The following is a 115,343-nucleotide window of genomic DNA, read 5'->3' on the forward strand; positions in this document are numbered from 1 at the left end:
GAGCGATGGCGCTCCCGCTGCGAATTCGACGTTTTCAATCCCGCGGCCCACTTCGCCCAGTGCTTCTGTCGTATTTTTTCCGTTTTCCAATGTAATCAGGCGGGCAAGCTCTTCTTTGTTTTGCTGAAGAAGCTGCTGATAGTTAAATAGAATTCTCGCGCGGCGCGGCACCGCCGTCTTTGACCATGTTTTAAACGCTTCAGCCGCTGATTGGACGGCATAATCAACATCTTCTTGCGTAGAAATCGGAACCCGGCACATCACTTCTTTTGTAGCCGGATTGACAACGTCTTCATATTGATCTGTTTTACTTTCAACCCATTCACCATTGATGTAGTTTTTAAGTTTTCTGATCTCTGCCATTCTTATTGCCTCCTTAAATAGTAAACATCCTGTATACAGCTGGATCATAATGGATGAATATATTCATGATTTACATACAAAAGACATGAATTAAACGCTTACAAATGCTAAAATGATGGTAATTCATAAAATTTGATCATTTGCTGAAAACAGCAAACGGTTACATCTTTCACTTTTGATTTCACAGGGTACTTTTTGGTCATTTCTTGGTTACATTGTAAGCCCATCACACCTTCAAGTCAATCTAAAAAATCAAAATTTTTTCATTATTTTTATAATACTTTTTTCGGATGAAAAAATAAGGTATTGTATAACGGTAATTTAACCATACAAAATGGCACATCGGTTTTATCATTTGTTAAGTAACTATTGATTAACTCTTGGTATTTATTATATATTTTAATTACTTTAAGAATTCTAGAAGGGGTTTTTTTTATGAAACTGATGCGGATACAGGAGATGGAAGAATACATCTTAAAAAACGGTGCTGCTTCATTAGATGAATTATGCGAGGTATTCAATGTCTCTAAAAACACGGTCAGGCGCGATATTAACAAGCTTGCGGAAAAAGGGGTTATTAAAAAAGTATACGGCGGCGTCACATCGGCTGAAAAATCGGTGCTTGTCCCTTATGAAAACCGCACCATTCAAAACCAGGACGAGAAAATTAAAATTGCCCATTATGCTTCCCGGTTTATCGAAGATCACGATCTTGTTTTTATTGACTCCGGCACAACGACCAAATCCATTTTGGAGACGCTGGACCCCAATAAAAATGTGACCGTACTGACAAACAGCCTGGATATCATTAATTCCGCTTCATCCCTGAAAAATATCAATCTGATCATCATCGGCAATAACTACAAACGGAAGACACGGTCCTTTGTCGGCATTGATGATCCAAACACACTTAATAAATACAATATTAACAAGGCATTCATGTCCGCTACCGGAACAACGATCACCCACGGCCTGACGAATTCCGACTTACTGGAATACGAGGTCAAAAAGAAAATTTCCGAAAAGGCGAACGAAGTGTATTTGCTCGCGGACCATTCCAAATTCGGCAAATCAACGCTTTTAACCTATGCGCCTTTCGAGAGGCTGCACTGCATCGTAACGTCTCAGCCGCTAGATGAAGAATATACGAAGTATTGCAAAGAGCATCAAATCGACATTCACTTGGCATAGCGTTATAGTTAATAGAGAATGCTGCCATCTTTTGCCGGCAGTCTCAATAGATACCTACTTTCTACCAGGAGGCGAAATCATGAGTAAAGCAACAATCGGCAAATCAGACTTACAAGTTTTTCCGATCGGTTTAGGCACAAATGCGGTCGGAGGGCACAACCTCTATCCGAATTTGAATGAAGAGACGGGAAAAGAATTAGTCCGGGAAGCCATCAAAAGCGGCGTTACTTTATTAGATACCGCCTATATTTACGGCGTGGGCCGTTCTGAAGAATTAATCGGCGAAGTCCTGAAAGAATTTAATCGCGAAGATGTCATCATCGCGACTAAAGCGGCGCACAGAAAAGAAGGCGATGACTTTGTGTTTGATAACTCACCGGCCTTTTTGAAACAATCGGCGGAAGACAGCCTGAAACGACTGCAAACCGACTACATTGATTTATTTTACATCCATTTCCCGGATGACCATACACCGAAAGATGAAGCCGTTCAGGCTTTGCATGAATTGAAAAAAGAAGGAAAAATCCGCGCGATCGGCGTCTCCAATTTCTCTCTGGAGCAGCTGAAGGAAGCGAACAAAGACGGCTACGTTGATGTGATTCAAGGCGAATACAATCTGTTGAACCGGGAGGCGGAAAACACGTTCTTCCCTTATACAACAGAAAACAATATCTCATTTATCCCGTACTTCCCGCTCGTATCCGGTCTGTTAGCCGGCAAATACGACGAAAACACAACCTTCCCAGAAGGCGATCTGCGTAATGAACAAGAGCATTTCCAAGGGGCGCAGTTTAAAGAAAACATAAAAAAAGTCAATCAGCTCAAACCGATTGCCGAAAAGCACAATGCCGACACTGCACACATTGTTCTTGCGTGGTATTTGGCAAGACCAGAAATCGACATCTTAATTCCGGGCGCCAAACGCGCGGAGCAATTAAAAGATAATATCAAAGCAGCGTCCATCAAGCTTTCTGAAGAAGACATCACGTTTATCGACAAGCTGTTTTCATAAGAAAAAAGAAACACGCCTCCCTCAGGAAGGCGTGTTTTTTATGTTTATCTTTTTTTTCACAAGGGAATGAAATAGTTATCTTACTACACATTCATGCGTTCCAGAAGATGAGGAGGATCATCTGTGAAGAAAAACACAAAAAAATACATGATTTACTTTTTTGGAGCATTAGGAGGTTTGCTTTACGGTTATGACACCGGCGTGATCTCCGGCGCTTTGCTTTTTATTAACAATGATATTCCTTTAACCACTTTGACAGAAGGAATGGTCGTCAGCATGCTGCTTCTCGGTGCGATTTTCGGCTCTGCACTAAGCGGAACCTGCTCGGATCGATGGGGCCGGAGAAAGGTCGTATTCGTCCTTTCACTTATTTTTATTTTCGGAGCGCTTGCTTGCGCAGCTTCACAAACCGTCACCATGCTGATCATATCCAGGGTCATTCTCGGATTGGCAGTCGGCGGCTCTACGGCGCTTGTCCCCGTTTATCTTTCTGAAATGGCGCCGACGAAAGTACGCGGAACGCTTGGCACACTGAATAATTTAATGATTGTGACCGGTATTTTACTTGCATATATTGTGAATTATATTTTTACACCATTTGAGGCGTGGCGCTGGATGGTCGGACTGGCAGCAGTTCCGGCAGCGCTTTTATTAATCGGGATTGCGTTTATGCCGGAATCTCCGAGATGGCTTGTCAAACGCGGCCGTGAAGAAGAAGCCAAAAAAGTCATGGAAACGACGCATGACAAAGAAGATATTGAAATCGAACTGGCAGAAATGAAGCAAGGGGAAGCCGAGAAACAAGAATCAACGCTCGGCTTGCTGAAAGCAAAATGGATTCGCCCTATGCTTTTAATCGGGATCGGACTGGCTGTCTTCCAGCAGGCTGTCGGCATTAATACGGTGATCTACTATGCACCGACGATCTTTACAAAGGCCGGCCTCGGCACATCGGCGTCAGTGCTCGGTACGATGGGCATCGGCGTCCTCAACGTCATCATGTGTATCACCGCCATGATCTTAATTGACCGTGTCGGCAGAAAAAAACTTCTGATGTGGGGAAGCGTCGGAATTACCTTGAGTCTGGCGTCATTATCAGCCATTCTCCTTTTGGCCGGCTTATCATCATCAACGGCTTGGCTGACCGTCTTATTTCTCGGAATCTATATCGTGTTTTACCAGGCGACATGGGGGCCCGTCGTATGGGTTCTGATGCCGGAGCTGTTCCCGTCCAAAGCACGCGGAGCCGCAACGGGATTCACGACATTGATTCTGTCGGCAACCAACCTGATCGTATCGTTAGTGTTCCCGCTTATGCTCAGTGCGATGGGCATCGGCTGGGTCTTCGGCATTTTTTCAGTCATCTGTCTCACTTCCTTCTTCTTCGCCGCCTATATCGTCCCTGAGACGAAAGGCAGAAGCTTAGAAGAAATTGAGTCCCATCTGAAAAAGCGGTTCACATTAAAGAAGGACAGCAAACAAAACCGCATCCTTAAACAGCGGACGCTGTAAAAGAAAAAGGAATCGTCTCCTGACTGAGACGATTCCTTTTTTTGCGTCATACCATGACTTTGCAGATGTCATTCGTAAACTCTACCGGATCATGGATCGGCAGCCCTTCGATCAGCAGCGCTTGATTGTACAGAAGGTTTGTATATAATGCGAGTTTTTCTTTGTCTTGTTCATGAGCATTTTTCAGCGTTTCGAATACTTCGTGATTCGGGTTGATTTCCAGCACTTTTTCCGCTTTGACCTGCTGGCTGTCAGGCATGGCGTTTAATACTTTCTCCATTTCAATGGTCACTTCACCGTCTGTGGCTAAGCAGACCGGATGTGATTTCAGCCGTTTGGAGGCTCTGACGTTTTTGACCTTATCCGCAAGAATCTCCTTCATGTTTTCAAAAAGATCTTTATGCTCGTTTACTTCGGCCTCTGTCTGCTTTTCATCCTCATCCGGGTCAATGCCCAAGTCTGCGCTTGAAACGGACTTGAATTCTTTTTCTTCGTAGCTTGTCAGCATTTTGATCGCGAATTCATCAATATCCTCAGTGAAATATAAAATTTCATAGCCTTTGTCGGCCACCATTTCAGTTTGCGGCAGCTTTTCAATTCGCTCGTACGAGTCACCGGACGCGTAATAAATGTATTTTTGATCCTCAGGCATTCTGGACACATATTCATCCAGTGTAACGAGTTTTTTCTCTGTAGAGGAATAGAATAACAGCAAATCTTTCAATACGTCTTTATTTGCGCCGAAATCATTGTAGACGCCGAACTTCAGCTGTCTGCCGAAGGATTCATAGAAAGATTCATATGTTTCTCTGTTGTTTTTCAGCAGGCTTTTCAGCTCGCCCTTGATTTTTTTATTGATGTTTTTCGCAATCAGCTTCAGCTGGCGGTCGTGCTGCAGCATTTCTCTGGAAATGTTTAAAGACAGATCCTCAGAATCAACCATTCCCTTTACAAAGCTGAAATGGTCAGGAAGCAGGTCGGCGCATTTGTTCATGATCAGCACGCCGTTGGAATACAGCTCCAAGCCCTTTTCAAATTCCTTCGAATAGTAGTCAAACGGCATGTTTTCCGGAATAAATAAAATAGAGTTGTAGCGCACCGCTCCGTCCGCACTGATATGGACATGGGTAAGCGGCTTATCAAATCCGTAATGCTTCTCGGCATAAAATGCTTCGTAATCTTCATCCGTCAGCTCGCTTTTATTTTTTCTCCAGATCGGCACCATGCTGTTGACCGTCTGCTCTTCCAGCACCTCTTCAAACTCGTTGTCACTGTCTTCTTTCGGTTTGTTGACCGTCTCTTCCATTTTGATCGGGTAGCGGATAAAGTCCGAGTACTTCTTGATGATTGATTTAATACGGTAGTTATCTAAAAACTCATCATAGCTTTCATCTTCTGTGTTTTCTTTTATTTTCAAGGTGATTTCCGTACCGACGGTTTCCTTGTCACAAGGCTCGATCGTGTAGCCGGCCGCGCCTTCAGACGCCCATACATACGCCTCGCCTCGTCACTGCCGAGCGCCTTACTTTTCACCGTGACCTTATCAGCCACCATAAACGCCGCATAGAATCCGACGCCGAACTGGCCGATAATATCATGCCCATCCTTGATGTCATTTTCTTTTTTGAAAGCGAGAGAGCCGCTTTTCGCAATCGTTCCGAGATGCTGCTCAAGCTCATCCTTCGTCATTCCGATTCCGGTATCTGTAACAGTGAGCGTTCTTGCATCCTTGTCCGCCGTCACTTTTATGTAGTAATTGTCTTGATCAAAGGTTAACGAATCATCCGTTAAGGCTTTGTAGTAGATTTTGTCGATGGCATCGCTCGCGTTGGAAATCAACTCGCGGAGAAAAATTTCCTTCTGCGTGTAAATGGAGTTAATCATCATGTCTAGCAAGCGTTTGGATTCTGCTTTGAACTTTTTCTTTCGCACTTGAGATCTCTCCTTTGATTCATGCTTTTATGTTATGTAAACTCTTTTCAGCATCTATTTACCATATTCAAAGAGATCTGTCAATCTATTAGAATATGATATTCAGCTGAGTATTTCATATAATTAATTTAACATAAAAAACAATAATTGGATCATATTTTTCAAAAACCGATGATGCAAAAGTCCGCCATCGCGGTTTCGATATTCCGAATTATGTTTACTCCTTCACATATCGGGAAAGTTCCCAATAAAAAAGGAGAGTGCGGCATGGGAAGATTAACAAACAAAACCGCTGTTATCACAGGGGCCGCGACTGGAATTGGGCAAGCAACGGCAGAGGTCTTTGCCAATGAAGGCGCGCGTGTGGTCTGCGGCGACATCAATGAAAGTGACATGAAAGAAACCGTCAATAGCATCAGAAAAAACGGCGGAGAAGCAGAAGCCTTTCACCTTGATGTCTCAGATGAAGAAAATGTGAAGTCATTTGCAGACAAAATCAAAAATATGTACGGAACGATTGATATTCTCTTTAACAACGCCGGAATCGATCAGGAGGGCGGAAAGGTCCATGAATATCCGGTTGAGCTGTTTGACCGGATCATTGCCGTCGATCTTCGCGGCACGTTTCTTTGCAGCAAGTACCTGATTCCGCTCATGCTCGAAAAAGGAGGCTCAATCATCAACACCTCCTCCATGTCCGGCCAGGCCGCAGACCTTGACCGCTCCGGCTATAACGCCGCAAAAGGCGGCATTACGAACCTGACAAAAGCGATGGCCATTGATTATGCCAGAAGCGGAATCCGCGTCAATTCCATATCGCCGGGCACAATTGAAACACCGCTGATTGACAAATTGGCAGGTACAAAAGAAGAAGAAATGGGAGCCAAGTTCCGGGAAGCCAACAAATGGATCACACCTCTCGGCCGGCTCGGGAAACCGGAGGAAATGGCGGCCGTAGCTCTCTTCCTCGCCTCAGACGACAGCTCTTACGTCACAGGCGAAGACATCACCGCTGACGGCGGCATTATGGCTTACACATGGCCAGGGAAGATGCTGATTGATAAGAAGTGGAAGGAAGAGACGGAGTAATGGAGAGTAAAAAAACAGCCAGTGTGCAGCCAAAAAACACACTGGCTGAACAAACTGAGGGCCGGTTACTTAAACCAGCCCTTTTCCTTTGATCGTGTAATAGCTTCAATTCGGTTTTTTACTTCTAATTTATCTAGGATCATCGAAACGTAATTGCGGACTGTTCCGCTTTTGATGCTAAGGGCGCTTGCGATTTCTTTAGTATTTTTTCCGTCTGCGACAAGCTCCAACACCGCTTTTTCCCGTTCGGTCAGCGGGTTTTCTTCACTATAGATGTCCTCCATTAATTCAGGTGCGTAGACGCGTCTTCCTTTCATGACGCTGCGGATGGCGCTGACGAGCTCCTCGCTTGGGCTGTCCTTGAGCATGTAGCCGCTGACGCCTGCTTTTAGCGCCCGCTGAAAATAGCCGGAGCGGGCAAATGTCGTTAAAATGATGATTTTCACATCGCTGTCCTTGAGCATTTCTGCTGCATCAAGTCCTGATTTTCCGGGCATTTCGATATCCATCAGACAGATGTCAGGAGCGTGTTTTTCCACGAAATCGATGGCATCCTGGCCGCTTGTGCCTTTGCCGACGACCGTCATATCCTCTTCTAAATTCAACAGCGAACCAAGTGCGCCGAGCAGCATTTGCTGATCCTCAGCAATGAAGATGTTGATCATCTGCAACCATCCTTTTCTTTTGATTTTGAGTCATTTGGGATGCTCATGGTCAGCTTTGTCCCAGTAGATGTATCGATGGCTAAACTGCCATTTGCGAATTCAAGCCGTTCTCTCATTCCAAGCAGGCCGTGTCCCTTTGAAAAAAAGTGGGCTTCGCTGCCTCTGAAGCTGCCGTCATCCTCAACCGTGATGACAACCTCTTTCCAGAGCTGCTGAATGGTAATGCGGCATACATTGGCGCCGCTGTGTTTCACGACATTGGTGACAGCTTCTTTAATGCACATGCTGACGATGTTTTCGTTTAACATGGATATGTTTTTTGGCGCTTCTTTTTCTTCGTACACAAAGTCAATTCCTGCTGCTTCAAGTATTTGCCGAACATTGCCAAGCTCATCCTTCAATCGGATGCCTTTCATAGACGAGACAATTTGTCTGACCTCATTTAAGGAGGTGCGGGCTGTCTGCTGAACGTTTTTCAGCTCAGTGCGCGCCTGTTCAGGGTCCTTGTAAATCAGCTTTCGGGCAAGATCGCTTTTTAGTCCGATTAAGGAGAGCTTTTGCCCAAGCGTATCGTGAAGGTCGCGGGCGATGCGCTGTCTTTCTTCCAGCTTCACAAGATCTGCAATTCGTTCATTTGCAAATTCTAATTTCTCCTCAAGGCTCTCTCGTGCCTTCCTGCTTCGAATGCTGAGCGGAAGCAAGATGGCACTGATCAGTGTAATGATGATAAACGGGATTTGTGTCAAAAACCATCCTTTTTTCAGCACAAGGCTGAAGTTGACTGCAATCGCCGCACTGGCGATATGAACGTAATATAAAATGTAAAAAGGAACTTTCTCCCGAATGTGGCCGATGAAATAGGCGATAAAGAAGGCGAAATAAATATAGCTGAACAGCATGACCGAGCCGGTCGAAATGCCGATCAAAAGAAGCGCCCATAAGTAAAGCGGCCAGCCTTTTGCGACAAATGCAAAGCGATATGCGGCAAAGAAAACAAGTGTGAAAATGACGCCGGCAACCATTACAAAGGTTGAGGATGTCTTAAAAATAAAATAAAAGGGCAGGATGAAAAAAATCGTCCATATATAAGGGGAAATCCCGTTCAGTTTTTGAAATTTAAAATACTTCTTCATCCTTGTTCCACCTTCTGCTTCTTGTGTCTACCATCACTTTATCAAAACACCGCCTTCATTGCATCCTCATGCAGAAGGCCCTTTCCGTTAAGAGAAAGAGCCTTGCGCCATATTAGGCATTTTTCTTTAAAGATTCTTCCGGCACCTGCTGGGACGGCGGTGTTTTTCGTGCCTCCCGAAAGGTGACAAACTGCTTTTGATCCTCATCCCACAGGCGGAATTTCATGGATTCAAGACTTGTTTTAAGCGTAATGGTCGGTACATTTTTTAAAGGTTCATGCCCCTCATGAGCCGCTTCCAGCTTGTAATTTGGCACTTTCGGACTTAAATGGTGGACATGATGGTAGCCGATGTTGCCTGTCAGCCATTGCAGAAGCTTCGGCAGCTTGTAAAAGGAGCTTCCTTCTACTGCGGCCTGCACATAGTTCCAATGCTCATCGGCTTCAAAATAAGAGTCTTCAAACGTGTGCTGCACATAAAAGAGCCAGACGCCGATCGATCCCGAAATGAGGAAAATCGGACCCTGTACAAGCAAAAAGCTTTCCCAGCCAACAAGCAGGCACGTGGCACCAGCTAATAAGACAATCGCCGCGTTCGTGAAATAGGTGTTCAAGCGCTCCTTGCGGCGGGCGCCTTTTACGTTGAAACGGTTTTGAATAAGAAATGCGTAAATCGGTCCGAGAATAAACATAATAATCGGATTGCGATAAAGTCTGTAGCGTACTTTTGTCCAAGCTGACGCTTCGTTGTATTCCTTGACAGTCATCATCCAAATATCGCCGGTGCCTCGTTTATCTAAGTTGCTGCTTGTCGCGTGATGAATGGAGTGACTGCGCTGCCATTGAAGGTACGGAAACAGTGTCAGCACACCTGAAATAAAACCGAACAGGTGGTTCAGCTTCTTTTGTTTGAAAAAGGATTGATGGCAGCAATCGTGGAAAATGATAAAAATTCTTGTCAAAAAGCCTGCTGCTATAACAGTAAAAGCGAGGGTCAGAAGATAGGAGACATTGAGGCTGAAGTAAGCAAGAAACCAAAGGGCAAAGAACGGCACAAACGTGTTGAAAAGCTGATTGACACTATGCTTTGTATCGGCACCGGAAAATGCAGCAACCTGCTTTTTTAAAGATGCTTGTTTTTGAGTTGCGGTGTGATTGATCATAAATGTCATATCCCCTTTTTTTTATTATGATTCCAAGTATACCGAGGCGCTCGCGGCGTTTGTAGTAGCAGCCATCATGCCCCGAATATGACATTTGTCATGTTGGCAGCAGAATGCTGATCAGACGGCATTTGGAACGGTTTTCTTTTTTTGAACCGGAAGGGAAAAAGGCGGAAAGGAATTTTAAAAAGACAAGAAAGCCGCACTTCATATTCTGCAGATGCAATTATTTTTTGCTAAGTCTGACCGTTTGATTATGCGGTGTTTATCAATAAAAGACCTTCAGCCTGTCGCGGCTGAAGGTCTCACAGCAAAATCACCCTATACTTCTTCACATCCAAAAACTGCAAGAACTCCCTCGCCAGCACTTCCGGGGCGTGGTCTTTTCCTTCGTGGAGGCGATATTGTATCAATCCGACGAGCATGGATGCGACGTAATAGGCATAGAGCTTTTTGCCGGCGTGAACGCGGATCGGCTGGTGCAGGTAAAAGGATTGCAGCGCTCTGAAGATTTCCGGGATGACATCGGGGACGCCGGAACCCTCTCTCAGAAAATGGACGAGCGGCATGCCTTCCGATAGAGCCGAAAACAGGCGGACGAGCGCGGCTTCCGCTTCTGCCATGGAGCAGTCAGCAGGCGAACCGTTTACCGTCAATAAGCCGATCAGCTCCCGGCACGATTGGTGAATAATCGTTTTCAGCAATTCCTCTTTATTGGCGTAATGGTCATAAAAAGTGGCGCGGCGGAGATTGCTTTTCCGGGCAATATCGGAAATCGTGACCGCCGCATAATCTTTTTTCTCCGCCATTACGTCAAGCATCGACCCTTGTAAGGCCTGCCTCGTTCGGATCACCCGACGGTCGGCGGGCTGTTTTTCTTCATGTTCCGACACCCGGCGGCCGAACAGCCAGAAAAACCGCTTTTGAGAAATCAAATCCCACACCTGCCCGCTTACCGCCTCCGGGGATGCCTCCTGATCCTCATTCAGCCAATACAGAACGATGGCATACGTATATAAGGCGCGGTAATGAATGTACATATCCTGTTCAGTCGGCGAGAAATTCGCATTGACCGGCGACAGAAGAACATCCTGCCGGAACACATCTTTAAAAAAGGCGTGAAAGTGAAAATAAGGCATTTTATTGCGATCCATCATGGTTTGGAAAAATGCACGATGCTGATCAACAAATGACAGTGTTGGATGCACCTTTTGCCATGTCCCGTTTAAATTGAGAAAATCCTTATGCTTCAGCGAATCATAGAGCGCTTCGCTCAGTCCTTCTTTCATTTCTTCTGTAATATCTTCTATAATTGCATGTTTATCCTCGTAATAAAGGTACAGTGTCCCCCGGCTTACGTTCGCATGCCCGGCGATTTCCTTCATTGTGATCCGGCGGATATCCCGCTCCTGCAATAGGGTCAGCAGCGATTGTTTAATGTCAGCCGTCACAGAATCAGGCATAAGAGACACTCCTTTCATTAGACAGTTGTCCTGTTATTGTACGGTAACGTATAGATGCTTTCCCGCTGTCTTTGATACGGAATCACACCATTTTATAATAGGCCCGAGAGAAACAAAAAAGCAAATCAGGGGGAATTACAGATGGACCAGCAAGCAAAAGCGGATATTCAGCGCGTCTTTCAGCTGCAGAAGAAAAACCAGAAAGCATTGCGCGCTTCAACGGCGGAGCAGCGAAAAGAAAAGCTCAGCCGCTTATTAGAGGCCGTCACCGCCCATGAAGAGGAAATCATTGAAGCGATCAGACAAGACGTCCGCAAGCCTTATCATGAGGTAAAAAGAGCGGAGACGCAGGGAACGATCAAAGCCATCAAAGATAATATGAACAATCTAGAAGCCTGGATGGCTCCAAAACAAGTCGGCTCAGCCCTGAACCCGGAGGCTGACGGCGTATTAATGTACGAGCCAAAAGGCACGGCCCTGATTCTCGGCCCTTGGAATTACCCGTTTATGCTGACGATGGCTCCGCTTGCAGCAGCGATTGCGGCAGGCAACAGCGCGATTGTGAAGCTGTCTGACTTTACGATGAAAACAAGCCATATCGCCGCAAAAGTGATTCGCGAGGCATTTCATGAAGAAGATGCCGCCATTTTTGAAGGGGAAGTCGATGTCGCGACAGAACTCCTCGACCAGCCGTTCGACCATATTTTCTTCACCGGAAGCACAAACGTCGGAAAAATCGTCATGACGGCTGCGGCGAAGCATTTGTCATCCGTCACGCTTGAGCTTGGCGGAAAAAGCCCGACGATTATCGACAGCGAGTACGATCTGATGGACGCTGCGAAAAAAATAGCAGTCGGCAAATTTGTCAATGCGGGACAGACATGTATCGCCCCTGATTATGTTTTCATTAAGGAAGACGTACAGGATGCATTTACAAATATGCTGCAGACCATTGTCAACGCCGGTTTTATGGAAGATGACCATACGATTGACCGTGAAAAATTCACGCAGATTGTCAATGACCGGAACTTTAACCGTGTCAAAGCCCTGTTTGACGACGCAATTGATAAAGGGGCGGAAGTCGCATTCGGCGGCGTGTTTGACGCACATGACCGCACCATATCGCCGACCGTGCTAAAAAACGTCACGCCTGACATGAAGATCATGCAGGAAGAAATCTTCGCACCGATTCTGCCGCTCATGAATTACGAAGACATAGACGAAGCGGTTGAATACATTACAGACCGTGACAAGCCGCTTGCATTATATGTATTCAGCCATAATCAAAAGCTTATCGATTACGTGCTGCAGCATACGACGTCCGGCAATGCCGCGGTGAATGATGTCGTCGTTCATTTCACGGACGTGAATCTCCCGTTCGGAGGCGTCAATACGAGCGGAATCGGTTCATATCACGGCGTGTACGGCTTTAAAGAATTTTCTCATGAAAAAGGCGTATTTATTCAAGCCTCTAAATAGAAAAAGAATCCGCGCATGTGACGCGGATTCTTTTTGTTATGTCGCTGAACCAAAAGCAAGCAGTTTTTTATAAGTGCCGATGTACAGCGTCCCGCCCTCAGCGAGAACCGATGAAGAAATGACATTGCTGTACACTTTATGGAATGATAGTCACATCGTCTGCTGTCGGTGCGGAGCCGCACGGAACGCAACAACATACCACAGCACATTGACGATAAAAGCCGCGCCCGACCAAGCCAAAACGCCGGAAAAGGAAGACAGCTCCTGTCCTTCATTCATACCGATAGCCAGCGTCACCAAAATGACAGCAAGCCAAATGATAAGCCCGATTCCGCAAAAAACAGCCATAATGATCTTCATCACATTTACACCAAGAACATAAAGAGCAAGCGGAATCAGATAGAAGACAAGCATCATACCGACAGACGTCCACATGCCGGCAGAGTTAAACGAATTCGCGTTCGGCCCCGTTTCTGCAAACGGAGATAGCGAGCCGATAACCGGCAATAAACAAAACATCACAGCGGAAAACAGGGTCACCGTGACTGTACCTTTTTTGTTTGTTTGATTCATGAGAATATCCTCCTGACGACATCCCGGTATTGGTTTTACCGAGAATCTGATAATATGTTATATTTTAACACATTTATTTGCGAAATTTTGGTCTGCCCCCATTGTGAGAAAGGTTTTTTTGAAAAAGAATTTACAAATCTAGAAAAATAGATATAATAAGCTGTATGGAACCAATACTTATTCATAAAGCGTTATCTAACAAAACCCGAAGTGACATTATGACATGGCTCAAACATCCCGAGGAACATTTTGATGAAAGGCCTTATCTTGAACAGGGCCTCAGCTTCCGCACCGGGATTTGCGTCGGTGATATTCAGGCGAAATCAGGGCTCGCGCAGTCCGTGATATCAAGCTACCTGCTGACGATGCAAAAAGCCGGCCTGCTGGAATCTGAACGGATCGGAAAATGGACATATTACAGACGAAACGAAAAAAACATCAAAGCCTTTGCTGAGTACGTCCAACACAATTTATAACATGAAAGGAGGGCTTTTTTGTTATAACATATCTATTTTTCTATATATGTAGTTACAAAAGGAGGCTTACATAAAAGTGAAAAAGAACAGCTCAATCTTCATTATTTTCTTGGCATTAGGGGTTTTCGGGATCATCACTACCGAAATGGGGATCATCGGTGTTCTGCCGCAGGTGGCGGACAGATTTCATATCACCGCTTCAAAGGCTGGATGGCTTGTCAGTATCTTCGCGTTAGTCGTCGCTGTGTCCGGCCCGTTTTTGACATTGCTCGCGTCAGGCTTGAATCGAAAATATATTCTTTTGCTGGCCGTGCTGATGTTTGCCGTTTCAAACACAGTCTACGCGTATACGGAACATTTCAATGTCTTGATTGCATTTCGGATTATCCCCGCCTTATGTCACCCGGTCTTTTTTTCTGTAGCTCTTGCGGCGGCGGCCCGGCTTGTCCCTGCCGATCAATCCGGAAAAGCCGTAACAAAAGTATTTTCGGGCATTACCGTCGGGTTTGCTTTTGGCGTGCCGTTCACGTCTTATCTGGCGGAGCGGCTGTCGCTGGAGGCGGCTTTCTTATTCGGCGCAATGGTCAGCATCATCGCTTTCGCAGGCATTCTCCTCTTTCTGCCATCCATGCCGGTGAAGGAAAAAATGTCTTTCAGAAGCCAGCTCGGCATCCTGCGTAAAACAGCCTTATGGCTCAATATCGGAGCCGTCATCTGTCTGTTTGCGGCCATGTTTTCTGTCTACAGCTATTTTGCGGAGTACCTCGGACAAGTGACCCATATGAATGGATCATGGATCAGCCTGATGCTGATGAGCTTCGGGGTAATTATGATCGCCGGAAATTTTGTCTTCGGCGTCATGTTACACAAAAATACGAAAAAGACCGTCATCCTGTTTCCGCTTCTTTATACAGCGGCTTACTTTCTCGTATACGGGCTCGGAACGTCTTTCATACTGATGGCTGTCCTCGTCTTCGTATGGGGCGCCGTTCATTCAGGCGGGCTCATCGTCAGCCAGACGTGGCTCATTGCGGAAGCAAAGGAGGCCCCAGAATTCGGAAACAGTCTGTTTGTCTCCTTTTCCAACCTCGGCATCACCCTCGGAACAGCTGCGGGCGGCTGGTTTATTTCACGTCTGGGAATCCATCAGCTGATATGGTGCGGCATGCTGTTCGCCCTGCTGGCTTTCGGATTGATGATGGGGCGGCTGGCATTGGGGAACAGAAAGCTCGCAGAAAACTGAGATCTTTTACAAAATTCGGCATAGTTGCGTATAACATACCAGATTACGTCAAGGGAGAGAAAAAAGCGCCGCATAACATCATTTACTGAGTCCGGGCTTTTCGAACCCGGACTTTTTATGACGGGTGCGTACGCGTGATGTCTATTCCGCCTTCACCGTCAGCTTCAATATGTGTCGTCCCGTTCACGGTGATCGAAAGCGGATGAAACTCCGCGTGTTGCTCAGAAAAAATCCAGCGGCGCCCCCTCGGCCCCAAAAGCAAAAACGCCCCATCCTTATAATCACCCATAAAGTGAAACCCGTCCTTGGCAAGAGGCGCATCATTTCTCACCGGAATGCCGAAGCGCTGTAATGTCTCCCCTGTTGACACCACCTCGGCAGCCGTCACATTGATCTCGCCAATATTCAATACGGACTCAATGGAAAAACTTTCTTCAGAGGCCGGCGACGAATCTCTGGCGATGAATTCCACAAGGTTTTGAGACGGATCTGAGAAATAAAAAGAACGGGCATTGATATGGGGAAAATACACCTCATCCTCACCAACTTCTGTTTGAAACGCCACCTTCCCCTTCGCCCATGCCTTTGCTTCATGAAATTGATTGTTCGGAACGTTAAAAGCAAAATGATAAAATGGATGAGATTGAGAATCGGTCCGCCTGAACTCTAATTCACTGTCTCCCGCCTTGATTGTAAACGAATCGTCCGTACTTTCGATCAAGGTAAAACCAAGCTCCCGTACATAGAAGCGTTTCGTCTTCTCCAAAGCATCACTGTACAACGTTACTTTGTTTATCAGCATCGTGATCACCCCTTTGGTTTATCTTACCACCTGACGGAAGAATTCCCACTATTTTGCTTCGCCAATTGAGAAACATCCCTCCCTCATTTCATTAAATTTAAAAACGGGGACAGACCGCTCATACCAAGCGTTTTCATACCTTAAAAGCAAAAAAACCATAAAATAATATGCCATATGCCTTGACAAAAAATAAATGTTATTTAATAATTCATATATAATTAGAATTATTATTGAAAGATAAAGTGTATTCTTTGTCTTTTTTAATATTTCAAATCACATTTCAGGAGGAAGATATATTATGTCTCTAATTGGAAAAGAAGTACAACCATTCGCAGCGAAAGCTTACAAAAACGGTGAATTCATCGATGTAACAAATGAAAGCCTGAAAGGCCAATGGAGCGTATTCTGCTTCTACCCTGCGGATTTCTCATTCGTATGCCCGACTGAGCTTGAAGATCTTCAAAATCAATACGCTGCTCTTAAAGAACTTGGAGTTGAAGTATACTCTGTATCTACAGATACTCACTTCGTACACAAAGGCTGGCATGACAGCTCTGAAAAAATCGGCAAAATCACTTACGCGATGATCGGTGATCCTTCTCAAACGATCTCCCGCAACTTTGATGTCCTTAACGAAGAAGAAGGTCTTGCTGATCGCGGAACATTCATCATCGATCCGGACGGCGTGATCCAAACTGTTGAAATCAACGCCGGCGGTATTGGCCGTGACGCAAGCAACCTTGTAAACAAAGTAAAAGCGGCTCAATATGTCCGTCAAAACCCAGGTGAAGTCTGCCCGGCTAAATGGGAAGAAGGTTCTGAAACACTGACACCAAGCCTTGACCTAGTAGGTAAAATCTAAGGAGTGCATTCTATTGGTACTTGAAGCAAATATCAAAGCACAATTAAATCAATACATGCAGCTAATTGAGAATGACATTGTTCTCAAAGTAAGCGCAGGTGACGATGACACCTCGAAGGACATGCTGGCTCTCGTTGATGAGTTGGCTTCCATGTCATCCAAAATCACAGTTGAAAAAGCACAGTTAAACAGAACGCCAAGCTTCAGCGTCAATCGTGCCGGAGAGGAGACCGGCGTCACATTTGCCGGTGTTCCGCTGGGACACGAGTTCACATCTTTAGTGCTTGCGCTATTGCAAGTGAGCGGCAGAGCGCCTAAGGTTGATCAAAAGGTCATTGACCAGATTAAGAAGATCAGCGGAGAGTACCGCTTTGAATCTTATATCAGCCTGACGTGCCACAACTGCCCTGACGTCGTCCAAGCATTAAACATGATGAGCGTGCTCAACCCGAACATCACACATACGATGATTGACGGAGCGGCTTTTAAAGAAGAAGTCGAAAGCAAAAACATCATGGCCGTGCCGACTGTTTTCTTAAACGGCGAATCTTTCGGAAGCGGACGTATGACCCTCGAAGAGATTCTTGCAAAAATGGGAAGCGGCGCAGATGCATCTGAGTTTGCTGACAAAGAGCCATACGACGTGCTTGTCGTCGGCGGCGGACCTGCCGGCGCCAGTGCGGCCATTTACACGGCACGTAAAGGAATCCGTACAGGGGTTGTCGCTGAACGCTTCGGCGGACAGGTTCTCGACACGATGAGCATCGAAAACTTCATCAGCGTAAAAGCGACAGAAGGACCGAAGCTCGCTGCAAGCCTTGAGGAGCACGTGAAGGATTATGATATTGACGTCATGAACCTGCAGCGCGCAAAACGCCTTGAGAAAAAAGACCTTTTCGAACTCGAACTCGAGAACGGCGCTGTTCTGAAAAGTAAAACAGTCATCCTTTCAACAGGTGCCCGCTGGCGCAATGTCGGCATACCTGGCGAACAAGAGTTCAAAAACAAAGGTGTCGCCTACTGCCCTCACTGTGACGGGCCATTGTTTGAAGGCAAGGACGTTGCCGTCATTGGCGGCGGAAACTCCGGGATCGAAGCAGCGATTGACCTCGCAGGCATTGTGAAACATGTCACTGTATTTGAATTCATGCCGGAGCTGAAAGCAGATGAAGTCCTGCAAAAACGTCTTTACAGCCTGCCAAACGTCACTGTACTGAAAAACGTACAAACAAAAGAAATCACAGGCGACCAAAACGTAAACGGCATCACGTACGTTGATCGTGAAACAGGCGAAGAAAAACACGTTGAACTCCAAGGTGTCTTCGTCCAAATCGGTCTCGTGCCAAACACGGAATGGTTAGACGAAACAGTCGAACGCAACCGCATCGGCGAAATCGTCGTCGACAAACGCGGCGCCACAAGCGTCCCAGGCCTATTTGCCGCAGGAGACTGCACGGACGGCCCGTACAATCAAATCATTATTTCAATGGGATCAGGTGCAAATGCCGCTTTAGGCGCGTTTGATTATTTGATCCGGAACTAATACAAAAGCCGCCATATTACCTGATTGGCGGCTTTTTTGATATGTCCCGTTGAATTAAGAAGGCAGTATTTCTTCTAAACACTCCTCGCTGATTTTATAAGATTTTGGTCTTCTGCTCACCAGCTCAACAAATCCTTGCTGCTCTAAATAATCCATTACTTTGTTAACTTTATGTCTTGATTTATTTGAGAGATTCATTAAATCTTGCACCGATAGCGTAACATAATCATTTACAAATACATTAATGGTGATAATGATATTAAAAATATCACGTTCATCCTTATAATCAGCCCATTGGTCGCTATCAATATAGTTTCTAATTCGTTTCAGCTTCATTAAATTAAGCTCAAGGTCCTCGATAATCCCTTTTTGCCCTGACAGAAGCAGCTCCAACATATTTATTAAATAAAAAGTCATCTCTCCCCGGTTTAAAGGTGCGGGAATTTCCTCTAATGCCTTGAAATACTTTTCTTTATTCTTATTGACCGCGTAAGAAAAAGTGATGGCAGAATATTTTTCTAAGTATCTGGATAAATAACTCCCAACGATTAAACGCCCCGTTCTTCCGTTACCGTCATAAAAAGGATGAATATATTCATAATAATAATGGGCTGTCATATAACGATACAGCTGTGGATGTGATTCATCATGCAGATAAGCAATTAATGCCTCCAATGCTTCTGTAATTTTCCGTTCAGAGCTGATCCCGATATGGGTGGTCATACTCCCGTCATTTACTTCAGCATACCCTTTTCTGAAAAGCTCACCATCCGGGGCATCTTCTGCTACTATTTCATCATATAATTTTCTGAAGTCCTGAGCACTTGTAAATGAATGAATTTGGTCTATAAATTGATATGTTTTCATTAGTCCAAGAAACCGCTTATGTTGCGGTTCAGATTGTTCCAGCGCTTTAAGAGCTTCTTTCAATTCTTTTTTTGTACTGCGAATCCCCTCAATTTCATTATTACTCTGAGCTTCATTAATGATTAATTTATTAAAATAAGGCTTCACAACAAATTTAGGAAGCTGACTAATGAGTGAAGATATTGTAGAGCTGTTCAATAACACTTCATTATTCAAATTCATGAGTTCATGGGTATTTACATAAAATAATTCGAATGAATCGTTTGTTAGATGACCTTTACGAAATCCGCGCACTGTTAATGATGTAGAATAGCTGCCATAGCTGCTTATTCTTTTTTTAAATTCTTTATCATATGAGTCAGTATCCATTTTATAAAAAAGCTTCGATAATTTCTCATACTTCATAATATCACCTCTCTTAATTTAAAGATCTGGACTTTTTTAAAATTACACATTCATTATAGCCTGATTTCTAATAAATATTCTCGCTTTCTAATAATTAAGTGCGATCAGGTCACTGCGATTGGACCCTGCAGCTATTCTGCGATTCCCCCTAAAAGAATGAGTGCACAGATAGCTTGTACCTTCCCCCGTTCTCATAACTGCATTAAATATATGCCTGTAAAAAGAAGCGGTTAACAAAAATAAAAACGGCATACTGCATGCAGTACACCGTCTTTTTCATGATTAGAGATTTATGGAACCACCATTTGATATGACTCATCAGGTCCTTCTTTTCTTGCTCCCCCAATATAGGATAAATAATAAAATAAACCACAGAGGAGTCAGCAGCAAGGCCGGACGGGTTGCATCCGCAAACAGCATAATCATAAGAATGACAGCAAATAGAGCCAGGACAGCGTAATTGATAAATGGCGCAAATGGCGCTTTAAATGTTGATCTTGCGTGTAATTGCGGACGGGTTTTCTTGTATCGGATATGACAAACAAGAATCACACCCCACACCCATATAAAACAAATCGCGCTGATAGTTGTCACGATGCCAAAAGCTTGTTCCGGTATCAGCTTGCTTAAAAGAGCTCCCGCTGACAGGACAATGGTTGATACCCATAACGCGTGACTCGGCACATGGTTTTTATTCAGCTTCGCGAAACGATCCGGGCCCTGTTTCGTTTTGCTTAAATTGTACAGAATCCGGCTTGTTGAAAACATCCCGCTGTTACAAGCAGACGCGGCTGACGTTAAGACGACAAAATTAATGATTCCCGCGGCAAGCGGAATACCGACTAAGCTGAAGGTCTTCACAAAAGGGCTTTCTGCCGCATTCAGTTCCATCCATGGGTTAATACATAATAGGACGATAAGCGCGCCGACGTAGAAAAATAAAATACGCAAAGGAATTTTATTAATAGCCGATGGAATATTTTTTTTCGGATTCGATGTTTCCGCCGCTGATACACCTACTAATTCCACACCGACATATGCAAAGATCACCATTTGGAAAGAAAGCAAAAAGCCTGAAAATCCGTTTGGAAACAGGCCGCCATGCTCCCAAAGGTTTGTAACCGAAACCGTTCCTGTATGCGTCTTAAATCCGATCACCAGCAAAATAACCCCGATAACAATTAACGCCAGAATCGTGATCACCTTTATTAAAGCAAACCAAAATTCCAATTCTCCAAAAAGCTTGACCGTTAATAGATTAAGCCCTAATAAAATGAGTAAACAGATTAGTGCAGGGATCCACTGCGGAATATCAAACCAATATTTCACATATACACCGACGGCAATCACATCCGCCATAGCCGTCATAATCCAGCAAAACCAATACGTCCAGCCGGTGACAAACGAGGCCCGCGGCCCCAAATACTCCTCCGCAATATCTGTTAACGATTGATACCCCGCTTTAGATAACAGCAGTTCTCCCAGCGCCCGCATCACGAAAAAAAGCGCCATACCTACAATGAAATACGCAAAGATGATAGAAGGACCCGCCAATTGAATCGCTTTACCAGAGCCTAAAAATAACCCGGTGCCAATCGTCCCGCCAATGGCGATAAGCTGCACATGCCGATTGGATAAGTCCCTCTTTAATTCTCGCTGTTCCAAATCTAACTCCTCCTTACCTCTTTATTGTGAAACGACGAGCAATGAAAAAAGCCCATAAAAAAAGAGATTGGATGTCCTCCAATCTCGTCGTGGTCATAAGAATAACAAATTATATTTGTGCCGCTGACAATCATCAGCACGACAAATACATATTCGGTACTCTTCTGTCCTTTTGCCTGAGATTGTGAACCCTTCGGCGCCGCGGAACCCCGCGGTCTCTCCAGAAGCTGCTCCTGCTGTAGTGCGACCCACAGCAATCATAGCTTGCTACGTATTGAGTTTTCGATAAATATGACTATCAGATAACTTTTTATTTTAATAGAAGTTGAATCGTTTGTCAAAGGGATGATGAGCTGTCTGCGGAAGGCATCCAAGCTTTGAGGGCGTTCAATGATTCTTTTTTGAAATCGACAGTACCGCCTGTTGATGTATGTTTTACGGCATTATTCCGGCCCTTTTTTTCAAGATTTTGATGCCTTAGGCGCCACATTTTCCGTTTTGATTGTCTCAAAAAGGAGTTATGCGGTACTATCATATAAGATCTAATGATGTAAAAATAATGTCATACTTTTAAATTTACCTTATCATGCAAATGCTCATAAATAGGGACAGCTCTTATTCTAAAAAGGGGATGGACGATTTTGGAAACCAAATACTTAGATCTGCTCGCGCAAAAATACGATTGTGAAGAAAAAGTGGTAACGGAAATCATTAATTTGAAAGCGATACTGAACCTGCCAAAAGGCACCGAGCATTTTGTCAGTGATTTGCACGGGGAGTATCAGGCATTCCAGCACGTGCTGCGGAATGGTTCAGGACGAGTAAAAGAGAAGATCCGCGATATTTTCAGCGGCGTCATTTATGATAGAGAAATTGATGAACTGGCAGCATTGGTCTATTACCCGGAAGACAAACTGAAGTTAATCAAACATGACTTTGATACGAAAGAAGCATTAAACGATTGGTATAAAGAAACGATTAACCGAATGATTAGGCTCGTTTCTTATTCCTCCTCCAAGTATACCCGCTCCAAATTGCGCAAAGCACTGCCTGCCCAGTTTGCTTATATTACGGAGGAGCTCCTATATAAAACAGAACAAGCTGCCAACAAGGAACAATATTACTCCGAAATCATAGATCAGATCATAGCACTCGGCCAGGCTGATAAGCTGATCACCGGTCTTGCCTACAGCACGCAGCGATTGGTGGTCGACCATCTGCATGTTGTCGGCGATATTTACGACCGCGGACCGCAGCCGGATAAGATTATGGAAGAACTGATCAACTATCATTCTGTCGATATTCAGTGGGGAAATCATGACGTTCTCTGGATAGGCGCTTATTCAGGCTCCAAAGTATGCCTGGCAAATATTATCCGCATCTGTGCCCGCTATGACAACCTGGATATTATTGAAGACGTGTACGGCATCAATCTGAGACCGCTCTTGAACCTTGCCGAAAAATATTACGATGATAACCCGTCTTTCCGTCCAAAAGCGGACGAAAACAGACCAGAGGCTGAGATTAAGCAAATCACAAAAATTCATCAGGCGATCGCGATGATCCAATTCAAGCTTGAAAGCCCGATAATCAAGAGACGGCCGAACTTTAATATGGAAGAACGGCTGTTACTGGAAAAGATTGATTATGATCAAAATGAAATCACGCTGAACGGAAAAACATATCAACTGGAAAACACCTGCTTTGCGACGATTAATCCAGAACAGCCGGATGAGCTATTAGAGGAAGAAGCAGAAGTCATGGACAAGCTGCTATTCTCTGTCCAGCATTCCGAAAAGCTGGGCCGACATATGAATTTTATGATGAAAAAAGGCAGCCTTTATTTAAAATATAACGGCAACCTGTTAATTCACGGCTGTATTCCTGTCGATGAAAACGGCAATATGGAAACGATGATGATTGAGGACAGAGCCTACGCGGGCCGCGAGCTGCTCGATGTATTTGAACGGTTCTTACGGAAAGCCTTCGCCCATCCGGAAGAAACCGATGATCTGGCGACAGATATGGCCTGGTATTTATGGACAGGCGAGTACTCCTCCCTCTTCGGAAAACGCGCCATGACGACCTTTGAACGCTATTTCATTAAAGAGAAGGAAACGCATAAAGAAAAGAAAAACCCGTATTACTATTTGCGGGAAGACGAGGCAACCTGCCGGAATATCCTGAAAGAATTCGGTCTCAATCCAGATCATGGCCATATCATCAACGGCCATACACCGGTAAAAGAAATCGAAGGAGAAGACCCGATCAAGGCAAACGGAAAAATGATCGTCATCGACGGCGGCTTCTCCAAAGCCTATCAATCCACAACAGGCATCGCCGGCTACACGCTGTTGTACAACTCCTACGGCATGCAGCTCGTTGCCCATAAACACTTTAATTCCAAGGCAGAAGTGCTAAGCACCGGAACCGATGTCTTAACGGTGAAACGATTAGTGGATAAAGAGCTTGAGCGGAAGAAAGTAAAGGAAACGAATGTGGGTGAGGAACTGCTGCAGGAAGTGGCTATTTTGGAGAGTTTGCGTGAGTATCGGTATATGAAGTGAGGGATATTTAGGGTTCAGAGATGATTCTCTGGGCTCTTTTTTACGATTCTCCGTAACAACTGGCTAATGAGTCCCTTTCCCTGTATGTAAAACAGATTTAACTGCTTCTTCAATCTCCCTATAACCAGTACATCTGCAAATATTGGACTCCAGCCAATCTTTTATCGTTTCATCACCAGCATTCGGCTCAGTATTAACTAAAGCATGACAATTCATGAGAAAACCCGGTGTACAATAACCGCATTGAAACGCAAATTTTTCAATAAAAGCCTTTTGAATCGGCGTATTGATAAGTCCTTCAATTGTCGTAATGTCCTTTCCTTCCCCTTCTACCGCAAGCATTAAACAAGATTTCATCGGTACCCCATCCATTAATACCGTACAGGCGCCGCAATCACCATTTAAGCAACCTGGCTTTGAACCAGTTAATCCAAGACGAAGACGAAGAGCATATAACAAAGTATCGGCTGGTCTGACAGTAATCTGTCTTTCCTTACCATTTATTTTTAATGTAATAGGATTAGACATTTGGGCCTCCTTCTAATTCATGTAAGGCATCTAAGATTGTATGTTGTAAGACAAATATTCGATATTCACTTGAGCCTTCTGCATCATCAAGAATAGGTTTGGGTACATACTGTAAAGACCTGCGTACTCTATCTTCTAATGAGCAGCTTTTATCGTTAAACATAACCTCCATTTCAACAGAACGAAAAGGAAATGGACATACGCCGCTAAAGGCCATTCTAACCTTTTCATCTTTTTTTAGTGCACAAACTGTCACCAATGGATATCCGACATTCCACTGTTGTCTTCTTTTTATACTTACAAATGGCAAGTCTGCATACATTCGATCTATAAGGATATTAAATAAAAAATCCCCTTTTTGTAATTGTATTTCCCTGTTAAATACTTTATTTATCGGATGGTAATGAAGCCCTGCTCGCCCTGCAACCCCTACCAAACTATCGGAAATTAACAACGGCAAGACTGCCTCACGGTAATATATGCCCCCGCAAATATTTCCACCCAGGCTGATTTTATTTCGAGCCGTCCGATCCGCAATTTCACTTACTGTTTTACTTAATAACGGAAAAGGATTTTCTTCTTCCACTTTCGTTAATGACACACCTGCTCCGATCACTAGATAATTTTCATAAAAACGGATGGTATGAAATTCTGGAAGTGCGTTAATATCTATAACTGCATCCGTATATATGAGATTCAGCCTTCCTAACGTTATAATTTCTGTGCCGCCAGAATAATACATTGGTGTTTTCTTTTCGGCCATAAGAGAGTGAAATAGATTGGTTGTTTCTTGAAGTGTCTTCGGTTTAAAATATTCAAAATCAAACGGTATCATCTTTCCACCCCTCTTGCGTCCTCCATAATACTTCAGGAATAAGAGGAAGTTGATTCAATTGGACACCTAAAGCAACAGAAAGGCAATTTCCTAATGCTGCCGGCATCCCCAACAGTCCATGTTCCCCGCCGCCACGTGCCCCATAAGGCGCAATAATATGCGGAGTTTCAATAAATTCAATGATATATTCAGGCTGCTCTCCATAGTGAAGGGGTCTGTATGTTCTAAGTTGAGGATTTAATACTCTTCCATATGGATCAAATACAAAGGTTTCCCTTCCTCCAAATGCAATTCCCATACTCATCGCCCCCATCACTTGACCCCTTGCAGCTTTTTCATTCAATACAGTTCCTATATCCACAACAGAATAGGCTTTTATAATTCGGTACGTATAATCCCGTCTATCTAACTCAACTTCAATTCCCTGAGCACCTACAGCCCACTCGGGTCCCGGCTTTCCTTTTCCTGTTTCCGGGTCTAAATTAGTCATCCGGGTTAATGTGTAGTTGCCGCTCGCAATTACTTGGCCGCCAATGGTATTTCCATTCGGAAACGTATATCCATAAGCAATGTCTTTTATTTCAACATTTACATGAGGATTATCTAAAAAATAAACCTTTCCATCAGCCACTTCTAATTCCTCGACAGGAACTCTTAAAACACATGATGCCACTTCCTTAAGCTTTCGAATGGCTTCATCCGCTGCATTCAGTACGGCTCTTCCTCCCATTAAAGTCCCTCTGCTGCCTACAGTTTTCCAATGCTCAGGTGTTGTTTGTGTATCCACAAGCATTTTTACGTGAATTTTACTTATATCCATTTTCATTCGTTCCGCTAAGATTTGGGCTAACACTGTTTTTGTCCCTGTTCCAATTTCCACTACCCCTGACATCAAATTAATGCTTCCATCAGGATTAAAGGTTAAAATAACCCCGGATGTTGCATTTGTATCAAATGTTGAGGTTTTCCAAATACAGCTGATCCCCTTTGCCCGTATCTTCCGATTATCGATTTCAATTCTCTGTCCCTCGTCCCAATTCATTAATTCCTTCAATCTTTCAATGCATTTTGGTACATTTCCGACTGTGCTTGAATTGAGAAGAACTTGAGTAGGTGTGGTATCACCGGGACGAATGGCATTTTTATAGCGGAGTTCTAACGGATCCATGTTTAGCTTTTCTGCCAATACATCCATCGTTCGCTCAAAGGCAAATAAAACTTCAGCATGACTATAGCCTCTAAAAGCACTGGGATATGGATGATTCGTATACATACAATATGAATCACACCATATGTGGTCGATTGCGTATGGACCCGTACAATCAACCGCTCCTGCTCGACTGATGTCAACTCCTTTATCAGAGTATGCCCCGCCATCAAATAAAAATTGAATGTCTGCCGCCTTTAAGATTCCATCCTTTGTTGCTCCTAATTTGACAATGGCATCCAATCCTATATGAACAGGAGATGTGATCATATCCTCTTCTCTCGAATTAAATAATTTTACGGGCCGGCCTCCAACTGCTTTTGATGCCAAATATGCAATAACCTCTAACTGAACTGCTGCTTTTCCCCCGTACGCCCCTCCTACTAAAGGTGTTTTGACGATAACCTTTCCAGGTTCAATCCCAAAATACCACTCCATTAATTTTTTAATGGCAAAAGGAGCTTGAGAGGATGTTGTCATGATAATCTCCTCATCCGCTCGAATTTCAACAATCGAGCATCTCGTTTCCATAGCAGCGTGATCAGAAGGGTTAAAGGAAATTTGGAATTCTGCTGTCACATCACTTTCCCTAAACCCGTCTTCAATATTTCCTTTTCTTATTTTATCCAGGTTTGCGATATTGGTCTTCGGAACTGGGAATACACCTTCCTTCCTCTCATAGCGGTCCACATTTTCATGGACGAGGGGGGCATTCTTTTGGAAAGCCTCGCGGGGGGAATTTACGACGGGAAGAGGTTCATAGGACACTTTGATGGCATTCACTGCCTTTTTAGCTATGATTGGATTTTCCGCAACAACAACAGCAACCGGCTCACCATGGTACCTAACTTTTTTATAAGCAATCGGCGACCTGTCTTTAATTTCTTCACCTGTAAGCGGAAAAGGTTCATCACCCAATATCGCTTTCACTCCGGGAATCTTCCAAGCTTCTGAAAAGTCAATAGAAGCAATATGGGCATGAGCATATGGACTGATCAACATTTTTGCGTGTAATGTACCTGTTTCTTGAAAATCATCTGTATATTTCGCCTTACCTGTCACTTTTTCAAGGGCTTCTTTTCGAATCACACTTTTCCCGATATACTCCAATCCATTCACTCCCCGAATTTATTCAGCAGCAGAGTATAATCTTCAATTGTATCTACGTCATAAAAAAGCAAAGGGTCTTGAAAGTTGATCATTTTTCCCGTATTGATCATACTTTCACGGATTACATGCCGAGCGCCTTGATCTCCCTTTAACTGATGTAATACTGGAAAACATTGATTTGAGAATAAGATAGGGGGCATAGGAAGATGTTGATTTTCAGCAGCTATAAATGAATAGTGGTGCTCCCTTTGATAGGAATCAATTAACGTATTGATGATATCTGTGGTGACAAATGGCTGGTCTGCAAGGAGAATGATAACGGCATCAGCCTCATACTCTAACGCTCTTTTTAAACCGCATTGTATAGAGTGGCCTTGGCCCTTATTCGCTTCCTCACATTCTACCTGACTCCACTTATTTGACATAGGATATAAAAAGAAAAAAGCTGAAAGCCAATGTAGTGAATCTCCCTTTCTGGTTATAACGAGAATATGATCTAATTTAGATAACAAGGCATTTTTAAGAGCCATGCTTCCCAGGGAGACTCCATTAAGAAATAAACTTCGCTTATCCGTCCCCATGCGTCTGCTTGTACCAGCTGCCAGGTAAATGGCTGCTGTTTTCATGAGGCGGACCTTTGTTTTCGCATTTTTTTAATCATCTCGCCAACAATACTGACAGCAATTTCCTCAGGGCCTTGTGCCCCAATGGGAAGTCCAATGGGGGAATGAATATCTTCCGGAATCTCAGCTCCGCCTAAAAGCCGCTCAGTACGCCTTCTGGGGCCTAAAACGCCTTTATAAAACACATTCTTGTTTTTTAATGTATGTAAAATGGTCCGATCTTTTTGAAAGCTGTGCGTCATAATGACAACAAAATCCCTTTGTGTCATGCTCAGACCTTCTATTACTTCTTCCGGTGCTCCTGTAATCAAATGGCCGGCTTCAGGAAAATGGCCGTAATGACATAAAGCAGGGCGCCAGTCAATCACCGTCACATGAAAGCCCGTACAAGCCGCCAAAGAAACTAATGGCTTAGCATCTTCCCCTGCTCCAAAGACATATAAACAAGGTTTTGGAACCATCTGATGGATAAAAAATAAATCAGATGTATGTTCATCCCTTTTGATTCCCTTTTCCGTATCATAAAGGGGATTCTTATTTCTCAGTTTTTGAATACAGCCTTGTTCCATAAAATCCCCAGTTCCAAACACTCTGCCATCTTCAACGATATACATATCTTCCCTTGGCTCTAACCTTTCAGTGAATCGTTTCATTCGAGTAACAGACTTTTTTACATCTAAGCATTTCTTTACTGTCCTCAGATGTCTTTCCAATTCCCCTTTTACAGGCTCGAGTAAAACCGTCAAAACACCATTACAGCCAACGCCCTGTCCCCAGGATAAATCGTCCTCCGCGCTCATATCAAAGCGAACAATCAACGGCTCTCCTGCAGCCCAAACTTGCTCTGACCTTTCCACAAGATCTTCTTCCAGACAACCGGCGGATAACATTCCGACTCTTGTTTTGTCCCCTAAAATTAACATGGAGGCCCCTTCCTTCCTATAAGCAGACCCCTCTGTTTTAATGATGGTAGCCAGTACTTTAGCTTTTTTAGAAGTGGCGATGACATCCAAAATCCGGTGTATATCATCCATTTCATTTCCCCCGCTTTTACCCAATTTATATCTGCATCTGTAAATCCATATTCTTTTTTTCCAGAAAACATTACAAACTTTTCAGCAATTTCATCGTTTCTAAAAAAAAAGAGTCTTTATAGACCTTATGACCGGGCGGCGGGTACGACAGCATGTTGGAACGGAGAGATTCCAATAACATGTTCTGTTCCTTCTGTTTCCAATTGTCTGTTTCACCCTGCTGTATTCCTTTAAAACCCGCAAAAAATTCGCTTAAGACTTGTAAATCATTCCCCAGCTCCATTTTGTCACTTGCAGATAAATCCCCTTCTTTTTCCCATTCTTTTAACGTTCTCACTATATTTGAGATGTACTCATATCCAGCATTCATCTTTTGCATCTCTATTTGATATCTTGAAAGAATAATTTTATGTTTTTTTCTGATGGGGTTGAATTTTAAGCTCTTAGAGGCCGTTTGTAACATGTCTTTTGTCGTATGTAACTCCTGCAGAAGATTGTTCATTTTGTACTCCATGATGTTCCCTTTTCCTTGTCCCCACTCGAATTGAACCCATTTGGAAAGTTCGAAAAGGATTTCAGAAAGCTGATGAGCTAATGTGCGAAAAGAGTCCGCTGCCTTTTTTGTATAGTCTGGCGGAAAAAAGAACATATGAACCAGAATGGCGATGATGACGCCGATCATCGTATCGATTATTCGATCCATTGCATAATCTTTAGAGTTTCGTTCAAACGTAAATACCAATAAAATGGTGAGCGCTACCTGATGTAAAACCGTTTCATCTATTCGTAACCACTTTGCAATGTAGGTCCCGCCTAATAGTAACAGCCCCAGCATCCAGCCATTCATTGGTAAATGATTGACAAGATAGGCTGTTAACATGATCCCAATTGCAGTTCCCGCAATACGATGAAAAGAAAATCGAATCGACTGATCTATGGTTGGCTGCAAACATAATATAACGGATAGAGGTGCTAAATACGGGTGATCAGAGCCCACTAGTTTTGCCGCTTCCCAAGAAACAGCAGAGGCAATCGCCATCTTCCAAACCAAGGATGTTTTGTTTTGAATTTTTTTATTTTTCTTCATCCTATTCCCCCTCCTTTCAGGAACCTTTTCCACTAGGTTTCCGTTACTCAAAGGGATTTATACTGTCATATGGAAAAAGCGAAAAGAAGCTGTGATTCAGAGGGGAATTCTTGAATGACAGCTTCTTTCTGGAATTTGGTAAACATTAGTAAAGGATATATCGTTTACTACTCTTTGTAGCAAGGCGTTTCTCTGGGCTCTTCTTTACGGTTTCTGCCCTCCTTGATAACTTCGCATCAGATATGAAGCTTACTCCCCTATGACTTTTGAAGGGAAACATACAAATCTTGTTGGTTAAATGTAATGAAATTGGGTGAATTTTTTATCATTTTATATTGTAAGGGTTTAAGAAGCAGAATGCCTTTGTTAGTATGGCAACCAAAGGAGGAGGATCAATTATGCAAAGCAGAATGAAGCTAACCGCAGTGAAACTAGCAGCCTTGGTATTCCTAGTAGGTGCCTTTGCCCTCCCGGTTTTCCCTCATGCTGCAGCTGCCGCAGAATCCCAAGCTACATACAAAGTTGAAAACCTCAACGACAGTGAGCTGAAGATGACGTTCAATCATGCAGATGTTCATATTGACGCTAAAGGCAATGCAACCCTAAAAGACCACATAACGGGCGAGGAGCAGGCTCTTCCGAAAAGCTCTACTGACAAAAATGGTGAACCTGTTACACTGCAATACGAAAAAATCAAAAATGGCGTTTTAGTCAAAGTAGTGAACAAGGACTCTGCGAAAACGAGCGGGTCAATCAGCACCCAATCAGTTGGAAAATGTATTTTAGGTACTGGCGGCGGTGCGGTAACTGGCGGCGGCACACTGGGTCTTGCAGGAGCTGCTGTAGGAACAGTCACAATACCCGGTATCGGAACAGTAGGAGCGGGTGCCGTTGGAGCAATTACCGGCGCTGTTGGCGGTGCAATGACAGGAGCTGCTGCATCTTGCTTTTAATCATGAAGAAAAAGGGGCCCGCGCCCCTTTCTTTTACTAACTATGGAAGGTGGTCGACATGTACAAAATCATCATTCCTTCAATACTAGCCATCTTCATTCTCTGGATACTCTTACAGATTTCACTGGATTTGAGCATCGTTAAGAATCCATTGAATTATTTTATCGTATTCATTGTCTTCTTTCTCTTTATTAAGATGGTGAAAGATAAGCAACAATAGGTTGCTTCTAATGAGCTGTGGGAAACCAGATTTGTATTGGAATCTGGTTTTTTGTGTTTTATTCATTAATTAATCTAAAACATCTAACAATGTCACCTTCAAACTTCAATCACCTTCCAAAAATCATTAATAAAAATTAATATTAGCCACAGAGAAATTTCTTGTTTTTATCAAGGGTTTATTATATCTATATCTTCAGGTATTAATAAATTATCACTAAAGAAAATATACTCCTGAGCTTTCTTATTTTTATTAATACTATATCTAACATCAAGATAACTATATCGAAAGTTCGAATACAAGTCTCTCACTAATGGACAGATATCATACGTGACAACCCATTTTCTTCCGCACTTGGAGATCTCTTCCGATAGATTTTTATGATCATTTTCATTGAAGGAATTTTTATACAATTTAGATCCTTTCTTAACATATGGTGGGTCGAAATTTATGAATGCTTTGTAAAATTGTCTTAAGTTATTTGGCTTTAAAAGCTCTAACCCATCCATATTCAATAGAACAATCTGGTCTTTATAGGCAGAGATTCTATGAATCTTTTCAATTAAATTTATTTTATTGAAACGTGCGTTCATAGGGTTAGAACCATTTTGATTAATTCCACCAATCAAACCACCTTTAATAACTCCAGATACATTAGTTCTGTTCAAGAAAAACGTTGCAAATCCCAATGCTAAAGAATTTGTTATGTCTTGTTGAAAATATATATCTCTCTGTCTTATCCATTCTTCTGGTGTGATTTCTGTATCTAATATTAAGTTACAAAAATCATCTGTATGAATTAAGATTGATTTCCAAAAAGAATATATTGAAGGATCTAAATCATTCAAAACAATACGCTTAACGTCATTGTTAAGAAGAAGCTTAATGGCCAAACCAGCTCCCCCTGCAAAAGGTTCTATATATGTTTGACCTATCAAATTATTACATTCTAATATATTTTTAATATAAGCATAAAATCTTGTCTTACCACCAGGATACCTCAAAGGAGACATGGTTATTGGCACACAATCACCTCCTACAATTTTATATGAATTACTGGTTACGTTAATTCATAGTTTTTATTCAAAATCCCATTCTTTTGGATTGATTCCATGGAATTCCGAAACTTTCCTAAACATTATGTGCAAATCTTCATAAAACTTTTTAATTTGTTCCTCATGTTCAGGATTGTTTACCCAATGTTTAAAAAGTATTTCAAAAAATCGCTGATGTTTCAAAAATACTTTTTTTCTCATATCTCTTTCAACTCCGTGTGTCGATTCACCAGAATCCCTCAACGTTTTTAATTTTTGATTGATCCCTTCAATATCTGGTTTTCTATTACTGAGAAAATTTGTTTTACCATAATTGAGATTTAAAATTGTTTCACTTGTCCAAAATGAGTCATCATTATCTAGAAGTTGTAGAGCATATTCCATTATTAGCTTTTCTGGAGATTCCTGACCTGGTAAAACAATAATATATTTATCTAGACACCGTTTATCTTTCTGATCTCCGTCTAAAATACAGATAGACTGCATAGTTGATTTAAGAAGATACGTATCACTAAAAATATTTATCAAATTTATAGCACCAATATTTGCTTCAACAAGATGAAAAAAACGTCTTACCTTAGTAAAGTTATCAAAGTTTGTTTCGAAATAATCTAGTAGGATGTTCAAAAATATTCTAGCTTCACTATCTTCAGTGAAAACTGGTATGACGTTGCTTGTATAAATATCATCCCTAGTCTCATTATGTAGAAACATCTTGATTTTATATATATCGGGTGTCTCCATTTTTATTACGTTTGTCATATTGTCAATCAAATAAATAACATTATCTTTTCTCTTTAATGCATACTCAAGTAGAGGCAAACTGTGGGTTGTAAAAGCCACCTGTATCTTATATTCAGTTGAAAATTCACGAATAAGCTCCAAAAGCTTAAATTGATATGATGGATGTAATGTAGCATCAAATTCATCTATCAATAAAATACTCTCTATATCATTGTTGCTCTGAATGGATTGGTAATAGTATTTAAGAGAAACCAATGCAGTTAGCAGCATGTACAGATTATCTTCCCCTGCTGATATTGTATTGGAATCTACACCTGCTATATCACTGATAAAGTCTGTTCTAACTTTTATATCTCCCATTTTTTGAGGAGCAGAAGAAGAAATATTAATATGAGTAAAACTAGTATATAAATTGGCAATTTCTATTTGATATCCATCTGGCAAATTTTTCTTAATATCCTCCACAGCATCTTCATTTCTAAACTCTCCAAAAGGAAACAATCTTGCTAAACTTAAGTAGACTACTGGACAAAATGGCAATGAATCTTTTGTGTCTTTCGAATAATATGGTTTTACAGCATATCTACCATTTATTTTCGAATTATGCTTTCGAAACGATAGCTGACCATGATTAATATATTCAACACTAAATAACGCTCCATTATGTCCGTTTGCAGGATCATTATACTGCTTATCACCCTTTGTGAGACTTTCTATTTTAGGGTTCGTAGAACTATTTACTTTATTAAAGATATCTAAACAGTTTGGTTCCTGAATCCATGTACATCTTTTATTTACAGCTTGAAAAGAATTGCTTATCATGTGAAGTAATGACGTCTTACAAGTTCCATTACTGCCAGAGATTATATTGATACCATTCACAAAATCAAAATCTAAATCTTTAATTTTACGATATTGATTTACGGTAATTTTTTTAATCATACAGACACCTCCACGATTAACATTTTTTAATGTAGAATTTAAAATTAAGAATTCTTCCAATTTTACTCTTTAATTATATGTATTTTTATAGTAATTGTATAAGGCGTCCACTTTTATATTGAATATTATAACGCCTTTGAAATTCAATTTTGTGGTAATACACCATAAATTGCGATGATAGGATTTCCCTAATTTATTTACTCTTAAATCATGTCCCCCTATTCTCCATGTCAAACTGACTATTACTTGAGTATTTGAAAATAGCCCTACCAAATAGATCGAGTCAAAAATTAGTATAATGAACCTCATTTACTTATGATAAGGCTCCCCACGATTAATCCGGAACGCTCGATAAATCTGCTCTACTAAAATCAGCCGCATCAACTGATGAGGAAACGTCATTTTTGAAAATGACAGTTTGTCGTCTGCCCGTTTCATGACGGCGTCGCTTAGTCCTAGTGAGCCGCCGATGACGAAGCAGATTTTGCTTTTTCCATAAGTCGCCAGCTTATCTATTGTATCGGCCAGTTCTTCGGATGTTTTCATTTTTCCTTCGATGGCGAGGGCGATGACGTGAGTGTCCGGGCTGATTTTGGCCAGGATGCGTTCGCCTTCTTTGTCTTTGACAATTTTCATGTCTTGGTCGCTCAGGTTTTCCGGGGCTTTTTCGTCCGGGAGTTCGATGATGTCGATTTTTGCGTAGGCTGAAAGTCGTTTTTTGTATTCTTCAATGCCTTGCTTGAGGTATTTTTCTTTTAGTTTTCCGATTGTCACAATATTAATATTCACAGGTCATCCCCACTTTAGAAACAAGTTATTCATATATGTTGTCCACAATTGTGGATATCTTTTCTGTATTTTGTGTAGGATCATTCGTTCCCTACTAGATATGTTGCGGTGTCCCCACATAATTCACAGGCTGTGGATAAACTGTTAGTATGTTCGATTTTTCTGATTTCGGGCGGAAGCTCATGATCATCTATGTACATGTCCAGCACGGTTTCGATATGTTCTTCACAAGAATAATAAGCGGTTTTCATTGTTACATCCTCCGGTTTTCTTTTGCACACGGCAATTGTTCTCTTCTCAATATAACCTATTTGTACACATGTTAGTAGTACTTCGGGCTGAGTATTATCCACAATTCGGCATATGAAGCTGTTGATAGGCGCAAAAAAAGCCGGCGTTCTGTCACGTCCGGCTCATTGCTGATTCTCTCTTTTCTCCATCCGATACATGATCCAAATTCCTAATACACACGCAATTAATGTACAAAGCAGATCAATCCAGTCCAGCTTTCTGCCATTTTGAAAATATCCAATAAGCAGGGATGTCAGCAGGATCGACACGGTCACCGCAGCAAGCTTTTTCTTCATCGTCTGCCTCCTTCACCCTGACTTCTTCTGCTTTATCAATCAAACCCCCCCATCACCTGAACATCATACAGCTTGAGATGGCTTTTCGGCGTGACGATGTCTTTCAGGTTTGGGATGGTTCGGTCGTTCAGTTTTTTTCCCGTTTTCAGGTCGAAGGATTCGATTTTGGCGGGTTTTTTGTAGCTGTACGTGAACAGATACAGCTTTCCGTTTTGATGGGTCAGGTCTTTGAAGTCGGCTTTCATTCCTGATGCGGGGAGGGTGAAGGTTTTTTTGCTTTTTCCCGTCTCAGCGCTGATGCGGTATACCGCGCCGAAGCCGTCGATGAAGTAGAGCCGGTGCTGCTCCATGAAAAAGCTTTTTTTGAAACTGAACGGCATCGAATCATAAAGGGTTTGTTCGTCATCTTTATAAGAGGCGATGTCATACGTTTTGATGGCTCCGCTTTTTTTCATGATTTTCACCATTTGATACATGTTATCGGCTTTTTCTCCTCTTGTGACGAAGTAAATGGCGGTATCGTCCGCGGCGAGCTGGGATTCGACCGATGCGCCTTCTTTATATTTCCATGTTGCGATGGTTTTGGTGCGGAGCTTTTCTTTTTCAGCTTGAATGTCGATGGCGTGATAGCCTTTTTCGTCAGCTGTCGGTGTGAGCGCATAAATATGGCCTTTCAAAAAGCCTGAGGCGCGGATGTAGTGCGGGATGATATCTTGCTTCCACTTGCCGTCAAGCTGGCGGTACAGCTCTGAACGATAGCTGCCGCCGCTTTTGTCGTAGCCTGAATTATACAGCGTGTAGAAGCCTTTCGTGCGGTCGATATACCCTGCGCTGTCTCCCGTATGCTGATACGCTCTTTTATACGTGTGAAGGCCGTCTTTTACGGTATAGATGCCTTTTTTGTCCTCCAGCAGCATGCTGCCGTCATGCACCTTGGCCGATCCGAGCTCAAGCCCCTTCATTTGATAGGAAGAGAGCCTTCCTTTTTCATCGGCGAATAGAGCATAGCTTTTTCCGCCTCCGAAGGCGTCTTGGTCGGCCGTCGTGGAGAAATACAGCAGCGCCTCTTTATCTTTCAGAAAATCGGGGTCATTCAGTGCGTCCCTTGTGATCTCCGCAGGGTCTTCTGTCCGAAAGTGAAAGAAACATAAGACCGCTGCGGCGACGATGATCACAAGAGACATCCATATGAGTTTTTTCACCGTTTTTCTCCTTAGTTAATGGTCAGAATCGTTTTCGTGTAAGGTGAGCTTGTGATGTCGCGCGGATATACGCCTAAGCCGCCGTTAGAGTCAATGTCGATCCCTGCTTTTAAGAGGAATGCCGACCACAGCAGTTTCGAGCAGTTTTTGGCGCCTTCATGGCCTGTATTTCTGTTATTGACGAAGTTGAAGGAGTACTCGTCGCCGACTCTTGATACGGCCCAGTCAGCGGCGGCTTGTTTTTGGGTGTCCGTGACGCTGACGGTTTGGACGATTGAATTGTCTTCTACTTCTCTTCCGTTATAGGCGATTTGCCGAACGCCGTCTCCCGGGACTGATTCTACGATCTTATCAGCGGCCGAATACATGCCGACGTGGCCGTGGTTGTAAAAGGCTGTGTAAGAGTTGGTGTAATAAATGTTGCCTTTTACGCTTTTCGGAAGTTTTTTGGTGCCTGAAGAACCGCCCATGACAGACAATCCGGTTTTGGAAGCGATTACATTTCCTTGCACCTTGTCAGAGGTGATTTCGCTGTGAAACTGCTTGAGGATGGATTCTGTCGTGACATGCTTCTGTTTGGCCAGCTCTTTTGCAGACTGAATGACCTCTTGCGGGCTCGTGCCCTGCTGGAGTTCCGCGATCTCTTTTGCGTAGCGGGCCGTTTCTGATTCTTTGGCTTTTACATTCATACCGGAGAAAGATAGAACCATGGCAAACGTCAGTGCAAACGGAATGACAGCTTTGAACATTTTCTTACACTTCATAACATCGCCTCTTTTCTCAAGATATAATTTTTTCCATATTTGTATTATATGACAGAAGTGCAGCGAAAAAATAGTTAATTTACAGATTTTTAAAAATTTTATAACAAAATGGGCATCTTCAGCGTTCAAAAACGATTGCCCGGGAAATGAACGTTCGATCATGAAAAAAAGAGGCCCGCAGTCAGGGCCTCTTTTCGTTATATCTTTTTACTCATGATAATATCAGTCTCCAGAAATCCGGTCTTCTCATAAAGCCGCCGCGCTGTTTCATTGTGAGCGAAAACATGCAGAGACAGCTTACGGACTCCCATGTCCCGGGCCTTTTCATCCAGCCTTGCGAGCGCCTGCTTCGCATACCCTTTGCCCCGATAAGGAGAATAGAGGCCGAAGTCATAAATGAACGCGTCGCGCTGCGGATGCGCCGGTTCAGCGTGCAGCCACAGCCAGCCCGCCGCTTCCTTCCCGTCCAGTGTCAGGCTCCACAAATGATGATGGGCCGTCTGCAGACCGTCAGGGAGCAAATCAAGAAAGGTTTGCTCGGCCAATTCAGGCGCGTCTTCAGGCAGCCATGTTCCCGCCTTGATCTTTTCTTCAGCATAATGCTTTGTTGTATAAACGAGGTAGGATTGAAATTCTTGCTCCGTCATCGGCTGTAAGGTAATGGTCATGAATTCACTCCTTAAAAAACACAGCCTCACAGCTGTGTCGTGTCATTTTATCCGAAAGCGCCGTTTTCTGCCGGTTTAATGGTTTGTGCCGTCTGTGCTGCTGAATCAATTTCTGTAAAGAGTCCAATAGAGATGAGACTTGCCATTGTTACTGAGAGTAAAATGAATTTACATGTTTTCATTACGAATCCCCTCCGTCAATCTCAAAATTTGGTCATTGGCATCAATTGATTCTTGGAAATATTTCGCCGCCAGTTTGTAATTCTCCTGTTTTTTAAAATGCTTGGCGGCTTGGCAGGTCAAATCCGTTACGTCACTCCACAGCTCATAATGTTTCAGCTCGTCAAATGCTGCCGCGAGCATTTCTTCGTTGTGATCAATGAATACATACTGTAAGATGCGGAGCTTATGCTTGTAGCTTGATTCGTTTTTTTCCTCGGCTGCTTGCAGCGCTTTATGCAGCCAGAACCGCCCTTCGTCCGTTTGTTCCTGCTTTAATAACACCCTGGACAGCATGTACATACTCCGCACTGAATAGGCTGAACTCATATGTTCTTTCTTTTCCAGAGCTGTTTCAAACTCGACTCTGGCTTCCGCTAATTTCTCCTGCCGTTCATAGCAAATCCCTAAATTAAAATGAGCGAGCGCCTCAATATGCCCGTCACCTGCTTTTGAAGCTTGATGAATGGCGGTTTGTAAGATTTCCTCGGCCTGCTGATAATGAAACAAATCCATTCTGTTACAGCCGATCACCATTACACATTGTGCTTCTCTGACAGCATACATTTCATTGGCTCTATAAATCTCTAACGCTTTCTCAGCGTGATTCATGGCAAAGTAATTTTGCCGGATTTCATAGTAGGCAATCGCCACTTGATAATTAAATTCTGCTCTTTCAATCTCATTCGGTATGTGCCGGAGCCTGCTTTCTGCAATACGGTAAAAATTAATCGCTTTCGTAAATCGTTTTTTGTAAAACTCATGCATCCCCGAGAAAAAATAGTAGTAATACTGAATCATCTGATCCGTTTTTTCTTTATCGGCGTTCAGCTGGATCGTTTTTAAAATGCCGTCTGTTTTCTCATACTCTTCCATCAAAAGTTTATAGCGGGAATCAATCAAATTAAAATACAGGAGTACCGTTTGATGTTGTGTCATGTTTTGCAAATCCGTAAGCAATTGTTCTCTTAATGCCTTAGCCGATTCGGTTTTGTGCTTCTTGATTTCCTCATACCAGTCACTGATTTTTTTAGCCACTTTTTCATGGGCGATCACCTCAATCAACTGATAGACACCTCCCCTTCCCAATTTGTGTAATAAATATATCATATTTACAGGTCAGATTTGAGGGTAACAGCGGACTAGTTTCCTAATGGCAATAAAAAACCTCCGCAAATGCGGAGGCAAGTCTCTTTTTATAATAACTTCTTCCCTAACAACGATTCCACCAACTCCACCGCTGTTTGTCCGGTTTTGTTTTTGTGATCGAGGATCGGATTGACTTCTACAAATTCAGCCGATGTGATGATGTCGGCATCGTACAGCATTTCCATCGCTAAATGGCTTTCCCGGTAGCTGATTCCGCCGACAACAGGTGTGCCGACACCCGGTGCGTCGCTCGGGTCAAGGCCGTCAAGGTCAAGGCTGAGGTGAACGCCGTCACAGTCTGACAGGTAGTTAATGGTTTCTTCAATGACCTTTGTCATGCCGAGGCGGTCGATTTCATGCATCGTGTACACCTTCATGCCGGTTTTCTTGATGTATTCGCGCTCGCCTTCGTCAAGCGATCTCGCACCGATGATCACGACGTTTTCCGGCTTGATTTTTGGCGCATAACCGCCCAAATTCACAAGTGTGTCGTGCCCGACGCCGAGACTGACGGCCAGAGGCATGCCGTGAATATTGCCTGACGGGGATGTTTCCAGCGTATTTAAGTCGCCGTGTGCGTCATACCAGATGACGCCGAGCTCTTTATAGTGCTTCGCTGTTCCGGTAAGCGTTCCGATCGCGATGCTGTGGTCGCCGCCTAACACGAGGGGGAACCGCTCTTTCTCAATGACGCTGTTCACCTTTTGGGCGAGCTCTTCATTGCCGGAGAGCACCGAATTTAGGTTTTTCAGCTCTTCATCTTCTTTGAGTTTTTCACGATTGACGGGGATGTCGCCTAAATCCTCTACCGAATATCCCATGTCAGATAACCGTTCAATGAGATGCGCATATCGGATGGCGCTCGGGCCCATATCCACTCCGCGTCGTGCTTGTCCTAAATCCATCGGCATACCAATAACTGAAATTTGTTTATTCATCTGTCTTTCCACCTCAACATGTCGTATGTTGTCCTATGCGGGTTTCCTCAAAGATGACTTGGACACAAAAATGATTTATAGCTCTAAGTGTTTATCTGACTGCTTATGCTTTTTCACATATAAATGATATACGATAAAACAGATTACCATAAACGGGATGCCGCAATAAAGGGCGAGCCGCTGTTGCGGGTCAAATGCAAGGCTGATGAGCACCACTGTATTCAATGTCAGCCCAACGAGCGGGAGCACTGGGTACAGCGGGGTTTTAAATTTAAGGTCTTCCACTTTGCCGCCCTCACGGATGTATTTTCGCCTGAACATCAATTGGGACAGAGAAATTGTAATCCAGCCGACCTGTGCGCTTAATCCCGCTAACGATAAGAGAAACATATAAACGGTTTCAGGCGCCGCCACTTTAGATAACAGAGACAGACAGGCAACGGCCAGCGTCACCATCAGCGCGTTCAGCGGCACACCGCGTTTATTCGTTTTTCCAAGCGCTTTAAAGGCTTGTCCTTCGTTCGCCATGGCATACAGAATACGCGTCGATGCGAACAAACCTGAGTTGGCTACTGACAGCAGCGCAATTAAGATAACAAAGTTCATGATATCAGCGGCATACGGAATACCGATTTGTTCGAAAACTACGACAAACGGGCTTTCCACAACTCCCGCCTGCTTCCACGGAATCATACCCGCGATGACAATGATAGAGAGAACGAAGAAGACAAGCGTTCTCCATACTGTCTGCCGGATAGAGCGCGGGATCGTTTTCTCCGGATCTTCACTTTCTCCCGCGGCAACCCCGATCAGCTCCGTTCCCTGGAACGCAAAGTTCACGGTAATCATCGTAATAAGCATAGCCTTAATGCCGTTCGGAAACAATCCATCCTCATAAAAATGAGAGAAGAAAGGAGCCTGCTCGCCGTGTTTCATGTCAATCAGGCCGAACATGGCGGCGCCGCCCAAAATAATAAACAGCAGAATGACTAAAATTTTAATGCCGGAAAACCAAAATTCCGACTCAGCGAACGCTTTTGTGGTTATGGCATTCAAAAGAAACATCAGCCCGACAAACACAAGACACCACACCCAAACGGGAACATGCGGAAACCAGCGGAGCATCAATTGGCCCGCGGATAAAAATTCAATCGCACATGTGACCGCCCAGCCGAGCCAGTACAGCCAGCCGAACGCAAACCCAAAGGCGGGGCTGATAAATTTGGTTGCGTATGTCTGAAACGACCCTGATACGGGAAGGGCAACCGCGAGCTCGCCTAAGCAGAGCATCGTCAAAAACATAATGAACCCGCCGACTAAATAGGACAGAACCGCGCCGAGCGGTCCCGCCTGGTTTATTGTAAATCCGGTACTCAGGAAAAACCCGGTGCCGATCACTCCGCCCAATGAAATCATAAATAAGTGCCGCGATTTCATTGTACGCTGAAGCTGATTCTCATTTTGTTGATTTGTATTCACCATTCTGCACCCCTTCAGCAACTTGTATTGGAACCAAGCCGGCGCTAGAAACCGATTTGCTGTCCAAAGAGCCTCTATTTGTATATGGATTTTATATTAAAATTCATTTTCGTACATAAAGATACATTATACTAAAATACTTACGCTGCGCAAATAGAGAGTGCTGAATTTTTTATTTGTCAATTCCATACAAGCGGAGGGAAAGCGCTGCCCATCATGGTTTTATGCGCTTTGAAGCACTTTTGTGATCTTTTGGATCGCCCAATCTAAATCTTCCTTGGAAATCATTAACGGCGGCGCAAACCGGATCACGGTATCATGTGTTTCTTTGCATAAAAGCCCTTCGCTTTTCAGCTTCTCACAATACGGGCGGGCTGCTTCCGTCAGTTCAACGCCGATAAACAGGCCTCGGCCGCGCACTTCTTTAATCACGGGGTTATCAATTTTCTCAAGTTCCGCTTTAAAATACTCTCCAAGCTGAAGAGAACGCTCTGCCAGCCGTTCTTCCTCAAGTACTTCAAGAGACGCGATTGATACCGCGCAAGCGAGCGGATTACCTCCGAATGTAGAGCCGTGGGAGCCCGGATTAAACACGCCCAAAATATCGCGGTTCGCTGCGATGCATGAGATCGGGAATACACCTCCGCCGAGCGCTTTACCCAAAATGAACATATCCGGGACGATGTTTTCCCAGTCGATCGCAAACGTTTTGCCTGTGCGGCCGAGCCCCGTCTGTATTTCATCAGCAATCAGCAGCACATTTTCTTCCTTACAAATAGCGGCCGCTTCTTGTAAAAATCCTTCCGGCGGAATGACGATGCCCGCTTCACCTTGAATCGGTTCAAATAAGAAGGCGGCAGTATTCGGCGTAATCGCCTGACGCAGCGCCTCTGCGTCGCCGTACGGGATCAATTTAATGCCCGGAAGCATCGGCCCGAAGCCGCGTTTGTACTCTTCTTCTGAAGAAAGAGATACCGCAAGCATCGTTCTGCCGTGGAAGTTGCCGACACACGCAATGATTTCCGCCTGATTGTCTGCGACGCCTTTTACCTCATAAGCCCAGCGTCTTGCCGCTTTCACAGCCGATTCGACTGCTTCAGCTCCTGTATTCATCGGCAGTATCATATCTTTTCCGGTCAGCTTGGCTGCTTTCTCGTAAAACGGGCCGAGCTGGTCATTGTGAAACGCGCGTGACGTCAGAGTGATTTTATCCGCCTGATCTTTCAGCGCCTGAATGATTTTCGGGTGTCTGTGCCCCTGATTTACAGCAGAATAAGCACTTAGCATATCCATATATTGATTGCCCTCAGGATCCTTTACCCAAACACCCTGAGCTTCAGAAATCACAATCGGAAGAGGATGATAGTTGTTCGCGCCGTAATGTGAAGTTTGACTGATAATTTCTTGAGATTTTGATAAAGCTGACATGTTCTGATTCCCCCTTGTTTTCTAAACATTCAACACAAGTTCTTGCTTTCCCTTTTTATAAAGCAAGTATCGTGCCAATCCGAAAGAACGAGGTTTTTCGTCAAAATTCTCGGTTTCCCTGCAAAAATTTCAGGCAGTTTCTTTGCAAAGGACGGATAACCGCAAAATTTTTTTGCATTTCACTCATTATTTATTTTAAAATAATGAATGTTAAGACTATTATAAGGGGGGATTCTTCTGCACACAAACAGCGAATTTTTCACACTGGTTTTAGAAAGCATTCTGGAGGAAATCGATGTCGGTCTGCATGTGGTGGACGAGAAGGGCAGCACCGTCATTTACAATAAGAAAATGATGCAGATTGAAGATATGGACGAAGAGGATGTTCTGCATAAAAACCTGACAGATGTGTTTATGTTTTCGAATCAGCAGGACAGCACCCTTGTACAGGCTCTTCAAGAAGGAAAAACAATTAAAAACGTGAAACAAAGCTATTTCAATAATAAAGGCCAGGAAATCACGACGATCAACCATACCTTCCCGATTGTGAACGACGGCGGGATCAAAGGGGCGGTGGAGATCGCAAAGGATGTGACAAAGCTGGAGCGTCTGATCAGGGAGAACATGCACCGAAAAGAACAGAACAGCTACACGTTTGACAGCATTCTCGGAAACAGCCCGGTCATCCGCGAGGTTATTGAAAACGCAAAACGGGCAACCCGCACGTCGTCATCCGTGCTTCTGGCAGGCGAAACCGGTACAGGCAAGGAATTGTTCGCTCAAAGCATCCATAACGGCAGCCAGCGCTCCGGTGCGCCGTTCATTTCACAAAACTGCGCCGCCCTGCCTGACAGCCTTGTGGAGAGTATTTTGTTCGGCACGAAAAAAGGCGCCTTTACCGGAGCGATCGACCAGCCCGGTTTATTTGAACAGGCACAGGGAGGAACCCTGCTGCTTGATGAGATCAACTCTTTGAACCTCAGCCTTCAGGCAAAACTGCTCCGCGCCCTTCAAGAAAAGAAAATCAGGCGGATCGGCTCTGCCCAGGACAAGCCGATTGATGTCCGCATCATCGCCACGATGAATGAAGACCCGATCACCGCGATTTCGGAAGAACGGCTGCGCAAAGATTTATATTACAGATTGAGCGTTGTCACACTGATCATTCCGCCGCTCCGGGAGCGCAAGGAGGACGTCCTGCCGCTGGCCGAGGTATTTATTCAGAAAAACAATCATCTGTTCCAAATGAATGTGGATTCGATCAGTGAGGATGTGAAGCAGTTCTTTTTGGAATATGATTGGCCGGGCAATATTCGTGAGCTTGAACATACCATTGAAGGCGCCATGAATTTTATGACGGATGAGACAACCATGACCGCAGCCCACCTCCCCTATCAGTACCGCATGAAAATCAAGCCGGCTGACAGCAGCCAAACGGCCGCGGCAAGCACCCAGCCCGGCGCCGATTTAAAGGATAAAATGGAAAGCTTCGAAAAGTATATGATCGAAAAAATCTTAAGAAAGCACGGCAATAACGTGTCCAAAACCGCAGGCGAGCTCGGGATCAGCAGACAGAGCCTGCAATACCGCCTGAAAAAATTCGGGCTGGACCGGGTGAAATAGAAAAAGGCTGAGATACCCAGCCTTTTTACATTTACCGCTGGTCAACAAGCCGCTCTTTCGCAAACTAAAAGTTTTCGCTTACCGCCAAGGTATGTTCTGTATTCACGACTTGATGCCACCAATTGCGGGGAGCGTAAATGATTTCTCCCGCCTTTTGCGTAAAGCGGATCGGATTCGCTTTCTGCTCCATGTCCTTTTCATCAAAAACATTGATGTTTCCCTCATACAAATAAGGGGTATCATCCGGATGGTGGAATATCCATTCCTTCTGTCCGAAAATAACGCCGTTCCATGCGTGTGTGTGGTTAAAGTCCTGATGCAGCGGCGTGCCTGTTTGTTGAGAGCCGAGAAAAAACCACTTGAAATCTTGTCCGGTTTCTTCATCCACTCTTAATGTATCTTTTGTAAAGTAATCGGGGGAAGAGTAGACGAGATCTAAATCTTTCTGGTTTAAAGCCGTAAAATTCCAGTCACAGTACCAGTTTTCATTGTTCTCATCAATATATTCGATATAGTTGGAAAGCCTTACTTGTTCTAATAAACTCGTGAGCTCGTCATCACTCAGACTTTCAGACAGTCTTGCTTCTATGGCCTTCATTTCCTTTTGAATCGCCACTAGAGAATCAAATGATTTTTCCAGGTATTCATATAATGTAAGGTCTTTATTGGGGTCGGCGATTTGCTTAAGTAATCCGACCCTCTCCCCTTTGTTTATGGCAATCGTTCCTTCAACGGCTTCCAGCTCACCGGAAAGCGCCCTGAACAGCGTACTCTTTCCGGAACCGTTCGGCCCGGCCACGAGCACCTTTTCTCCTTCATTGATAAAGAAGGAAACATTTTTGAAAATGTTATCTCCCGCCAGATTTACCGTAAGATTATGAATATTTAACAACGTACATCATCCTTTTGTCATTCTATTAAAGCTCGACTTTGTTCTGGATGGCGACAATCGCTTTTAGTTTGTAAAAGCTAAGCAGCATAAATAGCGACAGCAAGATTGATAACACCCCGATGACGGTCAGCAGCACGGTTGAATCAAAATAGTCCGTTAAGAAGCCGACAAACGGGAACGCAATGAACATAAAGAAAGATGTCATTAAACTGATAATGGACAATAACGTAGCTCTGGTTCTTGAAGGGATTTCATTATTCACCACCTGGCTGGAGACAGGTTCGATAATGTCATACAGAGCATTAATGATGATAAAAGCCGCTACCGTCACGTAAAGACTTCCCGAAGGAATGAACAGGTATGCTGCCCCGATGATGCAAAATGTAAAAAGAAGCACTCGTCTCGGTGTGAATTTTTCTGCCGGCTTTGAGGAAAAGATGGAACATAGCGCCTGCACAATGGACAGACACGCAAAAATGATGGATATATGACGTACAGAAAGCCCTTCTTGGTTTAACAGATCCTGCCCGTACATATAAAAAACCGATGTAATGGCAAAGAACACAGAAAGAGAAAGGACTAAATATTTAAAGGCTTTGTTGAGCATGAAGAAATCTTTGACTTCTTTTAAGATGTCACCGACGGTTTGCGTTTGATGTTCACTGTTCTCAAATGTGATTTCCGTCAGCTGTGTAATGACAGCCATTGCGATCAGCTGTGTCAGAATACCCGCAATAAAAACATACGACCATGAAATCTCTTGCAAGTATCCCCCGATTCCCATGGCTATGGCCAAACCGAGAATGACGAGTCCATTATAATTTCCAATGGACTTTCCGTACAATTTCTCTTTCCCGTTCACTTTTAATGAATCAAACAGGAAGGCATGATCCGTTCCCGAAATAAACGTCAGCCCGATACCGTATATAATATGGGCGATCAGCAGCGCAAAGAAATTATGGAATGACAGGAACATGGCCAAGTACACAATGACCATAAAGTGTCCAAGCAGCAGCGATTTTTTTCTCCCGATTCTGTCGGAGATCACGCCGCTTGGCACTTCCGCTAAAAACATGGCCAAATTTAAGACCGACTGCAAAACGCCGACAAGAAACAAGGAATAGTTCAAACTGGTTAAATACAGAATCCATATTCCCCGTTCAAAAAAAAAGTTTCCGAAAAAACCAGAAAAGTACAGTAAGTTTCTATTTCGCAAATGAATACCCCTTTCCACGCTATCTGCATTTTAAATCATGAACAGAAAGGAGCCCATCAACCTTTACACTAAAACCCTCTATACATGGATCTTGCAGATACAGACTTTTCCCAAAACAAATTGGGTAATAATGAGTTGTATTCTCGAATAAACCAAAAAGTTCCTTCCTTTTTTATCTCTGATAAAAAAAGCAATTTATCCCGGCAGCCGAATGATAAACACGGAGCCTTTTCCTTGTTCGCTTTTCACTTCGATCGTTCCGTTATGGCTCTCGATAATGGTTTTTGTGATCGCAAGCCCAAGCCAGGTGCCGCCGTATTTACGCGCGCGCGAGGTTTCTGCCCTGTAAAACCGATCAAACAAATGAGGCACGTGTTCCGGGGCGATGCCGGAACCGTTATCGGCAATCATGAGCATAATCCCTCCGTCTTTTTGCAGCGATACGGTGATGATTCCCGTCTGTTCATCCGTGTGCTGTACCGCGTTATAAAAGAGGTTGAGAATGGCCTGCTTCATTTTGTCCCGGTCAAAGACGGTTTCTATTTCCTGATCCACAAAAAACTCCAGCTTTCGTTTTCTCGCAAGCAGCTTCAGCTGAGGCTCCATTTCCAGGATGACGGCTCCGAGCACTCCTTTTTTCATTTCAAAGCTCGGCACCCTGTCAATTTTCGCAAGAAACAGAAGATCCTCTATCAATTTATTCGCTCGGGCAGATTCTGCATACATACTTTGAAGCGCTTTTTCTTTCTGCTCCGGCTGCTCGGCCGCTCCGCGCATCAAAATTTCGATAAAACCGTGAATGGAGGTAAGCGGTGTTCTCAGCTCATGGGAGGCGTCAGACACAAACTGCCGGATGCGCTCCTTTGCTTCTTTTTCCGCTCGGAAGGACCTCTCAATCCGCTCCAGCATTCGATTAATGGATATACCCAATGACTCAATTTCCGCCTGCTTTTTATATATGGGAAGCCTTTTATTCAGATTTCCGGCATTAATTTCACCCATCATATGCACGATTCGCGATAACGGCTTAAGCGTAAGCCGAATAACCGGTAAAAATGTAAAAAGGCCGATCAGCAGAGCCGCAAAGGAAAGCGTCGCAAAAATACTGATTTGCCGAAAAAGCAAATCATTCAGCGGCTCTGTCAATGTACTCATTTGGATGACTCCCGCCTGTTTGCCATCAATGGAAATCGCCTGAAACACGACAATGATTTCTTCCCCTGAATCGTTATAAGCCACCTGGTAATGAAGCGCCATGGTGTCCTGAAGCGCGTTTTGGTACACTTTTTTCGGAAAAGACGGCGGCGCTCCGGCGTGAGGGTCTTCTGATAAGACAGACATTTTGTTTGATTTGCCGATAAAAGCAACCGTCCCCCCGGGGTACAGCAAATTCGGATGAGGCGGTTTTTCAGAATTTGAAAGTGTTTTGATGGATTTCCACACATTTTGATCCATCGAATGAATATAGCTTTGGATGCTGATGGCTTGGTTTTCATACATCCTGTGTGCCATAAACATGTACTGTGTGCCGACGACGAAGCATAGCAGCAGGGTTAAAATCACCAATGACCGAAACAGGAGCTGAAAACGAAGGGTTCTATATAGCTTTTTCATTTTCATCCCAGATCCGCCCTGTACCCGGCGCCGCGGACCGTACGAATCACTTTGTGCTCTTTGTCCTTCAATTTTTCACGTAAAGAGCGAATGTATACCTCGACAATATTTTCTTCACCATAGAAATCATAGCCCCATACTTGATCCAGAATCCTCGTTTTGCTGAGAACTGTTCCGTGATGCAGCATCAATCGTTTCAGCAGCTCATATTCGGTTGCGGACAGCTTCAGAGGCTCTCCTTTGTACACAATTTCTCTGCTTCTGTCATCAATTCGAAAAGGGCCCGAGACCACTTCATCAAAGAGGTGGGGAAATTGATTCCGGATTCTTGCGTAAATCCGGGCAATCAGCTCCTTGAAGCTGAACGGTTTTATCATATAATCATCCGCGCCTTCAATCAGCGCCTTCACGCGAAGCTCCACTTCATCCTTTGCAGTCAGCATGATGACAGCGGTATTGCTTGTTTTTTTGAGCATTCTTGACAGCTCAAGCCCATCCATTCCCGGCATCATGATATCCAAAACGGCAATATGAGGCTGAAATGTTTTGACAAGGTTCATTGCCGCCACCCCGTCTGCCGCAGACATCACTTCGAATCCTTTATTGACAAGCCCCATCGTTAAAAAATCAATGATGGCCGGCTCATCATCTACAATCAGCACCTTGATGCCTTCCAACTTATCCATAATGCAGTCTCTCCTTAGATGTATCCGCCTGTCCTTATTTTTTTCGCTTCATCTTCTATTATTCGCTTTTATCTGAAACCAAACTGAATCTAAGCTGAAAATCCGCTGAATTCAGCAAGTTTTCAGCTTGTCCTCATTTGATTTTCAGTTTGAATCTATACAATTAGCCTTAGTTGGGAAACCAGCAATGACATTAAGGAGGAATACAAAAGCGGTAAACTTCATACTTTCCATATTAATTGCAAAAACAGCAAAATCGTAAAGCATGACATAAAGGAAAACAAAGTAAACATGGCTCGTGCAAAAGCGGAATCTTTCGCTTTGAACCATTGCAAAGGTGTCGTTAAATCTTCTAAAATGAAAACGGAAAACGGCGTATCCGTATACGTTGTCAGCATTTTCGGTCAGGACGGCAAACTGCATACCCTCCACATGGATGACAAAAGCGGTAAAGTTCTGAAAGAAGACGTTAAGAAAAAACAAGTCATAATCGCAGCTGAAAAAGCGCATTCCATCGCACTCAGCAACTGCAAAGGCACTGTGAAATCTTCTGAAATGAAGAAAGAAAACGGCACCCGCGTGTACATCGTGAAAATTACTGCTCAAAACCATACTGAACAAACGGTAAAAGTAAACGCTGAAAACGGAAGCATTTGCAAATAAAAATCTATACTTGCCGGCGCTTCAATTTCGTACCATCAGTCTGTTTCAATCACAAAGTTCTAAGTTCATGTCTACCTTTTTCTAAATATACCTATTTTTCAACTGAACGTATGTGACCCGCGTTCAGTTCTTTTTTTATCAGAGGGATGGTAAATACAAATAACGGTTTGAAATTCTTCTCTTCACAATTGAGCTTCTAAAAAACGGCATAAAAAAAGCGCCCCGAAAAGGACGTTTCCATGACAAGTCTTTCTATACAAACGGAAAAATGTGAATCGCAACTGCTTATGAGCAGTTATATTCTGCACTCCAATATAATTCTTCCTTCACATTCATTATCAATTTCACTCAAAACAATAATCATATCCGCCGTTTTCATGTTCCCACCTCCTTGTTACGAATATTATAATATATCCAGTTTATGTAATTCAATGATGACCTTAAAAAAAGCCTGCTGTCAAACAGCAGTGTAATCAAAAAGCAGCCCGGTTTTTCCCGGGCTGCTTTTTATTTCTGTAATCGCTCTGCTTCCGACAGTTTGACGTCCGCTGTTTTTTTCTTACCTGAACGGTAGAAGGTAATCTTCACACGATCACCGATTTTTTTCTGATACAGGCGTTCACGAAGATCCACAATGTCATTGACCTTATGACCGTCAAATCCGGTGATGACGTCGAGCTTTTTCAATCCCGCTTTTCCGGCCGGTGAAAAAGCGTCAACTCCCATGATGACCGTTCCTGCTTTGATGCCTTTAGGAAGCTTAAGCGTCTGGCTCCAATGGTAGCTGGCAATGTCGGTTAATGATTTCATCTCGATGCCGAGGAAAGGGCGTCTGACTTCCCCGTATTTCTCTAAATCCTGAATGACGGGAATGACAAGCTTAGACGGGATGGACAGGCCGATCCCTTCAACAGCCGATTCTGCGATTTTCATCGAGTTTATGCCGATGACTTTTCCTGATATATCCATCAAAGCGCCGCCGCTGTTCCCCGGGTTAATGGCCGCATCAGTCTGCAGCACTTCCGCATTCCAGTCCGGCTGTCCATCACCGTTTGAATCAACGGGGACCGTCCTTTCTGTCCCTGAAATGATCCCCTGTGTCACCGATCCCGCAAATTCAAGCCCCAGCGGATTCCCAATGGCGATGACCGGCTCACCGACTTTCACTTTATCGGAATTGCCGAACTGGGCAATCGCTTTGATTTTGTCGGTTTTCACCTTCAGGACGGCGAGATCCATGAGCCGATCACTTCCGATCAGGTCGGCAGGCACCCGCGATCCGTCCTTCAGGCTGATTTCAATTTGAGACGCGCCTTCAATGACATGATGATTGGTTACGATATAGACGGTGTTGCCGTTCTTTTTGTAAATGACGCCGGACCCGCTTCCGGCTTCACCGCTTTCTCCCCAAATATCCGTCTTTTGAATATTGAGGACGCCGACCACCGTATCCGATACATCACTGACCATTTTCGTGACAGCATCATTGACATTCACATTTACTGTTTTCACCTGTTCGCTGCCGATATTCTGATTTGTGTTCATGCTGGTTGCCCCATGGTCACCGCCTGTCCAATACGGCAGCAAAAAGGCCATGAGCGCAGCCCCGACGATGACGCCGATCAGACTTGAAAGGAAGTATCCTCTCTTGCTGCGGCGAGGCCGTTCAGGGGCATACTGTTCATCCTCGCGATTATAATCCACCCTATCTCAAATCCTTTCAAGAGAACTCAATTTGGTTATAGTGTGGGTTAGAACGCGAATTAATAATCATGATTCATTTGAAAAAATTACACGGCACACAGCGGCGTCGGTTTTTTCGGATCGGTGTCATATAAATCAAAGGATTCCCCGGTGACATATCCTTTCGCAGCTAATGTCTGCTGAACGGACATTCTAGCCAGTTCCTTCATATTATTGTCTTGGCTCAAATGCGCCAAATAGATGCGTGACGTGCCGTCTCCGATCACGTCGGTCATGGCGAGCGCCGCGTCTTCGTTTGAGACGTGGCCGACATCACTTAATATCCGGCGCTTAATGCTCCATGGGTATCTCCCCATTTGCAGCATGCCGACGTCATGATTACTTTCAAAAACGAAAACATTCGCCTCGCGGATAATGCCTTTCATTCTGTCGCTCACATATCCGGTGTCCGTCATGAGTGCGAGCTTTCTGCCTTGATAGTGAAAGACATAAAACATCGGCTCGGCCGCGTCGTGGGAGACGCCGAAAGACTCGACGTCAAGCCCGCTGAATGATTTCACGCTCTCCATCGGGAAGATGAACTTTTGCCCGGTGTCCAGCTTGCCGATCTGATTCTCCATCGCCTTCCACGTCTTTTCATTGGCATACACGGGAAGCTGGTACTTTCTTGCGATGACGCCGAGCCCCTTAATATGGTCGCTGTGCTCATGAGTGACAAAGATGCCGTCTACATCGTCTATCTTGCGCCCAATTTGCGCCATCAGCCCGTCCATTGCTTTTCCGCTCAGACCGGCGTCCACCAGAAAAGAATGCTCTTCTGTTTCCAGATAAAACGCGTTTCCCGTACTCCCGCTCGCAAGCACGCTAAATTGCAAGCCCATTGTGTCTCACTCCATTATTTATTTTGATTGTTATCAATCACTGTGCTCTCCATTGCATTGACAGTGTAAGTTTCCAGCGTCTTTTTCTTCGATCCTTTTGATTTGTCTTCAATTGTAATTCTCCATACCGGCGCCAGCACCTGCGTGCTCGTCAGCGGATATTGGGCAATGTAGCCGAATTTCACGCTTTTTACGGTGCAGTTCGCTTTTAAGTAGTTTTGAGAATACAATAACTCAACGGCATCAAGCTCAGGAATCAGGCTTTCTGTCTGGATTCGTTTGAATGACTCCAGCATGGTCTGCTCGTACGATACAACCTCGTTTTTATCATTCAGATGCAAAATCACCTCGCCGATAGCATCCGAGGACGAATCATAATCCTGATAAATATATTGGCCGTCATATGTCTGATAAAAAGTGATCTGCTTTTTATCCTTGTCGGTTTTCCACAGCTTATATTTTTCGCCGCCGGTTATTTTCGAGCTGACAAGCGATTCTGCGTCATCCTGCGGTTTTTGCTTCGACAAGGCGATCGGGTTGGAAAACTTCATTCTCAATGTCGTTACCTTATGGTCACCTGCAGGCATGTCCATTAAAGGTTTTTGATCTTTTAAACCGTTGATGTCTTCCTCAGTAAACACCTTTTGGCTCGCTGTCAGCCGGTAACCGGCAGTTGAATCAGCAGACAGATTACCGAAGACGATATGATCCATCTCCATGTCGTTTTCCACATTTGACGTTTTGATCACTTCATATTCACTGCTGGAGCGCTTTTCAAAAAACTGAAATCCAAGAAAAATATCGAGGATGAGGAAGGCAATGATGAAGATTGTTTTTGTTTTATTCCACTCCATTATTGTCCTCCTCCTTCGCCAGCAAGTCCTTCGTGATCGGCACGATCTTTCCGTTAATTTTCATACTCCACACCGGCTCAAGCTCGACCAGATCATTCGTTGACGACGATACCATCTGATACGACAGGAAGATTTGGTCAATCTTATTCACATCGTACTTGTGCTGCTGTTCCAGCAACGCTACAACCTCATTGCCGCTCATCAGCTTCACATCTTTTGTTTTGATCGGGTTCGGCCCGAGAACGTAATTCGGCCGTTTGTAGCTGAGCACCTCTTCATTGGCCCATTGCAGGCTCAATACAGGCCCGGCTCCAAAAGGTTTAGATGTGCTGTTGATGACAGGCATTTGATCTTTAAACATGTAGAAGCTCAGCTGCTGGTTATCACTGACATTGAAAAATTGATAATGATCCGTCCAGCTTCCCGTATCCTCTAAATATTTATAGCTCTTCTTGATAAGCTCACCTGTTTGATAGGAGGTGCTTTGCGCCAAATTGCGGTGCTGGAATTGAATTTGGCGCTGCGTCGAATTGATTTCCAGACGGCTGATTCCGTCAGTCAGCACATTCCGGTTGTAATTCGGATCTTCTCTTACAGTGCTCGGATCATTAAAGAGCGTCTGTTTAAACAGATTCGTCTTAATCGTTTCTGTAATAAATTCTTTTTCCTTCATTTCAAACGGCTCATTCGGCATGAGAAATTCTTTGCTTTTCCCGACCGAATAGATATGGTACAACGGCATGCTGGATTTTTTGCTGTATAGCTCGTTCATCATGTTGCGGTAGTTGGCCGATTCCACGGTCACTTCCAGAATCAGCTGCTTGCTGTAAGACACCAAGTAAATCTTCTTATTCGTCTTGTTTTCATTAAACGGAATGACAATACGGTCAAATGAGCTGTATTCCATCGACTGATTCGACCATTTAAACATCGTCTGAAAGATATCAATCGGAATGGTGTCATTGAATTGCAGATCCAGCTTCGCCGAATTGCCGTTTCTTCCGTAGAGCCAGTTTTTAAAACCGAGCTTGTCGTATTGGTCTGAAATGTCCTTCATGCCCTTTATTTCCCATCTCGGCAAGTCGGACCATAAATCATTAAACATTGTCTCGTCATTCACCTTGTAATGGGCGCCGTTTGTATGAATAAACATATCCCGCGGCTTGATCGTTTGCGTCATTTTTTGACTGGTCTTATCAATCTTATACTTTTCCCGGACAGTCGATTTGGTTGAGGTCGTGCCTTCTGAAAAATTGGGCTGGAACGTCCAAATCCCCCATGTTAAAACAAGACTAATGATGACAAGTACCGACAGTATGACTGTTTTTATATTTTCACGCCTCATCCCAATCATCCTCTTGCTCTTCTTTATATGGAAGAGTAAATGTAATCTTCGTTCCCTTTCCTTCTACACTGTCCGCCCAAATATCACCGCCGTGCGCCTGAACCATTTCTTTGGCAATCGCAAGGCCAAGGCCGGTGCCGCCAAGCTTTCTCGTCCGGGCTTTGTCCACTCTGTAGAAGCGGTCAAAGACCTTTTCCACATCTTTTTTCGGAATGCCGATTCCTTCATCTTTTACGCTGATGTAAAGCAGCTCTTCTTTTTCATTTACATCAACTGAGAAGGTCACATGCCCGCCTTCCGGTGAGTATTTCAGCGCGTTTGAAATGATATTATCAAGAACCTGCGTTACTTTATCCTGATCAATTTCCACGTACAGATTTCTGTCCGGGAGCTCTCGGATAAACTCGACATGCTGTTCCTTCGTCATTTCAAAACGGTCAATGATCAATGACATAAAGCGGATCATATGAATCCACTCTCGATTAAACTGATAATCCTTGCTGTCAAACTTAGAAAGCTGGAGCAGATCATTCACCAGCCTGATCATTCGCTCGGTTTCATTTTGGGTGACCATTAAGAAGCGCGGAGCAATATCTTTATTCTCCCAAGCGCCTTCAGCAAGCGCCTCTAAATAGCTCCGCATTGTCGTCAGCGGCGTCCGAAGCTCATGAGACACGTTGGCAACGAACTCTCTGCGCTCCCGATCCAGCTTTTCTTGTTCTGTAACATCATAAAGAACCGCGATTAACCCATCAATTTTTCCGTGCTCTCTCTGAATAACGGAGAAATTTACCCGCAGCACAGTTGTTTCATCATCACGTTCTATTTCCAGAAGCATTGAATCCTGCTGTTCTACTAAATCCTCAAAAGTGAAGTTCTCTTTTATGCCTAATAAAGACGTAATCGGCATCTCTAAAGCCGTTTCACGTGAAACATTCAACAGCTCCAGTGCCGGGCTGTTTAAGAGAATAATAGCGCCGTTACGGTTCGTGGCTATGACTCCGTCCGTCATATATGCGATAACGGAAGAAAGCTTCCTTCTCTCACCTTCAGTCATTGCCTGCGCATCTTCAAGCTCTTTTGTCAGATGGTTGAATGTCGTTGCAAGCTGGCCGATTTCATCATGCCCGTATTTTCTGACCTTTCTGGAGAAGTTTCCTTTTGCCAGCTCCATAGCCTGCTTGCGCATGTCCGAAAGCGGATGGGTAATCGTCCGGGCGAGGAATATCCCCAGAAGAGCCGTCAGGACAAGGGCTAAGCCTGTTCCGGAAGCAAGAATCGAGTTAACGGTCTTCATTTGGTTAAAGGTATCTTCCATACTGGCCACGACATAAATCGCACCGACGACTTCCTGATTCTCGGTGATGACCGGCTTTGCCGAAATCAGCACCCTGTTTTTGCTTTTAGGGTCATAGTATTTTTTTGAATAGGCCTGCTTTGTTGAGAAAATCCGTTTAAAAATCGGATCTGTCGTCTGTTTGCCTGCTATTTCTTCACCATAAGGCCTTGATGATCCGACAACCTCATAGCTTTTATCAACAAACGTAATCTCACGGATTTCATTGTTTTTCGTAAAATCATTTAAAATACGCTTAACGTCATCCTTGATCACGGTGCTGTCATTGTCACCTTTATATTCCTGTTCAATATAATAGGAAAGGTTGTCAATCCGCTGATTTAACGATAATTCATAGGACTTGAGAAGGGAATTCTCCACCTGTTTTACAAAATATACGCCGATGATCTGCATGGCAATGATAATGAGCAGCACATAAATCAGCGTGATCTTAAACTGAATCGACCGAAAAAAACCAACCTTATTCATCGTTGGTTAGTCCTGCTCAGGATTTCTCAAGTAATAACCGACACCGCGTCTCGTAACGATCCAGTTTGGATGGCTCGGATTATCCTCGATTTTCTCACGGAGGCGGCGCACCGTGACGTCTACCGTTCTCACATCACCGAAATAGTCATAGCCCCACACAGTTTGAAGCAGGTGCTCGCGGGTCATGACTTGGCCGATATGTTTGGCTAAGTAATGAAGCAGCTCAAACTCACGGTGTGTCAGCTCGATTGTTTCTTCTCTTTTTGATACGACATACGCATCAGGGAAGATCACGAGGGAACCGATATGAATGTCATTAGAAGCCGACTCCTCCTCTGCGGGCGCAACTGTGAGCTGGCGTCGCAGATTCGCTTTGACGCGGGCCAGAAGCTCACGGGTGCTGAACGGTTTTGTGACATAGTCATCCGCTCCGATTTCAAGGCCGATGACCTTGTCAATCTCTGAGTCTTTGGCCGTCAGCATAATAATCGGCATATCATATTTTTTCCGGACTTCCCGGCATACTTCAACCCCGTCTTTATTCGGAAGCATAATATCTAAAAGAATTAAATCAGGCTGAAGCTCCTCCACCATTTCCACGGCTTCGTTTCCGTCATACGCACAATGCACGTCATAGCCTTCTTTTCTTAAATTAAACTCTAATATATCTGCAATCGGTTTTTCATCATCGACTACAAGGATCTTTTTATCCATCATCTTGATTTTCCTCCTGCCAGAATGACTTCATCTTATCTATTGATGTTTCATGCTAATCATAAAACGGACCGCTGAAAAACGTTCCCTGTCTATTATAACGGTTTCAGGTCAAAAGATAAAAAAATTAAAGAGAACAGCGCAAAAACGTATTGAACTGCCATTCTTTTGTCATGTTTTTTATGTTCTTTTAAAAAATTTTATTTCTTTGAAACCTCACCAAAAAGACTTCCGTCTAGTGTTTGACGTCTTCTTCTTGGGCCGGCTGAAAAGCCGGCTCTCCCTTTTTTTATATACAAAGAAAAAAACGCACCTACTATTGCAGATGCGTTTGGGTAAGTGGCTCGGGACGGAATCGAACCGCCGACACACGGATTTTCAGTCCGTTGCTCTACCAACTGAGCTACCGAGCCAGATGTTTCTTTTTCTATACTATATAAAGTAAAGTAAAATGGCGGTCCGGACGGGACTCGAACCCGCGACCTCCTGCGTGACAGGCAGGCATTCTAACCAACTGAACTACCGGACCTTACAGTAATTTGTCCGGAGCGCTGTATCGTGGCAGCCCTCCGAGACAAATAAGGAGTTAGCAATAACGCTAAAGTAAATCAATGACCCGTACGGGATTCGAACCCGTGTTACCGCCGTGAAAGGGCGGTGTCTTAACCGCTTGACCAACGGGCCATAACAAAATGGTGAGCCATGAAGGACTCGAACCTTCGACCCTCTGATTAAAAGTCAGATGCTCTACCAACTGAGCTAATGGCTCTTGATGTGTCGGATTATGTATCATAGAGCATTCAGACAAATCATTTCATTGCGGTACTCTATTGAAGCTGTTCCGTAACAACGAGATTTATAATATCATAGAACATTCGAAAGTGGCAATAACTTTTTTAAAAAATATCTATTATTTTTTTCCTGGATCAAAAAACAAGCCTCCTTGATCGGAGGCTTGTCTGCTTCATCACCCTAGTTGGCGCGGTAAACGCTGCGGATGACGTTTGTTTGTGAACGGTCAGGACCGACAGAGAAAATAGAAAGCGGAATACCTGTCAGCTGAGACACACGCTCAAGATAATGACGTGCATTTTCAGGAAGATCGCTGAGCGTTTTCGCGCCTGTGATATCTTCCGTCCAGCCCGGCATTTCTTCATAAACCGGTTCACATTCAGCGAGGGCTTTCAGGCTCGCCGGGAATTCTTCAATGATTTCCCCTTTGTAACGATAAGCGACACAGATTTTCAGTGTCTCAATGCCTGTTAACACATCAATTGAGTTCAGAGAAAGATCTGTGATTCCGCTGACGCGGCGCGCATGACGGACGACGACGCTGTCAAACCAGCCGACGCGGCGGGCGCGGCCAGTTGTCGTGCCGTATTCGCGGCCGACTTCACGAATTTGGTCTCCGATTTCATCTTTCAGCTCAGTTGGGAAAGGACCGTCACCGACACGGGTCGTGTATGCTTTAGATACTCCGACGACATGCTGGATTTTTGTCGGGCCAACGCCTGAACCGATAGTGACACCGCCGGCAACCGGGTTGGATGATGTCACAAATGGGTATGTTCCTTGGTCGATATCAAGCATAACGCCTTGCGCGCCTTCAAATAACACGCGGCGGCCTTCGTCAAGTGCATCATTAAGCACGACAGATGTATCGCATACATACTGTTTGATCTGCTGGCCGTATTCATAATACTCATCCAGAATATCCTCGATTTTGAATCCTTCTGTTTCATACATTTTTTCTAGCAGACGGTTTTTTTCTTCAAGGTTCCGTTCGAGCTTTTCCGCAAACACGTCACGATCTAAAAGATCTGCAATCCGAATGCCGATTCGCGCTGCTTTATCCATATAAGCAGGTCCGATTCCTTTTTTCGTTGTGCCGATCTTGTTGGCCCCTTTGCGTTCTTCTTCTACCTCATCCAATTTAAGATGGTACGGCAGAATTACATGGGCTCTGTTGCTGATTCTCAAGTTATCCGTGCTCACGCTGCGTTCATGAAGATACGCAAGCTCCGTTACGAGCGCTTTCGGATCAACAACCATTCCGTTCCCGATGACACATGCTTTTTCTTTATAAAAAATTCCTGATGGGATCAAGTGAAGCTTGTACGTGACTCCGTCAAATTTGATGGTATGTCCTGCATTATTTCCGCCTTGATAACGTGCGATCACTTCTGCATTTTCTGATAGGAAATCAGTAATTTTACCTTTTCCTTCATCGCCCCACTGCGTACCTACTACGACTACTGAAGACATATATCCGTGCACCTCCGTTAACCTTTCAAACGATATCTTATTCAAACAAATTAAGTGTATCAGTGCAGAAACAGAAAGTCAATCGTAAATCCGAACATTAAAATCTTATCATTCTATATTTGTTCGCCTTAACCTTAATTAAAAGCGTTTTCTCTTTAAATTGTTATCTATTACCCCTGAAACTTTCACGCTTTACCAAGAGAAAGAACCCGGAATCCCTGGTTCAAAGAAAACTCTTAGATTCCGCTCGTATTCATCAGAACGATCCGCCAGCCGTCAGGATCTTCTATCGTCACGCCTTTTTCCTTCCAATACGGATTCTCCGGTTCTTTCTCCTTAAACCCCATCTGCTTCAATTTCGTGCTGATGCGAATGACCTCCTGTTGGTGCGGCATGTAAAAAACAAGCAAGCTGTCACCGTGCGGGACGGGTGCCGGGGCGGATGCATCCGTTTCTTCCGTAAATTCTAAATGGTATTGCGTACCGGGCATCCCGAACATCACGCCGCTGTATCCGTTATGTTCGGAGAATTCGCCGACTCTTTTCAGCCCGAGGCCTTCTTCATAAAACCTGGTGATTTCATTGAGCTGTCCGGTCGGCCGCGCCACCCGGATTTGTGCAGCTTGAAATTGCGGAAATGTAATAGTCATATCATATCGCTCCTCCTTTTCTTTCATTATATAAAAACGCTTTCATTTTTTCGCCTGCCAGACGAACGGCAATTCCTCATTCTTTCGAATGAAAAAAGCCTCAAGACATAACTTGAGGCTTTACGCACCTGCCGGAACACCGCCGTCGTCAAAGCGCCGTTCCAGGTTAACGAATTTATTGTATTCCTTCACAAATGCCAGTGAGACGGTGCCCACCGGGCCGTTACGCTGTTTGGCAATAATGATTTCGATAATGTTTTTGTTTTCGGATTCTTTATCATAGTAGTCATCACGGTACAGGAATGCGACGATATCGGCATCCTGCTCGATACTTCCCGATTCACGGATGTCTGACATCATCGGGCGTTTATCCTGACGCTGCTCAACACCGCGGGAGAGCTGAGACAGGGCGATGACCGGCACCTCAAGTTCCCTTGCCAGCGATTTTAGCGCCCTGGAAATTTCCGATACCTCTTGCTGGCGGTTGTCGCTTGAACGCCCGCTTCCCTGAATGAGCTGCAAGTAGTCAATCAAAATCATGCCCAAACCGTTTTCCTGCTTCAGTCTCCGGCATTTTGAGCGTATTTCGCTGACACGGATGCCTGGGGTGTCGTCAATAAAGATACCGCTGTTTGACAGGCTTCCCATAGCCATCGTCAGCTTGCCCCAATCCTCTTCCGTCAGATTACCCGTTCTGAGGTTTTGGGCGTTAATATTTCCCTCAGCGCAAAGCATACGCATAACAAGCTGCTCAGCGCCCATCTCAAGACTGAAAATCGCGACGCTTTCATCCGTTTTGGTGGCGACGTTTTGCGCAATGTTTAAGGCAAACGCGGTCTTCCCCACAGAAGGACGGGCCGCGACGATGATTAAATCGTTCCGCTGGAAACCCGCCGTCATCCGGTCAAGCTCAATAAAGCCCGTCGGAATCCCGGTAATATCACCTTTCCGATTATGAAGCTGCTCGATATTATCGTATGTTTGAACTAAGACGTCTTTAATATTTTGAAAGGCGCCCGAATTTTTTCGCTGCGCGACTTCCATAATCGTTTTTTCCGCGTCGCTTAATAAATCCTCGACTTCATCCTCGCGCGTATACCCATCCTGGGCAATTGTTGTGGCGGTTCTGATTAAACGGCGGAGAATCGATTTTTCCTCTACGATTTTCGCGTAGTATTCTATATTAGCCGCTGTCGGAACCGAATTTGCGATGTCCGTAAGGTAAGAGACGCCCCCCACCTCTTCTAATAAATCGGTATTCGCAAGCTCTGACGTCACCGTCACCAAATCCACCGGTTCGCCGCGGTCTCCAAGCACCAGCATGGCATTGTAAATTTTTTGGTGTGACATTCTGTAGAAATCATCTGGAATCAACACTTCAGAAGCCAGTGTTAACGCAGACGGCTGTAAAAAAACAGCACCTAACACGGCCTGTTCGGCTTCTATATTTTGCGGCGGCAGCCGATCATTCAGAAGGTCTGTCATGCTAAGCACCGTCCTCTCCTTAAAAAATATCCAAACTCCATTTTACCATTTCTCAAGAAAAAAAATAGAATTATCTCGTTTTCCCTGTTTTTGTCAGGCCAACTGTTTATGTGTTTCACTGTCCCAACTGCCGGGAAACAAATGAGTAATCAGAAAAATAGGAGGTCAGAAGGATGAAAACGTATGCGGTGACACCCAGTATTGATGCGGACGGCTGGTTTGTAAAGGCAGAAAATGTGGCGCCGACGGCTTTATATACGTCAAAAGACGCCGCTATTGAGAAAGCCGAGCAGACGGCAAAAGAAAACAGCCCGTCTAGGCTTGTCATTTTTGATCAGCATAAAAACATACAAGAAGAACGGACGTTTTAAGAAAAGCCTTCGCCCCGCGAGGGCTTTTCTTATTCCTTGAAACGAATATGCAAAACCGTTTGCGCCATGAGATCGGCCGTTTTTTGATAAAGATCCCATTCTTCATAGGCGGCAAACGCCTTCATCATTTCCTGCAATGTCTGTTTCAGCATGATAAATTCGTCTAACGTGCGCAGTTCTGCGGCTTTTTTTTGATAGTCAGCCAGCTTTTGCTGTAATAACAGTAATGGCGATTGCATGTGAAACCTCCCCCATTTAAGTTATAAAGCCCTGCTGTATAAACCTCCATTCCTTTGTCATATCCTCTTACGATTGATTTCTGATTTTAGTACAATGGAGAAACGGAAGGAGTGATATCCATGAAACCGCTGCAAATTTCCGCCGATACGGCTCAAAAGCTTGCAGAATCATTGAATCTGCCGCTTGAGCAGATCATGCACATGCCTCAGCACATTCTTCTTGCTAAATTAGCTGAAATCCAAAAAGAGAATGATAACAATTAAGGCTGCTCTCACATATATATGTGCGGGAGGCGGAAGCAATGGCTTTCCGCCTCTTTTTTGCATGGAGAAAATTCTGGTAAAACGTCCTTTGAATCGTTATCGTTTATTCATGACATTTTCATATTTGTTTTTTTACAATGGGGTCACAAAAGAGGTGAAAACATTGAAAATAAAACGAATAGACACAGTCGGCTTTTTGAATATGTACGGCATTTGGCAGGATGATGCCGCCTCCCAACCTGCTCATGAGTGAAGCAAATGTACGCTTATTCACCGCCAGATAATTATTTTACAGCTATAAAAAAGGGTGCTCATCCTTCACAACAAATCGGCTTCCTGCCTCAGTACAAACACCTTGTTCAGCAAAATGCTGAAAACGAATCGCCGAAAAGACAATTCTCCCTCGTTTCCCCGCCGGAGCAAAAAAAAAGAAGCAAGGTCAACCGGCAGATCAGAGATGGGCTGATGACGGAATCGGCGCACGGTTGTCCGCACAGTGGAAAAACGTTTCTGAAAATATGATTTATACCATCCATCAGGCATATGATTCCGGCTTCACATTCGACGAAATCGCCCGGAGGCTGCGGTATAACCCGAATTATTTAAGCAGCATGTTCATTGCGGGAAAAATTGACATATAAGAACCCGAAAATTTATCAGTCATTCAAAAAACGCAAAGGCATCACACCCGGAAAATACTGTGAAAGAACCCGCCGGGGACATTTCAGTCGATGGAATGGACGGGTTAGACAAATCTAAAGATCCCCATCTTCATCACTCTCTAAAAGATCCGATCCTTTTTATAGAAATGAATGATAGACACTGTGTATTCCTGAGACCATGACATCCTGCCGCAGATACTGCGCGGCATATGAGTGTGCTTCTTTTCCGAGCCGTTCTCTGAGAGACTTATTCGTAATCAATAATACGAGAGCATCAGCAAGCTCGCGACTATTTCCAGGCTGACAAATAAGTCCTGTTTTCTCATGCCGGATCATTTCAGGTATTCCCCCGCAGTCAGAGGTGATAATGGCTTTTCCGGAAAACATAGCCTCGATGATCGCTACGGGAAAATTATCGTTTAGCGTGGGCAGGGCGAAAATAGATGATTCAGCCAAAAGCGCTGGCACATCATGCCGTTTTCCGAAGAAAACCACACTGGAAAGACCAAGTTTTTGCTTCTTCTCTTCCAAAATCTTCCGCATGTTTCCGTCTCCGATTATCCATATTTCAACCCCGGACAAATGCTGCCGAATTTGTCCGAGGGCGTCCAGCAGCACGTCATGTCCTTTTCGCTCTGTCAGACGGGAAACACACGTAATCACAAGCTTTTCAGCACTTTTTTGCTGCGGTGCGGTCTGAAATTGAATACCGGTATAAACCGTTTTCAGCTGGGTCTCCTTTGCGCCGTAATCCGTTAAAGGCGCATGAAAGGAATCGCTGATAGTAATGATTTTGTCCGATGCCCGAATACCCTGTCTTTCTATTTCGCTGAAGTATGCCTCTTCAAGTGAACCCTTTTGTATTTTATGGAACTTTATCCGGCTTTTAGTAAAATGTCCGTGAGGCGTAAAAAAGAGCGGCCGCCGATACGTCTGATTGAGGTATCCCATCAAAAATACCGCAAATAAATCCTGCGCGTGAAACAAATCATATTGTTCTAAACCCTTTTCATTCAAAAATCTCTGAAACACAAGTAAATAGCTAAGGTTTTTCACAATTTTTTCGTTTGCGGCACCGTATCTGCCAAAAAGAAACGCCCTGATATCATCAGCGGCCCGCGGGATATCTTCCTGAAAAAAAGATGGCGGCATTTGGAGCGGCGAGATGACATCTGCCCGATGACCGATGCGATCAAAACCTGTCTTAACTGACGCAATATAACTCGCTAATCCACCGACATTTGGATAACGGAGAAAGGTCACGTACAAAATACGCAATGGCTTTTTTCTTTTGGAAGAGCTCTTTCTTTCCACACCAAATGACCGCAGTGTTTCTTGTTCATTTTGATGTTCGATACCATAAAATTGATCCATTACGCGCAATAATGTGAGAGGCACCAGACTGTTTGACTTTCCAATCTCATCTCTCAAAAACTCGCTCCCCCTCTCTCTGTAAACCTATAAACCTAATTCCCGGCCCCATTGTGACACTTTATCTAAATGATACGGCAGCAGCTCCCCTCCCCGATTGTCGAAGATTCTGCGCAATTGAGTATGAAGCCCTTTCTCCAGTGTTCTCTGCAAGTAGGCCATTTTATAAAGAGTCATAGGAGGAGTACGAAAATGAATGCCCCGCTTTTTCATTTCTTTCGTATACACTTTCACGCAGTAAGTCCGAATGTCTTCTGCATGCTTGCTCCAATCTTTTCTGAAACCGAGCAAAATTTCAACCAGCACAACCATATCAAACCAAACCGGCGCGTATTTCGCTGATTCCCAATCAATAAATTGAATGTCCCATGGATCATTTTTGAAGACATTGCGGGCGCAGATGTTCTGCATATGAAGATCGCCATGTGTGATGGCTGAACCATTTTGTATCAGTTCGGGGAAAAAATCCGGCCCTTCTTGTTGCAACAAGGTTGTGATTTGGCGATAATGAGGCTTTACGATTTCTTTTGTACGCTCATCTTTAAGCGCCCTATCCAGAAATGCCGCTGTTTTTTTTATCTGTTTATTACGCTCCTTGCTCATAGCCTCCGATTCATATACCGGAAGCCATGACCGCCATTTTCCGTCAGAAAGATCCTCGTCCTCAAAGGTGCGGCTGTGCAGTTCAGCGACAGATGGAATAATATAACCGAAATGCTTAGGATGAAATGTAAGCTGCCCCCTGATCTGGCTGACAAACTCCATAAATATCCACGTCTCATGTTCATTTTCTTCTATAAGATATATGTCCGGCAGCAAATCGCTTAAGACAGAATAGGCTCTATCGTATATATTAATTTCTACTGTATTTTTATGGCGGCTCGAATTGTACACCTTCAAAATTAGCGGAGCGGTTCCAGATTTCTTTCTTACAAGCAGTTTATAAATCGCGCTTCTATTTGTTGATTTTAAGCACGTTATTTCATCAGGATTCACAGCCGTCTTTTCGCCAAACGAATATGATAATTTTTCATCAATTCTCAGCTTTTGAATTGCGTCATACAGAGAATCCATTTCATACATGCCGATCTTCCTTTCGCTTCCGTTTCCAGCTATTTTTGAGATGGGACCAAGTGCTTCTGATAAACGGCATCGGGTCATTCCAAGCAAATAGGGCATACTCTTTTTTTCCTTTGCATCCTTTCCAAAAAGTCCGGAACGTCATTTCTCCTCTTTTTCGTTTCTGCAAAAATGTTAAAAAGTAACGCACCCCGTAAATCCACTTGATTCCGTCTATTTGTTCGAGCTGAGGCTTCACATGCTGTCCAGTCACATACAGATAATACATGTAAACGAAATGGACCCCTGCCTGTTCTGTGAGACTATGGGTGAGCCAGAAGCGCGGATTAATCTCTATAAATTTGTACACATTGTCACGAGGATCCTTTTTAAATTCCGCCATACCGATACCTTTCAGCTGAATCGCTTCAAAAAACGGCAGGCACTTCTCTATTAATTCAGGAATTCGTTTGCTCACGACGTGAGCGCCCGTGCCAAAATCAGCAGGGAATTGGTGGTTTTTTTGGAGAGAAAATAAGCCGAGCAACTTCATTTGGTCATCATAAAAAGTGGCGACTTTATAAAAACACTGATTGTCCCCGGGAATGATTTCTTGAACGAGCAGTTTTCCATTTTCTCTGTAGGACTGGTACTCCTTGCGCAATTGTGCTGCATCCTTCATAACAATTGCTTTTTTGTTTACTTTTTTTCTAAATTCGTGGCCGGTCACCGGTTTTAAAATACATGGGAACTCAATATTCGCGATCGCCTCTTCAAGCTCATCTTGATTGTTCGGAAAAAAGGTTTTCGGGCAAGGGATGTCATGTTGAATCGCTAATTCATATGCTTTATCTTTATCTAAGACAGTTTCCAACAGCGAGTGACTCGGGAGCAAAAATAAAAAAAATCCGGCTAATGTTTCGCGGTATTTGGATATAAACCCCACATAGTCATCGGACCCTGCGTATAATACCGGCTTGACTTGGAATTGCTTCGCAAAATCAGACAGAAATGCCAGAAGCTCTTTCTCTTGTGTTAAAGGGCTGGGGCATATACCGCATGTTGCTAATCTTGATTTTCCAATACGATAAGGTTCCTCCGTGTCAAACGCGTAAACATCTATTCCTTTTCGGGCCAGGCTTCGAATCATCCCGATCCCGTTTGCACTAAAATCAAGCACAACGGCCGCATGTTCATGTTTCATGATCTCCCTCCGCGCTGATCGTATTTTGATAAATGGATTCGATATTTTTTATCATCATCTCACTGCTTAAATATTTAGCAGCGTAGGTCTTTGCATTCGAAGCAGCCTGCTTCCGTGCAGATTTGTTTGTGATAAAAAACGCTAAAGCCCGGCCAAGAACCTCCGCATTTCCCGGCTCGACAATAATCCCTGTTTTGTTATGCTGTATCAGATCCGGAATGCCTCCGCAATTTGTAGCGATAATAGCCGAGCCGCTAAACATCGCTTCAATTATAGAAATGGGCAGACTATCATTAATCGTCGGCAGTACGAATATGTCCGTCTTATCCAAAATAGCGGGAACATCTCCTCTTTTCCCCAGGAATGAGACCATTGAGAGATTCAATTTCCGAGCCTGTTCCTCTAAGGCACTCCTTGTCTCCCCGTCGCCCACGATCAGCACTTCAACATGATGGAGTAAATCGGGCGGAATTTGCGAGAGTGCGTCCAATAAATAATTATGTCCTTTTCTCGGACCTAATCTTGCAATACATGCGATGATGATCTTATTTTTCGGAAACGGGATATTCTTCTCCCGGCCTGTTTTTACATCGTAGTCTATTCCTGTGATCACCGTTGTCATGTCTTCTTGTTTTGCTCCAAGCTTCATTAGCGGACTGCGAAACGTATCGCTGAGAATAATCAGATGATTTGCGTATTCAATGGCTTTCATCTCTAATTTTTTATAATAAAACTCTTCTACCGAGCCTTTTTTAAATATGTGAAATTTAAGTCTGTTGAAAGTGAACATGCCATGCGGTGTAAACAGTAAAGGTTTTTTATAGATTCGGTTGAACCTGCCTAATATATTGGCTGTAAATAAATCTTGAGCATGAAACACATCATATTTTTCCAAATTAAGCGTTTGAAGCATTTGCTCGTATATAAACATCAGCCGATTATTTTTCAAAATATGATCGTTATAATCCCCGTATCTGTCTGTAAAGAAATCTTTCAATTTTGGAATAGCAGCCGCGCGCAATTCTTTTACCTTTGCGGTCGGAAACTGTTTAGGCGATATGACATCCACCTTATGCCCTTTCTTTTTAAGTCCTTCACTAAGGGTTTTAATATAATTGGATAAGCCGCCGGTATGCGGATAGTCCCAAAACGTGGTGATTAAAATGGATAGCTTCTTTTTTTTACCGTATAATCGCGGAATGAGATGTTCATTTTTCAGCTGAGTTTTTAATGCTGTTTTTTTTTTCGGAGGAGTTTTTATTCCATAATAGTGATCAAGCGTCTGAACCATGTACGGATAAGGGACAGAAAAAGTCTTGATCATTTCCAGATCCTCCGTATGACTTCAAATGCTTCAGCGTATTCCACACCTGCTGTCATCCCTCTGACTCTTCCTAAATGTTTGACGCCTTCATATGAACGGGGATGAGGGTAATCCCGCATTTCTACATCATAGTGGTTAAGCGCTGCGAGTTTGGCGTCCATAGTATCTGTGATATTAACGAAGTAATTAGGCTTGAAGAGTTTATCTGCCGTATTCCTCTCCCACTCGCTTGAAGATAACGTTTCAAACGTAATCAGTTCAATAGGTTTCCGTTGTGGAAGCGGTCTGGCGGCTGTTAAGACAGCTTGGAATGTTTTCTGGTGGTCAATATTGATATCACCGTAATGATGAGTAAAGATTTTACTAGGCTGATAGGCGTGAATGTATTGCTCTAATTCTTTCACAAGCTTATGAAGAGGCATACATTCAAGCTCTAAATTCGTATGCTCCAGAAAGATGACTTTCTCAATTCCAAGCTCCTGATTCGCACGTTCACCTAATTGTTTAATGTGATGAGCTTCTTCTTTTCTGCCTAAAGCTGTAATGATGGAAATAACTTTATATCCTTCATTGATTAGCCGTTTTATGGTTCCTGCTGATCCCAATAGTTCATCATCAGGATGGGCGCCAATAATCATAATGTATTCTTCCATTTTTTCCACACTCCACCAACAAATATTACAAATATCATATGATTACCCCCAAAAAAGGCAACTTACATATGCGGATTTTCAGAAACTTACAGCTGCCGCTGCCATTCCCTGTAACGGGACGGATTCAATTTTTTCATGTTGTGCAAAAAATCATCCGCCAAGCCGTATTTCCCTAATCCTTTTAATAGTTTTACAGGAACTTGGGCAACGGTGGAAAAAGCCCTTTTATGGTCGATCACTTTAAGATCACCGTGTTCGTTGATTAGAATGTGCCTGATTTCGGCATCCCATCTGGTAAAACCGAGGTTTTTTAATTCATCCAGCATATCTAAAATGTCAGCTGTTAGTTTTAAGGATAGGAATTTTTCTTTTTTGATATGGCGGGCGAGGGAAGTGCCTTGGACGTATTCCATCACAATATAATAATCTCCGTATTCATACAGCCGGGGAATCACCGGGGAAGTTTGCCCGATCTTCAGAGCTTCCAATTCCTTCTTGTATGTCTCTTTTTTAAAAAAGTACTTTAAGCATTTGTTATGCGTTAGGCGATAGACTTCCCCGTCTTTTCCATCTCCGATCAGCCGATAGTCTTCCAGCACCTTTTTATTCTCCGGGTTATAAAAGAAGTTTTCAGGAAAAAAACGCTTCATATCAACACTCCTTTGTCATGATTTATTACAATATGCAATTCCGCAACCATCAGAAATGAAGCATTCTCATCATTTCCAGACTGCGCCCCGTCTGCAGACATGAAAAAACCCGCCGAGACCGGCGGGTTTTTCATTATTTTTCCTTCTTTATTTAAGCTTCGCACTTCATATATGTTACGCTTCCTCTTTTACGTGAACCTTCAGTACAGCCTGAACTTCAGGATGCAGCTTTACAGGAACGTTTGTATAGCCCAGTGCGCGGATACCGTCTTGCAGCTCAAGTTTCCGCTTATCCACTTTAATCTTGTGCGTTTTTTGAAGCTCTTCTGCAATCTGTTTGCTTGTGACAGACCCGAATAGGCGGCCGCCTTCTCCGGATTTGGCACTCAGCTCAACCGTAAGCTTTTCAAGCGTTTCTTTTAAATCCTTCGCCTGTTCCAGCTCCGCAATCGCTTCTTTTTTCTCTTTTTCTTTCTGTCCGTTCAATGCGCTGATGCTCGATGCATTTGCTTCAACAGCGAGGCCTTTTTTAATGAGAAAGTTATGTGCATAACCGTCTGCTACGTTTTTGACTTCGCCTTTTTTTCCTTTACCTTTTACATCTTGTAAGAAAATAACCTTCATCTCTGAACGCCTCCTTCAAAATATTCCTCAATGGCATCCTTCAGCCGATCAAGCGCTTCTGAAACTGAAATGCCTGATAACTGGGTCGCCGCATTGGTTAAATGCCCTCCGCCTTCCAGCGCCTCCATAATAATCTGCACATTGACATCGCCAAGCGATCTCGCACTGATGCACACCGTGTTCTCATCCCGCCTCGCCACGGCAAATGAGGCTTCCACCTCACTCATGGATAAGAGGGAATCAGCAGCCTGCGCGATCAGCACTTGATCGAAGTACTCCTCTTCATTCTCGGGAAGAGAAGCAATCGCAATGTTATCTTTATAAAGAGATGTATGCTGGATCAGCTTCGCCCGTTTAATATAAGAACCGACCGATTCTTTGAGGACTTTCTGCACCAAAACCGTGTCAGCGCCTTTCGCTCTTAAATAAGAAGCAGCGTCAAAGGTGCGCGAGCCCGTGCGAAGGGAAAAGCTCTTCGTATCCACTATTATACCAGCTAACAGGGCCGTTGCTTCAATCATATTGATTTTCAGGCGCTTCGGCTGATATTCAAGCAGCTCTGTGACAAGCTCGGCAGTTGAAGATGCGTACGGCTCCATATAGACGAGCAGCGGATCTTTGATAAACTCTTCGCCTCTTCGGTGGTGATCGATCACGACGATATGTTCTATTTTGTTCATAAGACGCTCTTCCATCACAAGCGACGGTTTATGTGTATCCACCACTACCAGCAGCGTGTCATCATTTGAGATTTCCATCGCCTCTTCCGGCGTGATAAACCGCGACCACAGCTCTTCATATTTCTTAATTTCTTCAATTAGGCGCTGAACGCTGGACCCGATTTGGTTCGGGTCAATGACGATATACCCGTCTTTGCCGTTAGCCTGCGCCACCTTCAAAATCCCGATCGATGCCCCGATAGAATCCATATCAGGAAACTTATGCCCCATAATAATCACATTGCTGCTTTCTGAGACGATTTCCTTGAGCGCGTGAGAAATCACTCGGGCGCGAACCCTTGTGCGCTTCTCCATCGGATTCGTTTTCCCGCCGTAAAATTTTACCTTGCCGTTCGGCATCTTAATCGCAACTTGATCGCCTCCGCGTCCAAGCGCTAAATCTAAGCTGGATTGTGCCAGATCACCAAGCTCCTTCAAAGAAGAAACCGATGCGCCGATTCCGATACTCAGCGTCAAGGACACACTGTGAACGGATGTTTTTTCACGAATTTCGTCTAAAATCGAAAATTTGGCGTTTTCAAGCTCGGTTAAAATGTGTTCATTTAACACAGCGATAAACCGCTCCGAGGACGTCCGTTTCAGGAAAATCCCAAACTCCTGCGCCCATGCGTTCAATAAGGAGGTGACCTGGCTGTTCATCGTGCTTCTCGTTTGGTCATCCAGCCCCTGTGTGACATCATCGTAGTTATCCAAAAAGATATATGCCAAAACGGTTCTTTCATTTTCATACTGCTTCTCGATCTGAATTTGTTCTGTCACATCAAAGAAATACAGCAGGCGCTCATCTCTTTTGATCACCACTTTAAACTTTCGTTCATTCAGCGTGATCGTTTCCGAATCGACCTCTTGCTTAATCAGCGGCACGACCGCCTCACACGTATCGTACAGCGAGCGCCCGACAAGCGTGCTTTCATTAAAGCAGGAAGACAGGAAAGGATTGGCCCATTCAATGTAATATTGATCATTAAACAGCATAATCCCGATAGGCATCTCCATTAATGCCTCTTCGCCTACTTTTTTCAACCTATAGGATAACGTGGATATATAGTCGTCAATCTCTTTTCTGATCAGAGAATCGGCACGTTTAATGAAATACAAAATAACGGCGAGCAGTAAAACACCAACGGCTCCTATGATCCAGTTAAAATAAAAGCTGATGAGGATTATGATGATTGATAATGCAATCAATGCATAGATGGGATACCGAAACAACGGTTTTTCATAAAAACTAGGCATTTCTATCAACTCCCCACCTGTAAGTCACACTCAATTTCGCGTCACCTTATTTCTTATGTTAAAGCCTATGTCTATAATGCCTAAGAGGAGATACACTGACATAATGACCGGAAAGAGTAAACCGATAACAATCGCAATCACCGGAACCGCCTTCGGCATCTTCATCTCATGGCAATAGAAGAAAATAAACGCTAACCCTTGAATACAAATCAGCAAGCTGAGAATAAATCCCCCATTTAATGAAACGGAATACAGCATATGGCCTTTTTCCAAAGGCAGAAATCCTAATATCATCACAATAAAATACAAAATCACAACACTTTGCGGGAATTTCAGCTCTCTAAAAGGCTTGATATTCGGAAGATCAGGGGAGAATCGCCTTAAGAGCGGCCGTGCGATAAAATAACTGAGGAAAGAAAAGACAACGCCTGCCATCACGATGGCTGTCGGAAAAAGATATTGAACAGTGCCCAACTGCTTTTCCATCAGCTCCAATTGCTCTCCCATCTGGCCTTCATAACCCATTTGTTTTACCATGGATTCTGTCAGAGACAGTGACTGCCGAAGCTGAATCATTGTTTGATCAATCACATTCATATTAAAAACCAGTATGCTGATCACAAAATAAGCGACGATACAGAGCACATAAGCAATAGCTCCGCCCGCCACCGCGTATCCGGGCTGTTTCTTCTTAAAAAAATACCCCATCGCGATTCCAGCACACGCTGCCATAAATGCCCCGGCAAGACCATTGAACGAACTGACAATAAACACAACAGGAAGACTGACAATACTCATCCACATTCCCAGCTTCAGTCCGTGCCGAATGGTGTAGAGAATGATTGGCAGCGGTAAAGCAAAGAAAAGAGCCACTCCTAATAAAGGGATGTATACAATCAAAAGCGAAATGATTGCAAAAATACTGATTAAAATAGCGCCTTCCATTAAAGCCCTTGTATTTTTCACTTACTCACCTCAAACCTCGTATCGCTCACAACATACGAATAGAAAAGAGCAGCTTAGACGACTGCTCTTTTGACGCCGCAACGTTTCTTATAAGACCTGATTTTTCCATAAACTCTCTAAAATACACGTTTATATTTTAACATAAGTCGAAATCGCAAGTAAAATCAGCACAAATAAGCGCAATGTTCCATGTGAAACATCTGAACAGACAAACGGACATTCCAGTGAAAGAATGCCCGTTGTATCAGTTATCCTGATCATCCATGAAACCAGAGGTATCTCGATTTTTCTTTTTCGTTTTCCGTACATATAACAATACAATAATGACGAGTAAAAGAGTGGTTGCCTGTAACACCCCGCTGCTGAAAAGGAAAAAGTTCTTTATCATGTCCCACATATCATTTCACCTCTATTTCGTTTTTCCTTTACAATGAATTTCCCTTTCTGAAAACTTCAAAACATCATGAACAACATTGGCTCCGGGGCATATGCTGATATTGAAAATGATTGATAAAGGAGATTCTTACATGACTGAGCGGAGAACATTGGCATGGCATGAAACGTTAGAGATGCATGAGTTGGTCGCTTTTCAGGCAAACGGACTTGTGAAGTTAAAAAGAACGGAACGCGAAGTAAGCGATGCCAGGTTAAAACAGCTTTACCGATTTTCCATCCAATCGCTTGAACAAAATTTGAGAGAGCTTCTCCCGTTTTTCCCGGAGGCTCCCGGCTTTCGTGAAGATGAAACCGAGGAACGCGCCGATTCCTCTTTTTACAGCGGCGGCCTGCTGAGTATGGCCAAGACGTCTGTACGCAGTTATGCTTGGGCCATTACAGAGACAGCCACACCGCAATTGAGAAATGTCTTCGTCAAACATTTAAACGCGGCCATAAAGTGGCACCAAATGGTCTTTGATTATATGGAAGAACACAGCCAATACCCGGCATACAATCTCAGTGAATTGCTGAGAAACGATGTCAGAAATGCGAGAAAAGCTATTGCTATGAAATAAAATGAAGCAGCAAGGAAACGTATTCCTTTGCTGCTTCTTATTTTTGGGCGGATTGATTCTGAGGGACCGTTTTTTTCCGATACGATTCGAGACTCTCTCTGTTGGCGTCTCCCCATTTTTTCATTTGCAGCACGATCGGCTCAAGCGACCTGCCAAACTCGGTAAGCGAATATTCCACCTTTGGGGGCACTTGCTGATACACCTCACGATGCACGATGCCGTCCGCTTCAAGCTCCCGAAGCTGAAGCGTAAGCATACGCTGCGTAATGCTGGGGCAGATGCGCCGAAATTCATTAAATCGCTTTTTTCCGCCGATCATATGATAAAACAAAATCCCTTTCCATTTCCCGCCGATCACGGAAAGCGTCAATTCAACCGGACATCCTTCTTTATTCGGATAAATGTTCATCTCTCATCCTCCATAGTACCTTTTTTGATACTATATGCTGTTTAGCATCTGACTTACCCAGTATTTTACTCGCATCACCCTGTTCCTCACAACAAAAATGCTCCTTTTTCACATCAAATTTTAAGGTTTTGAAGATTACACCTTCCGCAAGACGTGTTAAACTATAAAAAGAATGTTTACACTACTTTAAAAAGGACAAGGAGTTATTATGGAAAAAATTCTTATTTTCGGACATCAAAACCCAGACACTGATACCATTTGCTCTGCCATTGCCTATGCAAACCTCAAAAACAAGCTCGGCGTAAACGCTGAACCGGTCAGACTCGGCCAAGTAAATGAAGAAACGAAATACGCGCTTGATTACTTCAAGCAAGAAAGCCCTCGCCTTGTCGAAACAGCGGCAAACGAAGTAAACGGCGTTATTCTCGTTGACCATAATGAACGCCAGCAAAGCATCAAGGACATCGAAGACGTTCAAGTGCTTGAAGTGATCGACCATCACCGAATCGCGAACTTCGAAACGAGCGAGCCGCTTTACTACAGAGCGGAACCGGTCGGCTGTACGGCTACAATCCTTAACAAAATGTTCAAAGAGCATAACGTAACGATCGAAAAAGAAATCGCAGGACTTATGCTGTCAGCGATCATTTCTGATTCTCTATTGTTCAAATCCCCGACCTGCACTGACCAAGATGTCGCAGCTGCAAAAGAACTTGCTGCCATTGCCGGCGTTGATGCGGAGGAGTACGGCTTAAACATGCTGAAAGCAGGCGCTGACTTAAGCAAAAAAACAGTGGAAGAACTGATTTCTCTTGATGCGAAAGAATTCACACTCGGCAGCAAAAAAGTCGAAATCGCTCAAGTTAACACAGTGGATATTGAAGACGTGAGAAAGCGCCAGCCGGAATTAGAAGCAGCTCTTTCAAAAGTAATCGCTGAAAAGAGCCTTGACCTGTTCCTTCTTGTGATTACAGATATCCTGGAAAACGATTCACTCGCGCTTGCCCTCGGTGATCAAGCGTCAAAAGTGGAAAAAGCGTTCAACGTCACTTTAGAAAACAACACAGCTCTGTTAAAAGGCGTTGTTTCCAGAAAGAAACAAGTTGTTCCTGTCTTAACAGATGCGATTGCAGAATAAATGACAGACACCCCGGCTATCCCGCTGGGGTGTTTTTTTGTGTATCCTTCGTATGATGAGCCGGTCACTTCGTCAATCACATCATGAAACGTTTACTCATGATCCACTCTCATTGAGAACGTCAGCACGTACCTTTCAAAACCAGTTCCCGGGCGTTCCAAGGCCGGATAACAGGTCCTTCTATGACGTTGGCTCCGGCATTCTTCACAAACGCATCCACGTCATCTGCAGCAAACTGAAGAATCACTCTCTCCTCTTGGGAAGCACCGTGAGTGTCACCAAGCACTAGCACCAGATCCTGATATTTCTTCCTTCTTATGTGAGCCATTACGACATTCCCATCATCGTCCGTCAGCTCAGAAACAGCCGCAAAATGAAGAACCTTTCTATGCCATTGAATCAATTTTTTCACATCCTAACTGTCAGCTTGGCAAACATAGGCATCGGATAAGCTTCCATATGCCTCACTCCTTTCTGAAGATGAATCAAGTGCAGGCTATAACGCAGCGTCAGATTCAACAAGAAGCTGAAGCTCAAAATCATTTTGACTGCGTGTGAAATGTGATATATAATATATCACATGAAAGGGCGGATTTTCATAATCTGTAAATACAGCCGCCGCAACACGATGTACGGGGGATTTTATATTGGAAAAAAACGCAGCTATTTCTTACTCACGAACAACGGGAATTGTGCTGGTGCTTACCGGGGCTATATTATGGGGCGTTTCGGGAACGGTCGCCCAGTATCTATTTCAGCACCATCATTTTAATACAGAGTGGTTAACCTCAGTGCGTTTATTGATGTCAGGCATATTGCTGCTGGGGATTGCTTACCGAAAAGAAAAACGGCGCATCTGGTCTGTCTGGAAGGACAAACGAGACGGATTTTCTCTTCTCTTATTCGGTATTTTCGGTATGCTAGGCGTTCAATACACCTATTTTGCGGCTATTCAGCACGGGAATGCGGCCACCGCTACCGTCCTTCAATATTTAGGACCTGCCATTATCACTTGTTTTTTAGCGCTTCATTCAAAAAGGCTTCCTTCAGGAAAAGAGCTGCTCGCTGTTTTGCTGGCCGTTTTAGGCACATTTATCCTTGTGACACACGGTAATGTCCGCAGCCTGTCCATGTCCGGCTGGGCAATCTTTTGGGGTATCAGCTCGGCTTTTGCACTGGCATTCTATACATTGCAGCCACACCGGCTTCTGAAGAAATGGGGATCAGCTATCGTAGTCGGATGGGGCATGCTGATCGGCGGAATCGCGCTCAGCTTTGTCCGCCAGCCGTGGAATTTTGAAGGTCAATGGTCACTGTCCGCTTATGCAGCCATAGTGTTTATTATCATTTTTGGAACACTCATCGCTTTCTATTGCTACCTGGAAAGCCTGAAATATTTGAGCGCCTCTGAAACCAGCCTGCTCGCCTGTGCAGAGCCGCTGTCCGCAGCCTTTTTAGCGGTCATATGGCTGCACGTGCCCTTTGGATTATCGGAGTGGCTTGGGACACTGCTGATTTTAGGTACAATCGCTTTATTATCCATAAAGAAGCAAAAATGACCTCTCTTGTTTAGAGAGGCTTTTGTCGCGTAATCAAAAACCAATAGTCTCATTGACCCATATATTACAAGGGCTTTTTTCATTTCCTATCAATGCAAAAGAGGTAAATAGACCAGTTGTCATCCGAATCAGAGTCTAATAGAATGAGTTCGAAAAGCAAATAATGCAGGATTGTTACTGATTAAGCAGGCAAGACCTAAAATGTGTTAAGGGCAAAGTGTATTCTTTGGCGTCACCCCTTACATATTTTAGGTCTTTTTTTGTGTAACTGACCTGTCATCTAAGAAAGCAGGAGGGCTGGAAAAGCAGATCGCCAAAACGGTACATGAAAAGGAGACATGAATGATGAACATCAAAAAAATTGTAAAACAAGCAACAGTTCTAACCTTTACGACTGCACTGCTGGCAGGGGGCGCTACTCAAACCTTTGCGAAAGAAAATAACCAAAAAGCATACAAAGAAACGTACGGCGTATCTCATATTACACGCCATGATATGCTGAAAATCCCTGAACAGCAAAAAAGCGATAAATATCAAGTGCCTCAATTTGATCAATCAACGATTAAAAATATTTCTTCCGCAAAAGGCTTGGATGTCTGGGATAGCTGGCCGCTGCAAAACGCTGACGGAACAGTCGCTGAATACAACGGATACCACATCGTATTTGCTCTTGCCGGCAGTCCGAAAGACGCTGATGACACATCGATCTACATGTTTTATCAAAAGGTCGGAGACAACTCGATTGACGGCTGGAAAAATGCGGGCCGCGTCTTTAAAGACAGCGATAAATTCGATGCAAATGATTCGATCCTAAAAGACCAGACGCAAGAATGGTCAGGATCTGCAACATTTACATCCGACGGTAAAATCCGTTTATTCTACACTGACTTTTCCGGTAAAAATTACGGTAAACAAAGTCTGACAACGGCGCAGGTAAATGTATCAAAATCCGATGACACGCTCAATATCAACGGAGTGGAAGATCATAAAACGATTTTTGACGGCGACGGCAAAACATATCAGAACGTTCAGCAGTTTATCGACGAAGGGAATTATACATCCGGCGACAACCATACGCTGAGAGACCCTCACTATGTCGAAGACAAAGGCCATAAATACCTTGTATTCGAAGCCAACACGGGAACAGAAGACGGATACCAAGGCGAAGAGTCTTTATTTAACAAAGCATACTATGGCGGCAGCACAAACTTCTTCCGCAAGGAAAGTCAGAAGCTTCAGCAGAGCGCTAAAAAACGTGATGCTGAATTAGCGAACGGCGCACTCGGCATCGTTGAATTAAACGACGACTACACACTGAAAAAAGTGATGAAGCCGCTGATTACTTCTAATACGGTAACAGATGAAATCGAACGCGCGAATGTCTTCAAAATGCACGGCAAATGGTATTTGTTCACTGATTCACGAGGATCAAAAATGACAATCGACGGCATTACATCAAACGACATTTATATGCTGGGTTATGTATCTAATTCCTTAACGGGTCCATACAAACCGCTGAACAAAACAGGCCTTGTGCTGAAAATGGATCTTGATCCTAACGACGTGACCTTTACTTACTCTCACTTTGCAGTACCTCAAGCAAAAGGAAATAATGTCGTCATCACAAGCTACATGACAAACAGAGGCTTCTTTGCAGACAAGCAGGCAACATTTGCGCCAAGCTTCTTAATGAATATTAAAGGAAAGAAAACGTCTGTTGTTAAAAACAGCATTCTTGAACAAGGACAGCTGACGGTCAACTAATAATAAAGAAAAAAGAAAATGCCGATACTCCATTGGCATTTTCTTTTATTTCTCAACAAAGCGGTGAATGAATAATGGCACGAAAATGGTCCATAACAGCACTTGTGTTTTTGGGGGCATTCTTGCTTGTCGGCTTACTGCCGCACAAAGGCAATCACCCTTCAAAAACAAAACCAACGCAAGAGACGGACTACCGGGCGGCATACCATTTTACAACCCCGGACAAATGGAAAAACGATCCCCAAAAACCGATTTTTTTTGAGGGGAAATATCATTACTACTATCTTTATAACCGAGATTACCCGGACGGAAACGGCACAGAATGGCGGCATGCCGTATCAGAGGACTTGGTACACTGGACAGATGAAGGTGTAGCCATTCCTAAATATACAAATAAAAACGGCGACATTTGGTCCGGTTCTGTCGTCATTGATAAAGACAACACGGCCGGTTTCGGCAAAAACACGCTTGTGGCAATTGTGACGCAGCCCTCCGCAAAAACCAAAAGCCAGGAGCAATATTTATGGTACAGCACGGATAAAGGAAAAACATTTACATCCTATAGTGATCAGCCGATTATGAAAAATCCGGGCACAAAGGATTTCCGGGACCCGAAAGTCATTTGGGATGAAAAGGACGGAAAATGGGTGATGGCCATGGCTGAAGGCGAGAAGATCGGCTTTTATGAATCTCCCGATTTAAAGGATTGGCATTATACAGGCGGCTTTGTTACACAGGAGATCGGCCTTGTTGAATGCCCCGACCTTTATATGATGCGGGCAGATGACGGGACGTACAAGTGGATTCTCGGCGCGAGCGCAAACGGCAAACCGCAGGGCAAACCGAATACGTACGCCTATTGGACCGGAAACTTTGACGGAAAAGAATTTGCTGCTGATCAATCCGAACCGCAATGGCTGGATGACGGCTTTGACTGGTACGGCGGGGTCACATTCGAAGACGGCAAAAGCACAGATCCATTAACAAAACGGTATGCGCTGGCATGGATGAACAATTGGGATTATCCAAATGAGACGCCGACCGAAAAGAACGGCTTTAACGGCACAGACTCCATCGTCCGTGAAATCCGCCTTCAGCACCAGGACGGCGGCTCATACAGCCTCATCTCAGAGCCCGTTGAAGCATTGAGTCAATTAACCTCTTCTACTGACAAAATAGAAGACATGACGGTGAACGGCTCTGAAACATTGCAAATTAAAGGCACCGCGTATCAGCTGGAGATGGATATGGCTTGGTCAGATATCAAAAACGCGGGCGTAAGACTCAGAGAATCGGAAGACCAAAAGCGGCACATTGACGTCGGTATTTCAGCGGAAGACGGCTATGCTTATGTCAACAGAGCGTTTACAGATCAGCCCGACAAAAGCGGGACATACGCCGAAAGCAAAGCTCCCTTTGATGAAAACAAACGGCGCGTACATCTGAAAATCCTCGTGGACAAAACAAGCATTGAAGTCTTTGCGGACGATGGAAAAACCGTTTTCACAAATGAAGTCTTTCCGAAATCCGAGGACCAAAGAATCACCCTCTTTTCTGAAGGCGGTTCCGCCGAGTTTCAGAATATTGAGGTGAAGCACTTCGGCTCGATTCATTCTTAGACATCACCTCTCATTTCTTAACAGCCTTTGGACTGTGGTAAAATGCAAGTAATATATGCAGTATATTACGATTCATGAGGTGTTCAATTGAGTAATCCAAAAAAAGAACCTGTGTTAAAAAGAACCATTATGCGGGACGAAGTGTACCATACACTCAGAAATTGGATCATATCGGGCAAGCTTAAGCCAGAAACGAAGTTAAAGGACAAGGAATTGTCGGAAACATTGGGAATCAGCCGCACTCCGATACGGGAAGCCTTATTGCGATTGGAAGATGACGGATTGGTCATAACAAAAGCAAACAGATGGACGCTGGTGGCTCCAATTGAATTAAAAGAAGCGGAAAACATCTATTCCATTGTCTGGACACTCGAAAGACTTGCTTTGCAAAAGGCCCTCTCGCATATGACCGCCGCAGTTATCCAAGAACTGAAACAGCTTAATGAAAATCTGCTTCAAACATTGAAAGAAGGCGATAAATTAGCCATTCTCGAAGCAGATAACGCTTTTCATCATTACATCACCCTGCAGGCGGACAACCCTGAGCTTCACAAACTGCTTGTGAGCCTGAAAGTGAAAATACAAAGAATGGAAATTCGTTATTTCAGCGAAGATGATGCGTTGACCAGATCGTATAACGAGCACTCAAACATCATCAGCGCGATCGAAAAACAAGATGCCGATGCTGCTCTAGAAGCAATTGAAGCGAATTGGAAAAACAGTTTAAAGCGTCTGCAAGAGATGTCTTAAAAATGTGCAAAAAAGCCAAATCACTCATATGATTTGGCTTTTTTGCTGCTTATAATGACTCAGTTAACGCTGAAATAGGAATCATCATGATTTCGCAAGCGTTTATCACAGAACCGCGGGAGTTCCCCACACTCCGATTTTTACTAGGGCTGGCCATGGCAGGGCTGAACCGTCCATCAATAACCTCGTTAAAAAAATAACGCCTGAGGCCCTCACAGGCAGAGTGTTCGGCTTTACGATCTGCGGGGTATCTCGGCGTATTTACGGGCTCAATGTTAGGCGGGCAGGCGGCCGCTTATTAAGGAATCAAATATTGTATTTCTCATCACCAGCGCATTGCTGCTGAATGCGCTGTGGGTTTATGTAAAAGTGTATAAACCGCTTCGGATAAAAGAAAAAAGACAGTCGTCATGACTGTCTTTCTTACTCTTCCTTTGTTTTTACATATAAATAAACGCCGTAATCTGTCGGAACAGAAGCATAGCCCGCCTGTCGGAGCATCGCTGTTATATTGCCGCGGTGATACGTTCCGTGGTTCACAACATGGAGTACCATATCGGACACGGCGGTCTTCATGATGTCACCGGAAGGATGTTCTATCACAAGAGGCTGATTGATATTATCATCCTGCTGAAGGAACGATTTGTATCGGGCTGATAATTCCAAAAACATCGCTTCCATCTCTTCTATATCCTTGGACATGATTTCCTCTTTTCGCTCTTCCGCTGACCTCAGCGTATCCTCCGGACGTTTGCCTGAAAACACGTCAATCCACCATAAATCTGACAGATATACATGAGCCAGTACACCGGCTATCGATGGAAACACACTTTCAACCTCTTGATGATACACATCATTTGGAAGCTCTTTGAGCCGACTGAAGATTTGTTTATTTGCCCAGATATGATAGTCATACAGCTGTAATGCGAGATGCCCCACATAACCCTCCCCTTCCTATTAAACAAACGCATGTTCCCTTACTATACCACGTTACTTCCTGCTTTGTACGGTTTTCTCCATTTTAACTGAGAAAGCCCTGATGCTTTATTCGATTCGCCTCTTCTTATTATCGAATGTTCTGCTTTCAAAAGCATATTGACGTGAAGTTAACTCCATCTATTAGGCTTTATAAGCAGAAAGGATACTCTGATAACCATCTTGAAGATGTAAATTTACGATTGAAATGAGGTTCAACTTGATAGCCATTCGTTACTATGAAAGATCGTTTGATGCCTGCATCGCAAAGAAAAGAAAGGGTTACTTCGTTAACGTTAAAAGCCGGAGTCCCTTTTTGAATATATGTCATCTGGTTCTCAACCATCCATCTTTTTTGCAAAATATAACACCGATCCCTTATGATGTATAATGCATTATATAAATATTTATAATGCCTATGAGTTATACGAAAGAAAGAGGTGATGTTCTTGGAGTGGGAACAGCTTGAATATTTTCAGACACTTGCGCAAACCGAGCATGTAACGAAAGCCGCACAGCTTTTATCAATATCGCAGCCTGCCCTTTCCCGTTCTATTGCCCGATTAGAGAATCACTTAGGAGCTCCGCTTTTTGATCGGCAAGGCCGTTCGATTAAGTTAAACAAGTACGGGAATATGTTTTTAAGGCGGGTTCAAGCTATGATGAAAGAGTTTAGTGATGGGAAAGAGGAAATTCAGGCACTTTTACAGCCGAATCAAGGAGAAGTATCGCTCGGATTTTTACATACACTTGGGACGGCCCTGGTTCCGGATGTCATCAAAACATTTCAGCAAAAATACCCCGGAATTGACATTACATTAAGACAAAATCATTCTTATTGGCTTCTTGATCAGCTTAAAGAAGGCGAACTGGACCTCTGTCTCCTCGCATCCATCAAACCTGAAAAGTCTATTCGATGGGTACAATTATGGAGCGAAGAACTCTTTTTATATGTACCAAAAGGGCACCGACTGGCCAATTATGAAAGTATCACATTAAATGAAATCGCAGAGGAGCCTTTTATTTTATTGAAAAAGGGCTATGCACTTCGAATCACGATAGATGAACTGTTTGATCAGGCAGGAATTCACCCGAACATTATGTTTGAAAGCGAAGAGGCTGCAACCGCAGCCGGTTTCACAGCCTCTGGTCTCGGTATTTCTATCCTGCCTGATTTAAAAGGCCTGGATCAAAGCAACCTCTCAAAAATACGTATCAGCTGGCCAACATGCCAGCGCATCATTGGTGTTGCTTGGATAGAAGGTAGATTTTTGTCACCTGTTGCTGAAAAATTCAAGCAGCATGTTATCGAACATTTTAGCTGATGGCACCGCCTCACAATACGATAAATGACGAATCTTGATAGACAAACAAGCCGATGCTCGTTAGCATCGGCTTTATAAAGAATCTCATTTTCAGTATTTACAAAATATACCCATAAACTATCACGACCTTACATGTCACCAAACGACTCAAGAACAAGTGACACAAAAGCTTCTGCTGCCGGCAGCTGCCATTTTTTCTTTTTCACTAACATATGAGAATAAAGCCGATCGAAGCTCTCAGATTGATGAAGGATTTTCAGTTTACCTGCCTCCACTTCTTCTTTCACCGTTACATAGGGTAAAACAGAAAAACCGAGTCCGCTCATAACCGTTTGTTTTATTGCTTCTATACTCCATAATTCCATTGTTTGCAGATTATGGATGTCGTGCTTCACAAGATATTTTTCAAACATTGACCGATAGCTGCAGCCTTCTTCATTTGTAATAAAAAAATGCTTATTGTTTTGTTTATAGTCGTCAAAATGGTCAGGTGCATCACTGCCGGCCACAAGGACGATTTTCTCCTCCCGTAAGGAGTAATGAATGCATTTTTCTATTTGTATCTCCGGATAAACCATAAATGCAATATCCACACGCCCGCTTAATAATTCCACCTGATTCTGTCCGCATGTTCCGTTGCTTAATATAATGTTGACGTTAGGATACTTCAAGGAATATTCCCGGATAATCGGTCCCAGTCTGGAGATTGTTAAAGACTCTGGTGCCGCAACTTTTAGGACTCCCTTGACCTCGTGAATGCTTTGCATATTCTTGATCTTGTCATGGGTCGAAAGTAAATCTTCAGCTAAAGGTATCAATTCTCCCCCTAAAGGAGTCAGCTTCAAATTCCTTTTTTCATACGTAAATAATGCTCCCCCGATTTCCTGTTCAAGCGCTTGAATATGAGTGGTAATCGTCGATTGCGTATAACCTAACTTCGCAGCTGCTCCTGTATAGCTTCCCTTATCTACAATAGCCTGGAATGTGATAAGATGTCTGATCTCCATATTATTTCTCCTCTAAGAAGTATCGAAAAAATTAATAATGCTTTTTTATATTTCAATTTTATTTATATTTGTCCTTATCATACAATAAAAACTGCCCGAAAACATTAGTAAGTGAAGGTGATTCAATGAGTATCATAGCTTTTCTTTCATATGTCATAATGACATCCGTTACACCCGGTCCAAGCAATATCTTAATGATGAATGAAGCGCGAAGGGCAGGATTTATCGGTTCATGGCGTTTTAATAGCGGCATCCTGTCAGGGTTTGCAGTGCTTGGCATTCTCAGCGGTATGTTTACAATGAATGTATACAATTGGATCCCCGTTGTGGAGCCATACTTTAAAATAGCTGGTGCAGTTTATCTGCTCTATTTGGCATGGCAAGTCTGTTTACCAAAAAAAGCAGAGGGGGATTCTGAAGGAACGCGCTCATCTTTTCTATCAGGATTTATACTTCAAATGATCAATATTAAGAGCATTTTATTCTTTTTAACATTGATGAGCGTTTTTATATTACCATTTCATCATGCGCTCAAATCGATCATGTTTTATCTCATATTAGCCATTATTCTGGGCTGGTCGGCTTTACTGCTGTGGGCAGGGTTCGGTTCTGTTTTTAAAAATCTCTTCGAGAAACGCGATAAAGCCTTTCGAATTGTGATGTGTTTGCTGCTCATCTATTCAGCGGTGAGTATTTTTCTGTAAACGTGAAAATAAAAAAAGAGGGCTTCCCTTTTAGAAGCCCTCCTCAACTATGATCTTTTACGATATGTCTACATCACCAATTAAAGGAAAACCAGAGCCAAAATAGCCGGAAGACCTTGTTTCACAATAATTGATTTATTGGATGTAAATCCACCGAAAATGGCTGCTGTGACCACACAAATGATGAAAAACAATTGAATCATATGGCCAATCGGAGCAGCTCCGAGGATAAGCCCCCAAATGAGTCCGGCAGCTAGAAATCCATTATACAGTCCCTGATTTGCAAACATGACGGCTACATTCGGGTCTCCTTCTAAATGCTTCGGCAATTTAAAAGACCGTTTTGCTGCCTTTGAATTGATAAAAAACATTTCAAGTATCATAATAAATACATGCTCCAAAGCAACAACTCCGACTAAAACAGCTGCAACGATTTCCACCGGCTCTCTCCTTTCGGTCTCCTCACCTTAGAAAATTTATTTCCATTGCGCGATTTTTTCAACAGGGAGACGGTAGGAAGCATATCCTTCGTCTGCCGCTTTTCCGATCGACAGAAGCATAACCGGTACATAACGCTCTTTTTCCAGCCCGAAGACGTCAGCGATGTTTTCTTTGTCATAGCCGCCGATCGGGTTTGTATCGTAGCCGTGCGCGCGCGCCGTAAGCATCAGCTGCATGGAAACGAGACCCCCATCGATCAGGATTGTCTCACGGTTCACTTGAGCCGGAAGTTTTTCAAAATGTGCAGTCAGCGCAGTTATTTGTCTGTCTTTTACTTCCTGCGGCATGTAGCCCAGTTCTACCGCTTTTGAATAAATTTCTTCTAAATAGTCAGCATTGTTCATATCTGCAAATACTGCGATAACGGCAGATGATGTGCTGACTTGTGTTTGATTAAAGCTGGCGAGCTTCGCTAGTTTTTCTTTGCCTTCCGGGCTGTCGATGACCAGAAAACGCCATGGCTGCGCATTGACTGAAGAAGGTGCTGTAGTTGCTTCCTCCAGTATTTCAGTCATCTCTTCTTTGCTGATTTTAACCGTTGGATCATAGTTCCGAATGGAACGTCGTCCTTTCATAATCTCCATAAAATCATTCGTTTTTAATGCAGTTTCCATGTGTAAAACACTCCTCTATGACTTAATATTTTCTATATTTTTTTGCATCTGTGACAGTACATTTTTCAACATACTTCGTTCTTCTGTACTGATACCTTCCAGCATTTCCTTTATGAAACGCTCCTTTTCTTTTTTGGAAGACTCGATTCTCTCCCGTCCCTGCCCGGTCAGGCGGACAAGTATGATACGGTTGTCCTCAGGCTTCCGTCTTCTTGCTACCATTCCCTTAGCTTCAAGCTGTTTCAAGTGCCTTGTGACGGCTGCGCCATCGATATTGACCTTTTTTTGAAGATCGCTTTGACTGATTTCCTCAACGTGAAAGAGCACTGCGAGCAGCTCAAGGCGAGATTGACTGATACCGGTGCATGCTTCAAATTTCGTACCAATCACCTTATGCAAACATTGCAGCTGATATAAAATCTCAGCTTCTTGTGAACAACATGTTGTCAAAACCCATCCCCACTTTCTTACGCGCAATTAATTGACTAGTCAATGTTTGATATATCAACAATATACACCCAGCTTTATTTTTTGGCAAGTATTTTTATTTCATTCGTGTTTTTATTTCCATTCCGCTCATAAATATAGTGACAAATTTTAGATCAGTGAGTTCAAGAATAAAATGGTATATTACTTATCATAACGGGTTGGTATCATTGAGGTAGATTTTCCAATGGGAGAAGGAGATGAAGGAATTGAAAAATAGAGAAAATGCGCAGTTCTCTGCAGGTTTTCAGTTTATGCATATAAAAAATGATCACGATGAGATCACTATTCCAACGATGATGATGTATCCTGCACACCCTGAAGAAAAAGCAAATCAAATAGGGCCTTATCAGTTAAAAATAGCGAAAGATGTTCCTCTTGCGAATGGAACATTTCCGCTGGTAATCATTTCTCACGGTGACGGAAGCACACCGTTTGCTTATCGAACCATCGCTCAATTTCTTGCACGTAATGGATTCATAGCAGTCATACCTCAACATCCTTTTAATAATCGGGAAGATAATACCTTATCAGGGACTGAGGAAAATCTAAGGAACCGCCCTCAGCAGATATACACAGTGATAGACTGGCTAGTAAAGAAGAGCAGCTATTCGTCATTTATTAAATCAAATGCCATTTGCCTGATCGGCCATTCAATGGGGGGATATACTGCACTGGCGATAGCAGGGGGAGTTCCCACATCTTTTCCGCATGAATCATCAGACCATAAGCCTCACGCGTTACGTATTGTACATGATGACCGTGTTCAATCAATCATCCTTTTAGCTCCGGCAGCCGGATGGTTCAGAGAAAAAGGAGCGCTGCAGAAAGCAGATATTCCTATCTTAATGATAACAGGAGAAAAGGATACCATCACCCCATCTTTTCATGCTGAGTTTGTATTAAAAGGAATCTCCGATCAGAATAAAATTCACCATAAAGTTGTGAAAAACGGGGGACATTTCTCATTCCTCAGCCCCTTTCCCGATCATATGCAAAATGAGGCATTTCCTCCTTCACAAGATCCGGTTGGGTTTAATCGGGAGGAGTATCATAAAGAATTACAAGCAGATATCCTGGATTTCTTACACCGTACTCTTTAAAAGATAAAGAGTCACCGTTTAAAACGGTAACTCTCATTTTAATTATAAGTTGTGTTTTTTTCTAATGATTATTAAGTTTTCTAAAATTACTGCCCTTCACTTCAGCTACGTCATATACGGTAACAAAGGCATGTTTATCAATATCATTAATAATTTCCTTTAGTTTGGTTTCTTCTAAACGGTTGATGACACATGTGATTTCTTTAAATTTCTCGTTGGAAAAACCGCCGTAAGCTTCTTTATAGGTGGCGCCTCGGCCTAATTCATCACGTATTGTCTCAACCATTAATTCAGGCTGTGTTGTAATGATTTGAAAGGTTTTAGAACCGCTTAACCCTTCCTCAACAACATGAATGACTTTGGACGCAATGTAGTAAGCAATAACTGAAAGCAACGCCCCTTGTAAGCCGAATACAACAGAAACAAAAATAAACACAAAAATGTTTAGAAATAGAATGAGGTCGCTCGTTCCAAACGGTAATTTTCGGGATAGCAGCACGGCAAGCATATCAATTCCATCTAATGCGCCGCCATTGCGCAATGCCAGCCCCATTCCCAATCCAAGAATAATCCCGCCCACAACGGTTATTAACAAAGTATCGCCCTCTATGATAGCTGGAGTGTGGTGAAAAAAACTTGTACCGGCGGCGAGTGATGCGATTCCGATAATTGATAATAACGCAAAGCTTTTCCCAATTTGCTTATATCCTAACCAGACAAACGGAATGTTTATCGCTGCGATTAAGATCCCTAGCGGCAAATGAAATAGTTGTGAACCGACAATGCTAAGACCGGTCACCCCTCCGTCAGATACACTGTTTGGAATCAATACTGTTTCTAACCCATATGCCGCTATAATCCCGCCGATAATGACCATGATGACTTGTACGATCTTTTTCACTTTGAATTTCTTGTGTTTTTGCTTTTCGATTGAATTCATATCATTCCTCGTTTCAAATATTTTGTCTTATTTAAATATACCATAATAGATATTTTCAGTTAAAAACATGCTTTTATTTAGATAAGTTTTTTCTCACACTCTGATATTGGATTTTAGGACATGCTGTATAAAAGGATTGGAACCGAGGAATTGCAGATCTTAAAGATAAGTTAACCATTTATGGCTTTGAACATTCAAATTGACCTGATGAGTCAGTTAAGACCTATGTCTCTCTGCAAAAGGAGGAAAACACTTTTGAATCTCTTGAATTGCCAACAATCAAAACCTCTGGGGAGAACAAAACGCGGAAATAAGTCCGTTCCGGTCAGCAATCGGCTATTCGACCTGTCACTGGCGGCGTAGTTGTCAGATTACCCAAAGGCTTAGACCATCAAGTTAGTGCAATTAATGCATAAAGGAGTGTAGAGTAAATGAAGATAATAGATAATATTTATGATGATTATTTAATAGATGACATTCTTGAAGAACTTATTTTCAGTAATCCAGTACAAAGACTAAAAGGTGTTTACCAAGGAGGAGCAAGTTATTTTGTTAATGAAAAGTGGAATGTAACAAGGTATAAACATTCCATAGGCGTAATGCTCCTAATAAAAAAACTTGGCGGTTCTTTAGAAAAACAAATCGCAGGATTACTTCACGATGTATCGCATACTGCATTTTCACACTATAAACAATAAAGTTCAACACAGCCAAATGGGAAAGGGAAGAAGAAGAGTGATACATATTAGTCATATATAATATGTATCATATCACCTTTATTTTTTTGCATTAGATCTTGATAACAATCGTCTGCTCTTTTTTTCATTATGTAATTTTCAAATCCACAATCCCATAATTTACAGCTTCTTTGAATCATTGACTCATTTGTCTTTATCATTAATTGTTTATAAAAATGGAGGCGGCCTATTTATGACTAAGGATGAAATAATCGATTACTGTCTGACTTATCCAGACACCTATAAAGACTATCCTTTTGGTGAAGGGTGGACAGCGATGCGTCACAATGGTAATAAAAAGTTGTTTGCGCTTATCTTTAATCTTAATGGTCATCTATGCGTCAACCTTAAATGCGAACCTGAGCATGCCAATTTTCTGCGTGGCATTTTTAAAGAGGTAAAGCCCGGGTATCATATGAATAAAGATCACTGGAATACCATTATTTTAGATGGTAACCTCTCGAAAGAGGCCCTTGAGGATATGGTGCAGCATAGCTTCAAATTGACAGAGCCAAAGAAGTCACATCGCTGACATCTATTTCAAAACGATAAACTAAAGGTATTAATGGACGATCTCCAGTGACTTATCATAGTACAGAATAAATTAAACAGGAACTCTATTAAGTTCCTGTTTATTTATCGAAATGTTTATCGTTTAATTAATACTGATAACTCACCTTCAAATACTTTTTCCTCTTTATGATTATAAGTAGATAACGATACAGTAAGTATCCCCGTTTGACTTTTATTTGGTTTTTTATCAATAACCTTTACAATAGTGCTCAGTTTATCATTGGGATATACGGGTGCTAGGAATTTTATATTATTCATTCCTGTTCCGGCAATAATATCGTCTTCATGACACCCTTCTTCAATCCAGAGCTTAAAAGTAATAGCTAACGTTTGTATTCCAGAAGCAATGATTCCATTAAATTTGCCTCTTTTTGCTTTCTCTTCATCTAAATGCATGTATTGCGGGTCATATTCTTCTGCAAAATTCATTACATTCTCTTTAGTTAATTCAAAAAATTTAGTTTGAAAAACCTGTCCAACAGTAAATTCATCTAACTTCACAAATACACCTCCGTGAATACAATCTTCATAACCTATCCCACATCACATTTTAACATACCCTAAGGAAGCCCCTTTGCTTTGAAGCACGTTCGCAAAAAGAACCAACAATTAAAAGCTGATATATTAGAAAAACGTTTAAAAGATCTATGGAATCCTCTTTTTAATCTTTCGTTTATATTTTTATTATCAACGAGGAACCACTACACCCTTTTAATTATGACTTTTTGTCCGATAATGGAAATTTCGATCTCAGAGGTATTAGCTTTGTGAATGAGATTTATTGCCCATGATCATTTCATGCAGCTTTAATGGTAAAAGGATCCATTTTGGCAAAAGATTAATCAAAATGGATTCTTATCGCAGATTTATGTTTCGGTTTTATAAAAAGGTTAATCATTTTCTGCCTGTATCGCTGTACAATTGCGCTTTTTAACAGAAAACTAGGGTTCAATGTCTTAACAGACTTCATATCGGCCTTCAGTTATTGCCCCTTAAATGTCCTAGTGACAGGGTTCTTCCCATAACCGCAAAGCACTGATGTCATGAATTATAGTATTTCTATATACCCTTCTGTTCCATTCACCCTGATCCTTTGTCCATCCTTGATCAGCTTCGTAGCATTCTCCACACCTACAACTGCCGGTAAGCCATATTCACGTGCGATCACTGCTCCATGGGTCATCAGACCGCCAACTTCGGTGATTAGACCTTTTATGGATACAAACAATGGTGTCCAGCTAGGGTCAGTAAAGGAGGTGACTAATATATCTCCATCTTCCAGAACAGCATCTTCCATGTTTAAGATGACACGCGCTCGTCCCTCTATCACTCCGGAAGAAACAGGCAGCCCTGCAATAGCTTCGGTTGGGAGATTTTCTCGTTTGTACTCACCTGCAATGATTTCACCGTCTGACGTGATCACACGCGGCGGAGTTAGTTTTTCATATAATTTGTACTCGTCTTTTCGTTTGCTGATGATCTGGTAATCCAGTTTATTTGTGCGTACGGCTTCGTGAAGTTCTTCAAAAGTGAGATAGAATATATCTTCTCTGTCATGAATAACGCCCGCTTGAACGAGTTGTTCAGCTTCTTTCAGCAAAGCCTGCTTATAAACGAAGTAGCGATTCACCATACCGTATTTTGGATATTCCCGATAGCCTATGAAATCCCGGACCATGTCGATCATTCGTTTTGTTTCTTTAGCCTTTTGTTCACCATCCGGTAATTGCTTCAATCGGTCTAATAACTCTTGTTCTTTTTTCAAAGCTTCCTGGCGCCCTTGCTCAAATTTCCGCCGGCTGGCATTAGGCGTAAAGTTTTTGATATTACCAAGAATCATCGGGACAAGTGTAATCGGTTTTTCGCTCCAACGAGTTCTCGTAATATCGATTTCCCCGGCACATCTCATTCCGTATTTGTTGAGATAAGCATTGATAGCGTTTTGGGTTTCCTGTCCGCCATCAAATGTAACCAGCTCATCCAAAAAGGCATCATCTTTTACATGTTGTAAATACTCAATTACTTCTGGATAAGGACGAATCACATCTGCGACATCCAATAGCGCCAGACCCATTTCCGAAGTAATATTGTTTGGTACAGATTGAGAAAACGTATCTGCTGCGTTTTTTTCACCTAACCACTTGTTCATTTTTTCATTGATCCATAATGAGGCATCCATAGCAACCCGAATCACGCCCGAACTTTGCGGGTTAAATAAAATCTTCTTTAATTCCTGGATATCTTCTAGGATAAAATCAATTAAATCGGCTCCTGATTTCGTTTGGATGTTTTGTTTTAACTCTTCAATGGATGTTTGACTACGTTTAATCAAATCAGAAACGATTGATGGATTGTTTTCAATTTGTGCCGGTATATCTGTATTGCCTCTAGCGGGACTCGGTGCTTTATTATCATTTGGCAACGATGTTATAAAATCTCCTCGCTCAATGATGTTCATAAGTGCGCCTTTCATGAGCGGATCGTGTTGTCCCATGGCATTTAATAAAATGTTTCTACCGACAGGTGAAGCCAGTTGTTGTGTGACATCAACAAACAACCTTCCGCCGGCTTTACACATGGGTGCATTAGTTGTTAACAGGAATAAAGACAATCCCAATGGTTTCATGGGGTCGGTCATCATTTGTTGATGACCGACAGATACATAGACGTGATTTTCTTGATCATTTGCTTCAGGAATGGGGTATAAAGTCGTGATTGGCCGACTTTGGACAATATAAAATGTATCATCAGCCAAACACCATTCGATATCTTGCGGACAGCCAAAATGTGCCTCAAGCTTTCTGCCAATCCCTTCAAGCTCTAACACTTGCTCTTCTGACAGGGTCGATAGATTCTGCTGATCCGGCTCAATTTTCTTTTCCTCCGTTCCGCCTTCTTTTCGTGCATATACAGCCAACTTTTTGCCAGAAATCTTCTTCTCCACAATCCTGCCTTCCCACACTTGATAATTGTCCGCAGACACTAAGCCAGAGACAAGCGCCTCACCCAGTCCAAAGCTGGCATCGATCGACAGCACTTTGCGGTTTGAGGTAACTGGATCAGCTGTAAACAGTATTCCGGAAGCTTGCGGAAAAATCATCCTTTGAATAACAACAGACAGATAAACCTTGCGATGATCAAATCCGTTTTTCATTCGATAAATCACAGCACGGTCAGTAAATAGTGAAGCCCAGCACTTACTAATATGTTGTAAAATTGCATCTTTCCCTTTGATGTTTAGATAGGTATCCTGTTGACCGGCAAAGGAGGCAAATGGAAGATCCTCAGCTGTAGCACTTGAACGAACGGCATATGCATGCTCGAAGCCAAAAACTAAGAGACATCGATCGATCTCTTCTTCGATCCCCTTTTCGATTCCGATCCCCTCAATCAGCTTACGAATCTGCCTGCTAATTTCACTGATTTTTTCTCGTTCGTCCACTTTTTGATCTTCCAGTTGGTCCAGTAATTGATGGAACTCCTCATTTTTCCCAATGACTCTTTTATATGCATCAGTGGTAACACAAAATCCTTCTGGCACAAGTATTCCTTCAATCCTCGAACATTCGCCCAAATTCATCCCTTTGCCGCCGACCGCCATTTGTCTCGTTTTATCGATCTCCCGAAACTCTAGTACGTATGGTTTCATTTCTTTCCCTCCCATTTATCGCTCAATACCAAACGAATCCTGACCACTCGTTCTTGCTCCATGTTCACATCAAAACACTCCCTTTTTTTAAAAATAGGGGTTGACTGAAAAGGATTTTATGTTGTATAATTAAAATAGGGATAATATACACAAAAATACACTATTAGTGTATCTATATCAATTTATCACAGTTTTTCTTTTTTATCAATGTTTTTCATGACCATAATTGTTGCGAATTCAAAGGAAGAAAAACCACAAATGACTCACAAAACTTCGTCTGATACCGGTGTAACAGCCGGTATTTTCTTTTTATAAAAAAGACATTACTGTCATTGTCCCCTTTAGGCGGCATGTTCGCAAAAGCACTTAACAAAATAAAAAGTGAGGTTTTATACACCTCACTATCAAACCTATAAAACTTCGCTGCCTCAATCACTTTCATTGTTTGTTGTTTGGCTTGCGTTTTCAACATTATCTGCTTCGCCGTGACCAGGTCCAAAAAGATTTAAAACTACTACTCCTGCAAGAATTAAAGCAATCCCTGTAACACTGGCAACGTTAATTTTTTCTTTCCAAATCAAAATTGAAATTATTGTGGTAGCAATAATCCCTATTCCAGACCAAAGTGCATAGGCGGTATTCAATGGTATGGTCTTCATTGCAAGTGACAAGAAGAAAAAGGAGCCTATAAAAGCAATAATTGTACCAATCGTAGGGTAAAGTTTTGAGAAACCTTCAGCTGCCTTAAGCATAGAAGAACCAATAAGTTCACCTGAAATCGCGAGTACTAAATATAAATATGCCATTGTTACTTCTCTCCCCTGTATTAAATAATCAACGCATAAAACCTTTATAGAACCTCTATAGATTTTCTTCACTATTTCTTTATTCATTCCAACTTTACAAGAAACAGCAAATGTTTATAAGTCTTTATTTTGCAAAAATTTTGTGCGCAAAAGGCTGGCAATCCTAAGACGCAATTAGCAGATAAAACCTAATCTATAACTAAACTCCATTATGGCAACGTAAAATAAAAACAAATAAAAAGTGAAAGAAGGTGATCCTATGCCAAACAACAATAAACCCAATAGATTAAACGCTGAGGAGTCTCCATATTTACTTCAGCAAGCCCATAACACGGTAAACTGGCACCCCTGGGAAGAAGAAGCCTGTTCAGGTCAGTATCGGCTATTCGACTTGTCACTGGTGGCATGTTTGTTAGAGTAACCATCAAAAATTCACATCTTCTTTATGTTGATAAAAATAATAGCCGGGAGGTTTCCCCACGGCTATTAAAATTCTATTCACCTGTTTCAGCAAATCGTTTTATGCGTTCTCCAATTTCATCACGGACTCGTTGGAAGGTGTTCCATTTTTGCTTTTCGGTTCCTTTTGCTTTTGCAGGATCATCAAAACCCCAATGGTCTCTTTTAACATGTGGTGGAGTCATGGGGCATTTATCTGCCGCATCACCGCATAATGTGACGACAAAATCAGCATTGTTTAGAATGTTAGGATTAATAATATCCGATGTTTGATTAGATACATCAATACCTATTTCCTTCATAGCTTTAACAGCATTAGGATTTAATCCATGTGCTTCTATTCCAGCGCTGTAAACTTCCCACACATCATCCAAATGCCGTTTAGCCCATCCTTCAGCCATCTGGCTTCGGCAAGAGTTTCCTGTACAAAGGAAGTAAATAATTTTTTTATTCTTCATATATGATTCTCCCTTTACATGGAGTGATTTTGAAAATATTTTCGTTGAAACCACAAAGCAACATTAACAAGTGCAATCATAACAGGTACTTCTACAAGCGGACCAATTACGGCGGCAAATGCTGCACCTGAATGAATTCCAAATACACCCACAGCTACAGCAATCGCTAATTCAAAGTTGTTGCTTCCTGCTGTAAAAGCTAATGTAGTGGTGACAGCGTAGTTTGCTCCAATTTTCTTTCCTAAAAAGAAGGAAACAAAGAACATTAAAACAAAGTAAATCAATAATGGAATCGCAACTCGAATAACATCTAACGGCAAGCTGACGATTACATCACCTTTCAAAGAAAACATGACGATAATTGTAAATAGCAAAGCAATTAATGTAATTGGACTAATTTTAGGAATGAACACTCTTTCATACCATTCTTTTCCCTTCACTTTTACAAAAATATAACGTGTCAGCATTCCTGCAATAAAAGGAACTCCAAGGTAAATGAATACAGATTTTGCGGTTTCCGACATCGTTATATTAACGATAGCTCCTTCAATTCCTAACCATTGTGGAATAACCGTCACAAATACATAAGCATAAATTGAAAAGAAAAGCATTTGGAAGATTGAATTAAAAGCAACTAATCCTGCCGCATATTCCGTATCACCTTTTGATAAGTCATTCCAAACAATAACCATCGCAATACAGCGAGCTAATCCAATCATAATAAGTCCAATCATATACTCCGGTTTATCTGGCAAAAAGATGATAGCCAAAACAAACATCAGAATCGGCCCGATAATCCAGTTTTGCACTAATGACAAAATTAACACTTTAATATCTTTAAATACCCGCCCAATTTCTTCATAACGAACTTTTGCTAAAGGAGGATACATCATTAGTATTAAACCAATAGCTAAAGGAATGGATGTAGTTCCGACTTGTAACTTGTTTAATCCACCGACAAACCCCGGAAATATAAAACCTAATCCTATTCCTAATGCCATCGCCAGAAAAATCCAGAGGGTTAAATAGCGATCTAACAAAGATAAACGTTTCATCACTTAATCCTCACCTTTCATATTAACAGCATGAATTCGTTGTATTTTCACTTGGTGTTACACAACAAGAGAAGGAATTTTGTTTTTGAACATCACTATTTGATTTGGTAAAGAAAAATTCCCATTCATTCCCGTCAGGATCAGTAATCCAAAATTTATCTTGGACTGCATAACAACAAGTCGTATCCATTTCTTCACGCGCAAAAAACCCTTCTTTTTCAAGCCTTTCCTTGTGATTCAAGACTTCATCCACACCATCTACTTGGAATCCAAAATGATTCACTTGATTTCCCTTTACTTCATCACAAGCATTTAAAGTGAAGTTTAATCCAGGAGTTTCTAATAAAAATTTTGCATAGTCCGTTTTTACTTTTACAGGCTTTACTCCAAAGACCTTTTGATAAAAATCGATCGATTTCTCCAAATTGACAACATTAATCCCTACATGAACAAATTTCATAATAATTCCCCCTCTTATCTATTAATCAAAAAAATTTGATTTAATGATTAAAGTTAACAACAATCTCCTTTACCTTTTTTTCTAAATACACAACAAAGTTCTTCAGATAATAAATGATTTACCTCATTGTCATTTAAATCATAATAGCACCATGTTCCCTTTGTTTCTTTGGTAATTAAGTTGGCATCTAATAAAATTTTAAGATGATAAGAGAGTTTAGATTGTGTCATCTCAAAGATTTCAGTCAGATCGCAAACACAGGTTTTTCCCCTTTGACAAAGTTCATACATGATCTCTAATCGTTTCTGATCAGAAAGAGCTTTAAATTTTTGTTCATATCTCTGAAGTAATTCTGATTTCGTCTCATTCATCATATCGCCCTCTTTAATCAAATTTTTTTGATTTATTTATTATACTCAGGATTTTTTAATAAATGCAACGAAATAAATCAATTTTTTTTGATTAATTATTAAAACCCCTAAAAACTTGTGTAACCAGATAGAGGTTTTCTATTTTTTTAATATCTTCATTACATCAAGGTTACCACTTGTATTTGGTGGCACAGTATTTTTTTATAGTTATTTTGACAAAAAAACATACTAAGGTGAGAAAGGAGAAACAAGGTTTTCAGCCCACTCTAATGCTCACTTATATGCACATCTACCAATAGAGGTCTAAAGGAAGGGTTTACCAGGAGATTGGTCGAATTTATGAAGCGCCACTACCCCTTTGCGGTTTTTTTGCGGTTATAGCGATGCTTTTGCGACTTGATTAAATAGAAGTACCTTTATGACAAAATACAAAGGAGTGTTTAACAATGAATATTGCTAAACACTCCCTCTAAAACCAGCAAAAATTTCAAGATGTATAGTCCGCATTATGTATCGGCTTTTCTTTAAAAATCAGTCATTGTCTACATACTTCTATAAATCTTTCTAAAAATCGGAACGAATAATAGAACTAATAGATACCCAGCTGCATTACTAATCACATCATCAATATCAGATACTTTATTTGGATAACCAGTTATCCAATTTATTAAGGCTTGAATCGTTTCAATCAATAAGGTTGAGAAAAAAGCAATAAGTATATTTTTCACTATACTAATTCGCCAAAGAGTATTTAGATATAGCGCAAACGGAGCAAGCAATAGAATATTTCCAACAAACTGTATTAACTGATTAAAACTTAGATGAGAGACGTATAACATAATTGTCTTAAAAGGAACGAACTGAAAATAAGCTTCCGATGGAAAACTCATTTCTCTTGCCATTGATCCAAACGTTATTGGAAAAAAGACCAACTTAAGCAACATTAAAAAATAAAAGATAAATATAGAGGTTATAAAGGTACGTTTGGATGCCAATTTTCCTTTTAGAGTAAACTTTTTGATAATTAAGTAAACAATCTCACAAACAATAAATATTAAAATCAATAATAACATTGGTATTGTTTGAGTTATCATTATAAAACCCCTTCCAATTTTTGTTACAAAAACCAATACTAACTGCAAATTACATCTCCATTACAAGATCCCTTGTTTTTTCCTAATTGTACCACTGATATGAAGTAAGGAGAGACTATAATCATAACGCCAAGATTTCGAAATAAAAAACAACAATTTGATATTGTTGTTCCTAATTAGACTAATTTTTTATTTTTTTAAAAAATCCATTTCAACCTGTGCAATCATCACAATTAGAAACTTCCCATGACTGATATAGAGGGCTATTATATGGCCCCCAAAGAGGACATGAATTGACTGCACATCTCTGCCAATAACCGCGGCCATTCCAATACTGACAGCATAGATTCCTCTAAAATACTGGATAATATGGGGGGAAACAACCTACTCCTATATATACCCAATTACCATTTTGACAAGAGTAATATGAATTGTAAATACAGGCAAAGGATTCATTAGGATAAGATTGTTGTGTTTGAGGATGAATACAACTCCTATAAAAATAACTATGTTTCACAAACTCCACCTCATTTTCTATAGTCATAAACATAGTTATCGTTTATTAATTTTCTGTGCTTATACATGTTAGACATTGCAAAGTATTTTTCAAAGCAAATATGGTAAGTTAAATAAGTAACTTATTTTTATAAAAGACAAGAAAGAAGGTGATCCCATGTCCACTAACAGTAAACCCAACAGTTTAATCGCGGAGAAATCACCATATTTACTTCAACACGCCCACAATCCAGTTAACTGGTTCCCTTGGGGAGAAGAAGCCTTCGAAAAAGCAAAGCGCGAAAACAAGCCTGTTCTGGTCAGCATCGGCTATTCGACATGTCACTGGTGTCACGTAATGGCACACGAATCCTTTGAGGATGAAGAAATCGCCGGCATTTTAAATGATAAATTCATATCCATCAAGGTAGACCGGGAAGAGCGGCCGGATGTGGATTCGGTGTATATGAGAATCTGCCAGCTGATGACGGGGCAGGGCGGATGGCCCCTAAATGTGTTTGTTACGCCTGATCAGAAGCCGTTTTACGCAGGAACGTATTTTCCGAAGACAAGCAAATTTAATCGTCCGGGGTTTATTGATGTGCTTGAACATCTGTCCGAGACGTTTGCGAATGATCGGCAGCATGTGGAGGATATAGCAGAAAATGCGGCAGCTCATCTTGAAGTGAAGGCCCATCAAAACGAGGGCATGCTCGGCGAACAGGCCGTTCATGACACTTTCCGCCAGCTGGCCGGGGGGTTTGATACGGTGTATGGCGGGTTCGGCCAGGCTCCGAAGTTTCCGATGCCGCATATGCTCATGTTTCTGCTTCGTTACTACAGCTATACAGATAAAGAGCAGGCATTGAACAGCGTGACAAAAACGCTCGACAGTATGGCAAATGGCGGCATTTTTGACCATATCGGCTTTGGTTTTGCGCGGTACTCGACTGATAATGAATGGCTCGTGCCCCATTTTGAGAAAATGCTGTATGACAACGCCCTGCTTCTGACCGCTTATACAGAGGCGTGTCAAGTCACGCAAAATGAGCGTTACAGACATGTTGCCAAACAGATCATTACATTTATTCAGCGGGAAATGATGCATGAAGACGGCAGTTTTTTCTCAGCTTTAGATGCCGATACAGAGGGCAAAGAGGGGAAATATTACATATGGTCTAGGAATGAAGTATTAGATCTTTTAGGAGACGAACTCGGCTCGCTTTATTGCAAAGTGTATAACATCACGGAAAAAGGCAATTTCGAAGGGAAAAATATCCCTCATCTTATTTTCACACGGCTGGAAGACATTCTGGAAGAGACAGGCCTGACAAAGCATGAACTTAGCGAACGGCTGGAAGACGCAAGGCGGAAGCTGTTAGAGGCCCGTGAAAACAGAACCTATCCGCACGCGGATGATAAGGTGCTGACCTCATGGAATGCGCTCATGATTGCCGGACTCGCAAAAGCGGCAAGGACATTTCATGAACCTGAATATCTCAGCATGGCTGACAAAGCCGTTCGTTTTCTTGAAAAACACCTCATGCCAAACGGACGCGTAATGGTCCGGTATCGTGACGGAGAAGTGAAAAACAAAGGGTTTCTCGATGACTATGCCTTTCTCATCCAAGCGTATCTCGAGCTGTACGAAGCCGATTTTGACACATCGTATTTGCAAAAAGCAAAAGAATTATGCAAGGATATGCTTCATTTGTTTTGGGATGAACAACACGGCGGATTTTACTTCACAGGCGATGATGCCGAACCCCTTCTTGTCAGGGAAAAAGAAGTCTATGACGGCGCCGTGCCTTCCGGAAACAGCGTGGCAGCCGTTCAGCTGCTTCGTCTCGGCCGCCTGACGGGTGATGTATCGCTGATCGAAAAAGCGGAAACCATGTTTTCTGTATTCAAACGGGAAATTGAAGCTTACCCAAGCAGCAATGCCTTTTTTATGCAAAGCGTATTGGCACATATAATGCCCCAGAAAGAAATCGTCATATTCGGCAGCAAAGACGATCCGGACAGAAAGCGTTTCATAGAGACTCTTCAGCAGCATTTCACACCCGCGTACACGATTCTCGCAGCAGAAAAACCGGAAGACCTCAAAGACATTGCCGATTTCGCAGCGGAATATCAAATCATCGACGGCAAAACGACGGTTTACATTTGTGAAAATTTCGCGTGCCGACAGCCGACGACAGATATTGATGAAGCCATGAAGACATTACAAAAAAGCAGCAGGGATTAAACATCCTGCTGCTTTTTTTCTTTCTTCACAAAACGGAATGCAAGCCATACAAATACAACGTTGATGGCCAGCGTCGATATGCAGTCGTAAAATTCATGATGGCCGGTATATAGAAATAGAGAAGGAATACCGCTGTACACAGTGTGATCCTCGGTGAGAAATATGAATAAAAACATATTGTTCGCGGCGTGCCCGCCCAGCGACAGTTCCAAACTGCCCGTTTTAATACTGATGAAGGTCCATATCATGCCGATGGCGATATATCCAATCCCCGCCCAGAGAGCTCCATTTTCCATTTCCGGATTTCCGAAGTGCAGAGCGCCGAATAGCCCTCCGATGATTACGGACAGGATCACCGTGTTTGTTGTCAATTTTCCGGCAAACTGAAGCAGGAAGCCGCGAAATAGAAATTCCTCCGCAGAGGTTTGAAACGGCACCAAAATGATCGCTGCCGCTAACAGCCATAAAAAGCGGGAAGCATGGAATTCCTGCAGTGAGAAACTATCATGATTGACCGCAAAATCGATCAGCTCCGCTATGATCATCAGGATAAAATAAGTGCCGAATCCAAAGAAAATCCTCTTCCAATTCAGCGTCTGATTCGGTGTGATGATTGATAAAAACCGGCGTTTCATGATAAAGCGAACGGCAATCCATATGCCCGGAATCGCTATAAAATATACGATATGCTGCAAATAAATGTCTGCCAGCGGGTCACTTAAAACTCCCTCATCCCAATCGATTGTTAACGAAGGATCAATGACGGATGTGAGAAACATATAAAACACAGTCACAATACTTCCAAAAAAGAATAAACCCACGATTAATAATAAAGAAAGGAGATATCTCCAAACACTATTTTTGCCTTCTAAAGGCCGTATAAATGTATTCATTTTTATGTATCAGCTTCCTTTCCTTGAACATTTTACTATATGGACAGCATCCTATATAGGAAAATTTTATAAGTTCTTAAGAAAAAAGCGCTATTCCATTTCCTCTGGCTCTGGTTATTTAAACTCTTTTTTCGAGACAGAAAGACCATTATAATGTATTTACAGGATTTAATTTACAGTATTTTCTGATTACAACAGTCAAATCAGGGGGTTTTTTATGAAAAATCAGTCATTCTCAAACGTCGCGAATCGATTAGACCGTCTCCCCATTTCGCGTGTGCACTACCAAGTGTTAACCGCTCTCGGAATCATTTATTTCTTCGACCTTGCCGATCTGTTTACGCTCAGCAATGTCGCTCCGGCGCTTATTGAGCATTGGGGCGTAAAGCTGTCCACTATTGCCGATATCACGGCCGCATCATTTTTAGGCATGTTTTTAGGCGCTTCACTCGGAGGAAGATTATCTGACCGAATAGGCCGAAAAAAAGCGCTCAACTGTTTTGTCCTTATTTTTTCAATCTCATCCTTTTTAAATGCGTTAGCCTGGGATATCCCTTCCTTAATGATTTTCCGTTTTCTGACCGGGCTCGGCGTCGCAGCTGCAATGATTGTGACGAACAGCTATCTGGCGGAATTTTTCCCTTCCTCAGTGCGCGGGAAGTACATCTCCTTTTGTGCAATGATCGGTTTAATAGGCGTTCCCGTCACAAATGTCGTGTCCGCTTTTGTGATTCCTTTAGGCTCATGGGGATGGCGGCTTGTCTTTGTATGGGGAGCCGTCGGCCTTATTTATTTCTTCTTTATCCGCAGGCTTGAGGAATCACCGCGCTGGCACGAGAACCGCGGCTCTTACGATAAAGCGGACGCTATTATGAATCGGATTGAAGCACGGGTGGAGCAAGAAAAAGGCCCGCTTCCCGCGCCCAAGCAAGCAGCAGCTCCGCCTGCCGTCAAGCACGCGGGCTACTTAGGACTGTTTCAAGGAAGAAACTTAAAAATTACCATTATCCTTTCCGCAGTCTGGATTCTTGAAACCTTTGGCTTCTACGGCTTTGCTTCATGGGTGCCCAGCTTATTAAAAAGCAACGGCATCACCATGGAAAAAACGCTTTGGTACAATGTACTTCACTCTGTCGGCGCTCCGCTTGGCGCATTGCTCGGATCAATGATATCCGAAAGATTCCAGCGAAAATGGATTTTGGCGGCAAGCGCCTTTCTGACCGCGATCGCGGGTCTATTATACGGGATGACGTTTATTCCCGTCATGATTATTGTCTTCGGTTTTATCGTCAACATCACGGAACGGGTTTTCACTTCCAACTTATACGCGTACACATCCGAACCATATCCTACCGAATATCGCTCGACAGGCAGCGGTTTGGCGTACGGACTCGGCCGTTTTTCAAATATATTCGGCTCCTTGCTTGTCGGTTTTATTGCCGTAAAGCTCGGCTATGTCAGCGTCTTTATTTTCATTGGCGGCTGCTGGCTCCTATGTTCCGTCCTATTAATCCTTTTCGGACCGAAAACAAACGCACAGCAAATCTGATAAGAAAAACAGTGCGGGTTCTCTCCGCACTGTTACACTGTAATTTCTATCAAATTGCCTTCCCAATCCTCTATTACACTCTCATAATAACCGTCACCCGTCACCCGCGGGCCGCTCATTACCTTAAAACCGTCTTTTATAAAGGTTTCCGTCAGTTCGTTCACCCGCTCCTTGCTGCCGGTTGAAAATGCGAGATGCGCCCAACCTGTCATGTTCTGCGAAGGTGTCTCATTCACATCGCCTTTTTTCATGATTTCCAGTCTGCATCCGGAGTCAAACGAAATAAAATACGATTTAAAATCTTTTTTCTCATTATGGTAAAGGTCATTCGCTTTTCCTTGAAAGTATTTTTCATAGAACTCTTTCATCCGCTCTAAATCCTTGACCCATATGGCCGCATGCTCAATCCTCATCTTCATCCTCCCTTTCCTTATCAATCTAGTTATAAGGCATGAAACCCATTTCAGCTCAAGAGTTTTTTCCTCCGAAATTGGTGCATAATTTGTTTTTTGGCTATATTCCTGTGTAAAAACAAAGAAAAAGCCTCTTTGCCGACCCGTTCTAAATGAAGCTCCAAGGAAGGAATGTTCAAAACCCGGCTGACGCTCAGGTTCCCCTCACCAATGATCTCCACATCCCATTTTTGTCTTTGCGCAAAATGGTATAAGCCGGCGGCAACATCATCACTATGCGCATATATGGCCGTCGGTGCCTGGCTGCAGTTGTAAAAGTATGCACCGGCACGCTCTCCGTCGTCCATATCATGACAGTCGACCAAAATACGGCTATCATCAAGAGCCCCATAAACAGCCTCATAAGCGTTTACTTTATCAGCCGTGCTTGGGCTTTTTTCCGATTCTCGGACACAGGTAAAAGCGACGTCTTGATGCCCGCGGCTTTTTAAATACTGAAAGCTTTCTCTATATGCTGACAGCCTGTCATTATAAGCGCATGGAATATCCTGATGCTGCGTATATTCACAGGCGACAACAGGCCCGTATTCAAGGTACGGAACCACTGTTTCCCACTCATTCGCGCGGGAGGTGACAATCAATCCGTCAATTTTTTTCATTTTCAACAGCTCGAAATATTTTATCTCAATATCGGGGTCGTAATTGGTGGGGAGAAGGGTTGTCACATAGTCATGAGCAAAGGCTTCCTTTGTGATACCGTTTACAATTTTATCAAAGCAAGGATGGTCGCTGTAAGGCAGGATCACGCCGATCGTATTGGTCTTTCCGCGAATGAGATCAATGGCAGTGCGATTGGGCGTATAATCCAATTTCTTCATTACTTGGTGCACAAGCTGCCTCTTCTCTTCAGACACGTACGGATGATGATTTAACACGCGGGACACGGTGGCTACCGACACATTCGCCAATTTCGCAATCTCTTTTATATTTACCATGTACTCCTCCAGTTTCGGGATAAGAAAAGCAGCAAGAGCGGAAAACTCTTACTGCTATCTCATCATAAATCAATTGTAATTTCAACAGGGCAATGGTCAGAACCCATCATGCCGGCACAAATATTCGCTTGGCTGATCCGTTCCTTCAGCCTGTCCGAGACGATGAAATAATCAAGGCGCCAGCCGATATTTTTATCCCGTGCATTCAGCCGGTAAGACCACCAAGAATACGCCCCTTCCACCTTGGGGTGCAAATAGCGGAATGAATCGGTAAACCCGCCTTCTAACAATGCGGTAAAAGCTGCCCGCTCCTGATCGGAGAAACCGGCGTTCTTCCGGTTGGCTTTTGGATTCTTCAAGTCAATCTCCCGGTGCGCCACATTCAAATCGCCGCATAAAATGACAGGCTTTTTCCGATCAAGCTCCTGCAAATAAGCCTTAAAATCCGCTTCCCATTGAAGCCGATAATCAATTCGTTCCAATCCGCGTTTAGCATTGGGCGTGTAGCAGTTGACAACATACACATTCTCAAACTCCAGCGTAATCACTCTGCCCTCTTGATCATGCTCTTCTATTCCCAATCCGTACGATACACATAGCGGCTCTTGTTTTGAAAAAACAGCGGTGCCCGAGTACCCTTTTTTCTCCGCATAATTCCAGTATGCATGATATCCCTCGGGCCGCAATGATACCTGTCCGTCCTGTACTTTTGTTTCTTGCAGACATAGAATATCTGCTTCCTCCTCCTGTACATATGCAACCATATCCATTTTTTTCATCACGGCCCGCAAGCCGTTGACATTCCAAGAAATAAGTTTCATTGCTCCCCTCCTGATATTCACGGCAAAAATCCGTCACGGCTCACATACAGCTGATCCTGTGAAAAAACGTCTGCCATTCTGTTATAAACTTTACGGTAAGCACCGGGAGAGTACCATTCCCGCATATCCAATTCCTCATAGATCGATTCAATTCCCAGCCGCCTTGTTCGCTTGCCGCCGCTTCCGTCTCCCATAAAATAATCATCAATACAAACACGGGAGACGTGCGGCGCGAGTTTCTCCGGAAAAGCTTCCGTGCTTGGCAGAGTGGGCGCAACCGCCGCTTGAACCGGAATCCCCGCTTCAGAAAGAATTTTCAGCGTATGAAGCCTTCCTTGAATCGAAGGCGCATTCGGGGCAAAACGCCTCCGAATATCCTCTCTGTCCGTTTCTATCGTTATGCTGACTCTGACTCTATCTTTTAACATTCCTAACAAATCAATATCCCGCTGAACAAGCGGACTTCTCGTCTGCACTAATAAGAAGTCCGGCTGATTGACCGACATGACCTCTAATAGTGTCCGCGTAACCCTCTCTCGCTGTTCAATCGGCTGGTACGGATCAGTACTGGAGGACATAAAAATCGTGACACTTCCTTTTCTCTTCGCCCTTGTGAGTTCTTTTTCCAGAAGCTCTGCGGCACCCTGCTTAATGTCGACCCATGTTCCCCATTCTTCTTTTCGGAACGATGAAACAGGCATGCGCCGTACATAACAATAAGAACACCCAAATGTACAGCCTGTATATGGATTTAGCGTGTGGCTGTACCCTGATAAAAATCCTGAACCTTTGTTTAACATTGTTTTCGGCTGTTTATATAATAAGTGCTTCACCGTTACATCTGCCTGCCTTCTAATGCCAGCAATTGCTTTTTCATTTCTAAGCCGCCTCTGAACCCGGTTAATTTCCCGTTTTTCCCGATGACACGATGGCACGGAACTATAATTAACACAGGATTTGCACCGATTGCGGCACCCACGGCTCTGACTGCTTGCGGTCTATAAATCTTTTCCGCTACGTCAGAGTAGGAGAATGTCTCCCCGTACGGTATGTCCTGAAGCGCCTTCCATACAGCAAGCTGAAACTCCGTCCCGCGAAGATCAAGCGGCATTGTAAATGCTGATTTGTCGTTTTTGATATAATCATGCAGTTCAGCTGTGTAAGGCTCCAGTTTTTCATCATCGCGCACCAATCGGCATTGCGGCATTTTTTTCCCGGCCCACTGCTCCAATTCATCCAGTTTCCCCTCGTTCGAGCCGATAAAGCAAAGGCCCTTGGAGGTGGCAGCCATATATAAACTCCAATCATTCCATGTAAATAGTGTCCAATATACAGTTATCTCATGAGTCATGATGAACCTCCTTGTCCTATCTTTGTGATTTTCTGTACTCCGTTGGCGAACTTCCCGTTTTCTTCTTAAAAAGAGTCGCAAAATGGGAAGTGTTCGAAATCCCGACGGCCATTCCGATCTCTGTGACTGTCTTATCAGTCAGCTTCAAAAGGCGCTCAGCCGTTGCTACCCTTATGTTCTGTATATATTCATTCGGAGTCGTGCCCCTGATTTTTTTAAATGTCCGCTGTAAATGATACGGGCTTCCGTGACACATATCAGCCAGCGTCTCCAAAGTAAGTGATTCATGATAATGGCTGTCGATATACTCAGTGATTTGCGTGACCCACTCTTCATCAGGCAGACGGAGTCCGTTCGGACGGCATCGTTTGCACGGACGGTAGTGTTTGGCCAGTGCCTCATCCGCCGTTAGAAATACCGCCACATTTTCTTTATTCGGAACTCTGGATTTACAAGAAGGCCGGCAGAAAATCCCCGTCGTTTTCACCGCGTAAAAAAACGTCCCATCATAGGAAGAATCATTGTGGATGATCGCGTTCCACTTTTCCTTCGTCAGGACATGTCTTTCTGTTCCCATCTGAATCACCTCCTCCTTCAGTATAAACAAAAACAGTACGTATGTACGCACTTTTGAATAGGCGAGCAAGATAACAAAGATTAACTTTATGAAACCGTATCGGGGTCATTTGAAGTAACCCGGCTGTTTTTTCAATGTTTCATGTGAAACACTCCGTACATCGCTGTATTGAAGCGATTGGCAGGGAAGAAACGGATAAAGGGACAAACTGAAAGGGGCAATTCTCGGAGACACGAGGTCAGGCGGAAACAGTGCTATAAATCAAAAAAAGAGCAGGAACCCAAAGGCCCTTGCTCTTTTATCTATCGGCTTACTCGCCAGTTACGTATGGAAGTAAAGCCATTTGACGTGCGCGTTTGATCGCGATAGTCAATTTACGTTGGTATTTTGCGTGTGTTCCAGTTACACGGCGAGGTAAAATTTTACCACGCTCAGAAACAAACTTTCTAAGAAGATCTACATCTTTGTAATCGATGTGCGTAATGCCGTTAGAAGTGAAGTAACAAACCTTACGGCGTTTCGCACGACCGCCTCTGCGTCCTCCTGCCATTGTCATTTCCCACCTTTCCTGTTATGAATATAGCGATAATCTATTAGAACGGAAGATCATCATCCGAGATGTCAATCGGCTTGCCGTCGTTGGCAAATGGGTCATCATTAAAGCTGTTCCCTTGATTTCGTCTCTGGTTGTTCTGATTTCCGCCGAACGGATTATCATTTTGGCCTCCGCCAAAGTACTGGCCTCCGCCGCTGTTTCCTTCGTTGTATCCACCTGAACCAGAACCGCCGCCGTTTTTAGGCTCAAGAAATTGAACACTTTCAGCTTGGACTTCGGTCACGAAGACACGCTGTCCCTGCTGGTTTTCATAGTTTCTTGTCTGCAGTCGGCCGTCTACGCCTGCAAGGCTTCCTTTTTTGAGGAAATTTGCAACGTTTTCGGCTTGTCTTCTCCAAGTGACACAATTAATGAAATCGGCTTCACGTTCTCCGGACTGATTCGTGAATGTACGATTCACAGCAAGAGTAAACGTGGCAACAGCCGCACCGTTTGGCGTATAACGAAGCTCTGGGTCTTTTGTCAGTCTTCCGACTAATACAACTCGGTTAAGCATAAGAAAGACCACCTTTTAACATTATATATTTCAAATTGCTTATTCTTCTTCTTTAACAACGATGTGGCGAATGATGTCGTCACTGATCTTAGCCAAACGGTCGAATTCAGCAACCGCTGCAGCATCAGACTGAACGTTTACGATTTGGTAGAAACCGTCGCGGAAATCGTTGATTTCGTATGCTAAACGACGTTTACCCCAATCTTTTGTTCCAGTGATCTCCGCTCCGTTAGAAGTCAAAACGTTGCTGAAACGCTCGATAACTGCCTTCTTTGACTCATCGTCAATGTTCGGACGGATAATGTACATAACTTCGTACTTTCTCATCTGTTTGCACCTCCTTTTGGACTAAGCGGCCCTAAATGGGCAAGGAGCAATAATTCTATTACTCACAAGTTTATATTATACCAAAGCTCTTGTCCCTTTACAACAGTGTCCTATACATTAAATCGGAAATGAATAACATCTCCGTCTTTTACAACATATTCCTTACCTTCAAGGCGCACTTTTCCGGCTTCCTTAGCTCCTGACATACCGCCGCCTGCGAGAAGATCCTCATAAGCAACCGTTTCAGCGCGGATAAATCCGCGTTCAAAGTCAGTGTGAATGATTCCCGCACACTCAGGGGCTTTCATGCCTTTTTTGAAGGTCCATGCACGGACTTCCTGTTCGCCTGCCGTGAAGTATGTCGCAAGGCCGAGAAGAGAATAGGATGCCTTAATCAGCTGATCAAGACCTGATTCTTCGATTCCGAGCTCTTCAAGGAACATTTGTTTTTCTTCGCCTTCCAGCTCAGCAATTTCAGATTCAATTTTCGCGCAGACGACAATGACTTCGGCGTTTTCGCCCGCAGCATACTCACGGATTCTCGCGACGTATTCATTTCCTGACGGATCAGCCACTTCATCTTCGCTCACATTCGCCACATACAGCACCGGTTTTGACGTCAGCAAATGAAGCTGTTTTACAAGCTTTTGCTGTTCTTCCGTAAATTCAACGGAACGGGCCGGCTTTTCTTGCTCAAACGCCTCTTTTAATTTAGACAAAATATCAAACTCGATAACAGCTTCTTTGTCTTTTTGCTTTGCAAGCTTGCTCACACGCACGATGCGTTTTTCGACCGTCTCCATGTCAGCAAGGATCAGCTCAAGGTTAATCGTTTCAATATCATCAATCGGATCAACTTTTCCGGAAACGTGTGTAATATTGTCGTCAGCGAATGCACGCACAACGTGGCAGATCGCATCAACCTGGCGAATATGTGAAAGAAATTTATTTCCGAGTCCTTCACCTTTTGACGCGCCTTTTACAATCCCGGCGATATCTGTAAACTCAAACGCAGTCGGCACCGTTTTTTTCGGTTTGACCAGTTCAGTCAGCTTTTGCAGACGTTCGTCAGGCACTTCCACGATTCCGACGTTCGGATCAATCGTACAGAACGGGTAGTTGGCTGATTCGGCACCAGCCTGGGTAATTGCATTAAACAACGTCGATTTTCCGACATTCGGCAAACCGACAATTCCAGCAGTTAAAGCCATTCTTTCATCTCCTCTATATCAAACCATCATCGTATAAACGTTAAACCTAGAGCAATTATAAGGAGGTTCATGTGAAAAGACAAGCTGGGAAAAAAGCATTTCCGGCTCTCTCTTTCCTTAGATTATCCTTTTTTAACCGCTACCAGACAGTCAAAAAGCGTACTTCCCATTCCATTATCGGAATTTGTATCATTTGTGAGCGTGTTGACCGAGCCGCCGAATACAGACCACATGCCTTCATCTATATTCACCGTCTTCGGGTGTGCCTTCTTCATCACTTTCACCTTTCCGCGCAGACGCCCCCGGTCATTGAACACTTCAGCCGTATCTCCGTCCTGAAGAGAAAGCTCCTCCGCAATATCCGGTGAAAGATCCACCTGCACCTGCTGAAGCTTATCAATAAACGGGACGTGCTGCGAATGATTAGAGCGCTGCGGATGAATGGACAATAACGTATACGGGTATTTCTCAGCAAGCTCTCCGTCATGATAAACAGACTCTTCCGGCACTTCCAATTGAGGCAGGCCGCTGTATCCTTTCTCCTCTGCAAGAGAAGACACAAACTCAAATTTCCCGCTCGGCGTCAAAAATTGATAATCATCCCACGGAACCTGCTTAACCGGAAGCGGCAAATGGCCCTTTTCCTTTAATTTTTCAAGGGTGATTCCCTCTGGCTCCAAAGAAGAAAGCCCCATTTGCAAAAATTCTTCCGCGCTATAGTCAAACAGCTCACCGAATCCGAGACGCTTTGCAAGCTCTGTCCAAATCCAGCGATCGGATTTTGCTTCTCCCTGCGGTTCCACAAGCTTTTTGCCGTATTGTACATAATGATGATACATGCTTGAGTAATAAATATCCTCTTCTTCAAAAACAACAGCCGTCGGCAAAACATAGTCACAGAGCTTCGCCGTATCGGTCATGATAGAATCAACGGCCACTGTGACCGGCGTTTTCTCAAACGCTTCCTTTACTTTTCCGGTATTGGGCACTTGCGTGAGCGGATTGCCGCACGTGACAACGATCATCTTAATAGGAGGATCAGCCGCATTGAGCGCCTCTTTGGCCTGCGTCATCATCGAAAACGTTCTCGTGCTTTTTTTCAGTTCAGGACGTGTGATACCGGGTTTTGCAAAGCTTTCACCGACTTGGACATTCCCAAAATTCGCTCCGCCGCCTTTGATCCCGACATTCCCGCTCGCAGCAGCCAAAGCGTCAATCCAGCGTATCGTCCCGCCGCCATTTTTATATCGCTGCATCCCAAGACCCATAAACGTAGAAGTGGGTCCATCGGCATATAAATTAGCAAGATATTCAAGTTCTTCTATATCCGTTTCTGTTTTCTCAGTAATTTCTTCTAACGAGATCGTTTGTAACAGCTTTTCTATTTCTTCAAAACCGACGGAATGCTGCTGAATAAAATCCGTATCCGTTCTGCCGGTTTGCCGCAATATTTTTAATACACCTGCGGCAAGCCAGCCATCCATTCCCGGTTTGACAGAGATATAACGATCCGCAAGCTTCGCAGTCGGGTTGAAAATCGGGTCAATGACCGTCAGTGTCACACCCTTTTTCTTCACCTGCTGCAAGTGATGATAGAGATGCATATTCGTACGGGAAACGTTTCTGCCCCATACAATGACATGCTTACTATGATAAATATCAAGCGGCCCATGCCCATAAGAGCGCCCGAAATCCCATCGCTGCGCTTCAATGCCGGAACCCCAGCAAATGCTTCCCGTAATCTCAGTCACACCGCCGTAGCCATTGAAAAAACGCTGGTCAAGTGCCTTTAACAGACCGTTATTGGCATAATCATGGCTATGAAGCACCGCGGTTGTGCCTGCTGTCTCCTTGATTACCGCCATTTTTTCCGCAATTTCATCCAATGCCTGCTCCCAGGAAATGCGGACAAACTCGCCGTTCTGCTTTTTCAAGGGGAAACGAAGCCGTTCCGGTGCATTGGTTTTCGTCTCAAGCATTCTGCCCCGGCCGCAGATTTTTCCTTCTGTAATGGGATGATTCGGGTCGCCGTCTACTTTTGTTACCTTGCCGTCCTCTACTGTCACCAAAAAACCGCAGCTGTCCCAGCAATTCAGCGGACACGCTGACTGATGCACTTTGCTCATCAGGTCTCTCCCTCTCTTCTATATGAAAAAGCATGAGCGCCAGCCTCTATGATGTAGGCTCCTCATGCTTGACGAGTACTTTTTTCAGCTTTCTTTCAAAATCTCTTCTCGGAATCATGACACTGTGGGAACATCCCATGCATTTAATCCGAATATCCATTCCCATCCGAATGATTTTCCATCTGTTCTCACCGCACGGGTGCGGTTTCTTCATTTCAACAATATCATTCAGGCCAAAGTCTTTATCCGCCAAGACCCTTCACCTCTCTTCATAGACTGCTTTATTTATTGTACAAAAAAAGAGCGGATAAGAGCAATGACCGCACTCAAATTGACCCTTATATTTTTTTCCATTTACCTAATATAGGATAAAGCAGCAAACACACCAGCAAATAAAGATTCAAAAGCCCGTAAATAGGATATAAAAAAGCGATCAAATCTGAAAAACCAATTGTTGTAAAAGGCACCATCGCGGCCAAAAGGAGAAAAACGAGCGCCCACCTCGGCATTTTTACAAACGCAAGCATACGGCTCGACAATCCGAATAACCCTGCCACAGTTGTTGTATATATCGCCAAAAACAGCACGGCGGTCATACAGAGAAATAACGGATAAGGAGCACCCTCAAGAACGGCGAAAAGGGGGATCTCATATTGTGAAAGACTTCCTGAAAGCTGTACAAGTGTCTCATTATAAACAAATGAAATGACGCCAAAGATCAACCCGCTCGCCACACTGGCGATTTTCGCTTCCCCAAGTCCCTTCATATCCTTCCCGACAGAAGAAAGGATCGCCACAACCGAAAGAATATTTAAAGAGGTAAATGTAATACTCGCCGGCCAATTGTATTGCCGTGCCAAATCAATGGTCCATGTATAGTGATGGGTTGTCTGAAAAAAAATCAATGCATAAAGCAGGCCAGCCACAAGAATCGGTATCAAAATGCTATTTAACGATAATATTCCTTTGATATCCCAAAAGAATAAACAAACGGTAACCCCGCAAAAAAGCAAAATGCCAATCCAAAACGGAAGCTTGTACATCTGCAGGGTCACTCCGCCTCCCGCAATCATTACCATTGTTGTCGAAAATAAATAAAACATAATAAGAACATCATAGATTTTGGCAAGCAGCGGCCCCATAAGATGCTCAAGCACCGGTAAGAAATGCGCAGATTGAACCCGGTAGCTGATCTTCATCACGATATAAGCCGAAATGCTGAACATGACCGTAAACAACACAATAGCCAGTCCGCTTTCCACGCCGAAAAACTGCCATATTTCCTGTCCGCTTGCATATCCGGCTCCAATCAGGCTGCTTAATATGAGCAGCATCCACCTCATCCCGGCTCTCCACAACCTTATCACCTCATAGGTAAAAAATTCTGCTTGTTCCCGCATACTGCTACTATATTGAGGGACTTCGGCAATCATTCATACAAACGGGACAAATATGATACAATGATAAATATTGAATACTCAGACTTCTTTTTTGTGATAGATCCCCTCTTCGCAAAAAGAGCATGAAAACTATAAAACAACGATATATCGATATGGTCTTATTTCTTAATTCACATATGAACTTGGAGTAGCGCTACAGATTCATTTTTTATTCTTCCCTCTATTCCTTACCTTCTTTTAAAACTTACCGCACAGCTAACCACTCACATAAGCATAAAAAAAGATGCCGCTGGATATACTGTAAACAACCATCTCAGAAAACTTCAATGTAATATTCGTATGACATGACAAGGAAGTGAACCCTATGAATCGAAAAGGCGGGCTTTTTTCTCAAGAGCGGGCAAAGCAATATGTTTCACATACGGATTCTGCTGCCGCAAACCATATACAAACAATCCTCACTTCATCATTACGTAAAGCAGCCGGCAGGCCGTTAGTAACCGTGTGTATCGGCACAGATCGATCTACCGGAGATTCATTAGGTCCGCTCGTGGGATCAAAATTAGAGAAAATGGAGTTAGGCAGATTGCATGTATACGGAACTCTGTCAGACCCGGTTCATGCCGTGAATATGAAAGACAAACTAAAGGAAATTCAACACATACATAGAAACCCGTTTATTATTGCGGTCGATGCATGTTTAGGCCGCGTCAAAAGCGTAGGGTCATTTCAAATCGGTGATGGGCCGCTCAAACCCGGAGCGGGCGTACAGAAAGATCTGCCTGAGATCGGTGACATTCACATTAATGGCATTGTCAATGTCAGCGGGTTTATGGAGTATTTTGTCCTGC

General features: G+C 43.2%; 112 protein-coding genes, 4 tRNA genes, 4 pseudogenes and 1 riboswitch (2 of these 121 cut by a window edge). Of the genes and pseudogenes, 31 read left to right on the top strand and 89 right to left on the bottom strand.

Features of this window, described 5'->3' with window-relative positions:
• Nucleotides 1-363, bottom strand: partial view of a CoA-acylating methylmalonate-semialdehyde dehydrogenase gene (gene iolA, locus J7E26_RS13355; RefSeq protein WP_214800225.1) — the 5' end (the start) only. 1,101 nt of this gene lie to the left of the window's left edge; only the first 363 of its 1,464 coding nucleotides appear in the window; it begins with the start codon at nucleotides 361-363; its stop codon lies off the left edge, out of view.
• 435 nt (nucleotides 364-798) lie between these two features.
• Here iolA and J7E26_RS13360 point away from each other — a divergent pair, with 435 nt between their 5' ends.
• The 3 genes from J7E26_RS13360 to J7E26_RS13370 all read left to right on the top strand — a co-directional run bounded on the left by J7E26_RS13360 (nucleotide 799) and on the right by J7E26_RS13370 (nucleotide 4,078).
• Complete coding sequence (locus J7E26_RS13360) at nucleotides 799-1,554, top strand: DeoR/GlpR family DNA-binding transcription regulator (RefSeq protein ID WP_214800226.1); 756 nt, start codon at nucleotides 799-801, stop codon at nucleotides 1,552-1,554.
• Nucleotides 1,555-1,633: 79 nt separating this feature from the next.
• On the top strand, nucleotides 1,634-2,566 hold the full coding sequence (locus tag J7E26_RS13365) for an aldo/keto reductase (protein WP_214800227.1): 933 nt from the start codon (nucleotides 1,634-1,636) through the stop codon (nucleotides 2,564-2,566).
• A 123-nt stretch (nucleotides 2,567-2,689) separates the two neighbouring features.
• Nucleotides 2,690-4,078: a sugar porter family MFS transporter gene (locus J7E26_RS13370; protein ID WP_214800228.1), complete on the top strand. Its 1,389-nt coding sequence runs from the start codon at nucleotides 2,690-2,692 to the stop codon at nucleotides 4,076-4,078.
• Nucleotides 4,079-4,124: 46 nt separating this feature from the next.
• Here the strand turns inward: J7E26_RS13370 and htpG are convergent.
• A pseudogene (htpG, locus tag J7E26_RS13375) lies at nucleotides 4,125-6,010 on the bottom strand (molecular chaperone HtpG).
• A gap of 267 nt (nucleotides 6,011-6,277) precedes the next feature.
• Here htpG and J7E26_RS13380 point away from each other — a divergent pair.
• Complete coding sequence (locus J7E26_RS13380; protein WP_214800230.1) at nucleotides 6,278-7,099, top strand: SDR family oxidoreductase; 822 nt, start codon at nucleotides 6,278-6,280, stop codon at nucleotides 7,097-7,099.
• 65 nt (nucleotides 7,100-7,164) lie between these two features.
• On the opposite strand, the gene J7E26_RS13385 is transcribed toward J7E26_RS13380, so the two are convergent.
• The 4 genes from J7E26_RS13385 to J7E26_RS13400 form a co-directional block, all read right to left on the bottom strand.
• Nucleotides 7,165-7,764 (bottom strand): response regulator transcription factor, encoded by a 600-nt coding sequence (locus J7E26_RS13385; RefSeq protein WP_214800231.1) that lies wholly within the window; start codon nucleotides 7,762-7,764, stop codon nucleotides 7,165-7,167.
• On the bottom strand, nucleotides 7,761-8,897 hold the full coding sequence (locus J7E26_RS13390) for a sensor histidine kinase (protein ID WP_214800232.1): 1,137 nt from the start codon (nucleotides 8,895-8,897) through the stop codon (nucleotides 7,761-7,763). Before J7E26_RS13390 ends, J7E26_RS13385 begins: the two co-directional genes overlap by 4 nt.
• A gap of 112 nt (nucleotides 8,898-9,009) precedes the next feature.
• Nucleotides 9,010-10,059 carry a Delta(5) desaturase DesA gene (gene desA / locus J7E26_RS13395; RefSeq protein WP_214800233.1) on the bottom strand — a complete coding sequence of 350 codons (1,050 nt, stop codon included), beginning with the start codon at nucleotides 10,057-10,059 and terminating at the stop codon, nucleotides 9,010-9,012.
• A 305-nt stretch (nucleotides 10,060-10,364) separates the two neighbouring features.
• Complete coding sequence (locus J7E26_RS13400; protein ID WP_214800234.1) at nucleotides 10,365-11,522, bottom strand: TetR/AcrR family transcriptional regulator; 1,158 nt, start codon at nucleotides 11,520-11,522, stop codon at nucleotides 10,365-10,367.
• Between the two features lie 141 nt (nucleotides 11,523-11,663).
• Between J7E26_RS13400 and J7E26_RS13405 the strand changes: the two genes are divergently transcribed.
• Nucleotides 11,664-13,001, top strand: a complete 1,338-nt coding sequence (locus tag J7E26_RS13405) for an aldehyde dehydrogenase family protein (protein WP_214800235.1) — start codon at nucleotides 11,664-11,666, stop codon at nucleotides 12,999-13,001.
• 36 nt (nucleotides 13,002-13,037) lie between these two features.
• On the opposite strand, the pseudogene J7E26_RS18635 reads toward J7E26_RS13405, so the two are convergent.
• Both J7E26_RS18635 and J7E26_RS13410 read right to left on the bottom strand, forming a co-directional pair.
• Nucleotides 13,038-13,130 (bottom strand): annotated as a pseudogene (locus tag J7E26_RS18635) (hypothetical protein); the annotation flags it as partial.
• Between the two features lie 21 nt (nucleotides 13,131-13,151).
• Complete coding sequence (locus J7E26_RS13410; protein ID WP_214800236.1) at nucleotides 13,152-13,574, bottom strand: DUF5391 family protein; 423 nt, start codon at nucleotides 13,572-13,574, stop codon at nucleotides 13,152-13,154.
• Between the two features lie 164 nt (nucleotides 13,575-13,738).
• Between J7E26_RS13410 and J7E26_RS13415 the strand changes: the two genes are divergently transcribed.
• Both J7E26_RS13415 and J7E26_RS13420 read left to right on the top strand, forming a co-directional pair.
• Nucleotides 13,739-14,050: an ArsR/SmtB family transcription factor gene (locus tag J7E26_RS13415; RefSeq protein ID WP_214800237.1), complete on the top strand. Its 312-nt coding sequence runs from the start codon at nucleotides 13,739-13,741 to the stop codon at nucleotides 14,048-14,050.
• A gap of 76 nt (nucleotides 14,051-14,126) precedes the next feature.
• Nucleotides 14,127-15,293: an MFS transporter gene (locus tag J7E26_RS13420; protein WP_214800238.1), complete on the top strand. Its 1,167-nt coding sequence runs from the start codon at nucleotides 14,127-14,129 to the stop codon at nucleotides 15,291-15,293.
• Between the two features lie 115 nt (nucleotides 15,294-15,408).
• Here the strand turns inward: J7E26_RS13420 and J7E26_RS13425 are convergent, their stop codons facing one another.
• Nucleotides 15,409-16,095 carry a VOC family protein gene (locus J7E26_RS13425; protein WP_214800239.1) on the bottom strand — a complete coding sequence of 229 codons (687 nt, stop codon included), beginning with the start codon at nucleotides 16,093-16,095 and terminating at the stop codon, nucleotides 15,409-15,411.
• A gap of 298 nt (nucleotides 16,096-16,393) precedes the next feature.
• Between J7E26_RS13425 and ahpC the strand changes: the two genes are divergently transcribed.
• Both ahpC and ahpF read left to right on the top strand, forming a co-directional pair.
• Nucleotides 16,394-16,957 carry an alkyl hydroperoxide reductase subunit C gene (gene ahpC / locus J7E26_RS13430; RefSeq protein WP_003326173.1) on the top strand — a complete coding sequence of 188 codons (564 nt, stop codon included), beginning with the start codon at nucleotides 16,394-16,396 and terminating at the stop codon, nucleotides 16,955-16,957.
• A 13-nt stretch (nucleotides 16,958-16,970) separates the two neighbouring features.
• Nucleotides 16,971-18,500, top strand: coding sequence for an alkyl hydroperoxide reductase subunit F (ahpF, locus tag J7E26_RS13435; RefSeq protein ID WP_214800240.1), 1,530 nt, complete (start codon nucleotides 16,971-16,973; stop codon nucleotides 18,498-18,500).
• A 54-nt stretch (nucleotides 18,501-18,554) separates the two neighbouring features.
• On the opposite strand, the gene J7E26_RS13440 is transcribed toward ahpF, so the two are convergent.
• Both J7E26_RS13440 and J7E26_RS13445 read right to left on the bottom strand, forming a co-directional pair.
• Complete coding sequence (locus tag J7E26_RS13440; protein WP_214800241.1) at nucleotides 18,555-19,772, bottom strand: Fic family protein; 1,218 nt, start codon at nucleotides 19,770-19,772, stop codon at nucleotides 18,555-18,557.
• Nucleotides 19,773-20,090: 318 nt separating this feature from the next.
• Entirely contained in the window at nucleotides 20,091-21,437 is a 1,347-nt protein-coding gene (locus J7E26_RS13445) for an amino acid permease (protein WP_214800242.1), read from the bottom strand.
• A 154-nt stretch (nucleotides 21,438-21,591) separates the two neighbouring features.
• Nucleotides 21,592-21,671, bottom strand: a riboswitch (glycine riboswitch).
• A 407-nt stretch (nucleotides 21,672-22,078) separates the two neighbouring features.
• On the opposite strand from J7E26_RS13445, the gene fbp reads away from it, so the two are divergent.
• Nucleotides 22,079-24,004, top strand: a complete 1,926-nt coding sequence (gene fbp / locus J7E26_RS13450) for a fructose-1,6-bisphosphatase (protein WP_214800243.1) — start codon at nucleotides 22,079-22,081, stop codon at nucleotides 24,002-24,004.
• A 63-nt stretch (nucleotides 24,005-24,067) separates the two neighbouring features.
• Here the strand turns inward: fbp and J7E26_RS13455 are convergent, their stop codons facing one another.
• The 6 genes from J7E26_RS13455 to J7E26_RS13480 all read right to left on the bottom strand — a co-directional run bounded on the left by J7E26_RS13455 (nucleotide 24,068) and on the right by J7E26_RS13480 (nucleotide 30,428).
• Complete coding sequence (locus tag J7E26_RS13455; RefSeq protein WP_214800244.1) at nucleotides 24,068-24,532, bottom strand: (2Fe-2S)-binding protein; 465 nt, start codon at nucleotides 24,530-24,532, stop codon at nucleotides 24,068-24,070.
• Nucleotides 24,525-25,367: an FAD binding domain-containing protein gene (locus J7E26_RS13460; protein ID WP_214800245.1), complete on the bottom strand. Its 843-nt coding sequence runs from the start codon at nucleotides 25,365-25,367 to the stop codon at nucleotides 24,525-24,527. Before J7E26_RS13460 ends, J7E26_RS13455 begins: the two co-directional genes overlap by 8 nt.
• The gene (locus tag J7E26_RS13465) at nucleotides 25,354-27,684 is read right to left on the bottom strand and encodes a xanthine dehydrogenase family protein molybdopterin-binding subunit (protein WP_214800246.1); all 2,331 of its coding nucleotides are present in this window, start codon (nucleotides 27,682-27,684) and stop codon (nucleotides 25,354-25,356) included. The genes J7E26_RS13460 and J7E26_RS13465 overlap by 14 nt, the downstream gene beginning before the upstream one ends.
• A 5-nt stretch (nucleotides 27,685-27,689) precedes the next feature.
• Complete coding sequence (locus J7E26_RS13470) at nucleotides 27,690-28,310, bottom strand: NTP transferase domain-containing protein (protein ID WP_214800247.1); 621 nt, start codon at nucleotides 28,308-28,310, stop codon at nucleotides 27,690-27,692.
• Nucleotides 28,307-29,341, bottom strand: a complete 1,035-nt coding sequence (locus tag J7E26_RS13475; RefSeq protein ID WP_214800248.1) for an XdhC family protein — start codon at nucleotides 29,339-29,341, stop codon at nucleotides 28,307-28,309. The genes J7E26_RS13470 and J7E26_RS13475 overlap by 4 nt, the downstream gene beginning before the upstream one ends.
• A gap of 70 nt (nucleotides 29,342-29,411) precedes the next feature.
• Nucleotides 29,412-30,428 (bottom strand): FUSC family protein, encoded by a 1,017-nt coding sequence (locus tag J7E26_RS13480; protein WP_214800249.1) that lies wholly within the window; start codon nucleotides 30,426-30,428, stop codon nucleotides 29,412-29,414.
• A 398-nt stretch (nucleotides 30,429-30,826) separates the two neighbouring features.
• Between J7E26_RS13480 and J7E26_RS13485 the strand changes: the two genes are divergently transcribed.
• Both J7E26_RS13485 and J7E26_RS13490 read left to right on the top strand, forming a co-directional pair.
• Nucleotides 30,827-31,381 (top strand): Pathogenicity island protein, encoded by a 555-nt coding sequence (locus J7E26_RS13485; protein ID WP_214800250.1) that lies wholly within the window; start codon nucleotides 30,827-30,829, stop codon nucleotides 31,379-31,381.
• Between the two features lie 58 nt (nucleotides 31,382-31,439).
• Nucleotides 31,440-31,601 (top strand): hypothetical protein, encoded by a 162-nt coding sequence (locus J7E26_RS13490; RefSeq protein WP_214800251.1) that lies wholly within the window; start codon nucleotides 31,440-31,442, stop codon nucleotides 31,599-31,601.
• Between the two features lie 170 nt (nucleotides 31,602-31,771).
• Here the strand turns inward: J7E26_RS13490 and J7E26_RS13495 are convergent, their stop codons facing one another.
• The 13 genes from J7E26_RS13495 to J7E26_RS13550 form a co-directional block, all read right to left on the bottom strand.
• Nucleotides 31,772-32,626, bottom strand: a complete 855-nt coding sequence (locus J7E26_RS13495) for a DNA adenine methylase (RefSeq protein ID WP_214800252.1) — start codon at nucleotides 32,624-32,626, stop codon at nucleotides 31,772-31,774.
• 54 nt (nucleotides 32,627-32,680) lie between these two features.
• The gene (locus J7E26_RS13500) at nucleotides 32,681-34,342 is read right to left on the bottom strand and encodes an ATP-dependent nuclease (protein ID WP_214800253.1); all 1,662 of its coding nucleotides are present in this window, start codon (nucleotides 34,340-34,342) and stop codon (nucleotides 32,681-32,683) included.
• A gap of 309 nt (nucleotides 34,343-34,651) precedes the next feature.
• Nucleotides 34,652-35,131: a 23S rRNA (pseudouridine(1915)-N(3))-methyltransferase RlmH gene (rlmH, locus tag J7E26_RS13505; protein ID WP_214800254.1), complete on the bottom strand. Its 480-nt coding sequence runs from the start codon at nucleotides 35,129-35,131 to the stop codon at nucleotides 34,652-34,654.
• Nucleotides 35,132-35,211: 80 nt separating this feature from the next.
• Nucleotides 35,212-35,382 (bottom strand): CxxH/CxxC protein, encoded by a 171-nt coding sequence (locus J7E26_RS13510; RefSeq protein WP_004393147.1) that lies wholly within the window; start codon nucleotides 35,380-35,382, stop codon nucleotides 35,212-35,214.
• Between the two features lie 162 nt (nucleotides 35,383-35,544).
• Complete coding sequence (locus J7E26_RS13515; protein WP_214800255.1) at nucleotides 35,545-35,718, bottom strand: hypothetical protein; 174 nt, start codon at nucleotides 35,716-35,718, stop codon at nucleotides 35,545-35,547.
• A 35-nt stretch (nucleotides 35,719-35,753) separates the two neighbouring features.
• Entirely contained in the window at nucleotides 35,754-36,920 is a 1,167-nt protein-coding gene (locus tag J7E26_RS13520; protein ID WP_214800256.1) for a hypothetical protein, read from the bottom strand.
• An 11-nt stretch (nucleotides 36,921-36,931) separates the two neighbouring features.
• Entirely contained in the window at nucleotides 36,932-37,684 is a 753-nt protein-coding gene (locus J7E26_RS13525) for a hypothetical protein (RefSeq protein ID WP_214985266.1), read from the bottom strand.
• Between the two features lie 197 nt (nucleotides 37,685-37,881).
• On the bottom strand, nucleotides 37,882-38,352 hold the full coding sequence (locus tag J7E26_RS13530) for a GNAT family N-acetyltransferase (RefSeq protein ID WP_214800257.1): 471 nt from the start codon (nucleotides 38,350-38,352) through the stop codon (nucleotides 37,882-37,884).
• Between the two features lie 47 nt (nucleotides 38,353-38,399).
• Nucleotides 38,400-38,534, bottom strand: a complete 135-nt coding sequence (locus tag J7E26_RS18480) for a hypothetical protein (protein ID WP_262417547.1) — start codon at nucleotides 38,532-38,534, stop codon at nucleotides 38,400-38,402.
• Complete coding sequence (locus tag J7E26_RS13535) at nucleotides 38,521-39,636, bottom strand: response regulator aspartate phosphatase (protein WP_214800258.1); 1,116 nt, start codon at nucleotides 39,634-39,636, stop codon at nucleotides 38,521-38,523. The genes J7E26_RS18480 and J7E26_RS13535 overlap by 14 nt, the downstream gene beginning before the upstream one ends.
• Before the next feature lie 131 nt (nucleotides 39,637-39,767).
• Nucleotides 39,768-40,658, bottom strand: a complete 891-nt coding sequence (gene rocF, locus J7E26_RS13540; protein ID WP_214800259.1) for an arginase — start codon at nucleotides 40,656-40,658, stop codon at nucleotides 39,768-39,770.
• A gap of 75 nt (nucleotides 40,659-40,733) precedes the next feature.
• Nucleotides 40,734-42,137: an amino acid permease gene (locus J7E26_RS13545; RefSeq protein ID WP_214800260.1), complete on the bottom strand. Its 1,404-nt coding sequence runs from the start codon at nucleotides 42,135-42,137 to the stop codon at nucleotides 40,734-40,736.
• Between the two features lie 222 nt (nucleotides 42,138-42,359).
• Entirely contained in the window at nucleotides 42,360-43,565 is a 1,206-nt protein-coding gene (locus J7E26_RS13550) for an ornithine--oxo-acid transaminase (RefSeq protein ID WP_214800261.1), read from the bottom strand.
• A 237-nt stretch (nucleotides 43,566-43,802) separates the two neighbouring features.
• Between J7E26_RS13550 and J7E26_RS13555 the strand changes: the two genes are divergently transcribed.
• Entirely contained in the window at nucleotides 43,803-45,188 is a 1,386-nt protein-coding gene (locus J7E26_RS13555) for a sigma-54 interaction domain-containing protein (RefSeq protein WP_214800343.1), read from the top strand.
• 64 nt (nucleotides 45,189-45,252) lie between these two features.
• On the opposite strand, the gene J7E26_RS13560 is transcribed toward J7E26_RS13555, so the two are convergent.
• The 5 genes and pseudogenes from J7E26_RS13560 to J7E26_RS13575 form a co-directional block, all read right to left on the bottom strand.
• The gene (locus tag J7E26_RS13560) at nucleotides 45,253-46,080 is read right to left on the bottom strand and encodes an ATP-binding cassette domain-containing protein (RefSeq protein WP_214800262.1); all 828 of its coding nucleotides are present in this window, start codon (nucleotides 46,078-46,080) and stop codon (nucleotides 45,253-45,255) included.
• Between the two features lie 25 nt (nucleotides 46,081-46,105).
• The gene (locus tag J7E26_RS13565; RefSeq protein WP_214800263.1) at nucleotides 46,106-47,296 is read right to left on the bottom strand and encodes an MFS transporter; all 1,191 of its coding nucleotides are present in this window, start codon (nucleotides 47,294-47,296) and stop codon (nucleotides 46,106-46,108) included.
• Nucleotides 47,297-47,315: 19 nt separating this feature from the next.
• Nucleotides 47,316-47,468, bottom strand: a pseudogene (locus J7E26_RS18550) (ABC transporter substrate-binding protein); the annotation flags it as partial.
• Nucleotides 47,469-47,491: 23 nt separating this feature from the next.
• Nucleotides 47,492-48,910, bottom strand: a complete 1,419-nt coding sequence (locus J7E26_RS13570) for a sensor histidine kinase (RefSeq protein ID WP_214800344.1) — start codon at nucleotides 48,908-48,910, stop codon at nucleotides 47,492-47,494.
• Nucleotides 48,911-48,912: 2 nt separating this feature from the next.
• Nucleotides 48,913-49,596, bottom strand: coding sequence for a response regulator transcription factor (locus tag J7E26_RS13575; RefSeq protein ID WP_214800264.1), 684 nt, complete (start codon nucleotides 49,594-49,596; stop codon nucleotides 48,913-48,915).
• Between the two features lie 291 nt (nucleotides 49,597-49,887).
• Here J7E26_RS13575 and J7E26_RS18330 point away from each other — a divergent pair, with 291 nt between their 5' ends.
• Nucleotides 49,888-50,259 (top strand): PepSY domain-containing protein, encoded by a 372-nt coding sequence (locus J7E26_RS18330; RefSeq protein ID WP_214985275.1) that lies wholly within the window; start codon nucleotides 49,888-49,890, stop codon nucleotides 50,257-50,259.
• A 507-nt stretch (nucleotides 50,260-50,766) separates the two neighbouring features.
• On the opposite strand, the gene J7E26_RS13585 is transcribed toward J7E26_RS18330, so the two are convergent.
• The 13 genes from J7E26_RS13585 to dnaB form a co-directional block, all read right to left on the bottom strand.
• Nucleotides 50,767-51,963 (bottom strand): S1C family serine protease, encoded by a 1,197-nt coding sequence (locus tag J7E26_RS13585; protein ID WP_214800265.1) that lies wholly within the window; start codon nucleotides 51,961-51,963, stop codon nucleotides 50,767-50,769.
• A gap of 86 nt (nucleotides 51,964-52,049) precedes the next feature.
• Complete coding sequence (locus J7E26_RS13590; RefSeq protein ID WP_214800266.1) at nucleotides 52,050-52,844, bottom strand: MBL fold metallo-hydrolase; 795 nt, start codon at nucleotides 52,842-52,844, stop codon at nucleotides 52,050-52,052.
• A gap of 14 nt (nucleotides 52,845-52,858) precedes the next feature.
• On the bottom strand, nucleotides 52,859-53,698 hold the full coding sequence (locus J7E26_RS13595; protein ID WP_214800267.1) for a two-component system regulatory protein YycI: 840 nt from the start codon (nucleotides 53,696-53,698) through the stop codon (nucleotides 52,859-52,861).
• The gene (gene yycH, locus J7E26_RS13600; RefSeq protein WP_214800268.1) at nucleotides 53,685-55,043 is read right to left on the bottom strand and encodes a two-component system activity regulator YycH; all 1,359 of its coding nucleotides are present in this window, start codon (nucleotides 55,041-55,043) and stop codon (nucleotides 53,685-53,687) included. The genes J7E26_RS13595 and yycH overlap by 14 nt, the downstream gene beginning before the upstream one ends.
• Nucleotides 55,033-56,868: a cell wall metabolism sensor histidine kinase WalK gene (gene walK, locus J7E26_RS13605; protein ID WP_214800269.1), complete on the bottom strand. Its 1,836-nt coding sequence runs from the start codon at nucleotides 56,866-56,868 to the stop codon at nucleotides 55,033-55,035. The genes yycH and walK overlap by 11 nt, the downstream gene beginning before the upstream one ends.
• A gap of 6 nt (nucleotides 56,869-56,874) precedes the next feature.
• Entirely contained in the window at nucleotides 56,875-57,582 is a 708-nt protein-coding gene (walR, locus tag J7E26_RS13610) for a cell wall metabolism DNA-binding response regulator WalR (RefSeq protein WP_004393104.1), read from the bottom strand.
• 340 nt (nucleotides 57,583-57,922) lie between these two features.
• Nucleotides 57,923-57,995, bottom strand: a tRNA-Phe gene (locus J7E26_RS13615).
• Nucleotides 57,996-58,034: 39 nt separating this feature from the next.
• Nucleotides 58,035-58,111: transfer RNA gene (locus J7E26_RS13620), tRNA-Asp, on the bottom strand.
• Between the two features lie 83 nt (nucleotides 58,112-58,194).
• Nucleotides 58,195-58,266 (bottom strand) — tRNA-Glu (locus tag J7E26_RS13625).
• Between the two features lie 9 nt (nucleotides 58,267-58,275).
• Nucleotides 58,276-58,351: transfer RNA gene (locus J7E26_RS13630), tRNA-Lys, on the bottom strand.
• Between the two features lie 203 nt (nucleotides 58,352-58,554).
• Entirely contained in the window at nucleotides 58,555-59,847 is a 1,293-nt protein-coding gene (gene purA, locus J7E26_RS13635; RefSeq protein ID WP_214800270.1) for an adenylosuccinate synthase, read from the bottom strand.
• Between the two features lie 236 nt (nucleotides 59,848-60,083).
• Complete coding sequence (locus J7E26_RS13640) at nucleotides 60,084-60,497, bottom strand: VOC family protein (protein WP_214800271.1); 414 nt, start codon at nucleotides 60,495-60,497, stop codon at nucleotides 60,084-60,086.
• Between the two features lie 120 nt (nucleotides 60,498-60,617).
• Nucleotides 60,618-61,982: a replicative DNA helicase gene (dnaB, locus tag J7E26_RS13645; protein WP_214800345.1), complete on the bottom strand. Its 1,365-nt coding sequence runs from the start codon at nucleotides 61,980-61,982 to the stop codon at nucleotides 60,618-60,620.
• Nucleotides 61,983-62,155: 173 nt separating this feature from the next.
• On the opposite strand from dnaB, the gene J7E26_RS13650 reads away from it, so the two are divergent.
• Nucleotides 62,156-62,353: a DUF2188 domain-containing protein gene (locus J7E26_RS13650; RefSeq protein ID WP_214800272.1), complete on the top strand. Its 198-nt coding sequence runs from the start codon at nucleotides 62,156-62,158 to the stop codon at nucleotides 62,351-62,353.
• A gap of 29 nt (nucleotides 62,354-62,382) precedes the next feature.
• On the opposite strand, the gene J7E26_RS13655 is transcribed toward J7E26_RS13650, so the two are convergent.
• Complete coding sequence (locus J7E26_RS13655) at nucleotides 62,383-62,592, bottom strand: hypothetical protein (RefSeq protein ID WP_214813556.1); 210 nt, start codon at nucleotides 62,590-62,592, stop codon at nucleotides 62,383-62,385.
• A gap of 120 nt (nucleotides 62,593-62,712) precedes the next feature.
• On the opposite strand from J7E26_RS13655, the gene J7E26_RS13660 reads away from it, so the two are divergent.
• On the top strand, nucleotides 62,713-62,856 hold the full coding sequence (locus J7E26_RS13660; RefSeq protein ID WP_214800273.1) for a YycC family protein: 144 nt from the start codon (nucleotides 62,713-62,715) through the stop codon (nucleotides 62,854-62,856).
• 800 nt (nucleotides 62,857-63,656) lie between these two features.
• Here the strand turns inward: J7E26_RS13660 and J7E26_RS13665 are convergent.
• The 10 genes from J7E26_RS13665 to J7E26_RS13710 all read right to left on the bottom strand — a co-directional run bounded on the left by J7E26_RS13665 (nucleotide 63,657) and on the right by J7E26_RS13710 (nucleotide 73,802).
• Nucleotides 63,657-64,949, bottom strand: coding sequence for a glycosyltransferase family 4 protein (locus tag J7E26_RS13665; RefSeq protein ID WP_214800274.1), 1,293 nt, complete (start codon nucleotides 64,947-64,949; stop codon nucleotides 63,657-63,659).
• Nucleotides 64,950-64,976: 27 nt separating this feature from the next.
• A complete protein-coding gene (locus tag J7E26_RS13670; RefSeq protein WP_214800275.1) occupies nucleotides 64,977-66,032 on the bottom strand; it encodes a phosphotransferase in 1,056 nt (351 codons plus the stop codon).
• Nucleotides 66,025-67,212 carry a carboxylate--amine ligase gene (locus tag J7E26_RS13675; protein WP_214813559.1) on the bottom strand — a complete coding sequence of 396 codons (1,188 nt, stop codon included), beginning with the start codon at nucleotides 67,210-67,212 and terminating at the stop codon, nucleotides 66,025-66,027. The genes J7E26_RS13670 and J7E26_RS13675 overlap by 8 nt, the downstream gene beginning before the upstream one ends.
• Nucleotides 67,202-68,536, bottom strand: a complete 1,335-nt coding sequence (locus J7E26_RS13680) for a glycosyltransferase family 4 protein (RefSeq protein ID WP_214813562.1) — start codon at nucleotides 68,534-68,536, stop codon at nucleotides 67,202-67,204. The genes J7E26_RS13675 and J7E26_RS13680 overlap by 11 nt, the downstream gene beginning before the upstream one ends.
• Nucleotides 68,533-69,189 (bottom strand): PIG-L deacetylase family protein, encoded by a 657-nt coding sequence (locus tag J7E26_RS13685; RefSeq protein ID WP_214800277.1) that lies wholly within the window; start codon nucleotides 69,187-69,189, stop codon nucleotides 68,533-68,535. Before J7E26_RS13685 ends, J7E26_RS13680 begins: the two co-directional genes overlap by 4 nt.
• Before the next feature lie 86 nt (nucleotides 69,190-69,275).
• A complete protein-coding gene (locus tag J7E26_RS13690) occupies nucleotides 69,276-69,839 on the bottom strand; it encodes a protein kinase family protein (RefSeq protein WP_214800278.1) in 564 nt (187 codons plus the stop codon).
• 174 nt (nucleotides 69,840-70,013) lie between these two features.
• Nucleotides 70,014-70,463, bottom strand: coding sequence for a 50S ribosomal protein L9 (gene rplI, locus J7E26_RS13695; RefSeq protein WP_214800279.1), 450 nt, complete (start codon nucleotides 70,461-70,463; stop codon nucleotides 70,014-70,016).
• Complete coding sequence (locus tag J7E26_RS13700; protein WP_214800280.1) at nucleotides 70,460-72,439, bottom strand: DHH family phosphoesterase; 1,980 nt, start codon at nucleotides 72,437-72,439, stop codon at nucleotides 70,460-70,462. The genes rplI and J7E26_RS13700 overlap by 4 nt, the downstream gene beginning before the upstream one ends.
• Before the next feature lie 30 nt (nucleotides 72,440-72,469).
• Nucleotides 72,470-73,405 (bottom strand): YybS family protein, encoded by a 936-nt coding sequence (locus tag J7E26_RS13705; protein ID WP_214800281.1) that lies wholly within the window; start codon nucleotides 73,403-73,405, stop codon nucleotides 72,470-72,472.
• 244 nt (nucleotides 73,406-73,649) lie between these two features.
• Nucleotides 73,650-73,802 (bottom strand): hypothetical protein, encoded by a 153-nt coding sequence (locus tag J7E26_RS13710; RefSeq protein ID WP_214800282.1) that lies wholly within the window; start codon nucleotides 73,800-73,802, stop codon nucleotides 73,650-73,652.
• A gap of 130 nt (nucleotides 73,803-73,932) precedes the next feature.
• On the opposite strand from J7E26_RS13710, the gene J7E26_RS13715 reads away from it, so the two are divergent.
• Nucleotides 73,933-74,418, top strand: a complete 486-nt coding sequence (locus tag J7E26_RS13715; RefSeq protein ID WP_214800283.1) for a spore coat protein — start codon at nucleotides 73,933-73,935, stop codon at nucleotides 74,416-74,418.
• Between the two features lie 37 nt (nucleotides 74,419-74,455).
• On the opposite strand, the gene J7E26_RS13720 is transcribed toward J7E26_RS13715, so the two are convergent.
• The gene (locus J7E26_RS13720; protein WP_214800284.1) at nucleotides 74,456-74,827 is read right to left on the bottom strand and encodes a winged helix-turn-helix transcriptional regulator; all 372 of its coding nucleotides are present in this window, start codon (nucleotides 74,825-74,827) and stop codon (nucleotides 74,456-74,458) included.
• Nucleotides 74,828-75,035: 208 nt separating this feature from the next.
• On the opposite strand from J7E26_RS13720, the gene J7E26_RS13725 reads away from it, so the two are divergent.
• On the top strand, nucleotides 75,036-75,965 hold the full coding sequence (locus J7E26_RS13725) for a manganese-dependent inorganic pyrophosphatase (RefSeq protein WP_214800285.1): 930 nt from the start codon (nucleotides 75,036-75,038) through the stop codon (nucleotides 75,963-75,965).
• 121 nt (nucleotides 75,966-76,086) lie between these two features.
• On the opposite strand, the gene J7E26_RS13730 is transcribed toward J7E26_RS13725, so the two are convergent.
• Nucleotides 76,087-76,368 carry a VOC family protein gene (locus J7E26_RS13730; RefSeq protein ID WP_214800286.1) on the bottom strand — a complete coding sequence of 94 codons (282 nt, stop codon included), beginning with the start codon at nucleotides 76,366-76,368 and terminating at the stop codon, nucleotides 76,087-76,089.
• Between the two features lie 241 nt (nucleotides 76,369-76,609).
• Here J7E26_RS13730 and J7E26_RS13735 point away from each other — a divergent pair, with 241 nt between their 5' ends.
• From J7E26_RS13735 to J7E26_RS13750, 4 genes are all read left to right on the top strand, one after another.
• Nucleotides 76,610-77,524, top strand: a complete 915-nt coding sequence (locus J7E26_RS13735; RefSeq protein ID WP_311379507.1) for a DMT family transporter — start codon at nucleotides 76,610-76,612, stop codon at nucleotides 77,522-77,524.
• Between the two features lie 345 nt (nucleotides 77,525-77,869).
• Entirely contained in the window at nucleotides 77,870-79,288 is a 1,419-nt protein-coding gene (locus J7E26_RS13740; RefSeq protein WP_214800287.1) for a glycoside hydrolase family 68 protein, read from the top strand.
• Between the two features lie 74 nt (nucleotides 79,289-79,362).
• A complete protein-coding gene (locus J7E26_RS13745; RefSeq protein ID WP_214800288.1) occupies nucleotides 79,363-80,907 on the top strand; it encodes a glycoside hydrolase family 32 protein in 1,545 nt (514 codons plus the stop codon).
• 87 nt (nucleotides 80,908-80,994) lie between these two features.
• Nucleotides 80,995-81,657 (top strand): GntR family transcriptional regulator, encoded by a 663-nt coding sequence (locus J7E26_RS13750; RefSeq protein ID WP_214800289.1) that lies wholly within the window; start codon nucleotides 80,995-80,997, stop codon nucleotides 81,655-81,657.
• A gap of 423 nt (nucleotides 81,658-82,080) precedes the next feature.
• On the opposite strand, the gene J7E26_RS13755 is transcribed toward J7E26_RS13750, so the two are convergent.
• Entirely contained in the window at nucleotides 82,081-82,596 is a 516-nt protein-coding gene (locus tag J7E26_RS13755; RefSeq protein ID WP_214800290.1) for a DinB family protein, read from the bottom strand.
• A 485-nt stretch (nucleotides 82,597-83,081) separates the two neighbouring features.
• On the opposite strand from J7E26_RS13755, the gene J7E26_RS13760 reads away from it, so the two are divergent.
• A complete protein-coding gene (locus tag J7E26_RS13760) occupies nucleotides 83,082-83,957 on the top strand; it encodes a LysR family transcriptional regulator (protein WP_214800291.1) in 876 nt (291 codons plus the stop codon).
• A 128-nt stretch (nucleotides 83,958-84,085) separates the two neighbouring features.
• Here J7E26_RS13760 and J7E26_RS13765 read toward each other — a convergent pair whose 3' ends face one another.
• On the bottom strand, nucleotides 84,086-84,964 hold the full coding sequence (locus J7E26_RS13765) for a LysR family transcriptional regulator (RefSeq protein WP_214800292.1): 879 nt from the start codon (nucleotides 84,962-84,964) through the stop codon (nucleotides 84,086-84,088).
• 125 nt (nucleotides 84,965-85,089) lie between these two features.
• On the opposite strand from J7E26_RS13765, the gene J7E26_RS13770 reads away from it, so the two are divergent.
• Complete coding sequence (locus tag J7E26_RS13770) at nucleotides 85,090-85,668, top strand: LysE family translocator (protein ID WP_214800293.1); 579 nt, start codon at nucleotides 85,090-85,092, stop codon at nucleotides 85,666-85,668.
• An 80-nt stretch (nucleotides 85,669-85,748) separates the two neighbouring features.
• Here J7E26_RS13770 and J7E26_RS13775 read toward each other — a convergent pair whose 3' ends face one another.
• The 3 genes from J7E26_RS13775 to J7E26_RS13785 are packed head-to-tail and all read right to left on the bottom strand — an operon-like array spanning nucleotide 85,749 to nucleotide 87,260.
• On the bottom strand, nucleotides 85,749-86,108 hold the full coding sequence (locus tag J7E26_RS13775) for a DUF1304 domain-containing protein (protein WP_214800294.1): 360 nt from the start codon (nucleotides 86,106-86,108) through the stop codon (nucleotides 85,749-85,751).
• A 36-nt stretch (nucleotides 86,109-86,144) separates the two neighbouring features.
• Entirely contained in the window at nucleotides 86,145-86,783 is a 639-nt protein-coding gene (locus J7E26_RS13780) for a nitroreductase family protein (protein ID WP_214800295.1), read from the bottom strand.
• Nucleotides 86,784-86,798: 15 nt separating this feature from the next.
• Nucleotides 86,799-87,260: a MarR family winged helix-turn-helix transcriptional regulator gene (locus J7E26_RS13785; RefSeq protein WP_251034545.1), complete on the bottom strand. Its 462-nt coding sequence runs from the start codon at nucleotides 87,258-87,260 to the stop codon at nucleotides 86,799-86,801.
• Nucleotides 87,261-87,469: 209 nt separating this feature from the next.
• Here J7E26_RS13785 and J7E26_RS13790 point away from each other — a divergent pair, with 209 nt between their 5' ends.
• Nucleotides 87,470-88,372, top strand: a complete 903-nt coding sequence (locus J7E26_RS13790; protein WP_214800297.1) for an alpha/beta hydrolase family protein — start codon at nucleotides 87,470-87,472, stop codon at nucleotides 88,370-88,372.
• Nucleotides 88,373-88,433: 61 nt separating this feature from the next.
• On the opposite strand, the gene J7E26_RS13795 is transcribed toward J7E26_RS13790, so the two are convergent.
• Nucleotides 88,434-89,312: a YitT family protein gene (locus J7E26_RS13795; RefSeq protein WP_214800298.1), complete on the bottom strand. Its 879-nt coding sequence runs from the start codon at nucleotides 89,310-89,312 to the stop codon at nucleotides 88,434-88,436.
• Between the two features lie 431 nt (nucleotides 89,313-89,743).
• Between J7E26_RS13795 and J7E26_RS13800 the strand changes: the two are divergent.
• Together J7E26_RS13800 and J7E26_RS13805 are read left to right on the top strand one after the other, a co-directional pair.
• A pseudogene (locus J7E26_RS13800) lies at nucleotides 89,744-89,998 on the top strand (HD domain-containing protein); the annotation flags it as partial.
• Between the two features lie 244 nt (nucleotides 89,999-90,242).
• Nucleotides 90,243-90,581, top strand: a complete 339-nt coding sequence (locus J7E26_RS13805; RefSeq protein WP_214800299.1) for an MmcQ/YjbR family DNA-binding protein — start codon at nucleotides 90,243-90,245, stop codon at nucleotides 90,579-90,581.
• A gap of 116 nt (nucleotides 90,582-90,697) precedes the next feature.
• Here the strand turns inward: J7E26_RS13805 and J7E26_RS13810 are convergent, their stop codons facing one another.
• From J7E26_RS13810 to emrC, 3 genes are all read right to left on the bottom strand, one after another.
• Nucleotides 90,698-91,123 carry a MaoC family dehydratase gene (locus J7E26_RS13810; RefSeq protein WP_214800300.1) on the bottom strand — a complete coding sequence of 142 codons (426 nt, stop codon included), beginning with the start codon at nucleotides 91,121-91,123 and terminating at the stop codon, nucleotides 90,698-90,700.
• A 547-nt stretch (nucleotides 91,124-91,670) separates the two neighbouring features.
• On the bottom strand, nucleotides 91,671-94,271 hold the full coding sequence (gene ppsA, locus J7E26_RS13815) for a phosphoenolpyruvate synthase (RefSeq protein ID WP_214813565.1): 2,601 nt from the start codon (nucleotides 94,269-94,271) through the stop codon (nucleotides 91,671-91,673).
• Between the two features lie 428 nt (nucleotides 94,272-94,699).
• Nucleotides 94,700-95,077, bottom strand: a complete 378-nt coding sequence (emrC, locus tag J7E26_RS13820; RefSeq protein WP_214800302.1) for a DMT family transporter — start codon at nucleotides 95,075-95,077, stop codon at nucleotides 94,700-94,702.
• Nucleotides 95,078-95,336: 259 nt separating this feature from the next.
• Here emrC and J7E26_RS13825 point away from each other — a divergent pair, with 259 nt between their 5' ends.
• Nucleotides 95,337-95,498 (top strand): DUF255 domain-containing protein, encoded by a 162-nt coding sequence (locus tag J7E26_RS13825; protein WP_214985284.1) that lies wholly within the window; start codon nucleotides 95,337-95,339, stop codon nucleotides 95,496-95,498.
• Nucleotides 95,499-95,571: 73 nt separating this feature from the next.
• Here J7E26_RS13825 and arsC read toward each other — a convergent pair whose 3' ends face one another.
• From arsC to J7E26_RS13850, 5 genes are all read right to left on the bottom strand, one after another.
• On the bottom strand, nucleotides 95,572-95,994 hold the full coding sequence (arsC, locus tag J7E26_RS13830) for an arsenate reductase (thioredoxin) (RefSeq protein ID WP_214800303.1): 423 nt from the start codon (nucleotides 95,992-95,994) through the stop codon (nucleotides 95,572-95,574).
• Nucleotides 95,995-96,008: 14 nt separating this feature from the next.
• The gene (gene acr3 / locus J7E26_RS13835) at nucleotides 96,009-97,049 is read right to left on the bottom strand and encodes an ACR3 family arsenite efflux transporter (RefSeq protein WP_214800304.1); all 1,041 of its coding nucleotides are present in this window, start codon (nucleotides 97,047-97,049) and stop codon (nucleotides 96,009-96,011) included.
• Nucleotides 97,050-97,071: 22 nt separating this feature from the next.
• Nucleotides 97,072-97,509: an ArsI/CadI family heavy metal resistance metalloenzyme gene (locus tag J7E26_RS13840; protein WP_214800305.1), complete on the bottom strand. Its 438-nt coding sequence runs from the start codon at nucleotides 97,507-97,509 to the stop codon at nucleotides 97,072-97,074.
• A gap of 53 nt (nucleotides 97,510-97,562) precedes the next feature.
• Nucleotides 97,563-97,880 carry an ArsR/SmtB family transcription factor gene (gene arsR, locus J7E26_RS13845; protein WP_214800306.1) on the bottom strand — a complete coding sequence of 106 codons (318 nt, stop codon included), beginning with the start codon at nucleotides 97,878-97,880 and terminating at the stop codon, nucleotides 97,563-97,565.
• A 542-nt stretch (nucleotides 97,881-98,422) separates the two neighbouring features.
• Nucleotides 98,423-99,022, bottom strand: a complete 600-nt coding sequence (locus J7E26_RS13850; RefSeq protein WP_214800307.1) for a VanZ family protein — start codon at nucleotides 99,020-99,022, stop codon at nucleotides 98,423-98,425.
• A 625-nt stretch (nucleotides 99,023-99,647) separates the two neighbouring features.
• On the opposite strand from J7E26_RS13850, the gene J7E26_RS13855 reads away from it, so the two are divergent.
• On the top strand, nucleotides 99,648-101,717 hold the full coding sequence (locus tag J7E26_RS13855; RefSeq protein ID WP_214813567.1) for a thioredoxin domain-containing protein: 2,070 nt from the start codon (nucleotides 99,648-99,650) through the stop codon (nucleotides 101,715-101,717).
• On the opposite strand, the gene J7E26_RS13860 is transcribed toward J7E26_RS13855, so the two are convergent.
• Nucleotides 101,714-102,610: a CPBP family intramembrane glutamic endopeptidase gene (locus J7E26_RS13860; protein ID WP_214800309.1), complete on the bottom strand. Its 897-nt coding sequence runs from the start codon at nucleotides 102,608-102,610 to the stop codon at nucleotides 101,714-101,716. The genes J7E26_RS13855 and J7E26_RS13860 overlap by 4 nt on opposite strands.
• Nucleotides 102,611-102,827: 217 nt before the next feature.
• Here J7E26_RS13860 and J7E26_RS13865 point away from each other — a divergent pair, with 217 nt between their 5' ends.
• Nucleotides 102,828-104,159: an MFS transporter gene (locus tag J7E26_RS13865; RefSeq protein WP_214800310.1), complete on the top strand. Its 1,332-nt coding sequence runs from the start codon at nucleotides 102,828-102,830 to the stop codon at nucleotides 104,157-104,159.
• A 32-nt stretch (nucleotides 104,160-104,191) separates the two neighbouring features.
• On the opposite strand, the gene J7E26_RS13870 is transcribed toward J7E26_RS13865, so the two are convergent.
• From J7E26_RS13870 to J7E26_RS13930, 13 genes are all read right to left on the bottom strand, one after another.
• Nucleotides 104,192-104,572, bottom strand: a complete 381-nt coding sequence (locus J7E26_RS13870; RefSeq protein WP_214800311.1) for a VOC family protein — start codon at nucleotides 104,570-104,572, stop codon at nucleotides 104,192-104,194.
• A 50-nt stretch (nucleotides 104,573-104,622) separates the two neighbouring features.
• Nucleotides 104,623-105,567: a transcriptional regulator CcpB gene (locus tag J7E26_RS13875; protein WP_214800312.1), complete on the bottom strand. Its 945-nt coding sequence runs from the start codon at nucleotides 105,565-105,567 to the stop codon at nucleotides 104,623-104,625.
• A 62-nt stretch (nucleotides 105,568-105,629) separates the two neighbouring features.
• Complete coding sequence (locus tag J7E26_RS13880) at nucleotides 105,630-106,388, bottom strand: exodeoxyribonuclease III (RefSeq protein ID WP_214800313.1); 759 nt, start codon at nucleotides 106,386-106,388, stop codon at nucleotides 105,630-105,632.
• Nucleotides 106,389-106,405: 17 nt separating this feature from the next.
• Nucleotides 106,406-107,221 carry an SPL family radical SAM protein gene (locus J7E26_RS13885; RefSeq protein WP_214800314.1) on the bottom strand — a complete coding sequence of 272 codons (816 nt, stop codon included), beginning with the start codon at nucleotides 107,219-107,221 and terminating at the stop codon, nucleotides 106,406-106,408.
• 2 nt (nucleotides 107,222-107,223) lie between these two features.
• Complete coding sequence (locus tag J7E26_RS13890; protein WP_214800315.1) at nucleotides 107,224-107,739, bottom strand: methylated-DNA--[protein]-cysteine S-methyltransferase; 516 nt, start codon at nucleotides 107,737-107,739, stop codon at nucleotides 107,224-107,226.
• A 16-nt stretch (nucleotides 107,740-107,755) separates the two neighbouring features.
• Nucleotides 107,756-108,316 (bottom strand): bifunctional transcriptional activator/DNA repair enzyme AdaA, encoded by a 561-nt coding sequence (locus J7E26_RS13895; RefSeq protein ID WP_214800316.1) that lies wholly within the window; start codon nucleotides 108,314-108,316, stop codon nucleotides 107,756-107,758.
• A 310-nt stretch (nucleotides 108,317-108,626) separates the two neighbouring features.
• The gene (rpsR, locus tag J7E26_RS13900; RefSeq protein ID WP_029325793.1) at nucleotides 108,627-108,866 is read right to left on the bottom strand and encodes a 30S ribosomal protein S18; all 240 of its coding nucleotides are present in this window, start codon (nucleotides 108,864-108,866) and stop codon (nucleotides 108,627-108,629) included.
• Between the two features lie 43 nt (nucleotides 108,867-108,909).
• The gene (ssbA, locus tag J7E26_RS13905; protein ID WP_003219228.1) at nucleotides 108,910-109,428 is read right to left on the bottom strand and encodes a single-stranded DNA-binding protein SsbA; all 519 of its coding nucleotides are present in this window, start codon (nucleotides 109,426-109,428) and stop codon (nucleotides 108,910-108,912) included.
• A gap of 39 nt (nucleotides 109,429-109,467) precedes the next feature.
• On the bottom strand, nucleotides 109,468-109,755 hold the full coding sequence (gene rpsF, locus J7E26_RS13910; protein ID WP_061522749.1) for a 30S ribosomal protein S6: 288 nt from the start codon (nucleotides 109,753-109,755) through the stop codon (nucleotides 109,468-109,470).
• Nucleotides 109,756-109,865: 110 nt separating this feature from the next.
• Nucleotides 109,866-110,966, bottom strand: coding sequence for a redox-regulated ATPase YchF (gene ychF, locus J7E26_RS13915; protein WP_214800317.1), 1,101 nt, complete (start codon nucleotides 110,964-110,966; stop codon nucleotides 109,866-109,868).
• A 122-nt stretch (nucleotides 110,967-111,088) separates the two neighbouring features.
• Entirely contained in the window at nucleotides 111,089-113,092 is a 2,004-nt protein-coding gene (locus J7E26_RS13920; RefSeq protein ID WP_214800318.1) for a molybdopterin-dependent oxidoreductase, read from the bottom strand.
• A gap of 46 nt (nucleotides 113,093-113,138) precedes the next feature.
• Nucleotides 113,139-113,345 (bottom strand): DUF951 domain-containing protein, encoded by a 207-nt coding sequence (locus J7E26_RS13925; RefSeq protein ID WP_007615075.1) that lies wholly within the window; start codon nucleotides 113,343-113,345, stop codon nucleotides 113,139-113,141.
• Between the two features lie 85 nt (nucleotides 113,346-113,430).
• Nucleotides 113,431-114,492 carry a YkvI family membrane protein gene (locus J7E26_RS13930; RefSeq protein ID WP_214800319.1) on the bottom strand — a complete coding sequence of 354 codons (1,062 nt, stop codon included), beginning with the start codon at nucleotides 114,490-114,492 and terminating at the stop codon, nucleotides 113,431-113,433.
• Between the two features lie 364 nt (nucleotides 114,493-114,856).
• Between J7E26_RS13930 and yyaC the strand changes: the two genes are divergently transcribed.
• A protein-coding gene (yyaC, locus tag J7E26_RS13935) for a spore protease YyaC (RefSeq protein WP_214800320.1) crosses the window boundary here: on the top strand, nucleotides 114,857-115,343 show its 5' portion. It continues 128 nt past the right edge of the window; only the first 487 of its 615 coding nucleotides appear in the window; the start codon lies at nucleotides 114,857-114,859; its stop codon lies beyond the right edge, outside the window.

The organism is Bacillus sp. ISL-51, from assembly GCF_018613535.1.
GTDB lineage: Bacteria > Bacillota > Bacilli > Bacillales > Bacillaceae > Bacillus.

Coding starts and splice junctions, on each gene's coding strand:
- J7E26_RS13360 (WP_214800226.1), top strand. CDS start 799: ATGAAACTGATGCGGATACAGGAGATGGAAGAATACATCTTAAAAAAC.
- J7E26_RS13365 (WP_214800227.1), top strand. CDS start 1,634: ATGAGTAAAGCAACAATCGGCAAATCAGACTTACAAGTTTTTCCGATC.
- J7E26_RS13380 (WP_214800230.1), top strand. CDS start 6,278: ATGGGAAGATTAACAAACAAAACCGCTGTTATCACAGGGGCCGCGACT.
- J7E26_RS13385 (WP_214800231.1), bottom strand. CDS start 7,764: ATGATCAACATCTTCATTGCTGAGGATCAGCAAATGCTGCTCGGCGCA.
- J7E26_RS13390 (WP_214800232.1), bottom strand. CDS start 8,897: ATGAAGAAGTATTTTAAATTTCAAAAACTGAACGGGATTTCCCCTTAT.
- desA (WP_214800233.1), bottom strand. CDS start 10,059: ATGATCAATCACACCGCAACTCAAAAACAAGCATCTTTAAAAAAGCAG.
- J7E26_RS13400 (WP_214800234.1), bottom strand. CDS start 11,522: ATGCCTGATTCTGTGACGGCTGACATTAAACAATCGCTGCTGACCCTA.
- J7E26_RS13405 (WP_214800235.1), top strand. CDS start 11,664: ATGGACCAGCAAGCAAAAGCGGATATTCAGCGCGTCTTTCAGCTGCAG.
- J7E26_RS13410 (WP_214800236.1), bottom strand. CDS start 13,574: ATGAATCAAACAAACAAAAAAGGTACAGTCACGGTGACCCTGTTTTCC.
- J7E26_RS13415 (WP_214800237.1), top strand. CDS start 13,739: ATGGAACCAATACTTATTCATAAAGCGTTATCTAACAAAACCCGAAGT.
- J7E26_RS13425 (WP_214800239.1), bottom strand. CDS start 16,095: ATGCTGATAAACAAAGTAACGTTGTACAGTGATGCTTTGGAGAAGACG.
- ahpC (WP_003326173.1), top strand. CDS start 16,394: ATGTCTCTAATTGGAAAAGAAGTACAACCATTCGCAGCGAAAGCTTAC.
- J7E26_RS13440 (WP_214800241.1), bottom strand. CDS start 19,772: ATGAAGTATGAGAAATTATCGAAGCTTTTTTATAAAATGGATACTGAC.
- J7E26_RS13455 (WP_214800244.1), bottom strand. CDS start 24,532: ATGTCTAATCCTATTACATTAAAAATAAATGGTAAGGAAAGACAGATT.
- J7E26_RS13460 (WP_214800245.1), bottom strand. CDS start 25,367: ATGATACCGTTTGATTTTGAATATTTTAAACCGAAGACACTTCAAGAA.
- J7E26_RS13470 (WP_214800247.1), bottom strand. CDS start 28,310: ATGAAAACAGCAGCCATTTACCTGGCAGCTGGTACAAGCAGACGCATG.
- J7E26_RS13475 (WP_214800248.1), bottom strand. CDS start 29,341: ATGGATGATATACACCGGATTTTGGATGTCATCGCCACTTCTAAAAAA.
- J7E26_RS13480 (WP_214800249.1), bottom strand. CDS start 30,428: ATGAAGAAAAATAAAAAAATTCAAAACAAAACATCCTTGGTTTGGAAG.
- J7E26_RS13485 (WP_214800250.1), top strand. CDS start 30,827: ATGCAAAGCAGAATGAAGCTAACCGCAGTGAAACTAGCAGCCTTGGTA.
- J7E26_RS13490 (WP_214800251.1), top strand. CDS start 31,440: ATGTACAAAATCATCATTCCTTCAATACTAGCCATCTTCATTCTCTGG.
- J7E26_RS13500 (WP_214800253.1), bottom strand. CDS start 34,342: ATGATTAAAAAAATTACCGTAAATCAATATCGTAAAATTAAAGATTTA.
- J7E26_RS13510 (WP_004393147.1), bottom strand. CDS start 35,382: ATGAAAACCGCTTATTATTCTTGTGAAGAACATATCGAAACCGTGCTG.
- J7E26_RS13515 (WP_214800255.1), bottom strand. CDS start 35,718: ATGAAGAAAAAGCTTGCTGCGGTGACCGTGTCGATCCTGCTGACATCC.
- J7E26_RS13525 (WP_214985266.1), bottom strand. CDS start 37,684: ATGAAGTGTAAGAAAATGTTCAAAGCTGTCATTCCGTTTGCACTGACG.
- J7E26_RS13530 (WP_214800257.1), bottom strand. CDS start 38,352: ATGACCATTACCTTACAGCCGATGACGGAGCAAGAATTTCAATCCTAC.
- J7E26_RS18480 (WP_262417547.1), bottom strand. CDS start 38,534: ATGAAAACATGTAAATTCATTTTACTCTCAGTAACAATGGCAAGTCTC.
- rocF (WP_214800259.1), bottom strand. CDS start 40,658: ATGAATAAACAAATTTCAGTTATTGGTATGCCGATGGATTTAGGACAA.
- J7E26_RS13550 (WP_214800261.1), bottom strand. CDS start 43,565: ATGTCAGCTTTATCAAAATCTCAAGAAATTATCAGTCAAACTTCACAT.
- J7E26_RS13570 (WP_214800344.1), bottom strand. CDS start 48,910: ATGAAAAAGCTATATAGAACCCTTCGTTTTCAGCTCCTGTTTCGGTCA.
- J7E26_RS13575 (WP_214800264.1), bottom strand. CDS start 49,596: ATGGATAAGTTGGAAGGCATCAAGGTGCTGATTGTAGATGATGAGCCG.
- J7E26_RS18330 (WP_214985275.1), top strand. CDS start 49,888: ATGGCTCGTGCAAAAGCGGAATCTTTCGCTTTGAACCATTGCAAAGGT.
- J7E26_RS13590 (WP_214800266.1), bottom strand. CDS start 52,844: ATGGGCTTGCAATTTAGCGTGCTTGCGAGCGGGAGTACGGGAAACGCG.
- J7E26_RS13595 (WP_214800267.1), bottom strand. CDS start 53,698: ATGGAGTGGAATAAAACAAAAACAATCTTCATCATTGCCTTCCTCATC.
- yycH (WP_214800268.1), bottom strand. CDS start 55,043: ATGAGGCGTGAAAATATAAAAACAGTCATACTGTCGGTACTTGTCATC.
- walK (WP_214800269.1), bottom strand. CDS start 56,868: ATGAATAAGGTTGGTTTTTTTCGGTCGATTCAGTTTAAGATCACGCTG.
- walR (WP_004393104.1), bottom strand. CDS start 57,582: ATGGATAAAAAGATCCTTGTAGTCGATGATGAAAAACCGATTGCAGAT.
- purA (WP_214800270.1), bottom strand. CDS start 59,847: ATGTCTTCAGTAGTCGTAGTAGGTACGCAGTGGGGCGATGAAGGAAAA.
- J7E26_RS13640 (WP_214800271.1), bottom strand. CDS start 60,497: ATGACTATTACATTTCCGCAATTTCAAGCTGCACAAATCCGGGTGGCG.
- dnaB (WP_214800345.1), bottom strand. CDS start 61,982: ATGACAGACCTTCTGAATGATCGGCTGCCGCCGCAAAATATAGAAGCC.
- J7E26_RS13650 (WP_214800272.1), top strand. CDS start 62,156: ATGAAAACGTATGCGGTGACACCCAGTATTGATGCGGACGGCTGGTTT.
- J7E26_RS13655 (WP_214813556.1), bottom strand. CDS start 62,592: ATGCAATCGCCATTACTGTTATTACAGCAAAAGCTGGCTGACTATCAA.
- J7E26_RS13660 (WP_214800273.1), top strand. CDS start 62,713: ATGAAACCGCTGCAAATTTCCGCCGATACGGCTCAAAAGCTTGCAGAA.
- J7E26_RS13670 (WP_214800275.1), bottom strand. CDS start 66,032: ATGTATGAAATGGATTCTCTGTATGACGCAATTCAAAAGCTGAGAATT.
- J7E26_RS13675 (WP_214813559.1), bottom strand. CDS start 67,212: ATGAAACATGAACATGCGGCCGTTGTGCTTGATTTTAGTGCAAACGGG.
- J7E26_RS13680 (WP_214813562.1), bottom strand. CDS start 68,536: ATGATCAAGACTTTTTCTGTCCCTTATCCGTACATGGTTCAGACGCTT.
- J7E26_RS13685 (WP_214800277.1), bottom strand. CDS start 69,189: ATGGAAGAATACATTATGATTATTGGCGCCCATCCTGATGATGAACTA.
- J7E26_RS13690 (WP_214800278.1), bottom strand. CDS start 69,839: ATGAAGCGTTTTTTTCCTGAAAACTTCTTTTATAACCCGGAGAATAAA.
- rplI (WP_214800279.1), bottom strand. CDS start 70,463: ATGAAGGTTATTTTCTTACAAGATGTAAAAGGTAAAGGAAAAAAAGGC.
- J7E26_RS13700 (WP_214800280.1), bottom strand. CDS start 72,439: ATGCCTAGTTTTTATGAAAAACCGTTGTTTCGGTATCCCATCTATGCA.
- J7E26_RS13710 (WP_214800282.1), bottom strand. CDS start 73,802: ATGTGGGACATGATAAAGAACTTTTTCCTTTTCAGCAGCGGGGTGTTA.
- J7E26_RS13715 (WP_214800283.1), top strand. CDS start 73,933: ATGACTGAGCGGAGAACATTGGCATGGCATGAAACGTTAGAGATGCAT.
- J7E26_RS13720 (WP_214800284.1), bottom strand. CDS start 74,827: ATGAACATTTATCCGAATAAAGAAGGATGTCCGGTTGAATTGACGCTT.
- J7E26_RS13725 (WP_214800285.1), top strand. CDS start 75,036: ATGGAAAAAATTCTTATTTTCGGACATCAAAACCCAGACACTGATACC.
- J7E26_RS13740 (WP_214800287.1), top strand. CDS start 77,870: ATGAACATCAAAAAAATTGTAAAACAAGCAACAGTTCTAACCTTTACG.
- J7E26_RS13745 (WP_214800288.1), top strand. CDS start 79,363: ATGGCACGAAAATGGTCCATAACAGCACTTGTGTTTTTGGGGGCATTC.
- J7E26_RS13765 (WP_214800292.1), bottom strand. CDS start 84,964: ATGGAGATCAGACATCTTATCACATTCCAGGCTATTGTAGATAAGGGA.
- J7E26_RS13770 (WP_214800293.1), top strand. CDS start 85,090: ATGAGTATCATAGCTTTTCTTTCATATGTCATAATGACATCCGTTACA.
- J7E26_RS13780 (WP_214800295.1), bottom strand. CDS start 86,783: ATGGAAACTGCATTAAAAACGAATGATTTTATGGAGATTATGAAAGGA.
- J7E26_RS13790 (WP_214800297.1), top strand. CDS start 87,470: ATGAAGGAATTGAAAAATAGAGAAAATGCGCAGTTCTCTGCAGGTTTT.
- J7E26_RS13795 (WP_214800298.1), bottom strand. CDS start 89,312: ATGAATTCAATCGAAAAGCAAAAACACAAGAAATTCAAAGTGAAAAAG.
- J7E26_RS13805 (WP_214800299.1), top strand. CDS start 90,243: ATGACTAAGGATGAAATAATCGATTACTGTCTGACTTATCCAGACACC.
- ppsA (WP_214813565.1), bottom strand. CDS start 94,271: ATGAAACCATACGTACTAGAGTTTCGGGAGATCGATAAAACGAGACAA.
- emrC (WP_214800302.1), bottom strand. CDS start 95,077: ATGGCATATTTATATTTAGTACTCGCGATTTCAGGTGAACTTATTGGT.
- J7E26_RS13825 (WP_214985284.1), top strand. CDS start 95,337: ATGCCAAACAACAATAAACCCAATAGATTAAACGCTGAGGAGTCTCCA.
- arsC (WP_214800303.1), bottom strand. CDS start 95,994: ATGAAGAATAAAAAAATTATTTACTTCCTTTGTACAGGAAACTCTTGC.
- acr3 (WP_214800304.1), bottom strand. CDS start 97,049: ATGAAACGTTTATCTTTGTTAGATCGCTATTTAACCCTCTGGATTTTT.
- J7E26_RS13840 (WP_214800305.1), bottom strand. CDS start 97,509: ATGAAATTTGTTCATGTAGGGATTAATGTTGTCAATTTGGAGAAATCG.
- arsR (WP_214800306.1), bottom strand. CDS start 97,880: ATGAATGAGACGAAATCAGAATTACTTCAGAGATATGAACAAAAATTT.
- J7E26_RS13855 (WP_214813567.1), top strand. CDS start 99,648: ATGTCCACTAACAGTAAACCCAACAGTTTAATCGCGGAGAAATCACCA.
- J7E26_RS13860 (WP_214800309.1), bottom strand. CDS start 102,610: ATGAATACATTTATACGGCCTTTAGAAGGCAAAAATAGTGTTTGGAGA.
- J7E26_RS13865 (WP_214800310.1), top strand. CDS start 102,828: ATGAAAAATCAGTCATTCTCAAACGTCGCGAATCGATTAGACCGTCTC.
- J7E26_RS13870 (WP_214800311.1), bottom strand. CDS start 104,572: ATGAGGATTGAGCATGCGGCCATATGGGTCAAGGATTTAGAGCGGATG.
- J7E26_RS13875 (WP_214800312.1), bottom strand. CDS start 105,567: ATGGTAAATATAAAAGAGATTGCGAAATTGGCGAATGTGTCGGTAGCC.
- J7E26_RS13880 (WP_214800313.1), bottom strand. CDS start 106,388: ATGAAACTTATTTCTTGGAATGTCAACGGCTTGCGGGCCGTGATGAAA.
- J7E26_RS13890 (WP_214800315.1), bottom strand. CDS start 107,739: ATGACTCATGAGATAACTGTATATTGGACACTATTTACATGGAATGAT.
- J7E26_RS13895 (WP_214800316.1), bottom strand. CDS start 108,316: ATGGGAACAGAAAGACATGTCCTGACGAAGGAAAAGTGGAACGCGATC.
- rpsR (WP_029325793.1), bottom strand. CDS start 108,866: ATGGCAGGAGGACGCAGAGGCGGTCGTGCGAAACGCCGTAAGGTTTGT.
- ssbA (WP_003219228.1), bottom strand. CDS start 109,428: ATGCTTAACCGAGTTGTATTAGTCGGAAGACTGACAAAAGACCCAGAG.
- rpsF (WP_061522749.1), bottom strand. CDS start 109,755: ATGAGAAAGTACGAAGTTATGTACATTATCCGTCCGAACATTGACGAT.
- ychF (WP_214800317.1), bottom strand. CDS start 110,966: ATGGCTTTAACTGCTGGAATTGTCGGTTTGCCGAATGTCGGAAAATCG.
- J7E26_RS13920 (WP_214800318.1), bottom strand. CDS start 113,092: ATGAGCAAAGTGCATCAGTCAGCGTGTCCGCTGAATTGCTGGGACAGC.
- J7E26_RS13930 (WP_214800319.1), bottom strand. CDS start 114,492: ATGCGGGAACAAGCAGAATTTTTTACCTATGAGGTGATAAGGTTGTGG.